Consider the following 114,491-nt stretch of genomic DNA (forward strand, 5'->3'; position numbering starts at 1 on the left):
CCGGCGATGAATTGCTGGTCTGGGCTGCGCGCAAACACGAAGGCAGTTCGGTGCCGAAGGTCAATGTGCTGTGGACCGATGGTCTCGGCGTGATGAGCAGCGGCGCGACTGATGCCGACGGTTTGCTGCGGCTGAAACACGTCAGCCCTGAACGTTCGTTTGTGATCGGCGAGGACGAAGAGGGCGGCGTGTTCGTCTCGGAAAATTTCTACTACGACAGCGAAATCTACGACACCAAACTGTATGCCTTCACCGACCGGCCGCTGTATCGCCCGGGTGATTGGGTGTCGCTGAAAATCGTTGGCCGCGAGTTCAAGAATGCGCGGGATTCAGTGTTGCCGGGGGCGGCGGACGTTAACGTCAGCGTGCTGGATGCGACGGGTACCGAGTTGCAACACCTTGATCTGAAACTGGATTCGAAGGCCGGCACTCAGGGCCGCTTCCAGTTGCCGGACAACGCGGTGGCGGGCGGTTACGAGATTCGTTTCAACTATAAGGATCAGGCCTACAGCAGCGCTTTCCGCGTGGCGGAATACATCAAGCCGCACTTCGAGATTTCGCTGAATCTGGCCAAACAGGATTACCGCACCGGCGAGCCGGTGAAGGGCAGTCTGCTGTTGCTCTACCCGGACGGCAAACCGGTGGCCAACGCCAAGCTGACCCTGAGTTTGCGCGCCCAGCAATTGTCGATGGTCGACAATGAACTGCAATACCTCGGGCAATTTCCGGTGGAGCTGACCAGCACCGAACTGACCACCGACAGCAAAGGCAACGCGACCCTCGATCTGCCGGCCGCCGACAAACCGAGCCGTTACATGCTCACCGTGTTTGCCAGCGATGGCGCGGCGTATCGGGTCAAGACCACCAAGGAAATCCTCATCGACCGTGGCGCCGCAAGCTTCCGCTTGAGCGCGCCGCAACGCTTCAGTGCGGTCGGCGACAAGGTTGCGTTCAGCTACGCCAACGAGGGCGGCACCGAGCAAAGCAAAGCGGTGACGCCGAGCACGTATGGCTGGGTGCGCCTGGAAGACCAGAGCACCGGCGAAGGCAAACTCGCAGCGACGGATAAGGGCTTCAGTCTCGCTTTCGAACGTCCGGGCACTTACAACCTGACCTTGAAAGACCAGCACGGTCGCGTCCTTGGCGCCACCGGGCACTCGGTCACTGGCGACGGTGTGAAAGCGGTGCCGGGCACCGTGGAAATCATCCTCGACAAGCCTGAGTACAAGGCCGGCGATGAAGCGCTGGCGCTGATCACTTTCCCGGAACCGGTCAGTGATGCTCTGCTGTCGCTGGAGCGCGACAAGGTCGAAGCCACCGCGCTGCTGGCCAAAGGCGGCGACTGGCTGAAACTGGAAAAACTCAGCGACACTCAATACCGCGTGCGCATCCCGGTGAAAGACAACTTCGCACCGAACCTGACCTTCTCGGTGCTGTACACCAAGGGCGGGCAGTACAGCTTCCAGAACGCCGGGATCAAGGTTGTCGCGCCGCAAATCGACGTAGCAATCAGCACTGACAAAGCGGTGTATCTGCCGGGCGACACGGTCACGGTTGACCTGACCACGCAGTTCGCCGGCAAAGCAGTCCCGGCGCACCTGACCGTCAGCGTCGTCGACGAAATGGTCTATGCGCTGCAACCGGAAGTGGCGCCGACCATCGACCAGTTCTTCTATCACCCGCGCCGTAACAACGTGCGCACCAGCGCCAGTCTGTCGTTCATCAGTTACGACGTCGCGTTGCCGGGCAGCCCCGGCGCACCGGGCAAAGCCAACCGCAGCGAACGTGGGGTAAAAGTGCTGGAGCGTCCGCGTCGTGAAGACGTCGACACCGCCGCGTGGCAGCCGGAGTTGTTGACCGGTGCCGACGGCAAAACCCGCTTCACCTTCAAGATGCCGGACTCGCTGACCCGCTGGCGCATCACCGCCCGCGCCATCGCCGATGACGGTCAGGTCGGGCAGAAGAAGCAGTTCGTGCGTTCGGAAAAACCGCTGTACCTGAAGTGGAGCGGCCCAAGCAAATTCCGCAAAGGCGATCAGCCGCAACTCGGTGTGTTCGCCTTCAGTCAGGCCGAGAAACCGGTGAAAGCTGAACTGGTCACCCACTACGCTGGCGCCGAGCAGCGACTGCCGGTGACCCTGAACAACGGCATCAATTACCTGCCGCTGCCGGCATTCGCCTTGGCTTCTGGCGAGTGGACGGCCGAACTGGTACAGGACGGTAAAACCGCCGACTCCCTCGCCGTGCGCCTGAGTGCGACCGGTGATGGTTGGCAAGTGACGCAGACGCAAAACCTCGATGTCGCCAGCGGCGATATCGCGCTGAGTCTGCCGGCAGATGCCACGGATATTCGCCTGCGCCTGGATGACAGTCCGCAAGCGTTGTTCCGTTCGGCCCTCGATGATCTGCTCAGTTATCCATTCGGCGGCGTCGAGCAGACGGCCAGCCGTCTGTTGCCGTTGAGCATTGCTTATCCATCGCTGGCGTCGAACCCGCAGATCCGCGATCGCTTGCGCCTGATCATGCAGAACAGCCGTTTGCGTCTGGTGCAAATGGCCGGGCCATCGGCGAGCTTCACCTGGTGGGGTTACGACGGTGAGCCGGATGCGTTCCTCACGGCTTACGCCTATTACGCCGACTTCAATGCCAGCCAGGTGCTGGAGCTGAGCTTGCCGCCGGAGCACTGGCAGCGCGTGCTGGAGGTTTACGCCAAGCAAGCGCCGAACACACCGTTGCTGCAACGGGCGTTGATTCTGTCGTTCGCCAAGCAGATGCATCTGCCGGTGAACACGCTGCTCAGTGGTTTGATGGACGATCTGGCCAAGGCTGGTGAAGGCAACGCCGAGACACTGATGGACGATGGTCAGGACAGTCTGGTAATGAGCGATCCGGATTCGGCGCTCGGTCTGGCAGCGGCGCGGGTGCTGACCGCTTCGTTGGCCACGCAGTCGAAAGTGGCCTTGCCGGAAGCGTTCAATCGTCAGGTGACTGCTGCGCAACAGCGTCTGTCGGTCAGTTCGCAGCCGTTTGCCGAAGCGCTGAACCTGTCGCTGCAACCGTTCGATCAGGCACGTGCGCAAGCATTGCTGCAACGCCTGCTGCCGCAACAATCGACCTTGGAACGTGCGCTGGCGCTGACCTGGCTGCAACGCAGCATCGCCCAGGCTTCGCCGACCATCGCCCTGACGCCGGGTGAAGGCTGGAAGAAAAACTACGGTGCCAGCGGCGAGATGTACTGGACCTGGCAAGGCGTCACGCCAGTGCCGAGTGTGCTGACCGTGTCGGGCACGCAAGAACGTCCGCTGCGTGCGGCGCTGAGCTTCCAGACTCAGCAACCACCGGTCGATCCGATGGCCGTGACCATCACCCGTCGCCTGTCGCGACTGGTGCCGGGCGATGAAGCATTCACGTTCAAACTGGAGCCGGTCGGGAGCAAACCGCTGTCCAGCGACAGCCTGTATCTGGACGAAGTGATCCTCACCAGCAAAGCGCCGAAACCGCTGCGCTACGGCATGCTTGAAGTGCCGCTGCCACCGGGCGCCGATGTCGAGCGCACAACGTGGGGCATCAAGTTGCAGGGCAAGGATGGCACCGAGCCGACCGCGCTGGAGAAGGCGCGTTTCGAACCGGGTCAACTGGCTTACGCGGTGCCGGTCGATGCGTTGAGCGGCGAGTTGCGCTTGCGCCATCTGGTGCGCTTCTCGCAGAAAGGCCAGTTCAACTTGCCGCCGGTGCGCTTCACCCAGGTGTACGCGCCGCAGCATCAGGCCCAGGAAGCGAAAGCCGCCCTTGGTCAGGTCACGGTCAACTGACATGAGCCGGCCGCTGCTGTGGCTGCTGATGTGTGTGATTCCTGCGCTGGCGACGGCGCAGGATGAGCCGTTGCGCGTGGCCTATAAGGGCGAGTTGTTGTCGCTGAATCAGACACAACTGATCGCCCGTGAACCGTTACCGTCTTCGCTGGATACGCCGCTGGGCAGCCTGTGGAAGTTGTTCGTTTACGCATGGCTGATGGATACCGGCGCGCGGGAACCGGCGTATGAATGTCGCGGGCAATCGAAGGAAGAGGTTTATTGCTGCGCGGCGGGCGGCAGGATCGAGCGTGATCAGGCGCTGGTGAAATCCTGCGGTTTGTATTTCGAACCCGCGCGGTTGGGCATTGCGGCGGCGGATTGGCGAACGTATTGGCAGGCGCGACAGGCGCCGTTGTGGCTGCTGGATTTGCCTTCGGTGCAACCGGCGCAACGCGTCTCCGTGGTCGAGTTGCTGAAAGTCTTGGCCACTTTGCCGGCGCAGGATCAGGCGCGTCGAGTGCTGCTCGATGTGGTGCTGAACGCGGCTGACGGCAATGTTGTCGGTGAACTGGGCGGGCGTCTGCGGGTGAAAACCTGGAGTTGGCTCGGCGATCAGGATGCGCAATCGCGGCAGGGTGGATTTGCCGGTTGGACGGCGGATGGCTCGCCGGTCTGGGCAGGCGGGCGTGGCACCAGTCAGATGGTTTTGCGCCATTACGGTCAGGCACTGGCGACTGTATTGCCAGCGGCATGGCCGGCGGAAGCGGGGCGTTGTGTTGAAGTCGGGTTGTTCTCGCGCTATCCGGTTACGCGGGTTTTGACTGGCGAGCGGGTGGCAACTTCCGGCCCGTTGCAGGGCGACTACCGCGTCGAATTCGCCAACGGTAATGCGCTGGATATCCACAGCGACGGCGAACTGTTTCTGCTCAACGACAAACTCGTCGCAAGGCTGGATCGCGAAGAGTACGTCGCCCGAGTGCTGGAGCGCGAAGCCAGACCTGAACCCGCCGAAGCGGCCAAAGCCCTCGCCGTAGCGATCCGCACGTATCTGCTGCAAAACGCCACGCGCAACGGCGATTGCCTGAGCATCGACGACAGCAGCACTCGGCAACGCGTCGCACCGCGCCCGGCCTCCGCCGCATCTCGCGACATCGCCGCATGGACGGCAGACCTGGTGTTGGCCGGCAGCACCGTCACCTATCACTCCGATCAACCCGGCCCGGACAAACTCGCCTGGCAACAAGCCGTCGAGCAAGCCAATGCCGGTCAGCGCTACGACGCGATTCTGCTGCACGCTTATCCGCGCGCCAGCCTCAGCCGTTGGGACAACCCGGTGGCTTCCTGCGAAGCGCTGCCCGCCGCGCAAGACTGGCTGCAAAAACAACGTCGCGGCTGGCGCCCGAAGCTGGAAAGCGAAACCGGCTACAACGAAGTCAGCACATTCGCCGTGTGCAAACTCGCCTTCGGCCGGCCCTTCGTCGACCGCGAACGCCAACGCATCTACGTGCGCGGCGTACTGAGCCAGCAGGATCGCCTCGACCTGACCCACGAATATCTGCACCTGGCCTTTGAAGCACACCCCAACGGCCAGGATGAAACCTACATCGAAGGGCTCGCCCGTCACCTTTTGCTGGAATAGACCATGACACTTCGTTATCCACAGGTCTTGCTGCTGCTCTGCACATTGACCGCGCTAGCGCCGGCGATGGCTGCCGACAGCGTCAAACTCGACACCCCGGTCGGCGGCTGGCGCAGTGGCGCACCGGAAGGCGAGGGCGAAAGCTTTCGCCAGACCGTCAACTACCCGGCCTCCTCGGTCAACACCCCGGTCGGCCAGGCCAACACCGCACGCATCAGCGGCCAGATCAAAGCCACACCGAAGAGCAATGAGCCCGGGCGATTGATCGTCAACGGCGTCAGCATGCCGCTGAAAATCGATGACAGCGGCCACTTCGATCGTCCGTTCTCCTTCCCCAACGGCAGCAACAGCGTCGAAGTGCGCAGCCCCGACGGCCAGCAACGCCATCGCACGCAATTCCTCAACACCAGCGGCGGCGCCACCCCGGCGAAACTGCGCGTGCTGCTGTCATGGGACAGCGACGGCACCGACCTCGATCTACACCTCGTCACCCCCGACGGCGCACACATCTGGTACGGCAACCGCGTCGCGCCTAACGGTGCCGCGCTCGACGTCGACGTCACCACCGGCTACGGCCCGGAAATCTTCGCCATGCCAGCGCCGATCAAGGGCCAGTATCTGGTGTACGTGAATTACTACGGCGGCGGCTATCGCGGCGACGAGGACGGCGTCGATGAAGCGGTGCAACCGCTGACCACCGCGCAGGTGACGGTGATTACCGAGGAAGGCACGCCGAGCGAGAAGATGGAGACTTTCCTCGTGCCGATGCGCGCGGTGGGGGAGCTGACGCTGGTGAAGTCGTTCAGTTATCCGTGAATCAACGGATCAGTCAGGAAAAACACCGCACAGCGCATTACCTTCGTAACCGTGAACGATCGGCCCCAGCACCATCAGTGGGCCACAGGCGTAGAGCGGGGATGGCACTGATTGTCGGGTGTTAAGCAAAACAGTCTCCTCCCCGAACTCGTCACTGCCGAAGGATTGCTCGGAGTACGAGTGGCAAACCGGTAGCTTCAACGGCACCGGAATCACCAGCGCCCAGACAGTGATTCCGCACCATTCGCGGGTGGGTGCCGATGTTGCTGTTCGGGTGATTTGTGGGGTGATTGAGCGGTAGCTTTGCGCTCTGTAAGCGTCGGTTTTCAGTGTGACTTTTTCTGGCAGGGAGATGCCTACCCCGACACATCCGGTCAAGCAAAGGTACAGGGTTGTTGCGGCAACGGATTTCAGTCGTGAACTCGGAGTGTGGGGGATCAATTGCTAACTTCCTTGTGGAGCGTTTCTCGGATTTAAAGCCCGGCCAGCTGCGTTGGACAGCTAGTTAAAAGGGTTTTTACGCCAGACCCAGATACAACGAGCGCAACGTCTGAACACGGTTGCGCCCCTGATGCTTGGCGCCGTACAGCGCCTGATCCGCCTCCGACAGCAGGCGCGACAGGTCGTAACCGGATTCGCGGGTGGTGACCACGCCGATACTGACGCTGAGCAGCCCCGGTTCCAGGATGGAGAGCCGGGCGAAGGAGAGACGGATTCGCTCGGCAATCTCCAGTGCAGTCGGCTCATCGCATGCGCAGAGCAGACAGGCAAACTCCTCGCCACCGATGCGGCCGAACACATCCTCTTTGCGCACGCTTTTCATCAGGACTTCGCTGAACGCGATCAACGCTTGATCGCCGACAGGATGGCCGTAGGTGTCGTTCAAACGCTTGAAGTGATCCAGATCGCAAAGGAGCAACGCCGCCGGTTCGGCCCGCTGCTGACAGCCGTCCAGCAAGTGACTGGCGTGCTGCATGAACGCGCGACGATTGCCTATGCCGGTCAACGGATCGCTGAACGCCGCGGCCTTGAGCTTGAGTTCGGCGCGTTCCTTGACCATCGCCAAGGTGATGTAAGCAATGCCGATGACATACAACATCGACTCGAACAGCATGAACGAGAAAAACGGCACGCCTTCGCCACTGCCCAGCAAGGCTTTGGTCACCGGCAGCCCGTCATCGGTCGCGCTGCGCACCGCATAAAAAATGGTGTGCAAAACAGTCAGCACCAACGCCGGCATGAACGCAATCTCTAGGCTGTGACGGTTGCGCCAGAGTTCCAATGTCGTCAGCACGCCATACCCGAATGCCAGCAGAGAGTAGATCAGCACTCGATTCGCCATCGAGTCGTAAAAGGCGGGCATCAGGCACAACAGCAGCCAGACCACAGAACCCGCCAAAATGCCCGGCAGGTAAGGTTTGCGACCCATCAGCGTGCGCATGGCCGTCCAGTTCATCGCGGCGCTGAGCAACAGAACAATGTTGCCGAAGATGATCGGAACGAAATCCACCCCGCGATCCCGCCAACTCACCAGCACCACGCCCAGCGCGCCCAACAGCATCATGCTGCCAAGGTAGGCCAGCGGCGGCTCGCGGGTTTCGCGATACCAGGCGTGCAGCGTCAACAGTCCCATCAAAAAGAAGACGAAGACGGAAACGACCAGCAGGGTCGGGATATGCAGGGCCATTCCATGGATTCCCGTGTGGCTCAATACCGGAATCCGGCCGGGGTCGGGGATGCGGGTAAAAACAGAGGGGTGGTTATGAGGCGGGATTTAGCACTGTGGGGGTTGGGTTTGGCAAGTGTTGGCGCGTGGACTTGAGGATTGTCTAAACCATGCAATGGGCAGCAGAGCAATTGTGAAACAGCAATTGCCCTGTTTCGCTCTAGCGTCAGGCCGCCATGTTTGGACTGAAGCTGCTGGAAGTCAGGCGTTCGATTGCAATCCCCAGAGCTTGATCGTCAAATAGTTTGTTTTTCCGCGCCGCAGCACTGGAGCCACCCTCCCAATTCATCAGCGCTTCGCGTAAAGCTGGAAGGGTTGGCGCAACACCATCATGAATCAGCAACCAGTCGACAGTCGCGAGCAGCTCCATGCCAAAAGGTGATTCAAAGCCATCAATCAATTCAGCCGTGCGCTCTAAAGCTTGGGAGTATTCCTTGGCTTCAGTCTTGAGGTAGGTCTGCAAGAAGGCTTTGCGATCTTGATCAAACCAAATTACATCGGTGATTCCGGCATCACTGATGCGCTTGTCGCAATGTAGATAGCTGCCGTCCAGGTTGTTGAGCAGATGTTCTAATCGATTGGCGTACGGGCCGAATTTACCAGCAACGAATTTGAGATCCAGCGGGTTCTCAGTATTAGGAAGTTTCACGATTGCGCGCTCAAGAAACCAGGCCAGTTTCTGAATCTCGAGCAGGCTGCATTCCATGCCCAGAACCCAATAGCGTCGAACCAGTTCTGCAATCAGCGCCCGTGCCGGAGTGAGTTGCTCAACTCCGTTGCGTTTAGCGACATTCAGGTACTGATTGGAGGGTTCGAACACCAATACATCCACATCCAGATCGTCCAGCACCTCAACGATTTGCTCACGCACTTCAGGCCACTTCAACCCACCATTACCTGCACCTAGCGGCGGGACGGCGACGGACTTCACATCGTTTTCTATCAAGAAGCGACGCAGATCATGCAGTCCCTCGATTATCCACGCCATTTGCGACGGAGAGCGCCAATGACGCTTGGTAGGGAAATTCACGATCCAGCGCGGGCCATCGAGTTCATCGGTGGCCGTCACATGCATCTTGCCGGTTTCCACTTCACCAGCCTTGCACGCGGCTGCATACAGTCGGTAATTCTGCGCAAAGCGTTCTTTGAACATCAAAGCGATGCCTTTTCCCATCACACCCACGGTGTTCACCGTGTTAACGAGGGCTTCGGTCTTGGCTTCCAGAAGGTTGCCTTGGGTAAATCTGATCATTGGAAATACCATTTGGGGCGCGCATGGACCGGCAACGTCAGGCCTCTAGCTTCAACGTCTGCTTCTATGCGTACTTTCATTGCATCGTTGTGGCACATGATGCCCAGTAGTCCCGTAATCGGTAAGTGATGGTGAATCAGCGCCTCAGCCTGATAACGCTCCATTTTGCGAGGATCATCAGGATCGCGCTTGAAGTCGCGTCGTTGAAGGATAGACCAGTCGATCTGGTTGAGATCCGCCAGATCGCTGTAATAGTCTGTCCAATTTGGGTAAGCATGTGCGTTTGTGAAGACAAACGGTAGGCCCAGCTCTACAACGCGATAAAGGCTGGAGACGAGAATGACGATCTCGTCGTTGGTGCGTTGCTGAACGCTCCAGCCTGAATGAATGTTCTGCATCATTACCGAGAAGGGCGTGAAGTAGAAGGGCACGTAGTCGGCCAGAACGCCTTCGGGTGCGATAGGCACCTGGCGTGAACGGCGTTTGTCGATCAAGTCGACGTTGCCGATGTTCACGTACTGAGGTGCCTGTACTTCCGAGTTCGCGCAATGCAGACCGTTATCCAGAATCCAGGGCAGGTTATCGCGATGGACGATACGCCAAATCAGAGCCTTCTCTGGATTCAGGTTGGTGTAGTTCATTGATAAAACATTCTCTGGTTCACGCCCGTGAGCACCTTAACACCGGCCGCCTGCATCTTTGCCACGCAAAGCGCATCGACTTCTTCGTTCGGCGTGAAGATTTTGAAAAACTCGGTGGGTTTAACAATTCCGGGCGCGAGACACTCCGCCATGCAGATGCTCTTGCAGTGTGGGTCTTGGTATTCGCGACTATTCATCACGTCCCACTCGATAGCTTCAAATCCCTGTTCGTAATCGAGTAACTGAATAGAGTCGCCAGCCAAAGGGTGGCGGGGGACGATTTTCCAACCGTTTTGCTTGGCCGTTGACCTGTACACCGAGATCAGTACGAACTGGGCTTTCGGCTCGCGGCGTTGGACGGCCCCTTCAAAAGGGTTTCCAGCAAACCAATGGAAAGGAACCGTTTCTTGGTAAGCCCGCCAGAAAAACGACAACTTCCCTTGCTGCTGGACGCAAATCTCTTCCCAGATGCTGCGCAGAGGTGAATCATCTCCCGACAACAGGCAGTCCTGTATGCGCTGGAGATCACGGATACAGCCCAGAACCAGGCGGTGAGTGAAAGCCTCCCCTCGGTCATGGGCGATACTGTGCTCCGAGAGTTTGCACTGCCTGTTCATCCATGACATTCCTGTCTGATGGTCATTGGTAGATGTGTTCGTCCGCCAAGGTTGATGAAGTCCTGCCGGCCACCCTTTGCATTCGACTTGACCAGTACACGCTGTAGTAACGGCCTGAAGAGAATGACCAATAGTTGACAGTGCTTTCAGCCGTTAACAGACGTTCTATCCAAGGTCGAAAGAGTAGACATAAAAGCCTGATTTTTCCGAATGCCGGGCAGCATAGAGCTAGTTCTCATGAAAGAAGTTTTTTAAGCCTGCAATTATATTGTCTACATCGCCTTTCTCTACAGATGGTAAGTTAATCGTTTGGCGAACCCTGGGGAGTCCCCGGTGGGCGATATTTCCTCTTGCCTCGCCAAAGGCATTGAGCATGATTATTAAGCCTTGGTCTAATTCATCCAGCTCATAACCCAATATGAACGCAGAGAGCTTAAAACTTTCACCTTTAATGCCATTATTTTTGCTTAAGGCCTCTTCCGCTCTGGTTATAGCCTCGTCAACTTTTCCAAAAAAGCTCGCTTCTTTAAATTGATACTCTTTGGGTAGGGTTATATCGAAAAAGGAGCATAGTCGATAAGCCCAAGGAACAGAGGAGATATTCGGTCGAGGGTTAATTTTTACTTGAGTCTTAAGAATGTCTAAATGATTCCTTGCTTTACGCTCTAAATAGTCCTCAATTTCTGCGTGGACCAGAAAGCGGAACGCAGCTAAATACTCTGTGTCGGCGGTAAAAGACGAAAAGTCCGTAATCTCATGCTGCAGTTGCTGAGTTATAAATTTTGCTTCAAGAGAAGCGCAGTTCTGCGCCAAGTCCTGAAAATAAACACTGACTGGCATTTAGCGAATCCTTGCGTTGCCTTCCTCGTATTTGCTTCCCATTGCCTCTGCTAAGCTTCTGCCCCATAGATTCATACGGGTAAAGGTGGCCTCGCGAGTCTTGGTTGTTTTCTCAACAGCCTCTCTAAATTCCGGCTTAAGGCAAACTTGCTCGAACAGACCTATAACATCTTCAGAGTGATCGACAGCCCATTGGGCTACGTGATCTTCAGCAAAGCTTCTAGCGATTGAGTCGAAAATGGCACGATTAATACGCCGTTCGTATCCTCTTTCGCTATATTTCTTGAATGCGTACTTTCCAAAAATTGTATGTGCGGTCCGCAACGCAAGATCGAGCCGAGAAAGCTTTTGCGCGAGCTCCTGGGACAACATGTCCCAGTTCGATTCGTAGTGGTTAGTAACATGGTCGAGAAAACGCTTCAGATTTCCATCGTAAGTTTCAAGAAATGAGTCAAAGGCGATGAATCGCAAGACCAGTTCTGAGTCGCGCATTCGCTTATCAAGCTTGTCGCCAAAAATCTTTTTGAAGGCATCACTGCCGAATATATATTCATCAATTGCGTCCAGCAGTTTTCCTCCTACGAGCGCTTTTCTTAATTCTTGAGGCGACAGCTGTAAACTTCCACTATTTAGTCGATAAAACATAGCATAAAGGAAGTTTTCGTCTTGCCAATTTCTAACAATTGTCGCTCGAATGGTACTGTTCTCAAAGTAGTCTCTATCTTGGAATGGTAGTGTTTCGAATTTTACCCCGTTAAGATCTTGCCGAAGATCGAGTCCGCGCAATGTCAGCTCTCCGGACATAAATTCCATAACGGCGACCAATCGTTGCTTTCCATCGATTACCAGGAAATGACCGCGGTTTTCCTTTGCTTCTGCGAGGACGATATTGGGGATGGGGACGCCGACAATGATAGATTCGATGAGCCGACTTTTACGTATGTCGTCCCATGCCTCGCGACGCTGGAAAGTTGGGTTGAGAATTATATTTTTTCGAGAGATTTGTTGATAAATAGTTCCTATTGTCCAATCGGCATTCATCACTACTGCGTTTCTATAATCAATATTCTGATCTAGGTCGTTTTCGTCTTCTTGCTGATCAACAGGTGCTATGTCTTCAAAAAAAGGGACGTCATCGTTCATTTTCATAATCTGATCCATCTGGCATTAACTCATAGGTTAGCATCACATCCCCATCAGCAAAGCGCCTTCGGTTAAGGTTTTTAACGTATGCCAAGCATTCGTTGATGCGATTTATATGGTCTCAGGCATCGCGCAAACCGGATTCATTAAAGTCGGTTGCCGATTTCAACATCTTTAGAATCACCAAGGCAAAGGCACGGCTCTTGGTCTCGTTATCCAGCACTTCCAGCGACAGTTTCTCGTGGTCGGTCATTGCATCCAGTACGGTGTCCAGCACGCGCTTGGGGAACAGTCCGTGCATCACTTGATCCTCTGAGTGGTTGTTCACTTGTGCCATCACATCTTCCTGGCGGCTGATGCGCTGGGCGATACCGGTGAGGAACTGCAACTGGTCGTCATCGCTCACCTCTGCACCGAAGATATCGTTCAGCGCCTCAATGATTTCCGACAAGCGCTTTTTCTCCGGGTCATGGGGCTTGCCGCTGCCCACATCACTGCCAGGTTTGAGGGTGTATTCGCCTTCTTCCTCGTTCAGCCGTAGTTGGTGTTCGGCGCGTTTGCTCAGGCGGTAATGGCTCAGTTGAAGCTCGCCCACATCCACGTCGTCTTGTTGCAGGCGATCCACGCCCAGCAGAGGATGCAGGTGCTTGGCGTACACGCAGAGTTGCTCAAGTTCGCGGTCCTCATATGGCACGATCTGCGAGAGGAACTCGTAAAGGCGCACGAAGCTCTGCAGATTCTTTCGGAAGAGGTCAAGTTCATCGATCTGCTCGCCGGCCTCTTTCAGTGCGTGCTCGGCTTTTTTCAGGCCTGTACTGTCGCCGTTAGCTTCGGCCGTGCGCTTGAAGTCCAGCGCCTGTTGGCGTGACTCCACCGAGAAGGCGTAGCGCTTGGCGAAGCGCTCCTTTGCCGGAGTGCAGTAGTAGCTGAGCTTGCTGGCCGCCGCCTTGGGGTCGAAGAAGGCCATGGCGAACGCCTCGACCTCCTGCCAGTGGTAGATCCCTTCGGCATCCAGCTTCTTCTGCAGGTCATAGATGATCTGCGGGTCGGTGACATCGGTCAGCTCGGCCTTGGTGTAGTACGGTAAGAAGGCGTCGAGGATATCCTGCGGCTCGTTGAAGAAATCGAGGATGAAGGTTTCCTTGCTGTCACCGAAAGTGCGGTTCAGCCGCGATAGGGTCTGCACGCAGTCCACGCCTTGCAACTTCTTGTCCACGTACATGGCACACAGCTTTGGCTGATCGAAGCCAGTCTGATACTTGTTGGCTGCGATCATTACGTTGAAGTCTTGGGTGTCGAACGCCACTGCCAGGTCGCGACCATTCAGGCCAGGGTTGAGCAGGCTGCTGCTTTCCGTCACCTCTTCGGGGATCACCTCATCCGGTAGCACGCTGCCGGAGAACGCCACCAGCGGGTGCACATCGTTGTAACCCATTTGCTGTACATAGGCTCTCACGGCCAACTGGTAACGCACCGCTTCCTGGCGGCTGCTGGTCACCACCATGGCCTTGGCCTGGCCATTGAGCAGATTGCGGATATTGGCGCGGAAGTGCTCGACGATCACTTCAACCTTTTGATTGATGTTGTATGGATGCAAGCGCACCCAGCGCGCTAGCTTGATGCGCGCCTTCTTACTGTCCACCTCGTCGTCTTTGCCATCCGGGTGGGCGATCTTCCAGGCAGTGCTGTAGGTGGTGTAATTACGCAGCACGTCGAGAATGAAACCCTCCTCGATAGCCTGGCGCATGGAATACAGATGAAAAGCCTCTGGCTTGTTGCTGGAACTGGCCGGCAGCGTGGGGTCGGCCGGGCGACCGAACAGCTCCAGGGTCTTGGCCTTGGGCGTGGCGGTGAAGGCGTAGTAACTGATGCGCTCATTCGGTTGGCGCGCCTGCACGGCGGCGTCCAACAACTCTTCGGCGCTGACTTCCTCGGCGTCCAGCGCATCGCTGCCTAGAATCTGTTTCAGCTTGCTGGCTGACGAGCCAGTTTGCGAGGAATGCGCCTCGTCAGCGATTACCGCATAACGCCCGCTAGCCAGCTTGGGGTACTTGTCTAGGGCATCGAACAACGCCGGAAAAGTCTGAATGGTGACGATGATGATGCGCGTCTGCTCAGCCAGCGCCTGAGCCAGTTGTTCCGACTTGCTCTGGCTGCCGACATCACGACTGATCGGTTTGACCACGCCCTGGGCGTGCTCGAACTGGTAGATGGTGTTCTGCAACTGGCTATCTAACACTGTGCGGTCGGTGACCACGACTACCGAGTTGAATAAGCGTTGGCCGGTACTGTCGTATAGTGACGCCAGTTGATGCGCAGTCCACGCAATGGAGTTGGACTTGCCAGAGCCGGCGCTGTGCTGGATTAAATAGCGCTTGCCAGGTCCTTCGGCGTGGGTGGTGTTGACCAGCTTGTTGACTACTTCCCATTGGTGGTAACGCGGGAAGATCATCGTTTCCTTGGTAACCAACTTGCCGTCGAAGCCTTCGCTGGTTTTTTTGTCCAAGTGCATAAAGCGTCCCAGCACCTTGAGCCAGGCATCTGGTTGCAATAGCCTTTGCCACAGGTAGCCGGTGGCGTACTGGCTGTCGTCGTCAGGCATTGGGTTGCCAGCACCGCCTTCCTCACTGCCGAGGTTAAAGGGCAGGAAGAAGGTGTCCTTGCCCGCCAGTTTAGTGGTCATCGCAACCTCATTCTGCCCTACGGCAAAATGCACCAACGCGCCACGCTTGAAGGTCAACAGTGGCTCAGGCTTGCGCGTCAGCGGGTCTTTAGCGGGGCGATCGTAGCGGTACTGGCGCTTGGCGTTTTCCACCGACTGCTTGAATTCGCTTTTTAACTCCATCGTGGCAGTGGGTATACCATTGACGAATAACACCAGATCCAGCCGTGGATTGTAACTCTGCCCGTTACTCCCAGACTCACGCGCATGCGGTGAGTAGGAAACCTCCGGCACCACGCGCAGGCGGTTGCACTGGTAGCGCTTCAAGGTATCCGGGTTCATACCATGGTCGGGCTGAAAGCTACACAGGTCCACCTTCACCGCAGGAAGCTTGAAGCCATGGCGTAACACATCCAGGGTGCCGCTCTGCTCCAACTCGCGCACCACTTTCTGCACCAGCACGTCTTCAGGTGCATTCGGGTTGGCCTTGGTGAACTTGTCCCAACGTTCTGGCCAAGCGTCCTTGAAGTAACCCAGCACATCTTCGGTATACAGTGCTGTGCGCCGGTCGTAGCCGCTGGTTGTGCCAACTAGCCAGCCCTGCGCAGCTAGGGCGTCAGTAATGTCCTTCTGGAATTGCGCTTCCTTGCTGTCCGCCATTACATGGCCTCTTGTACTAGTTCAGGGGTGGGCGTACTGGGTGGTGGCTGCCAGCCGCGTACGTCTATCTTGCCGGTAGCGGCGGCGGAGATAAGGGCGGAGCGGCGTTCTTGCATCAAGGCGATTGAGATCTGAGCATGATGCTCCAAAGTTTGGAAAGCAATCAGACTATGCTCAACGTGCCGAACGATCTGGCCCTGCTCCTCTAGACTAGGAAGCGGGATGCGCAACGAAGAAACGAGTTCGCAATTTAGCGCTGCCTGATTCGCTCCTCGACCAAAGTCTCTCAAAGGCTCATAGAGGCAGTGCAGATAAAGGTGTAAAAAGCTTGGAAGAACTTTTCTTTGATCAGGAATAACTGCGCAAACATTCTGATTTATTGTAGCTTCAATGTTTAGCAAGGCAGCCAACCCTCTGGTCTTTCCTTGCCCTACAAGACCAATTAGAACTGCGCCCTGAGGAATCATCTCAACCGAGCATTCGGCGAGTGCTTTCCTAGTAATAAACTCAGATGCTGAACTTATTTGGTAGTCATTCAATGCTCCTGATGCAACCCAAGGGATATCGCCTTCAGTCCAGTATTCAGTGTTATCTCGACTAGGTGTAGAACCGTTTATTACTCTTGCAATATGACCGAGCTTTGGCAAAACCCAGGAATCTGGAACCTCGCCCAACCACTCCACGCCGGAGTCTTTCATTTGTGCCTTAGGGTCGAGGCCTTTAATGACGGCGTGGGAAATCACGGCCTGGCGCTTTTCCTTGAGGAGTTCGATCAGGCGCAGTTGCTCTTCGATAAGCGCGTCGACGCGGACGGTTTCGTGGTCCAGGAAGCGTGCAATTTGGGCTTGTTCTCTCTCATTAGGAAGGAATATCGGCAGCCACTTCATATCGCTGTACTTCATGGACTGCCTTAGTCCACCGCCCATTGAGTAAAAAACCTTAATGTTGTCATAAGCCCTGAATAGGTGGTTCGCGAATTCAGGTAGAATTTTCCTGCATATTACTGCGAGATATGCAGAGGTTATAATTCCAGGCGTGCGGACAACAGCACTTCGCAGGCTTTTCTTGTCGTTCTGCAAGTCGGTCAGTCGAAATACGATGTCGCCGGGATATACAACTTGGTAAATTTCGAATGATGCAGGCAGTAAGCCTTCAAGCGAATTGATGTCTTTATTGATAATACGCCCGTAACTAAGAGACAAGAGATTGTTCTGTTTCATGCCAGCATTTGATTCATTTCTTTCGCTGAGCAGGCTGAAGAAAGGTTTCTCTACCCAATGCTCCGGAACCCCTCCGAGCCACTCTACTCCCGAATCCTTATAAACGGGGTACGCTGGAAACGTCATGCCGACAGCCCCTCGATCATTTGTTTGATGTGGTCGGTGCAGGCCTTGAGGTCGCGGTCAATTTCGTCTAGCGGGCGCGGCGGCTGGAACACGTAAAAGTGCCGGTTGAATGGTATCTCGAAGCCGACTATGCCGACTTCGCCATCCTGGGCATCGGTTTTGCCTTCGTCGATCCAGGCGTCCGGTACATGAGGGATGACTTCGCGCTGAAAATAGTCGTAGACAGACTCACCCAGGGGAACGTTCTCGTAGTCGCGCAGACCAGCGTCCGCTTCCATCTGGCCATTGGACTTGCAGATATCCGCCTCGGGGTCGCGTTCGCTCAGGGCGTTGAGTAGCGCCTTGAGCTCCGCCGTGGTGGGAAATACGTCGTGGTCACTCAGGACTTTTTTGAGCAGTTTGCTGAACTGTTCGCGGTTGCGGTGCAGCACACTCGCGTCCATGGCTTGCAGGGCGTTCATCAGCTGCTGCTGAGTGGCGCTGTTGAGCTTCTGCAGGGCTTTTGCTTCCAGCACTTTGCCGATGCGTTCGGCGGTGGTCTGAAAGTTCAGGCGCAGCGGGCGCTCGACGGTGATTCGTCGGTAACCGAAGGCGTCGATGGGAAAGATTTTGCTCTGCGCGGTTGTCTCGAAGCAGCCATATAAGCGCACCAAGTCACTGATTTGATCCTCGGTGATGTACTGGCGTTTGCTGCCCAACGATTTGCGCATTTTGGCAAAGTACTGACTGCCGTCGATCAATTGCACCTTACCCTGGCGCGCGACGGTTTTGTGGTTGCTGAGTATCCACACATAGGTGGCGATGCCAGTGTTGTAGAACATATCCATTGGCAGCGCGACGATAGCTTCGACCAGATCGTTTTGCAGCAAGTGGCGGCGAATCTCCGACTCACCTGAGCCGGCGGCGCCGTTAAACAACGGCGAACCGTTGAGGATGATGCCTATGCGCGAGCCACCTTCGCGCGGGTCGCGCATCTTGCTGACCAGATGCAGGAGGAACAGCAGCGAGCCGTCGGACACCCGTGGCAGACCGGGGCCGAAGCGGCCGTCGAAACCCTTGTGGCTGTGCTCGTCGGTGATCTGCTTTTGCACCTTCTTCCATTCCACGCCGAACGGCGGGTTGCTGAGCATGAAGTCGAAGTGCTTGTCGGCCAGTTGGTCGTTGGACAGCGTGTTGCCGAACTTGATGCTGGCCACGTCCTGGCCCTTTATCAGCATGTCCGCTTTACAGATGGCGTAGGACTCGGGATTCAGCTCTTGGCCGTGCAAAGATACGCTGACCTTTTTGCTGATGAGCTGGATGTATTCATCACCCTCGGACAGAAATCCGCCCGTGCCCGCCGTTGGGTCATAAATGGTGACGATGCTGTGGGGTGCGAGTTTGTGGTCTTGATCGGTGATTACCAGCGATGTAGTGAGGTGCACGATATCGCGTGGGGTGAAATGCTCACCAGCGGTTTCGTTGGAGCTTTCGGCAAACTTGCGGATCAGCTCTTCAAAGATGATGCCCATGCCGAAGTTACTGATGCGCTCGGGGCTCAGGTCGGTGGCAGCAAACCGTTGCACAACCTGATAGAGCAGGTTAGCGCTGGCCAGCTGCTGAACAAAATCTTCAAAGTGGAAGTGCTCGAATATCTCGCGGGCGTCCTTGCTGAAGGCCTGCACATAGCTCATCAGGTCGGCTGGAGTCTGGGTATCTGACAGAGTGCCGAGTGTCAGCGACGAGGCGTTGAAAAACTGCAGGCCACCGGCTGCACGCAGCATATACATTTCACGTACGGTGTCTGGGCGGCCTTCCTGGGCGTAGAACTCGCGAATCACGGCATCCTTGGTCGGCGCCAGCACACACTCCATGCGCCGCAGCAGGGTGAATGGCAAGATGATGCGACCGTACTGAGACTGCTTGAAGTCACCGCGTAACAGATCGGCAATCGACCAGAGAAAAGCGGCCGTCTGGGAATGATTTTCCGTATTCACGCAACAACTCCTTAGAGTAGGGGAAAAAGCGCGAGTCTAACACTCGAGGGCGCCCGTCAGGAGCGTCCGCTTTAGGTTGTGAACAGCCGCTGAGCGGGGGCCGCTTTTGGCCGTTTTGTGCCTATCGCCCTCGGGCGGCTACTGGTCGAGCTGAGCCGCTGGAGTCAAAGAAGTAAAGTCGAAGGAGCAGCGGCTAACCCAGCGTTTGGGTGTGGGTCAAAGTGTGGGTCAAAGATGGTGTTTTTGCTCGAGCCCTTGCCCTGCGCGGGTTTCAGGCATTAAAAAGCCGGCTTGTGGCCGGCTTCTCGGGGACTGGCTTGGCCTATTTTTGGTAAGCCTTGCCAGCCTTCAAAACGTACATCCGGATCTGCGTCCGGCTGTGGGACTTGGTCAGACGTTGGTCTGCCGCGTCGGACGCTCTCTGAGCCGCGGGGCGGGTCGATGCGCAAATGTGGGGCGCAGGATACTGAGTTTTGCTGTGAATTCCCAGTCTGAAGTGCGGTTTAGAGCGACTGCTGCAGTAGAAATTGGGGATTTGTACTGTATTTCAGGGCCTCATCGCGAGCAGGCTCACTCCTACAGGGGGAGGTGCTGGCCGTCAGATCAGAGAAACGGCACCACCGGCCGGCGTTTGCCCACGGTCGACCACCAGAACACCCAGCCCAATATGTGAATCCTTTGCTCTTCAATCTGCGCCGGGCGGAATACTTCGTCCGGGTATTCGGCGCTGTTGTGGCTGCGCAGTCGCAAGCCGTTGCCGGGCATGCGGTGCAGGTATTTGATGCGCAACATGCCGTCGTGTTCGATGGCGTAGATTTCGCCGTCGACGACTTGTGTCAGGCCTCGGTCGATGGCGACGACGGAGCCGTCTTCGATGCGTTCGGCCATGCTGTTGCCGATCATGTGGGCGCAGATGGCGTCGGCGTGTCTGACTTCGAGTTGATCCAGGTGGCTGCGCAGCAGGCGGATCGACTGCTCAGGGTCCTGGATGACGTGGGTTTTGCCCGAGCCGTTGCTGAGCGGGGTTTCCTTGAAGAACGTCAGATTGATGTCGTTGGGATCGATGACCGTGTAGACGCCGCGAATGGCCTGGGCGTCGAAGGTGTCGCCGTTGCTGGCGGGTGCGTTGAGGCTGGGCGATTCTTTGCTGCCTTCGCCGGTTTTCAGCCATTCGCTGTTGACGGACAGCAGGCGTGAGACTTCTTCCATGCGATACGCCGGGACGCCCCGGGTGTACCAGTTGTGGACATTTTGGGCTTCCGTGCCCCAGAACTTTGCGAAACCCGTGGTGGTGATGTTCGCTGCTTCCAGGAGTGCCTTGAATCTTGGACCGCTAGTGTTCGTTCTCATAAACACAGAGTCTACGGCCGTGCCAGAGCGGTTTGAATAAACCGGGCGTTCAAAAACGGGCTGAATTTTGCGACGGGATGTAAGACGTTCTTGTAGGAAATTAAACAGGTTAAAACTGCGTCGTGCAGAATTTAAACGATCCGTTTAATGCGCAGGTTCTCGCGCACAAAAAACCCCGTGTAACCGGGGTTTTCTTCAAGCATCACGCAGGTCGCAGGTTATCAGCCTTTGTAGGCAGCAACCGACTTGGTGATCGCGTCGCGGGCGGCGTCTGCACCGGCCCAGCCTTCGATCTTGACCCATTTGCCTTTTTCGAGATCTTTGTAGTTCGCGAAGAAGTGCTCGATCTGCTGGATCAGCAGTGGCGGCAGGTCGGTGTATTCCTTCACATCGACGTACAGCTGGGACAGCTTGTCGTGTGGGACTGCGATGACCTTGGCGTCGCCGCCGCCGTCGTCGGTCATGTTCAGGATGCCGACTGGACGCGCGCGGATCACCGAGCCTGGAGCAACCGGGTAAGGGGTCACAACCAGCACGTCGAGGGGATCACCGTCGTCAGCCAGGGTGTTCGGGATGTAACCGTAGTTGGCCGGGTAGAACATTGGGGTGGCCATGAAACGGTCAACGAACAGGCAATCGCTGTCTTTGTCGATTTCGTATTTGATCGGCGCGTGGTTGGCCGGGATCTCGATCGCGACGTAGATGTCGTTCGGCAGGTCTTTGCCAGCCGGAATCTTGCTGTAGCTCATTGGGCGTTGCCCCCGTAGTTGACCAAAAACACTTGGCCGGATTGACCAAAAAGTGGCGGCGATTATAGGCATATTCTGCCGTCGACGCCATGCAGCGAAAGTCGTGCAGCGCTCAGTCGTGAGCCTGATAGACCGGGTCTGTCGCCTGAAGTTGCCGCAATCTGCCCAACGGATCCTGACGGTAGAAAAGCCTGAGCTGCGCATAGACCTGTGGATAAGCCTCTTCGAGCAGATCCGGGGCGCTGAAGAAGTATTCGCTGGTGACAGCGAAGAACTCGGCGGGGTTTTCGGCGGCGTAGGGGTCGATGGCGGTTTCGGCGTCGGGATTGCGGTCGAGCTGGCGGTTGAGGTCGTCGTAGGCGTTTTGCATGACTTCGGCCCAGTCGCTGACGCGCATGTCAGTGTGCAGCGGCGGCAGGCCGTTGGCGTCACCGTTGAGCATGTCGAGTTTGTGCGCCAGTTCGTGGATCACCAGGTTGTAACCTTCCCAGCCACCACTGGCCATCACACCGGGCCACGCGAGAATGATCGGCCCCTGCTGCCAAGCCTCGCCGCTGTGCTCGCCGTCCCACTCGTGTTCGACGCCGCTGGCATCGCGATGGCGCTGCGGGCTGAGGAAGTCATCGGGATAGAGGACGATCTCGTGAAAGCCCTGATACCAGTTCAAATCGCCCAGATTGAGCAGCGGCAATTGTGCCTGGGCCGCGAGCAACAGGCGTTGTTCCTGGTGCAGTTCGACGCCGGGCAGGGCGGTCAGGTGTTTTTCTTCGAGAAATAATACGCAGGCCTCGCGCAGCCACTGGTCTTCAGCGCTGCTGATGCCGTCGAGAAAACTCAGGTGATGGCGCACCCGTTGCCACAGGTCGTCGGCAATCGGGTGCTTCGCGAGGATGCGCCGGCGACGCCAGGCGCTCAGCGACCACACGGGCTTAGTGCGATTGCGCTTTGGTGCCGCCGAAACGGCTGCGAACCACGCCGAGGATCATCGGCACCAGCGACAGCAGGATGATTGCCACGACCAGCAACGACAGGTTTTTCTTGATGAACGGTACGTTGCCGAAGAAGTAGCCCAGTGTCACCAGACCGCCGACCCAGAGGATCGTGCCAAGTACGCTGAAACCGAAGAAACGCGGGTACGGCATCTTCGCCACGCCGGCGACGAACGGGGCAAAGGTACGAATGATCGGCAGGAAACGCGCCAGGGTCACGGTCTTGCCACCGTGCTTGTCATAGAAGTCGTGGGTTTTCTGCAGATAGTCGCGGCGGAAGATTTTCGAGTTCGGGTTGCTGAACAAGCGTTCGCCCGCCGTTCGTCCGATCACGTAGTTGGTGCTGTCACCGAGTATCGCCGCGAGCATCAGCAAACCACCGAGCAATACCGGGTCCATTCCGCCGCCCGCTGCCACGGCACCGGCAATGAACAACAGCGAGTCACCCGGCAGGAACGGCATCACCACCAGACCGGTTTCGCAGAAAATCACCAGAAACAGGATGGCGTAGATCCATGGCCCGTAGTTGTTCACCAGCAGATCGAGGTAGACGTCGAGATGCAGGATAAGGTCGAGCGGGTTGAAATCCATGGGGGCACCTGTGGTGACGGCCCGACTCAGCGGGTCTGTGCGGGTGGATCGGGTGTAAGCCTACAGCCAGGTGTAGTTTTTCTTACAAGCCGGAAAGCTCGGGATTATACGGTTTGAGAGATGAAAAGCGTGTTGGTTTTGTAGCGGGGGATGTCGGGCGTGAAAATTTGTCAGGGACACAGCAGGGATGGGTGGGGCGAAGAGATCGCAGCCTTCGGCAGCTCTTACAGGCTGCGATCTTCTGATTTTCAGAGCTCGTCGCTGATCGGCAGCACGTAGTTCTTGAACTCGGTGTCTTCCTTGAATCCGATGGATTCATAGGTTTTCTGCGCGACTTCGTTATTGCTGCTGGTGGAGACGCGCATGCGCACGGCCTGGGTTTCCTTGGCCATTTTCTTCGCGGTGCGGATCAGGTTGTCGGCGACCAGTTGGCGGCGGGCATCTTCGGCGACATAGATGTCGTTGAGGATCCACACGCGCTTGAGCGACAACGAGGAAAAGCTTGGATACAACTGACAGAAGCCCATCAGCTTCTTGTCGTCATCATCGGCCAGGGCCAGATAAATCACCGATTCCTTGCGCCGCAGGCGTTTTTCGAGAAACGCGCGGGAGGAGTCCGGATAAGGCAGGGAACCGTAGAACTCGCGATATCTGACGAACAACGGGGTCAACAAATCCAGATGTTCGAGGGTCGCTTGAATAATCCGCATGATAGGTCTCGTCTTCAAGTGGCTGTCTTCAACTGCTCTGACGGCGATTGGGAAACCCTGGCGGCCGTGCATCGATCCTGCCTGAAACCAGCGCAGAAACGCAATGCGGAAACGGTTCAGGTTGCGGGCGGACCGAGTAGGAAGTTTCCTTTCATGTCGACACCGGTTTCCGACTCCAGTGTGTGAACCTGTGCTTCGTCCTTCAGATTGACCCCCGACAACTGGCGCCGACAGGCTTCCCGCATCAGGTACAGCAAGCGATGCGCCGCCATGCCGTAGCTCAAGCCTTCGAGCCGCACGTTGGAGATGCAATTGCGGTAGGCATCGGTCAGTCCGACCTTTGGATTGTAGGTGAAATATAAACCCAGGCTGTCTGGCGAGCTGAGGCCGGGGCGTTCGCCGATCAGCATCACCAGCATTTTCGCGCCGAGCAATTGGCCAATTTCGTCACCGACGGCGACGCGCCCCTGTTCCACCAGCACGACGGGCGCGATCGACCAGCCATCGCTGCTCATCTGTTCTTCCAGTCGGGTAAGAAACGGCAAGGTATGCCGATGCACCGCCAGCGCCGACAAACCGTCCGCGACGACAATGGCCAGATCTACGCCGCCGGGATGCGCCGCCGTGTAATCACGCAGGCTTTGCGCCGAGTCATCGCTCAGTTTGCGTCCCAGATCCGGGCGTTGCAGGTAGCTGTTGCGATCCAGCGCCGCACTGTGCAGCAGCAGGCTCTCGCGCCCGCGTTCAGTCAATTGCGTACTGAGTGCGGCATGGTCGAACGGCAGGTGCACCGCATCGCGTGCTTGCGCATGGGCAAACTGGAAATCCAGTTGCGCGCGGGTTGGCAGGCTGGTGCCGGTGCGGCCGAGGGCGATCCGCGCCGGGGTCAGGCGGCGCAGCTCCAGCCAAGGATTTTGCGGGTCGATGGGCGGTTTTTCCATGTCACTCATCCCAGTTGCGCCAGCGCCTGGCGGAAGGCCGGTGGCAGATTGTTGCCGAAACGAACCTTGCCGTCGGCCTGCGTGAAGATGCCCATGTTGGCCAGCCACTGTTCAAACTCCGGCGCTGGTTTCAGGCCGAGGGTCTGGCGCGCATAGAGCGCGTCATGAAACGAAGTGGTCTGGTAGTTGAGCATGATGTCGTCGGAGCCGGGGATGCCCATGATGAAGTTGATCCCGGCGACCCCGAGGAGTGTCAGCAGGGTGTCCATGTCGTCCTGATCGGCTTCGGCGTGGTTGGTGTAGCAGATGTCGCAGCCCATCGGCACGCCGAGCAACTTGCCGCAGAAATGGTCTTCGAGGCCGGCGCGGATGATTTGTTTGCCGTTGTAGAGGTACTCCGGGCCGATAAATCCTACGACGGTGTTCACCAGGAACGGCTTGAAATGTCGCGCCACCGCGTAGGCTCGCGTCTCGCAGGTCTGTTGATCGACGCCATGGTGGGCGTTGGCTGACAAGGCGCTGCCCTGACCGGTTTCGAAATACATCAGGTTCTGCCCGAGCGTGCCGCGATTCAGGCTCAGGCCGGCGTCATAGCCTTCCTGCAACACGTTGAGGTTGATGCCGAAACTGGCGTTGGCCGCCTCGGTGCCGGCGATGGACTGAAACACCAGATCCAGCGGCACGCCACGATTGATCGCCTCAATGGAGGTGGTGACGTGGGTCAGCACGCAGGCTTGGGTCGGGATGTCGTAGCGCTGGATGATCGCGTCGAGCATCTCCAGCATCGCGCAGATCGAAGCGATGCTGTCGGTGGCCGGGTTGATGCCGATCATCGCGTCGCCATTACCGTAGAGCAGGCCGTCGAGAATGCTCGCGGCGATGCCGGAAGGCTCGTCGGTCGGGTGGTTCGGTTGCAGGCGGGTCGACAGTCGCCCGCGCAGACCGAGGGTGCCGCGAAATTTCGTCACCACGCGAATCTTCTGCGCCACCAACACCAGATCCTGCACGCGCATGATCTTCGATACGGCGGCGACCATTTCCGGGGTCAGGCCGGGGGCGAGATTACGCAGGCTGGTTTCATCGGCGGCGTCGCTGAGCAGCCAGTCGCGAAAACCGCCGACGGTGAGGTGGCTGACCACGGCAAACGCCTGTTTGTCGTGAGTGTCGATGATCAGTCGGGTGACTTCATCGTACTCATAGGGAATCAGCGCTTCCTGCAGAAAATGCGTAAGCGGGATGTCGGCCAGCGCCATTTGCGCGGCGACGCGCTCGCCGTCGTTGAGCGCGGCGATGCCGGCAAGAAAATCCCCCGAACGCGCAGGGCTGGCCTTGGCCATGACCTCTTTGAGGCTGTCGAAGCGATAGGTCTGGGCGCCGACGGAATGGGCGAATGCGGCCACAATATCCTCCTCTAAACAATAACCCCCTGTAGGAGCTGCCGAAGGCTGCGATCTTTTGACGTTGATTTTCTAAAAACAAGATCAAAAGATCGCAGCCTGCGGCAGTTCCTACAGGGTTCCAGCACAGTGCCTGAAGGGGCGCTGTGCACTTTTATATGGCAGTTAGATACCTTCGAGCATAGCGTCTGCCGGTGCATCGGCGCGTTGCTTGGCGGTCAGCTGGAAATACAGGTAACCGGCGGCCATGAAACCGAGGAACACGCAGCCGATCAGCGTGTTGAACCACGCCATCGCGATCAGGCACACCACCGCCAGGAACAGCGCGATCGCCGGCACCACCGGATAGCCCGGCGCACGGAAGGTGCGCTCCAGGTTCGGCTCGGTTTTGCGCAGTTTGAACAGGCTGAGCATGCTGATGATGTACATCACGATCGCGCCGAACACTGACATGGTGATCATCGCTGCGGTCAGGGTCATGCCTTGCAGATTGACCAGACCGTCGCTGTAGATCGCCGCGATGCCGATCACGCCACCGGCCAGAATCGCCCGGTGCGGGGTCTGGAAGCGCGAGAGTTTGGCCAAACCTTTGGGCAGATAACCGGCGCGGGCGAGGGCGAAGAACTGCCGCGAATAACCGAGGATGATCCCGTGGAAACTCGCCACCAGCCCGAACAGGCCGATCCATACCAGCATGTGCATCCACGATGAATTGTTGCCGACCACGGCTTTCATCGCCTGCGGCAGCGGATCGTTGATGTTCGACAGTTGACGCCAGTCGCCGACGCCGCCGGCCATGACCATCACGCCGATCGCCAGAAATACCAAGGTCAGAATGCCGCTGACATAGGCTTTGGGAATCGTCCGTTTCGGGTCTTTCGCCTCTTCGGCCGCCATCGCCGCGCCCTCGATGGCGAGGAAGAACCAGATCGCGAATGGTATCGCCGCGAAGATCCCGGGGATCGAGGCCATGCTGAATTCATTCGAGCCCGACCAGCCGTTGAGCACGAAATTACTGAAGCTGAAACCCGGTGCGACCACGCCCATGAACACCAGCAACTCGGCGACGGCCAGCACGGTCACCACCAGTTCGAATGTCGCGGCGATGCTGACGCCAAGAATATTCAGGGTCATGAACACGAAGTACGCGCCGACGGCGGCGATCTTCGGATCAAGCTCCGGATATTGCACATTCAGGTAGGCGCCGATGGCCATGGCGATGGCCGGCGGCGCAAAGACGAACTCGATCAGCGTGGCGATGCCGGCGATCAATCCGCCTTTCTCGCCGAACGCCCGCCGGCTGTAGGCAAACGGCCCGCCGGCGTGTGGGATCGCGGTAGTCAATTCGGTGAAACTGAAGATAAAGCAGGTGTACATGGTCGCGACCATCAGCGCCGTGACCAGAAAACCCAGGGTGCCTGCGGTGCCCCAGCCGTAACTCCAGCCGAAGTATTCGCCGGAAATCACCAGGCCGACGGCTATGCCCCATAGATGCAGGGTGCCGAGTGTGGGTTTGAGCTGTGTGGTGGAAGTCATAAGTCCTCGCTGTCTTTTTTATTGTTTGATTTGTTGGACTTTCGGGTATGGCGGTTGGGTGGATGGGTGCTGTTCACGCAGCGGCAATTTCAGTGCAAAACCTGAATAACGGGTACGCAAGGGCCGTGCCAGAGCGGCCAGACCTTATTTGTAGTGTCATGGAGGATGCTGATCGCGAGCAGGCTCACTCCTACAGTAGGAATGCGGTGCAAATGTAGGAGTGAGCCTGCTCGCGATAGCAGTTGAGAGGGCGACACAGGAATATCCGTGTCGCCCTCAGGTTTTAGAAGAAGCCCAACGGATTGATGTCGTAGCTCACCAGCAGGTTTTTGGTCTGCTGATAATGATCGAGCATCATTTTATGGGTTTCACGGCCAACGCCAGACTTCTTGTACCCGCCAAACGCGGCATGCGCCGGGTACAGGTGGTAGCAGTTGGTCCACACGCGACCGGCCTTGATCGCGCGGCCCATGCGATAAGCGCGGTTGATGTCGCGGGTCCACAGACCGGCGCCGAGGCCGAACTCGGTGTCGTTGGCAATCGCTAGGGCTTCGGCTTCGTCCTTGAACGTGGTGATGCTCACCACCGGCCCGAAGATTTCTTCCTGGAACACGCGCATCTTGTTGGTGCCCTTGAGCAGGGTCGGCTGGATGTAATAGCCGGTCGACAGGTTGCCCTCGAGTTTTTCCACCTTGCCGCCAGTCAGCAGTTCGGCGCCTTCGCCCTTGGCAATTTCCAGGTAGGAAAGAATCTTGTCGAATTGCTGTTCGGATGCCTGCGCGCCGACCATGGTGTCGGTGTCCAGCGGATCGCCGCGTTTGATTTGCAGGACTTTCTTCATGACGACGGCCATGAACTCGTCGTAGATCGATTCCTGCACCAGTGCACGCGATGGGCAGGTGCAGACTTCGCCTTGGTTGAAGAAGGCCAGCACCAGACCCTCAGCAGCTTTCTCAATGAAAGTCGGTTCGGCCTGCATGATGTCTTCGAAGAAGATGTTCGGCGATTTGCCGCCCAGTTCCACGGTCGACGGAATGATGTTCTCGGCCGCGCATTTCATGATGTGCGAGCCGACCGGAGTCGAGCCGGTGAAGGCGATCTTGGCGATGCGTTTGCTGGTCGCCAGTGCTTCGCCGGCTTCTTTGCCATAGCCCTGAACAATGTTCAGCACGCCGGGTGGCAGCAGGTCGCCGATCAGTTCCAGCAACACGGTAATGCCCAGCGGGGTTTGCTCGGCAGGCTTGAGCACCACGCAGTTGCCAGCGGCCAGTGCTGGCGCGAGTTTCCACGCGGCCATCAGGATCGGGAAGTTCCACGGGATGATCTGACCGACCACGCCCAGCGGTTCATGAATGTGATAAGCCACGGTGTTGCCGTCGATTTCGGCAGCGCTGCCTTCCTGGGCGCGCAGGCAACCGGCGAAGTAACGGAAGTGGTCGGCCGCCAGCGGGATGTCGGCGTTGATGGTTTCGCGGATGGCTTTGCCGTTGTCCCAGGTTTCGGTGATCGCCAGCAGTTCGAGGTTCTGTTCGATGCGGTCGGCGATTTTCAGCAGGATCAGCGAGCGTGCCTGCACGGAGGTCGAACCCCATGAATCGGCTGCGGCGTGAGCGGCGTCCAGTGCCTTGTCGATGTCTTCGGCAGTGGAACGCGGGAATTCGGCAATCGGTTGGCCATTCACTGGCGAGGTGTTGGTGAAGTACTGACCTTTGACAGGCGCGACGAACTCGCCGCCGATGTAGTTACCGTACTTGCTCTTGAACGAGACTTTGGCGCCTTCAGTACCGGGGTGAGCGTAACGCATGATGTTGTTCTCCTTGGCTTTGTACTTATTAGAGAAACGCGCAAGTGCGCTTGCTATAAGCGTAGAGCAAAGGCCGGGCCACCGCCGTGCAGCTCAGGTAAATCAAGGGCTTGGCGGGTTTTTGTCGGACGAGCGGATTGTGCCTGTGATGGTTTCGGTACAGACGGGGTGACAGTCTGTACCGCTTCCGGCACAGCCAGTGACCGACCGGTCCCGCCAGCATTGCAATCCACATTTACCTGGAGGATCCTCAACCCACAGCAACCCCTGTAGGAGCTGCCGAAGGCTGCGATCTTTTGATTTTGCTTTTTTGCAGATCAAGATCAACAGATCGCAGCCTTCGGCAGCTCCTACACGGGGAATATGGAGAACAATAAGAAATGCACGACAACCATTTGAGTCGCCATGCCCAACAGGTTCTCACCGCGACCCAGGGCAAGCCGCACATGCACGGGCCGGGTGCCGATCCGTCGATTGCCCGCTCGTGGCTGCGCTGTCTTGAGGACTATCACCTCGACCCGGCGCTGACCATGGCGCCGACCGTGCTCGAACACGGTCGCGTACTGGAAAGTCGCGAACGTCTGCAACAAGTCCTGCAGATCGCCGGCAATGAAATGAGCAGCCTGCATCAACAACTCTCCGGCGCCGGCCATGCGGTGCTGCTGACCGACGCGCGCGGGGTGATCCTCAACTGCGTCACCGCGCCTGCCGAACGCAAGATATTCGAACGCGCCGGCCTCTGGCTCGGGGCGGACTGGAGCGAGGCCTGCGAAGGCACCAACGGCATCGGCACCTGCCTGGTCGAGCGCCAGGCGCTGACCATCCATCAGGACGAACACTTTCGTGGGCGCCACACCGGCCTGACCTGCTCGGCCAGCCCGGTATTCGATCCTCATGGCGAACTGCTGGCGGTACTCGACGTGTCCTCCGCGCGGCACGACGTTTCGCGGCAGAGCCAGTTCCACACCATGGCGCTGGTCAATCTGTCGGCGAAGATGATCGAGAGCTGTTATTTCCTGCGTTGTTTCGATAACCAATGGTTGCTGCGCTTTCATCTGCAGGCCGAGTCCGTCGGCCTGTTCAGCGAGGGGCTGCTGGCGTTTGACGGGGAAGGGCGGATCAGTGCGGTCAATCAGAGTGCGCTGAACCTGCTCGGGCATATTCGTGGAGGCCTATTGGGAAAACCGGTCGAGGCATTTTTCGATTGTTCGCTGGATGAGCTGCTTGGCCGCGCCAGCGCCAATGCCAGCGCCAGTTGGCCGTTGCGCACGCGCGACGGCCGGCATTTGTTTGCCGTGCTGAGAGGAGAGTCGCGTAAACCGTCGCCGAGCATGCCTGCGCCAGTTATGGTTGAGGCTCCGCGCCTGTCGGGCATTTGCCTTGGTGATGAGGCGTTGCAGGCCGACTTCCGCAAGTCGTTGCGTGTGTTCGAACGCGATGTGCCGCTGCTGATCAACGGCGAAACCGGCTCCGGCAAGGAGGCCTTCGCCAAGGCTGTGCATCAAGCCAGTCAGCGCTCAAGCAACGCCTTCGTCGCCCTCAACTGCGCGGCCATCCCGGAGAGCCTGATCGAGAGTGAACTGTTCGGCTATCGCGGCGGCAGTTTCACCGGCGCAAGAAAGGACGGCATGCGCGGCAAGTTGCAGCAGGCCGATGGCGGCACGTTGTTCCTCGATGAAATCGGCGATATGCCACTGGCCTTGCAGACCAGATTGTTGCGAGTGCTGGAGGATCGGCAAGTGGTACCGATCGGCGGCGAGCCGGAGTCGGTCAACGTGCGGATCATCAGTGCCACGCACCGCAATCTGCTGGAGCGGGTCGCCGACGGCAGCTTCCGTGAGGATTTGTATTACCGCTTGAATGGCCTGGAAGTGGCGCTGCCGGCATTGCGCGAGCGCAGTGATAAATCGCAGCTGCTGGATTTCCTGCTGGCTGAAGAGGCGGGCGGTGAGACGATCCTCATCGAAGAGCCGGCACGTCAGGCATTGCTGGCGTTCAACTGGCCGGGGAATGTGCGGCAGTTGCGCAATGTCCTGCGCACGCTGGCGGCGTTGTGTGATGAGGGGCGGATCGGGATTGAGGATTTGCCGGTGATGATTCGGCAGGGGAGTCCGGCAGTATTTGCGGTTAAGGAGTCCGATCATCCGCTGGAAGATGCCGAACGGTCGGCTTTGCTCAATGTGCTGGAGCAAACTCGCTGGCACATGACCCATACGGCGCAGCAACTGGGTGTCAGCCGCAATACTCTTTACAGGAAGCTGCGTAAGCATGGGATTGAGCGGCGAGCCAGTTAGAAGGCCCTCACCCTAGCCCTCTCCCAAAGGGAGAGGGGACTGACCGAGTCGGTCTACAGATCTACGTCGACCTGAAATATTGAGCCGAACTCAGGATTGAAAGCACCGAGACCGGCTCCCTCTCCCAGAGGGAGAGGGGACTGATCGAGTTGATGCGGCAATTTAAGTCGACCTGATTTATCGAGCCGAACTGCGGATTTGAAAGCAACGTAGATCGGCTCCCTCTCCCTCGGGAGAGGGCTGGGGTGAGGGGCCGCAATCTACAGCCGAGCCTTAACCCCAAGCCCAACCATCCCCGCTCAATCACCTAAAGAGTGCGATTTCCCCCTCCCTACGCTAACCTGCGGCCATGTTTTACGAGGTCGACTATGCACATTCATATTCTGGGTATCTGCGGGACTTTCATGGGTTCGATGGCGGTTCTGGCCAAAGAGCTGGGCCATCACGTGACCGGCTCCGACGCCAACGTCTATCCACCGATGAGCACGCAGCTTGAAGCCCAAGGCATTCAACTGACGCAGGGTTACGACCCGGCGCAGCTCGATCCGGCGCCGGATCTGGTCGTCATTGGCAACGCCATGTCGCGCGGCAATCCGGCGGTGGAATATGTGCTGAACAAAGGCCTGCCGTACGTCTCCGGCCCGCAGTGGCTGGCCGATCACGTGCTGCAAGGTCGCTGGGTGCTGGCGGTTGCCGGCACTCACGGCAAAACCACCACCAGCAGCATGCTCGCCTGGGTGCTGGAACACGCCGGCATGAGCCCGGGTTTCCTCATCGGCGGCGTGCCGCAAAACTTCTCCGTATCGGCACGATTGGGCGGCACGCCGTTCTTCGTCATCGAGGCCGACGAGTACGACAGCGCGTTCTTCGACAAGCGCTCGAAGTTCGTGCACTACCGTCCGCGCACCGCGATCCTCAATAATCTTGAGTTCGATCATGCCGACATCTTTCCGGATCTGCCGGCGATCGAGCGGCAATTCCATCACTTGGTGCGAACTATTCCGAGCGAAGGCCTGGTCATCCATCCGACCACCGAGCCGGCCTTGCAGCGTGTGATCGAAATGGGCTGCTGGACCCCGGTGCAAACCACCGGTGCCGGTGGGCAGTGGCAGGTCAAACTGCTCAGTGAAGACGGCTCGGCGTTCGAAGTGATGTTCGAAGGCGTGTCGCAAGGCACCGTCGAATGGGAACTGACCGGCCAGCACAACGTTGCCAACGCCTTGGCTGCCTTGGCGGCGGCGCGGCATGTTGGCGTAGTGCCATCGATGGGCATCGCCGGATTGAGCGCATTCAAGAACGTCAAACGCCGCATGGAGAAAGTCGCCGAAGTACGCGGCATCACCATCTACGACGACTTCGCGCATCACCCGACCGCCATCGCCACCACTCTCGACGGCTTGCGCAAGCGCATTGGTGACGCACCGCTGATTGCGATCATCGAGCCGCGCTCCAACTCGATGAAGCTAGGCGCGCACCGTGATGGTTTGCCGGCCAGCGTGGTCGATGCCGATCAAGTGATCTGGTACGCCCCTGCCAACCTCGGCTGGGACCTCGCCGCCACCGCCGCGCTGTGCACGGTGCCGTCGATTGTCAGCGATTCACTGGAAGGCATCATTGAGCGCGTGAAGAGTCAGGCTCAGCCCGGTACTCACGTGGTGATCATGAGCAACGGCGGCTTCGGCGGCCTGCACGGCAAACTCGCCGAGGCGCTGCAATGAACACTCGTTTTGACAGCAATGGTCCCGAACGCATCACGCTGGCGATGACCGGCGCCTCAGGTGCGCAATACGGTCTGCGCCTGCTTGATTGCCTGGTGCGCGAAGACCGCGAAGTGCACTTCCTGATTTCCAAGGCTGCGCAACTGGTGATGGCCACCGAGACCGACGTCACGCTGCCGCCCAAGCCGCAGATGATGCAGGCGTTCCTCACTGAATACACCGGGGCTGCCGCCGGGCAGATCCGCGTGTACGGCAAGGAAGACTGGATGTCGCCGGTGGCCTCGGGCAGCGGCGCGCCGGCAGCGATGGTGGTGGTGCCATGTTCGACGGGCACGTTGTCGGCCATTGCCACCGGCGCCTGCAACAACCTGATCGAGCGCGCCGCAGATGTCACTTTGAAGGAGCGTCGCCAGTTGATTCTGGTGCCGCGCGAGGCGCCGTATTCGAGCATTCATCTGGAGCACATGCTCAAACTGTCGAACATGGGCGTGACCATTCTGCCGGCCTCGCCGGGTTTCTATCACCAGCCGCAGACCATCGATGACCTGATCGATTTCGTCGTGGCGCGGATTCTCAATCTGCTGGGCATTCCCCAAGACATGCTGCCGCGTTGGGGTGAGCATCATCTGAGCAGTGATGAATAAGCTGCTGCTGATCGGGCTGGTGGTGTTGCTGACCGGGTGCGCCACGGCGCGCACCTTGGATGCGGCGAAACCGGGCGCGCCGGTGGTGTACTCCGGGACGCGGCTGGATTTGTACGCGATGAATGGCGGGTGCTGCGCGATGGATCGGTTTGGGGCTGAAGCGCCGAGCTATCCGGGTGTGGATCTGCCGGGGAGTGCGTTGCTCGATACGCTGTTGTTGCCGTTGTCATTGCTGACGGTGATCGGCGTGAGTTTTCAGGCAACAGGCGGATTGTAGTTAGACAGATCGTTCCCACGCTCCGCGTGGTAACGCCTCCGGTGACGCTCTGCGTCACGCTTTGGGACGCAGAGCGTCCGTGGCTGCATTCCCACGCAGAGCGTGGGAACGATCATGCGGCGGAAGATTATTTGCCGAGCTTGCGCAAATCATCCGACTCGATCACCCGCACCCCGTCCTGCTCTTCCAGTGCCAAACGCCACATCGCCCGTGCCAGTTGGCACGCTTCAATACCGCGATATTTACCCGGAATCAGCTTCGACAACGGCCCGGCTAACTGTTCGGCCAGACGCGGCTCCGTGCGTTCACCCAACAACAGCGAAGGTCGGCAAATGGTCAGTTGCGGCCAGTCCTGCGCACGTAAAGCCTGCTCCATTTCGCCTTTGACCCGATTGTAGAAAACCGACGACTTCGGATCGGCGCCAATCGCACTGATCACGATCAGGTGCCGCGCGCCCATCTCCCGCGCGCGTTTGGCAAACGCCACGACCATGTCCAGATCCACCGCACGAAACGCCGCTTCCGAGCCGGCCTGTTTGATCGTGGTGCCGAGGCAGCAGTAGGCGATATCGACGCGGCCGCTGAGCTGCGGCAGAAACGCCTGCGGATCACCGACCGGGTTTTCCAGGTGCGGATGCTCGGCCAATGGCCGGCGGGAAGGGGCGAGCACGCGAGAAATCGTTGGCTCGTTGAGCAAACGGTCGAGTAGATGTTCACCGGTCAAACCGGTAGCTCCGGCAAGCAATACGTGCTGAGGCGTCAAGTACATAGTGTCTCTCCCTTGATACTGTTCAGCTTAGTTGCTCTTTACCGCTCCGTCGTTCAACGCAGCACTTTGCAAAGCTTTTCTTGCTTGCTGTTTGCGCAGCAGTTGCCAGTGCGCGAGTACGGTTTTCGGCGCCCAGATCTGTGGCTCCGAGGCTTCGAAATTGTCCGCCAGTTCACGCTCGGCGACGGTGGCCTTGGCCAGTTTGAAGGCTTGCTCCAGGTCATCGGTCTGGTTCAGCGCCTGGGCGAACAGCGCGTCGCCGAAGTAGGTGAAGTTGGCTTCTTCCGAGCAACCGAAGGACACCCGATCGGCGCGCGAGGCGGTCATGATCAAGGTACGTTCGTCTTTCAGCGCCGGGATAAAACCACCGGAGTAACACGAAGAGATCACGACGATCTTGTCGCGGTTTTTCAGCGGCGCCAACACGACGGCGAGTTCATCGGCGGGCAGGTCGGCCAGCTCCATGCGCGGCTGGTCGAGCACCAGTTCATGTTCGGCGGTGCCATGGCTGGTCAGGTAGATGAACAGCAAATCTTCCGGGCCGCTGCGTTCAGCAAGGGTTTGCGCAGCGCGGCGCAGGTTCTCGCGGGTGGCCATCGGCCGGTCGGCCAGGTGATCGCGGTGGTTGACCAGACGGATCTGGCCATAGGCGCCGAAGCGCGTGTTGAGCATGTTGGCGACGTAATCGGATTCGCGCAGGAACACGCTCTGCTTGCCGTCGCCGCCGAGGGTCAGGGTGTACAGCTCAACTGCTGGCGTCGACGCGGGGATGGCGGCCAAGGCGTCATCGAGCAGGCGGCCCTGAGCAAGCAAGCCGAGTTCAAGGGTGTCGGGCAACAACTTGCCGTCGGCATCGCGCACGCGCTGGCCGTTGATCCAGGTGCCGCTCATGACGCTGCCATCGGTCAGCACCAAGGTGCCGCGTCCGGAGTAACTGTCGTTGTCGAAGCCACCGATGTAGAAGCTGCCATCGGACAGGTTCAAGCGCCCCTGGCCGCTGAAGCGCCAGTCGTTGAAGGCGCCGATGTAATGGCTGCCGTCGGCACCGATCAACTCACCCTTGCCAGTCAGTGCGCCTTCCTTGAACTGGCCGAGCCAGACATCGCCGTCAGCATTTTCGTAGCGGCCCTTGCCGTGCAATTGATTGTTCTTGAAACCGCCGACGTAGATGTCGCCGTCGGCGCTGTTGAACGTGCCGTTGCCTTCCAGCTGACCATTGACGAAATGCCCGCTGAACGTGTTGCCGCTGGCGTCGCCACGCTGGCCTTCGCCGTTGGGTTTGCCGTGGGCGAACTGGCCTTGATAGGAACTGCCGTCGTCCATCTCGAGACGGCCGAGGCCGGAATACTGGTCAGCCTTGAACTCGCCACGGTAGGTCATGGCGTTTTCTTTCAGGGTGCCTTCGCCTTCGCGCCGGCCTTGCTTGAAACCACCGGTGTAACTGCTGGCGTTGGTGGTCAGGCTACCTTGGCCATCGAACAAGCCTTGCTGAAATTGCCCGCGATAGACTTCGCCGTTGCTGCCATGCCATTCGCCCTGACCATGCCATTGACCCTTGTCGAACTGGCCGGCGTACCAGCTGCCGTTGGGGTAGTCGACGCGCCCCTGGCCTTGCAACAAGCCGTTGACCAGTTCACCGCGATAGCGACCGCCGTCCGGCAGGCGCGCATCTGGCGGCAACAGTGATTCGCCGTCGCCGCAAGCGGTGAGCATCAAGGTCAGGGCAATGGGTGCAAGAGAAGCGAGTGAGCGCATAGCGGGATCCGGGCAATTAGGCGACCGAGTATGCCGCAGCTATGCGTCGCATAAATAGAGAGGTGACGCGAAACAGCGTGCGCTGCTTCGCATCCGGAACGTTTAGACGAAGCAGAGCGACAATGGCTCGGCGATGTAGGCCGGTTTGTCCGAACCTTCTATCTCAAGCGTTGCGGTCGCTTTGAGCAGCCATTGGCCAGGCTTTTTCTCGGTCACTTCGCCCAGATCGACCTTCAGGCGAACTTTCGAATTGACCTTCACTGGCTGGATGAAACGCACGCTGTCCAGACCATAGTTGACCACCATCTTCACGCCTTGCGGCAGGATGAGGATGTCTTCCATCAATTTCGGGATCAGCGACAACGACAGGAAACCGTGGGCAATGGTGCTGCCAAATGGCGTTTGCGCGGCTTTGACCGGGTCGACGTGAATGAACTGATAATCACCGGTGGCTTCGGCGAACAGGTTGATGCGTTCCTGATCGATGGTGAGCCATTCGGAACGTCCGAGTTCCTTGCCGACATAATCTTTGAGCTCTGCAACTGGAACATAGGGCATTGAGACTCTCCTTGGGTTCATCGGTTTTATAGTTTTTTCGGTGGGGGATTTGACCGCCCTGCGAACCACTGTAGATCATCATGGCGATTTGCTCCGGTCAACCGACCATGCTTTTGGCGAATGCCGATCCATAGCGCAGGCGTGCTTATAATGCCCAGCCCCTGCTGGGTGAAAAGTAAGACGGAGATGTCGGATGTTGCTACGTGGCCTGACCCTGCTGGTGCTGTTTCAATTGCTCGGCACGGCGCTCAATCACTTGTTGTTGCCGGTGCTGCCGGGGCCGATCATCGGTCTGCTGTTGTTACTGATCTTCCTGATTGTTCGCGGTGAAGTCGGCGAGCCGCTGAATCTCGCGGCCGGCAGCCTGCTGCGTTATCTGCCGCTGTTGCTGGTGCCGCCAGCCGTCGGCGTGATGGTTTACGCAACGGCGATTGCTGCCGATTTCTGGGCGATTGTCGGCGCGCTGGTGGTGTCGCTGATTCTGTCGATGGCTTTTGCCGGCGTGCTGATGCAGCGCATGGTCAAGCGTCACGCGCACCGTTCGGAGGACTCCTGATGCTCTTCGACTGGCAAGGCGCCTGGGCGTCGGTCATCCATCATCCGCTGTTCGGTATCGGCATCACCCTCGGTGCCTATCAATTGGTCTTGGCGGCGTTCGAAAAAACCCGTTGGATCTTTCTGCAACCGGTGTTGGTCTCCATGTTGTTGGTGATCGGTGTGCTGGTCGGCTGTGGCCTGACCTACGCCGAGTACCGCAAGAGCACCGAGATCCTCAGCATTCTGCTCGGCCCGGCCACCGTGGCGCTCGCGGTGCCGCTGTACCTCAACCTGCGGCGTATTCGCCAATTGTTCTGGCCGATTTTTACTACGCTGGTGATAGGTGGAGTGGTGGCGACGGGCATGGGCGTGCTGTTGGGCTGGTGGTTCGGCGCCGAGCACATGATCCTGATGACCATGGCGCCGAAGTCGGTGACCTCACCGATTGCGATGCTGGTGGCTGAACAGATCGGTGGCGTCGCGGCGCTGGCAGCGGTGTTCGTGTTGATCACCGGGGTGATCGGCGCGATCTTCGGCCCGGCGCTGTTGACCCGTCTCGGCGTGCACAGCCCCGAGGCGCGCGGCATGGCGCTGGGCATGACCGCGCATGCGGTCGGCACCTCGGTGGCATTGCAGGAAAGTGATGAGTGCGGCGCCTTCGCGGCGCTGGCGATGAGTCTGATGGGCGTGGCCACGGCAGTGTTCCTGCCGCTGGCGGTGTCGATGGTGGTGTAAGGAAATGTCTATGAGTCTGCCGCTTTTCCCGCTGAACACAGTGCTGTTTCCCGGCTGCAACCTCGACTTGCAGATCTTCGAGGCGCGCTACCTCGACATGATCGGCCGCTGCATGAAGCAGGGCGGCGGTTTTGGCGTGGTGTGCATCCTGGAAGGCAGCGAAGTCGGCCTCGCGCCGGAAGGCTATGCGCTGGTCGGTTGCGAAGCACGCATCACCGACTTCCAGCAGCAGGACAACGGGTTGCTGGGGATTCGCGTGCAGGGCGGTCGCCGCTTCAGTGTGTTGCGCACTGAAGTGCAGCGCGATCAGCTGATCCTCGCCGAGGTCGAGTGGCTGGATGACGATCCCGAGCAACCGTTGCAGGATGAAGACGCCGATCTGGTGGCGCTGCTCAGGGCGCTGGCGGAACACCCGATGGTCGAAGCTTTGAACATGGGCACCGAAGCGCTCGGTCAGCAGTCGCTGGCCAATCAGCTGGCGTATCTGTTGCCGTTCGCCGAGGAAGACAAGATCGACCTGCTGCAACTCGACGATCCGCAGCAGCGACTGGATGCGATCCAGGCGTTGCTCGATGAGTTGCAGGGCGAACTGTTTGCCTGAAACATCGTAAAAGATCGCAGCCTGCGGCAGCTCCTACACGATTTGATTCCACATGCGCGCGATGTGTCGGGCGTGAAATGGAATCCCATGTAGGAGCTGCCGCAGGCTGCGATCTGTTGATCTTCAATAGGCGTAACGCAACATCGTCCCCGGCAAATGCCGAAACACAAACAAACTGAACAACACCACCAACGCCGGCAAAACCAGCCACCAGACCCTGACCGGCATCGCATTCAGCGGCGCCTTGCGCTGGCTCAGCCACAAGCCCGCCGCACACACGCACGCCGCCAGCATCGCCCCCGCCAGAACATCCGTAGGCCAGTGCGCCCCGAGATAAACCCGCGACAAGGCAATCGACAGCGCCGGAATGCAGCCGAGCAGCAGCCAGGTCAGGCGCATGCGCGGCGGTTGCCCACGGCCGGCGAGCACCGCGAGTACCAGAAACAGCGCAAACGAACCCGAAGCGTGACCACTCGGCATGCTGTAACTGGTCAGTGGGTCACTCAGCACTTCCGGGCGCACCCGGGCGAAAAACATCTTTGTACCGGTGTTCAGCAGCGCGGTGCAGAGCAACACGCTACCGACGAAAATTGCCTGGCGCCATTGCCGGCACAGCAACAACAGGCCGGTGAGCAGGGCGCTGAACATCAGCATGTTGCGGAATTCGCCGATCAGGGTGAACGTCACCGCGATCTCATCGAGCATCGGTTGGCGATGTTCCTGCACCAGCGTCATCACGCCTTGGTCGAGTGCTGTCAGGTATGGATAGCCGATGAACAGGCCGATCAGGATCAACAGGCTCATGCTGCTGATCCAGATTGTCGCGCGACGGTGGCGGCGCAGGCTGCTGTTGACGCTGAGTCCGACCATCACGGCAATACTGGCCGCGACAATCCCGGCTTGCAGCCAGAAACCTTCCGGCAATGGCAGGCGAATCGCCGCGCCAGTGGCCCAGCCCGGCAACAGGTACGCGACGCTCCAGCCAGCAGCGGCCAGCAGGCTGACGGCGGCGAAACGCGGGAAGGGCATGTCGCACATGCCGGCGACCATCGGCAGCATCGGCCGCAACGGGCCAATAAAACGCCCGACCAGCAGACTGGCGATGCCGTAACGCTGGAAGTAGCTCTCGGCACCGGCCATCCATTCCGGATGATGACGCAGCCCCGGCAGACGGCGGATGTTCTGGTGGAAGTGGCGGCCGAGGAAATACGAGATCAGATCGCCGAGAATCCCGCCAAGGAAACCCAGCAGCAAGGTTTCACTCAGCGACAGTGCGCCGCTGCCGGCGAGCACCGCGATGGCAAACAACAACACCGTGCCGGGCACGATCAAACCGGCAATCGCCAGGCATTCCACGCAGGCGACAATGAATACCGCTGCGGCAAGCCACTGCGGGTTGGCTGCCAGCCAGCCGGTCACGCTATCGAGCCATGGGCCCATACCAAAAAACTCCAAATCATTAATGGCCCCCGTGTAGGAGCTGCCGAAGGCTGCGATCTTTTGATCCTGATACTTAAAACAAGATCAAAAGATCGCAGCCTTCGGCAGCTCCTACATGGGTTTGTGTTTACAGCAGGAAATAGTCGCGGCCTTCGACCTGGCCGCGTCGCAGCGGGTTCCGTGTGCACCATTGCGCATAGGCTGCGTCGACGAAGCGGTACATCAAGTGTTCGTCACGGCCGTGGGGAATGCCCAAACGGGTGGTCTGGATAATGTGTGCAGGCGCAGGCCCGGTATCTTCTACCAGAAGCACTTCATGATCGAAACGCTTGGCATCCCACACCGGTACTTTCAACCCCAGCGCCTTGCACAACAAAGTCTGCCCACCGCAGAGCTTTTGCGACGGTCGCGCACGGCCCTGCGCATCGGGATTGTTCAGCAGCATCTGCGCCAGACTCGCCGGGCCACTGATTTCATCGACCCATGGATAGGCGGATTTGATCAATACCGCGTTGCCCGGGCCCTGCGCGCTGAAGTTCAGCGAATCGCCGCCACGGGCGTAATACATATAGATGTGGCCGCCATCAAGAAACAAAGCCTTACGCTTTTCTGTGTAGCCAAGAGACGCGTGGCTGCCTTTTTCCGCGCAGTAATACGCTTCGGTTTCGATGATCCGCGCGCTGAGCCAGAGGTCGCCGACGCGATGACGGATGACTTTGCCGAGCAATTCCTTGGCCAGCACTTGGGCGTCACGGTCAAAAAAAGCGTCCGGGAGCCCCAGCGGCAGGCGCTCGGCGTGGGAGCGAACGGTCAGGTTGGACATGGCAGGCAAGGTTTATCCAGGCTGAAGAGATCGTGATGATAACAATCCGCAGCTTAATTACGCCTGAACGTCGGCGATTCGCGGTTCATTTTGACCATCCGCCCGTCACCGCTGTTAGTCCCGGGACGCGACAGCTATAATCTGCCGCTTTCCTCTTTGCCAAGACCCCAGCAGACCATGACTGAGTCCGTTCTTGACTACATGACCCGATTGGGTCGCGCCGCCCGCGAAGCCTCCCGGGTCATCGGCCGTGCCAGCACCGCGCAGAAAAACCGCGCCTTGCAGGCTGCTGCCAATGCCCTGGACGCCGCGCGCGCCGAGCTTGCTGCAGCCAATGAACAGGATCTGGCCGCCGGCCGCGCCAATGGTCTCGAGCCCGCTTTGCTGGAACGTCTGGAACTGACCCCGGCGCGCATCGACGGCATGATCGTCGGTCTGCGTCAGGTGGCTGCGCTGCCGGACCCGGTCGGCGCGATCCGTGACATGAGTTTCCGTCCGTCGGGCATTCAGGTCGGCAAGATGCGGGTGCCGCTGGGCGTGATCGGGATCATCTACGAATCCCGTCCCAACGTGACCATCGATGCCGCCAGCCTGTGCCTGAAGTCCGGCAACGCGACCATCCTGCGCGGTGGCTCCGAGGCGATTCACTCCAACCGTGCCATTGCCACGTGCATTCAGCGCGGTCTGGCCGAGGCCGAATTGCCCGCCGCCGTGGTGCAAGTGGTCGAAACCACCGATCGTGCGGCTGTCGGCGCGATGATCACCATGCCCGAGTACGTCGACGTGATCGTGCCGCGCGGTGGCCGTGGCCTGATCGAACGTATCAGCCGTGATGCCCGCGTGCCGGTGATCAAGCATCTGGACGGCATCTGCCACGTTTACGTCAGTGCCCATGCCGATCTGCCGAAAGCCCAGCGCATCGCCTTCAATGCCAAGACCTATCGCTACGGTATCTGCGGTGCGATGGAAACGCTGCTGGTTGACCAGACTGTTGCCAAGGATTTCCTGCCGTCGATGGCGGCCCAGTTCCGCGAAAAAGGCGTCGAACTGCGTGGCTGCGAGCGCACCCGGGCGATCATCGACGCGGTTGCCGCCAGCGAAGACGACTGGAACACCGAGTATCTGGCGCCGGTCCTGTCGATCCGTGTGGTCGACGGTCTGGATCAGGCCATCGAACACATCAACCATTACGGCTCCCATCACACCGACTCGATCGTCAGCGAAAACCTCGCCGACACCCGTCGTTTTGTCGCGGAAGTCGACTCGGCGTCGGTGATGATCAACACCCCGACGTGCTTTGCCGATGGATTTGAATACGGATTGGGTGCCGAGATCGGCATTTCTACTGATAAGCTGCACGCCCGTGGCCCGGTGGGCCTCGAAGGACTGACCTGCGAGAAGTACATCGTGGTCGGTGATGGTCAGTTGCGCGGCCAGGCGACGGTCTGACTTGACCGACCTCGACCTGACAGCGCCGCAAGCCGGCAGCGAGTCCCGTCCACGCCGCATTGGCGTGCTGGGCGGCACGTTCGACCCTGTGCACATCGGCCATTTGCGCGGTGGCCTGGAAGTTGCCGAAGCGCTGGCGCTCGATGAGTTACGCCTGACGCCAAGCGCGCGGCCGCCGCATCGCAACACGCCGCAAGTGTCGGCGCAGGACCGCCTGGCGATGGTCGAGTGCGCGGTGGCCGGAGTGCCGCCGCTGGTGGTGGACGCCCGCGAATTGCAGCGGGACAAACCGTCCTACACCATTGATACCCTGGAGTTGATGCGTGCCGAAATGGCCGCCGAGACCCAGGTTTTTCTGCTTTTGGGCTGGGACGCATTTTGCGGCCTGCCCACTTGGCATCGCTGGGAAGAGTTGCTCCAGCATTGCCACATCCTGGTGCTACAGCGCCCGGACGCCGACAGCGAACCGCCGGATGCCTTGCGCAACCTGCTGGCAGCGCGTTCGGTGAGCGACCCGCTGGCCCTGAAAGGGCCGAGCGGACAGATTGCATTCGTCTGGCAGACACCGCTCGCGGTGTCGGCCACCCAGAGCGGTCCCGGGGTGGGCTGCGGTAGGTCGGTCCGTGTCCCGGTGCCCGACGCGGTCCTGGCCTACATCGATGCGCACGGTCTTTACCGTGCGTCGAACTGAACAAGGCGTGCTTCACTGATACGAATCCACGTGTCGCCAAGCCGCCGAATATATGAGCAAAACGAGTTTTATATGACTGACAAAGACCTACCGAAAGTAAAACGCAAAGGCACATTCAAGAGCGCTCCGCTGCCAGAGCCGGTCAACACCAATGAGCCGCTGAAGGGCGACGAACTGGTCAAGCTGGCCGTAGCTGCCCTGGAAGACGTCAAGGCACAAGACATCCAGATCATCGATGTTCGCGACAAGCAGAGCATCACGGACTACATGATCATCGCCACCGGTACTTCCAACCGCCAGATCAACGCGATGCTCGACAAGGTTCGCGAAGAAGTCAAAAAGCAGGGCGCCAAGCCGCTGGGCGAAGAAGGCAAGGGCGACAGCGACTGGGTGCTGTTGGACCTGGACCTGGTGATCGTGCACATGATGACTGCCTCGGCGCGTCAGTTCTATGACCTGGAACGCCTGTGGGCCGGTGCCGAGCAAAGCCGTGCGGCCGACGCCAAGCACCACAGCCCGGAAAACACCCACGAGCATTTCACCAAGCTCAACAAAGACCAGCTGTAAGGGATTGCTGTGCGACTGCGCCTGATCGCCGTCGGTTCACGCATGCCCAAGTGGGTGGAAGAAGGCTGGCATGAATATGCCAAGCGTCTTCCGTCCGAGCTGGCGCTGGAACTGGTGGAAATTCCGCTCAATACCCGTGGCAAGAATGCCGACGTGGCCCGTTTCATCCGCCAGGAAGGCGAAGCCATGCTGGCCAAGGTCGGGCCGAACGAGCGGATCGTCACGCTGGAAGTCCACGGCAAGCCCTGGAGCACCGAGCAACTGGCGGTCGAACTCGACCGTTGGCGGCTGGATTCGCGCACGGTCAATTTCATGGTCGGTGGCCCGGAAGGGCTGGCGCCGGAAGTCTGCGCCCGCGCCGATCAGCGCTGGTCGTTGTCGCCGCTGACGTTGCCGCACCCGTTGGTGCGGATCCTCATCGGCGAACAGTTGTATCGTGCCTGGACCGTGTTGTCCGGTCACCCTTACCACAAGTAATCCTGCCCTCATGTCTCAGCCGATCCGCATCAAGGACCACGAAAAGGACGCACGCCTGGTGCGTAGCCGCGTCGTGTTCGGGGCCATTGCGATCGTGATGCTGATCGGCGTGTTGATTGCGCGGCTGTATTACTTGCAGGTGATCCAGTACGAGTACCACTCGACGCTGTCGGAAAACAACCGCGTCCACGTGCAGCCGATTCCGCCGACGCGCGGGCTGATTTTCGACCGCAACGGCGTGGTGGTGGCGGACAACCGTCCAAGCTTCAGCCTGAGCATGACCCGCGAGCGCTCCGGCGACTGGCAGCAAGTGCTCGACGTCATCGTCGAAGTGCTGGAGCTGACGCCCGAGGACCGGGTGATTTTCGAGAAGCGCATGCGTCAGGGCCGCCGGCCGTTCGAGCCGGTGCCGATCCTGTTCGAGCTGACTGAAGAGCAGATCGCCCGCATCGCCGTGAACCAGTTCCGCCTGCCCGGCGTGGAAGTGGTCGCGCAGCTGGTCCGTCACTACCCGCAGGGCGCGCATTTTGCGCACTCGGTGGGTTACATGGGGCGGATCAACGAGAAAGAGCTGAAGAGCCTCGATCCGGTCAACTACAGCGGCACCCATCACATTGGCAAAACCGGTATCGAGCGTTTCTACGAGCCGGAATTGCACGGTCAGGTCGGTTACGAAGAAGTCGAGACCAACGCCCGTGGCCGCGTCTTGCGCGTGCTCAAGCGCACCGATCCGATTCCCGGCAAGGACATCGTCCTCAGCCTCGACATCAAGTTGCAGGAAGCCGCCGAGGCTGCACTGGGCGGGCGTCGTGGCGCCGTGGTTGCGCTCGATCCGAAGACCGGTGAAGTGCTGGCGATGGTCAGTCAGCCGAGCTTCGACCCGAACCTGTTCGTTACCGGCATCAGCTTCAAGGCGTACGCCGAGTTGCGCGACTCGATCGACCGACCGCTGTTCAACCGCGTATTGCGCGGTCTGTATCCGCCGGGTTCGACGATCAAACCGGCGGTGGCGATTGCCGGTCTTGATTCCGGCGTAGTCACGGCTTCGAGCCGGGTGTTCGACCCGGGCTACTACATGCTGCCCAACTACGATCACAAATACCGCAACTGGAACCGCACCGGTGACGGCTTTGTCGACCTCGACACGGCGATCATGCGTTCCAACGACACCTACTTCTATGACCTGGCGCACAAGCTCGGCATTGATCGGTTGTCGACGTACATGAACAAGTTCGGCATCGGCCAGAAGGTCTCGCTGGACATGTTCGAAGAATCTCCAGGCCTGATGCCGTCGCGCGAATGGAAGCGGGCGACGCGCAAACAGGCGTGGTTCCCCGGTGAAACGCTGATTCTCGGGATCGGCCAGGGCTACATGCAATCGACCCCGCTGCAACTGGCCCAGGCCACGGCACTGGTGGCCAACAAAGGCGTGTGGAACCGTCCGCACCTGGCGAAATCCCTCGAAGGGGTGAAGCCGGTTGACGAAAACCCGATGCCGGACATTGTCCTGCGCGATCCGTCGGACTGGAACAAGGTCAACCACGGCATGCAGCAGGTGATGCACGGTGCTCGCGGTACCGCGCGCAAAGCCGCCATCGGTGCGCAATACCGCATCGCCGGCAAGTCGGGTACCGCCCAGGTCGTCGCGATCAAGCAAGGTGAGAAGTACGACCGCTCCAAGGTTCAGGAACGCCACCGCGACCACGCCTTGTTCGTTGGATTTGCCCCGGCCGATGACCCGCGAATCGTGGTCTCGGTGATGGTCGAGAACGGTGAGTCCGGTTCCGGCGTCGCTGCGCCCGTCGTGCGTCAGGTCATGGACGCCTGGCTGCTCGATCAGGACGGACGTTTGAAGGCCGAATACGCCAGCCCAATCAGTGCGGAGGCTACGGCCCGTGATGAATAACTTTGATCGCATGCTCTCCAGTGAGGATGTGATGCGTCGCCGTGCGACGTTGCTGCAAAGACTGCATATCGATGGCCCGTTGCTGATCCTGCTGCTGATCCTCGCCGCCGGCAGCCTGTTCGTGCTGTATTCGGCGAGCGGCAAAAGCTGGGATCTGCTCGGCAAACAGGCCACATCGTTTGGTATCGGCCTGGTCTCGATGATCGTTATCGCCCAGCTCGAACCACGTTTCATGGCGCGCTGGGTGCCGCTCGGTTACGTGGTCGGCGTGGTGTTGCTGATGGTGGTGGACATCATGGGCCACAACGCCATGGGCGCCACACGCTGGATCAACATTCCCGGGGTGATTCGTTTCCAGCCTTCGGAGTTCATGAAGATCCTGATGCCGGCGACCATCGCCTGGTATCTGTCCAAACGCACCTTGCCGCCGCAGCTCAAGCACGTCGGCATCAGCCTGATGCTGATCGGCGTGCCGTTCGTGCTGATCGTGCGTCAGCCGGACCTCGGCACTTCGCTGCTGATCCTCGCGGGCGGTGCGTTCGTGCTGTTCATGGGCGGGCTGCGCTGGCGCTGGATTCTCAGCGTGCTGGCGGCGGCGATCCCGGTGTCGGTGGCGATGTGGTTTTTCATCATGCACGACTACCAGAAGCAGCGAATCCTCACATTCCTTGATCCTGAGAGCGATCCGCTGGGCACCGGCTGGAACATCATCCAGTCGAAAGCGGCGATCGGTTCCGGCGGTGTCTTCGGCAAGGGCTGGCTGCTCGGCACCCAGTCGCACCTGGACTTCCTGCCGGAAAGCCACACCGACTTCATCATTGCCGTACTTGGCGAAGAGTTCGGCCTGGTGGGCATCTGCGCGCTGCTATTGATCTATCTGTTGTTGATTGGCCGGGGGCTGGTGATTACCGCCCAGGCACAAACGCTGTTCGGCAAATTGCTCGCCGGTTCGTTGACCATGACGTTTTTTGTTTACGTTTTCGTCAACATCGGTATGGTCAGTGGCCTGTTGCCGGTCGTAGGGGTGCCGTTGCCGTTCATTAGCTACGGAGGAACTTCGCTGGTGACGCTGCTGTCAGCGTTTGGGGTTTTGATGTCGATCCATACCCATCGCAAGTGGATCGCACAGGTTTGAATAAGGTGAAGAGTTCAATGCAAGTAATGCGTGGCTGGGCGACTCGATGCGCGCCAGTGGTAGGCCTGATGGGCCTCCTGGGCAGCATGCAGGAGGCGCTGGCCGGCGAATACGAAGGCTCGCCTCAGGTGGCCGAGTTCGTCGGTGAAATGACCCGCGACTATGGTTTCGCCGGTGAGCAACTGATGGCGGTGTTCCGCGAGGCTCAGCGCAAGCAGGCGATTCTCGACGCCATTTCCAGGCCCGCCGAGCGCGTCAAGCAATGGAAAGAATACCGCCCGATGTTCATTACCGATGCGCGCATTGCCCGTGGTGTGGATTTCTGGCGTCAGCACGAGGCGACGCTGGCTCGCGCCGAACAGGAATACGGCGTACCGGCACAAGTCATCGTGTCGATCATTGGCGTTGAAACCTTTTTCGGACGTAATACCGGTAATTACCGGGTGATCGATGCGTTGTCCACGCTCGGTTTCGACTATCCTCCCCGTGCCGAATTTTTCCGCAAGGAACTGCGTGAGTTCCTGCTGCTGGCGCGTGAAGAGCAGGTCGATCCATTGACCCTAAAAGGCTCGTACGCCGGGGCCATGGGTTTGCCGCAGTTCATGCCGAGCAGCTTTCGCGCCTATGCGGTGGATTTCGACGGTGACGGCCACATCAATATCTGGAACAACCCGGACGATGCGATCGGCAGCGTCGCGAGCTACTTCAAGCGTCACGGCTGGGTCGCCGGTGAGCCAGTGGTCAGCCGCGCCGATGTGCGTGGCGAGCAGGTTGACGAAGGCCTGACCACCGGCATCGAGCCGACGAAGACGGTCGGAGAGTTGCGGGCGCTGGGCTGGTCAAGTCATGATGCGCTGCGCGATGATATGCCGGTGACTGCATTTCGCCTCGAAGGCGAGAACGGCCCTGAATACTGGATGGGCCTGAAGAATTTCTACGCGATCACGCGTTATAACCGCAGCGTGATGTACGCCATGGCCGTACATCAACTGTCTGAACAGCTGGTACAAGCACGGGGCGTCAAGTAATGCAGGCATTGCCTAACAATAAACCCCTGAAGCTGGTGGCATTCGCTGCGTTGGCAGTATTGGTCGCCAGTTGTTCGACCAGCCGTTCGCCAACGCCGAAAACCTCGAATACCGCTGTGCGTGCGCAGCCGGGTCTGGACATCAACCGTGCGCACAAAGACGGCGCACCGTGGTGGGACGTCGACGTATCGCGCATCCCCGATGCCACCCCGACCCTGCACACCGGCCCGTACAAGGCCAACCCGTACACCGTGCTGGGCAAAACCTACTTTCCGCTGCAGGAATCGAAGACCTACGTCGCTTCCGGCACAGCTTCCTGGTACGGCACCAAGTTTCATGGTCAGAACACCGCCAACGGCGAGGTCTACGACCTCTACGGCATGAGCGCCGCCCACAAGACTTTGCCATTGCCAAGTTACGTTCGGGTGACCAATCTGGACAACAACCGCACAGTGATCTTGCGGGTCAACGACCGTGGGCCGTTCTATTCCGATCGCATCATCGACTTGTCCTACGCCGCCGCGAAGAAACTCGGTTACGCCGAAACCGGCACCGCGCGGGTCAAGGTCGAAGGCATCGATCCGCAGCAATATTGGGCCGCCAAGGGCCGTCCGGCACCGTTGATGCTCAACGAGCCGCAGGTCGCGCAGAACAGCGCTCCGGTGATCACGGCGTCGGCCGGCACCGTCGAGCAATGGACGCCGCCACCGCAACAACATGCCTCTGACACCGTCCCCGTGCCGATGAGTGCAAAAAAAAACGCTTCTGCAACAGCAACTGGCCAGTATCTGCAGGTGGGCGCGTTCGCCAACCCGGACGCTGCAGAACTCCTGAGGTCGAAGCTCAGCGGGATGGTGAGCGCTCCGGTGTTCATCAGCTCGATCGTGCGCAATCAGCAGACTCTGCACCGGGTACGCCTGGGGCCGATCGGCTCGCCGGGTGAAATTGCCCAGGTGCAGAACAGCGTGCGCCTGGCCAACCTTGGTTCGCCAAGCGTGGTCACCGAGTAAGTAAAACGTAGAACTTGATTGACGATTCACCAGCGATTGGGGGGTGAATCAGGTTGTTGGCTCGTCGAAGAACAAAAGCCCGGCAAGGGTGACTGGAGTGAGCAACTGAACACGCGATGGCTCGTTAGAAAGTCATCTGATTAAATTTTGTCCGCAAGGACAGTTTCCATTAGCGATTTCGAGAGACGGATGAACATCACCACCTTTGCCAAACGCCTGTGTCTGCTAGTCCCGCTGCTCCTCTCGCCAGCCGCCTTCGCGGCCGAGATGATGCCGTCGCCACCACAACTGGCCGCCAAAGCCTACGTTCTGATGGACGCCAGCAGCGGCAACGTGCTGGTCGAGAACAATGGCGACCAGCGTCTGCCACCGGCCAGCCTGACCAAACTGATGACCGCGTACATTGCTACGCTGGAAATCCGTCGTGGCCAGATCGGTGAAAACGATCCAGTGACCGTCAGCGAAAACGCCTGGCGTACCGGCGGTTCGCGGATGTTCATCAAAGTCGGCTCGCAGGTCACTGTCAGCGACTTGCTGCACGGCATCATCATTCAGTCCGGCAACGACGCCAGCGTTGCGCTGTCCGAGCACATCGCCGGCAGCGAAGACGCGTTCGCCGACCTGATGAACAAGACTGTGGCTGATCTGGGCATGACCAATTCCCACTTCATGAACCCGACCGGTCTGCCAAACCCTGAGCACTACTCGTCGGCTCACGACATGGCGATCCTGGCGCGCGCGATCATCCACGAAGACCCGGCTCACTACGCGATCTACTCGCAGAAAGAGTTCTTCTGGAACGGCATCAAGCAGCCTAACCGCAACCTGCTGCTGTGGCGCGACAAGACCGTCGACGGCCTGAAAACCGGTCACACCGACGAAGCCGGCTACTGCATGGTGTCCTCGGCTGTACGTGACGGCCAGCGCCTGATCGCCGTGGTGTTCGGCACCAACAGCGAAGTGGCCCGCGCCGCTGAAACCCAGAAGCTGCTGACTTATGGCTTCCGCTTCTTCGAAACCCAGACCTTCTATCAGAAGGGCACCGAACTGGCTCAGGCCCCGGTGTGGAAAGGCACCACCAATCAAGTCAAGGCCGGCCTGGCTGAAGACCTGACCATGACCCTGCCAAAAGGCCAGCTGAAGAAGCTCGCTGCGAGCATGACCATGAACCCGCAACTGGTTGCGCCAATCGCCAAGGGCGACGTGATCGGTAAAGTCGAAGTCAAACTGGAAGACAAGGTCGTGCACAGCGCTGACCTGATCGCTCTGGATGGCGTCGAGGAGGGTGGTATCTTCCGCCGCATGTGGGATAGCATCCGTCTATTCTTCTACGGCTTGTTCAACTGATTTGTGTTGACCTGCATGGCCCCGCCCCGATCCGGAGCGGGGCCATGCGCGTTATCACGGCTTGCGCTCAAGAGGCCGTTACGCCATGACCGATACCGAAGTAAAGGCGCCAAAGATCGAATTCCCGCAGACTGATTATCCGATTAAGGTGATCAGCGATACGGGTGTTGGCAACAAGGACAAGATCATCGAGATCGTCCTGAAGCACGCCACCATCAATGATGAGCGCATCGACGAGCGTCAAAGCAGCAACGGCAAATACACCACCATCCAGTTGCACATCGTCGCGACCGATCAGGATCAGCTGTACAACATCAACAGCGATCTGCGGGCAACCGGTTTCGTGCACATGGTGTTGTGATGCCGGGCACGCTGGGCTTTCGTGAGCTCGGCCAGATGGCTTACGAGCCGGTCTGGCATGCCATGCAACGTTTTACCAACGAACGCGGCAGCGATGCCGCCGACGAAATCTGGCTCGTCGAACACCCACCGGTGTTCACTCAGGGCCAGGCCGGCAAGGCCGAACATTTGCTGCTGCCGGGAGATATCCCGGTGGTACAGGTCGATCGCGGCGGGCAGGTGACATATCATGGCCCCGGCCAATTGGTGGCTTACCTGTTGCTGGACGTGCGCAAGCTGGGTTTCGGCGTACGTGATCTGGTCAGTCGCATGGAACAGTGCCTGATCGAACTGCTGGCCAGCTACGGCGTGACCGCCGCAGCCAAGCCAGATGCTCCCGGCGTCTATGTCGATGGAGCGAAAATCGCTTCTCTGGGTTTGCGGATTCGCCACGGTTGCTCCTTTCATGGCCTGGCCTTGAACGTGGATATGAACCTGGAACCGTTTCGACGGATTAATCCCTGCGGCTATGCCGGGCTGGCGATGACCCAGCTGAGCGACCATGCAGGATCGATTGAATTTGCCGAGGTAAGTGCCCGGCTGCGCGCGCAGCTCGTCAAACACCTCGACTATGCTGATCAGACGACCCTGACGGGCGGAATCGACTGATATGACTACTGATGCAGTGCAAACCATGATCCCGACGCTCGACGTGACCGAGCGCCCGGCCCCGCGTCCCAAGGTAGAAGCCGGCGTCAAGCTGCGCGGCGCCGAGAAGGTTGCACGCATCCCGGTAAAGATCATTCCGACCACCGAACTGCCGAAGAAGCCTGACTGGATTCGTGTACGCATCCCGGTTTCGCCGGAAGTCGACCGGATCAAGAGCCTGCTGCGCAAACACAAGCTGCACAGCGTCTGCGAAGAAGCGTCCTGCCCGAACCTGGGTGAGTGCTTCTCCGGCGGCACCGCGACCTTCATGATCATGGGTGACATCTGCACCCGTCGCTGCCCGTTCTGCGACGTCGGCCACGGTCGTCCGAAGCCACTGGACGTCAACGAGCCGGAAAGCCTGGCCATCGCCATCGCCGACCTCAAGCTCAAGTACGTGGTGATCACCTCGGTTGACCGCGATGACCTGCGTGACGGCGGTGCCCAGCATTTTGCCGACTGCATCCGCGAAATCCGCAAGCTGTCGCCGAACGTGCAGCTCGAGACGCTGGTCCCGGATTACCGTGGCCGCATGGACGTTGCCCTGGAAATCACCGCCGCCGAGCCGCCGGATGTGTTCAACCACAACCTGGAAACCGTGCCGCGCCTGTACAAGGCTGCGCGTCCGGGTTCGGATTACCAGTGGTCGCTGACCTTGCTGCAACGCTTCAAGCAGATGATGCCGCACATTCCGACCAAGTCCGGCTTGATGCTGGGTCTGGGCGAGACCGACGAAGAAGTCATCGAAGTGATGAAGCGCATGCGCGAACACGACATCGACATGCTGACCCTCGGTCAGTACCTGCAACCGTCGCGCAGCCACTTGCCGGTACAGCGTTTCGTGCACCCGGACACCTTCGCCTGGTTCGCCGAGGAAGGTTACAAGATGGGCTTCAAGAACGTCGCTTCCGGCCCTCTGGTACGTTCTTCGTACCATGCCGACGAGCAGGCGAAGCTGGTCAAGGCTGAGTTGATGGGTTCCTGATTCAGCGCTGAATGAAAGATGCCCGCCGAGGCTTTGCAGCCCGGCGGGCATTTTTTTGCCTGTCCTACGCCAGACGCCGACTTTTCCTGCAACTTGCGGGGCGACGCAGCCTCTTCTGTTTGTCCCCGTTCCTGACTACTGTGTGTGCATGACTTCACACAGGGAGATCCATGGATGACCGTTCGACCGACCCATACCCTTTTTCCGCATAAGCCTGTGCCGGCGCTGCCGTCAGAAGGGCTGATCGGCGTGATCGCGCCGGCCGGTCCCGGTGCGCTGGATACCGACAAGGCAGTGCAATGGATGCGCGCCCGCGGTTATGGGCTGAAAGTATTTCCTGGCGTCTACGAGAAGGACGGCTATCTGGCTGGCAGCGATGACGTGCGCCTCAACGATCTGCACGCCGCGTTCGCCGACCCCGAAGTGGACGCGATCATCTGCCTGCGCGGTGGCTACGGTACGCCACGGCTGCTGGACCGCATCGACTACGATCTGCTGAGTCGCAACGCCAAGCCATTTGTCGGCTACAGCGACATCACCGCGCTGCACCTGGCCATCAGCCGCTACGCAGGGTTTGTGACCTTTCACGGGCCTTTGCTCAACGCCGATCTGCTCGGTGACAAGCAGCCGCCGACCGTCACTTCGTTCTTCGCCATGCTGCGCGGCCAGTTGAAGGCGGGGAGTGTGCTCAGCCATCCGGTGGCTTATCCGTTGACCACGGTGGAGTCCGGTATCGCCCATGGACGCTTGCTCGGCGGCAACCTGGCGATGATTGCCGCTACGTTAGGGACGCCTTACGAGATTGATGTCGAAGGGGTGATTCTGCTGATCGAAGATATCAACGAGCCGCTGTATCGCATCGACCGCTTGCTGACGCAGATGCGCCTGGCCGGCAAGCTGGCGAAGCTGCGCGGTGTGCTGGTCGGCGACGTGGCGGGAGTGGACGTCGCGGCACTGAATCGGTTGCTCAAGCAGACTTTTGCGCCGCTGCGGATTCCGGTGCTGTCGGGCTGGCGCAGCGGGCATTGCGATCCGAACCTGACGCTGCCGATGGGCGCGCTGGTGCGGCTGGACGCCGGCAAGAAGGAATTGATGCTCGAGCAGGATGTCGTGACCCGGTAAAGCAAAAGATCGCAGCCTGCGGCAGCTCCTACAAGTAACGCATTCCAATGTAGGAGCTGCCGCAGGCTGCGATCTTTTGATCTGGCTTTACTGCGTGCGCAGGCTTTCCAGCAACTTATGCGTCGGATAGCCGTCCGCCGGCCAGCCAAACGACTGCTGCGCACTGCGAATCGCCTTGCGCGTATTGGCGCCGATAATCCCGTCCGCCGTGCCCGCATCGTAATTGCGCGCGCTCAACAGCGACTGCAATTCGATGCGCTCGGTACGGCTCAACGGCAGATCATCTTTCGGCCAGTTGCCACTGATCAAGCCGCCGCCATTGAAGCGCTCGGACAACAAGCTTACTGCCAACGCGTACGACGACGAATTGTTGTACTTGAGGATCGCCCGGAAGTTGTCGAGGATCAGGAATGCCGGCCCACGATAACCCGCCGGCAGCAGCAGGGCGGCAGACAGTTGCTCAGAGCCTGCTGGCACCTGACCGCCATTGGGCAGAGTCACGCCGAGTTGACGCCATTCGGCAACGCTCTTGCGAATCGCACCGTCAGCCAGTGTGTAGTTGAAACTGCTCGGCAGTTGCACTTCGAAGCCCCAAGGCTGACCGCGTTGCCAGCCAGAGCTTTGCAAGTAATGCGCAGTGGACGCCAGCGCGTCGGCCGGGCTGCCCCAGATGTCGCGCCGACCGTCACCGTCGAAGTCCACGGCGTGGGTGTTGTAGGTGGTCGGAATGAACTGGGTCTGGCCCATCGCGCCGGCCCAGGAGCCGAGCATCTTCTCCGGTGTGATATCGCCCTGTTGCAGGATCTGCAGCGCAGCGATCAATTGCGCATGGGCAAAGCCCGGACGGCGACCTTCGTAGGCCAGGGTGGCCAGCGAGTTGATCACCGATTTGCTGCCCTGGAACTGGCCGAAATTGCTTTCCATGCCCCATACCGAAACGAGCGCCTGACGGTCGACGCCATAACGCTGTTCGATGCTTTGCAGAATATCGGCGTACTGGTCGATCAAGGCCTGGCCTTTACGCACGCGCAGTGGCGATAGCGCGCCGTCGAGGTATTCCCACACCGGGCGAGAAAATTCTGGCTGGCTGCGGTCGGCGCGAATCACGCTGGCGTCGAAACTGACATTGGCGAAGGCGCGATCAAACAGCTCAGGACGAATCCCGGCGGCCAGTGCGTCCTTGCGGAAACCTGCCTGCCACTCGGCAAAGGTCTGGGTCGGCTGAAGATCGAGAGGGTCGGCGGACGGCACTACCGGCGGAATGATCGCTGGGGCCGTGGCGACTGGAGCGGCTTGAAGAGGTTGCGCGTCGGCGGCGGTGGGTTTTTCCGCACAGGCGACAAGCAGAACGAAGCTTGCTGCAGCGATCGAATGGCGAACAGGCCAACGACGGGAAAGACTTAGGGGCATGCACAGTTCCAGGGGAAACGAATCAGATGCAGACCTTAACATGACCGGGGGGTACTGCGCTTCAGGCAGCCAGAAAGTAAGAAGCCTCCCAGCTTTTAGACTGGAAGGCTTCGCGGCGGTAGCTGCCTTTGCCCTTGTTCGGTTGTTCCTGGCGGCTGCGGAACAGCGGTTGGGCGATGATGGATTTGGCCTTGTTGGGGCCATGTTTCGATGGCTTTTTGCTCATGAGGGTTCTCTCGTGTGAGTGGGTTTTGCGCGGCAAATAATCTGCTCATGCTAAACAAAAGTCAAAAGATCGCAGCGTGCCGCAGTTCCTACACCAATCTATGTAGGGGCTGCGGCACGCTGCGATCTTTTGATCTTATTCGGCAGGCAGTGAAAGTCGCTGGCCAGCCATCAACAACGCCAAGCGACTCAGGCTCATCCACGGCGAGCCGGTAGCCTGGCCTTTGATCTGCGCATCGATGCGCTGCGCTTCGAGCAACAGCTGTGCCCAGCGTTGCGCCGTATAGCGTTGCAAGGCTTTGCTCATCAGCGGTTTGCGCTTGTCCCAGACCGGTGGTTTTGCCTGGCTAAAGCACTTGTCCAGCGGCGTGCCCTGGCTGTACTGCAACGAGATATTGGCCAGCAGGCGCAACTCCCGCGCCAGCGCCCAGAGAATCACCGGTGGCTCGACGCCTTCACCGCGTAGCCCTTCGAGCATGCGCAGTGCATGGGTCGGTTCGCCGTTGAGTACGGCATCGGTCAGTCCGAAGACGTCGAATCGGGCACTGTCGGCCACTGCGGCCTGCACGGTTTCGACGGTGATCTGGCCACCTTCGGCCATCAACTTGAGCTTTTCGATTTCCTGCGCGGCCGCGAGCAAATTGCCCTCGACGCGTGCAGCAATCAATTCGACCGCGTCCTGGCTGGCCGACAAACCGGCCTGCGACAGGCGCTGCCGAATCCAGCTCGGCAACTGATTGGCGTCCACCGGCCAGATCTGGATGAACTGGGTCTGCTGACCTTCAACCAGTGCCTTGCCCCACTTGGTTTTCTGCGCGCTGCCATCGAGCTTGGGCAGGCTGATCAGCAGCACCGTGTCTTCGGCAGGGCGTGAGCAATATTCGATGAAGGCCGCGGCGCCTTTGTCACCGGGTTTGCCCGAAGGCAGGCGCAGTTCCAGCAGGCGTTTTTCCGCGAACAACGACATGCTCGCGCCGGCCTGCAGCAACGTGCCCCAATCGAAATTGGCGTCGGCAGCAAAGACCTGGCGTTCGTCGAAACCTTGCTGGCGAGCAGCACTGCGGATGGCGTCGGCAGCCTCCTGGCACAACAGCGGGTCATCGCCGCTGATGATGTAGACCGGCGCGAGGGCGCCTTGCAGGTGTTTACCGAGTTGAGCGGGAGCGAGCTTCATAAGAAATACCGAACGGGGCGCCTGAGCGCCCCGAACGTCTTACTGCTTGGGTATTTCGAGCGGCGACTGGCGCGGGGTTTCCGCTTCAGCCTTCTGTGCCGCTTGCAGCGCGTCGGCTTCAGCCTTGGCGCGGTCGTTGGCCGCTTGCTGCAGTTGCTCCAGTTGCGCCGGAGTCAGCTGTTGCAGGCGCAGCATCATGCGTTGAACCAGTTCGCGACGGGTTTCACGACGGGCGTCGTTGGCTTCCTGATCGGAGCCGACCAGGTTGTTGCCGTCGTGGATGAACACCTTCTGCACTTCGAGCTTGCTGCTCAGCAGGTTCAGGTTGTGTTCGCCAATGATGTCGTAGTTCAGGACGGTATTGACCTGATATTCGCCAGTACGGCCGGCACCGGCGTAGCTGAGAATACGCTGGTTTTCCTGCTCGTCAGCCAGGTACAGCTTGTACGGTGCACCGCTGTATACCTTGACGCCGCTGGACTCGAGCACCTGACGCAGCTCGGTGACGGTCTCGCCGTAGGCGTTGCGTGCGCTCAGGTCGAGCTCCTTGATCGTCAGTTCGGTGGTGCCAGTGCCACGCAGCTGGAAACCGCAGGCGCTCAGCAGAACAGCGAGGCCCATCACCAGCAGATTGCGTTTGATCATTGTGTTGCTCCCCTTGAAACCATGTGGGCCGACCTTGCGGCCCGAAAGGTTTTACAGTGCGTCAGGCGGACCTGACGCCCAATCCAATTTAGCTGGCGACGATGTTGACCAGTTTGCCCGGAACCACGATCACCTTGCGAATGGTCAGTCCGTCGACGAAACGCAGCACGTTTTCGTTGGTGCGCGCGGCGGCTTCGACTTCTTCGCGGGTGGCGCTGGCCGGCATTTCGATCTGGCCACGCAACTTGCCGTTGACCTGGATAACCAGGGTCAGGCTGTCCTGTACCAGTGCACTTTCGTCCACCGCCGGCCAGCCTGCGTCGATCACCGGTTCAGCATGACCCAATTGATTCCACAGCTCATGGCTGATGTGCGGAGTGATCGGTGCCAGCAGCAGCGTTACCGCTTCCAGGCCTTCCTGCAGCAGTGCGCGATCCTGTTCGGTGCCTTGCGCGGCTTTTTCCAGCACGTTCATCAGCGTCATCACCTGGGCGATGGCGGTGTTGAATTTGTGGTTCTGGCCGACGTCGTGGCTAGCCTGCTTGATGGCCAGGTGGATCGAACGGCGTACGGCTTTCTGCTCGTCGTTCAGGCCGGCGACATCCAGTTTGCCTGGCAAGCCCAGGGTCACGTGGGCTTGCGCCAGACGCCAGACGCGCTTGAGGAAACGGTGCGAACCTTCGACGCCGGAGTCGGACCATTCCGCGCTCATGTCAGGCGGCGAAGCGAACATCATGAACAGGCGGCAAGTGTCGGCGCCGAACTGATCGATCATCGACTGTGGGTCGACGCCGTTGTTCTTCGACTTGGCCATCTTCTCGGTGCCGCCGATTTCCACCGGCAGACCGTCGGATTTCAGCTTGGCGCTGATGACCTTGGCTTTGCTGTCACGCTCGAGTTCCACGTCCGCCGGGTTGAACCAGGTGTAGGCACCGTTGGCTTCGCGACGATAGTAGGTTTCGGCGATCACCATGCCTTGGGTCAGCAGGTTCTTGAACGGTTCGTTGGAACTCACCAGACCTTCATCGCGCATCAGCTTGTGGAAGAAGCGCGCGTAGAGCAGGTGCAGAATCGCGTGTTCGATACCGCCGATGTACTGGTCGACCGGCAGCCAGTGATCGGCTGCGGATTTTTCCACCAGGCCACCTTCAAAGTGCGGCGAGGCGTAACGGGCGTAGTACCACGACGACTCGACGAAGGTGTCCATGGTGTCGGTTTCACGCTTGGCAGGCTGGCCGCATTTCGGGCAGGTGCACTCGTAAAACTCAGGCATGCGCGCCAGCGGCGAACCAGCGCCGTCCGGCACCACGTCTTCCGGCAGGACGACAGGCAGTTGATCTTCCGGCACCGGCACGTCACCGCAAGTGTCGCAGTGGATGATCGGGATCGGGCAGCCCCAGTAACGCTGGCGGCTGATACCCCAGTCGCGCAGGCGGAACTGGGTGCGCGAGGCGCCGAGTTCTTTCTTGATCAGCGCGACTTCCATGGCATCGAACGCGCCAGCGAAGTCCAGACCGTCGAATTCGCCGGAGTTGATCAGCGTGCCGTGCTCGCCGTAGGCATCTTGCCACGGGGCCGGGTTGGTCTCGCCAGAGCTGGTACGCACCACCGATTTCACCGGCAGGCTGTACTTGTGGGCGAATTCGAAATCGCGCTCGTCGTGCGCCGGTACCGCCATTACAGCGCCATCGCCGTAGTGCATCAGTACATAGTTGGCGACCCACACCGGCAGCTTTTCACCCGTCAGCGGATGCTCGACGAACAGGCCGGTCGGCAGGCCTTTTTTCTCTTGCGTGGCGACGTCGGCTTCGGCAACGCTGCCGCCCTTGCATTCAGCGATGAACGCTTGCAGTTCAGGGTTGTTTTTCGCGGCCAGGGTGGCCAGCGGGTGCTCGGCAGCGACGGCGACATAGGTCGCGCCCATCAGGGTGTCCGGACGGGTAGTGAAGACTTTGAGAGTGCCGGCTTCGCCGATCGAGTCGACGTTGTACGGGAACTGCACTTCCATGCCGCGGGATTTGCCGATCCAGTTGCGCTGCATGGTCTTGACCTGTTCCGGCCAGCCAGTCAGTTCGTCGAGGCTCTCCAGCAGTTCATCCGCATAGGCGGTGATCTTGAAGTAGTACATCGGGATTTCGCGCTTTTCGATCAGCGCGCTGGAACGCCAGCCGCGACCGTCGATGACCTGTTCGTTGGCCAGAACGGTCTGGTCGACCGGGTCCCAGTTCACGGTGCCGTTTTTACGGTAGATCACACCTTTTTCGAACAGGCGAGTGAACAGCCATTGTTCCCAGCGGTAGTAATCCGGCTTGCAGGTGGTCACTTCGCGCGACCAGTCGACCGCGAGGCCAAGGCTGCGCAGTTGCGACTTCATGTAAGCGATGTTTTCGTAGGTCCACTTGGCGGGCGCTACGTTGTTTTTCATCGCGGCGTTTTCTGCCGGCATGCCGAAGGCGTCCCAACCCATCGGTTGCAGAACGTTCTTGCCTTGCATGCGCTGATAGCGGGAGATCACGTCGCCGATGGTGTAGTTGCGCACGTGCCCCATGTGTAGCTTGCCGCTGGGGTAAGGGAACATCGACAGGCAGTAGAAAGTTTCCTTGCCTGGCTGTTCACTGACTTCAAAGGACTTTTGCTCGTCCCAGAACGACTGGGCGGCGGCTTCAATTTCACGGGGCTGATATTGTTCGTGCATGGCTACTTTTGTACTGGATAGGGGTGGCCTAATCCTCTTCAACGCAGGTTCCGGGGTTGGCCCGGACGAGCTGGAAGTGGAATTACAGGAAGCGCCGTAGCATACATGACCGCGCTTGGCCTAGGGAAACCCTGATTACAGCTACATACGCCGCAATACATGTACCGGGGGCCGTTGGTCGCGGCGTACCGCCGGTTTGTACAGCGAAGCTAAGCTCTAACTGGGGAGTGAGTCTTATCTTCAATGAGGTGAGGGATGGTGGAGCAACGGAAAAAAAACGTAACGAAACCCGAGCTGTACGAAAGATTGATCGATCGTCTGGGTATGGCCCTGGACGCCGTAAAAACCGCTGACCGGCTGCGCGATGAGCGCCCCCTGGAACTGGAATTGCGTGGCTTGAGCCCCGCCGAGTTCAAACTGGTCAAGGCCTATCTGGATCGCAGTGAACGTGAAACGCATGGATGCCTCTCGCAAGCAGTGAAGCAGCTCGATGCAGCACATTCGGCCAAGGTCATCTGGCTCAAGGACAAGGCGCCCGGCAGAGACACCATGAAGGTTCGCTCTCTGCAGGCCAAGTAAGCGCATGGCAGGTCAAAAAACGGATCTTTTTCAACAGGATCCCAACCTATCGGTTGTCGCGTTTTATTAACCCACTTAGGCTTCGGGCATCTCTGGAGATGCCCGATGACCTTTCGTTATTTCATCAAGCAACTTTTATTGCCTCCCGGCATTTTTTTATTGCTGCTGTTGGTCGCATGGTGGCTGCGTCGCTCACGCCCGCGCCTGGCCGGTGTGTGTTTTGCCATGGGTTTGGGCGGGTTCTGGCTGATGAGCCTGCCAGTCGTCGTGCAGTGGAGCGCCAAGGCGCTGGAGCGTGAACCGCCGTTGGCCCGCGCAGAGTGGGCGACGCTGGCACAACGCGCCGATGCGATTGTGGTGTTGGGTTCCGGGCGCGAACGGGGTGATCTCGCCTGGGGCGAGGATCAACCCACCGGTGTCGGGCTTGAGCGTCAGCGTTATGCGGCGCGGCTGGCCAAGGCGTCGGGCTTGCCGATCCTGACCAGCGGTGGTTTGCATTACGGCACGCCGCCGACCGAGGCGAAGTTGATGGCGGATTCGTTACTCGACGATTTCGGTGTAACGGTGCGCTGGCAGGAAGGTGAAAGCCGTACCACGTGGGAAAACGCCAAGTTCAGCGCCGATATTTTGTTGCCGCAGGGGATCAAGCGTGTGGTCGTGGTCACGCAGGCCTGGCACATGCCGCGTTCGGTGTGGAGTTTTCAGCAGGCAGGATTTGAAGTGGTGCCGGCGCCGGTGGGTTTTTTGGGCACTGATAACGCCCGACCGTTTGGTGGCTGGTTGCCGGAATTCAAATCGATCTGGCAGAGCGGGCAGTTGTTGAATGAAGCGGTGGGGCAGGTGGGGTATTCGCTGTTTTACCGCTGAAGAGCAAAAGATCGCAGCCTGCGGCAGCTCCTACATGGGATTTGTATTTTTCCCTGTAGGAGCTGCCGAAGGCTGCGATCTTTTGCTTTAAAGGGTTTTCGACATCCGGCTCGCCATCAGTGCCCAGCCAAACAGCAGCAGGCAGATGATCATCAGCGGCCACGAGCGATATTGCAGATACGGTGTCAGGTTGTGCATCGGCACCACTTCACCATACAAAATGCCCTGTTCGAACTGCGGAATCTGCTCGGTGATCTGCCCGAACGGGTTGATCAATCCGGTAACGCCGTTGTTGGTCGCACGGATCATCCAGCGACCGGCCTCAAGCGCACGCATCTGCGCCATCTGCAAATGTTGCAGGGGGCCAATCGAGGTGCCGAACCAGGTGTCGTTACTGATCGTCAGCAACAGATCGCTGCGTGCCGACAGACCGGCGGCGAAATCCGGGTACACCACTTCGTAACAGATGAACGGCGCAATCTGATAACCCTTGGCTTGCAGCAGCGCCTGATCGGCCGGGCCGCGAGCGAAGTCGGACATCGGCAAATCAAAGAACGCGATCAAGCCACGCAGGATGTCCTGCAACGGCACGTATTCACCGAACGGTACCAATTTCTGCTTCAGGTAAGTGCCATCGCCTTCGCCCACCACAGTGATGCCGTTGAAGAAGCGTCGTTCGTGACGAACCGTTTCGCGAATCGGCACGCCGGTGATCAGCGCCGATTTACGCTCGGCGGCAAAGTTACCCATCATGCTCAGGTAGCCCTCGGCGGACTCCTTGAGCACCGGCACGGCGGTTTCTGGCCAGATCAGCAAGTCGACCGGTTTTGAACGAAAGCTCAAATCGCGGTACAGCGCCAATTGCGCATTGAGCTCGGCCGGATCCCATTTCATGCTTTGTGCAACGTTGCCCTGAATCGCCGCAACGCTTAATGGTGCGCCGGACGGGCTGGTCCAGGCGTGGCCCTTGAGCGCAATACCGGCGATCCACGGCCCGATCAACAGCAGCAGGCCGGCAACGACGAACCCTTTACGACCGCTTTGCAGCAAGCGCGGCGCGTTGTAGATCAGCGCCGCCGTCAATGCCAGAACGAACCCAACCAGCCACATACCGCCGACTGGCGCGAGCCCCGACAGCGGGCCGTCGAGCTGACTGTAGCCCGAGTACAGCCACGGGAAACCGGTAAGAAACCAGCCACGAAACATTTCCTGAGCCACCCACAGCGCGGCAAATGCCAAGGCATCGGCCACCGGAGCCTCGTTACGGCGCAACCAGCGCGCCCAAATCCAGGCGGGCAGGGCGAAGAACCAGGCAATCGCGGCGGTAAACAGCAGCATCAGGAACCCGGCCAGCAGCACCGAAGCGCCGCCGAAATGGTGAATGCTGTAATAGATCCAGCTGGTGCCGGCGCCGAACAGGCCAAAACCGAAGCACCAGCCACGGCCCAGTGCCTGACGCGGACTCAGCTCGCGCAAACCGGCATAGAACAGACCGACCGCGAGCAAAGCCAGCGGCCAGATATTGAACGGTGCCAGAGCGAAGGTGGTGATTGCACCGGCCGCCACGGCCAGCAGATTACCGGGCCAGCCGGGGCGGGTTGTCCAGCGCATTTCAGTCCTTAGATTTTTTACCGGGCGATTGGGGTCAGTCGCAGCAAGTGAATCCGACGGCTGTCGGCGTTCAGGATGCGGAAACGATAGGCGCCGATTTCAGTGATTTCGTTGCGTTTTGGCAAGTGCCCGAACGCGCTCATCACCAGACCGCCGACGGTGTCGAACTCGTCGTCGGAGAACTCGCTGTCGAAGAACTCGTTGAAGTTCTCGATCGGCGTCAACGCCTTGATCAGGAAGTCGCCACTGGGCAGCGGTTTGATGTAGCTGTCCTCTTCGACGTCGTGCTCGTCTTCGATGTCGCCGACGATCTGTTCCAGCACGTCTTCGATGGTCACCAGACCTGCCACACCGCCGTATTCGTCGATGACGATGGCCATGTGGTTGTGGTTGGCGCGGAATTCACGCAGCAACACGTTCAAGCGCTTGGACTCCGGCACGAACGTGGCCGGGCGCAGCAGATCCTTGATGTTGAAGCTGTCGCCGTTTTCCTTGAGGATCAGCGGCAGCAGATCCTTGGCCAGCAGCACGCCCATCACATCGTCATGGCTTTCGCCGATGACCGGATAGCGCGAGTGGGCCGAGTCGACCACGGCCGGGAGGAATTCACGCGGTGTCTGGGTCGCCTTGATGCTGATCATCTGCGAGCGCGGCACCATGATGTCGCGTACTTGCAGGTCAGCTACCTGAATGGCGCCTTCGACGATGGCCAGCGCTTCGCTGTCCAGCAGTTTGTTCTGATGTGCATCACGCAGCAGCTCGAGGAGCTCCTGACGGTTCTTCGGCTCGTGGGCAAAAGCCTGGGTCAGTTTACCCAGCCATGACTTCTGCCCGTTGCTCGATCGATCTTCGCTCATAGCGATTACTCTGAATCCTTTGTTGTAACGATAGGGGATGTTTCGGTTTCGTCGTCCGCGTACGGATCGGGATAACCCAATTCGGCAAGCAACTCGCGTTCCAGTGCTTCCATTTCTTCGGCTTCCTCGTCATCTATATGGTCGTAACCGAGCAGATGCAAGCAACCGTGAATGACCAGATGTGCCCAATGGGCCTTTAGTTCCTTGCCTTGCTCGGCAGCTTCACGCTCGACCACGGCCACGCAGATCACCAGATCGCCGAGCAGCGGGATATCGAGAAACTCGTCGGGCACTTCGGCAGGGAACGACAGGACGTTGGTCGCGTAATCCTTATGGCGCCAGGTGTGATTGAGCTCGCGGCCTTCTTCCTCGTCGACCAGACGAATGGTCATTTCCGAGTCGGCGGTGCGCTGGCGCAGGGCCAGTTCGCACCACAGGCGAAAGTCGGCCTCACTCGGCGCGTGCGCTTCGGTCGCGATTTGCAGGTCTAGCTCAAGCATTTCGCGAGGTTTCCTTGGGTGCTTCGTCACGGTTTTCGAAGCGCTCATAGGCTTCGACGATCCGCTGGACCAAAGGATGGCGCACGACGTCTTTAGGCTGGAAGTGGGTGAAGCTGATGCCTGGCACGTCTTTCAGCACTTCGATCACATGGTGCAGGCCTGACTTGGTGCCTTTCGGCAAGTCGACCTGGGTAATGTCACCGGTGATGACGGCCGTAGAGCCAAAGCCGATACGGGTGAGGAACATCTTCATCTGTTCGACGGTGGTGTTCTGGCTCTCGTCGAGGATGATGAAGCTGTTGTTCAGCGTGCGACCGCGCATGTAGGCCAGCGGCGCGACTTCGATCACCTGGCGCTCGATCAGCTTGGCCACGTATTCAAAACCGAGCATCTCGTAGAGCGCGTCGTAGAGCGGGCGCAGGTACGGGTCGATCTTCTGCGACAGGTCGCCGGGCAGGAAGCCGAGTTTTTCACCGGCTTCAACCGCCGGGCGCACCAGCAGGATGCGGCGGATCTGCTCGCGTTCCAGTGCATCGACGGCGCACGCCACGGCCAGATAGGTCTTGCCGGTACCGGCCGGACCGATGCCGAAGTTGATGTCGTTGCCGAGGACTTCCTTCACATAGCGCAACTGATTCAAGCCGCGTGGGCGAATCATGCCTTTCTTGGTGCGCAGGGCGACGGAGGCTTCGGCGGGGGCGTGGTTGTCCAGCTCGACGACGGCTGATTCCTGCAGGAACAGGTGCACGAGGTCCGGCGACAGCTCGGTACCCTTGGTTTCCCGGTACAGGCGGCGCAGCAGGTTTTCCGCAGACGTGGTGTGCTTGGGGTCGCCGATCAGCTCGAACTGGTTTCCGCGGTTGCGGATCTCGATGGTCAGGCGCTGTTCGATCAAGCGCAAATGCTCGTCGAATTGCCCGCACAGATTGGCGAAGCGGCGTGCCTCAAAGGGCTCGAGAATAAAACGATGTGGTTCTATGGGTGCGTTCAAGGTCGTATTTAGCCGCCCTGGGGCAATTAAGATGAAATCAAGGATAACGCCAGAGGCCTGGGTGCGAAAGCTCTTAAATATTCTTGGCGTCGAGACCGTCAAGATCGCAGCCTTCGGCAGCTCCTACAGGAGAATGCGATCCATGTAGGAGCTGCCGAAGGCTGCGATCTTTTGCTGTTACTGAATCAGCGAGCCACGCAGCGAGTGCGGTTGTGCCGCGTCGATGTGCACGTCGGCGAACTGGCCAATCAGGGTTGGATTGTCGCAGCGGAAGTTGACGATACGATTATTCTCGGTACGCCCTTGCAGCTCGCCCGGGTCTTTCTTCGAATAATCGGTCACCAGAATGCGCTGAACGGAACCGACCATTTGTCGGCTGATCTCGAAGCCTTGCTGATTCAGGCGATGTTGCAGCGCGTTCAGGCGCTCCTTCTTCAACTCTTCCGGGGTCTCGTCGGCCAGATCGGCAGCCGGTGTGCCCGGACGCTGGCTATAAACGAAAGAGTAAGAGAAGTCGAAACCGACGTCGGCAATCAGCTTCATGGTCTGTTCGAAATCTTTCTCGGTCTCGCCGGGGAAACCGACGATGAAGTCCGAGCTGATGCAGATCCCCGGCACGGCGGCACGCAGTTTGCGCAGCTTGGATTTGTACTCCAGCGCGGTGTGGTTGCGTTTCATCGCCGCGAGAATCCGGTCGGAACCCGATTGCACCGGTAAATGCAGATGCTTGACCAGTTCCGGCACGTCGGCGTGGGCCTGGATCAGGCTGTCGGAGAACTCCAACGGGTGCGAAGTGGTGTAGCGAATGCGGTCGATGCCATCGATGGCGGCGACAACGCGAATCAGTTCGGCAAGATCAGCCAGGCGACCGTCATGGGTGGTACCGCGATAGCCGTTGACGTTCTGCCCGAGCAAGGTCACTTCACGCACGCCGTTTTCGGCAAGGTGGATGACTTCGGCGATCACGTCGTCGAACGGCCGGCTGACTTCTTCACCACGGGTGTAAGGCACCACGCAGAACGTGCAGTATTTGCTGCAACCTTCCATCACCGACACGTAAGCGCTCGGGCCATCAATGCGCGGCTCGGGCAGGTGGTCGAATTTTTCGATTTCCGGGAACGACACGTCGACTTGCGGCAGTTTGGTGATGCGCGCAGCGTCGATCATTTCCGGCAGGCGGTGCAGGGTCTGCGGGCCGAAGACTACGTCGACGTAAGGGGCGCGATCGCGGATTGCCGCGCCTTCCTGGCTGGCCACGCAACCGCCGACGGCGATCACCATGTCCGGGTTGGCCAGTTTCAGTTCGCGCCAGCGACCCAGCTGCGAATACACGCGATCTTGCGCGCGCTCGCGAATCGAGCAGGTGTTGAGCAGAATCACGTCGGCGTCTTCCGCGCGTGCGGTGACTTCCAGGGCCTGATGTTCACCCAGCAGATCGACCATGCGCGAGCTGTCGTACTCGTTCATCTGGCAACCGTGGGTTTCGATGTAAAGCTTCTTGGCCATGGATTAGTGTCGTCACGTGATTCAAAGAACCCGGCATTATAGGGAACAAGCCCTCAGGTTCCTACCGCTGTGCGTCCGGAGGCTATGCTATAGTTTGCGCCCTCATTTTTATCCCCGATGTTATCCCCCCGCCATGACCAAACGCGAAGCTCCAATCTATAAGGTGATTTTCCTCAACCAGGGCCAGGTGTTCGAAATGTACGCCAAGCAGATCTATCAAAGTGATCTGTGGGGCTTTCTGGAAGTGGAAGAGTTCGTCTTTGGCGAGCGCACGCAAGTGGTCGTCGACCCGAGCGAAGAAAAGCTCAAGGCGCAGTTCGAAGGCGTGGTACGCAGCTTTGTGCCGATGCATTCGATCGTGCGCATCGACGAAGTGGAACGTCTGGGCACCCCGAAAATCAGCGAAGCCCGTGGTGCGGTCGGCAATGTGATGCCGTTTCCGATGCCGATGCCTGAGAAGTAAGCCGTTCAGATGATCGTTCCCACGCTCTGCGTGGGAATGCCGCCTTCGACGCTCTGCGTCGGTGACGCGGAGCGTCACGGGATGAATTCCCACGCAGAGCGTGGGAACTATCGCTGATCAGGGAAGAGGCGAGAACGGTGTACGCCCATCGGCGCTCTGCAATTCCATCAGGTATTTACGGAAAATTTGCCCGAGCACCTGCGTGGCGGTCTCGAGGTCTTCGCGGGACATCTTTTCGGAAACTTCGTCGGCCGTGTCCAGCGCATCTTCAGCGCCGTTGACCGCAGCCATTTTCAAAACGATGTACGCCTGAATATTGTTGGCCTGCACGCCTTCACCGTGGAAGAACATGGTGCCCAGTTTGAATTGCGCCTGAGCGTGGCCTTGCAACGAGGCTTTTTCGAAATAGCTCAGGGCTTGATTGAGGTCGCGCGGCGCATTCTTGCCGTCGTAGTAGAACTCACCCAACTCGTATTGCGCTTGCGCATCCCCTTCGTCCGCCGCTTTCTGGCAGGCGGCCAGTGCCTGCGTGACGTCTTGCGGCTGAGTATTGAGGGTGCAACGACCCATCGCCGGGATCAACAACGAGTTGCCGCCTGCTTGTGCATGCGCGAGCAGGGGCTGAAGGAGCAACAGGCAGCCCAAGGCAAGGGTGCGGCCGGTGCGGTTCATGGGAATCGACTTACCTCTGAAGGGCACGCGGACCCATCGAGGGATCCAATAAGCGCGCATTATGAAATAAGCAGGGCCAACCTTACAAAGTCTTTACTCGTTTTTCTGCTGCGCGGGGAATATATCGCCCACTTTATGAGGGATTTTTGGCAGAGCGTCGGAAAAACCGTGCGGTTGTAGGTGAAAGCTGACGCTGGCAATAGCCAACGTCAGCGGTACGGCGATTACTTCAATGCAGCGAAAGCGCGCTCGGCGGCATCCAGCGTCAGTTGCAACTCGGCTTCGCCGTGAGCGATCGAGGTGAAACCGGCTTCGAACGCGCTCGGCGCCAGGTACACGCCACCTTCCAGCATCAAGTGGAAGAAACGACCGAACAGTGCCGCGTCGCTGGCCATCACGTCTTTAAAGGTGACGATGTCGTCAGCGCCGCTGAAGTACAGACCGAACATGCCGCCCGCCTGGGTGGTCACGAACGGAATACCCGCAGCATCGGCGCGTTGTTGCAGGCCATCGAGCAGACGCGTGGTGTAGTCGGTCAGCTCGGCGTGGAAACCCGGACGGCTGATCAAACGCAGCGTGGTCAAGCCGGCGGCCATGGCCAACGGATTGCCCGACAGCGTGCCGGCCTGATACACCGGGCCCAGCGGCGCGATGCGCTCCATGATTTCACGCTTGCCGCCGAAGCAGCCGACCGGCATGCCGCCGCCGATGATCTTACCGAAGGTGGTCAGGTCAGGATTGACCCCGTAGTACGCCTGAGCACCGCCGAGGGCGACGCGGAAACCGGTCATCACTTCGTCGAAAATCAGCACCACGCCATGTTTGTCGCACAGCGAGCGCAGGCCTTCGAGGAAACCTGGTGCTGGTGGTACGCAGTTCATGTTGCCGGCCACCGGCTCGACGATGATGCACGCCACTTCCTCGCCAACTTCGGCGAGCATCTGCTCAACCGCGTCGATGTCGTTGAACGGCAGGGTCAGGGTGTGTTTGGCGAACGCTGCCGGCACACCGGCCGAGCTCGGTACGCCTTGGGTCAGTGCGCCGGAACCGGCCTTGACCAGCAGGCTGTCGGAGTGACCGTGGTAGCAACCTTCGAACTTGATGATGCTGTCGCGACCGGTGTAGCCACGGGCCAGACGGATCGCGCTCATGGTCGCTTCGGTGCCTGAGCTGACCATGCGCACCATGTCCATCGACGGCACCAGCGAGCAAACCAGATCGGCCATCTCGGTTTCCATCGCGGTCGGCGCGCCGTACGACAAGCCGTGTTGCAGCTGATTGCGCACCGCGTCGAGCACGTCCGGATGGCTGTGGCCGAGGATCATCGGGCCCCACGAACCGACGTAATCGACATAACGCTTGTCGTCTTCGTCAGTAACGTAAGCGCCTTCAGCGTGTTTGAAGAACAGCGGCGTGCCGCCAACGCTCTTGAACGCGCGAACTGGCGAATTGACGCCACCGGGAATGTGTTTCTGGGCGTTGGCAAACAGGGTTTCGGAACGAGACATGATCGGGCTCTCAATCTTCAGGATTTGAACAATTCGTTGAATGCGCGGGCGCGGCGGGTCACTTCGGCGGTGCTCTCGGCACCGAACAAACCGTGAACCACGGCAAGCAGATCGACCCCGTGGGCCACCAGTGGCGCAGCGTTGTCGAGGCTGATGCCGCCAATCGCGCAGATCGGCAGGTGCAGCGTGCGCTTGGCGTCGTCGAGCAGATCGAGGCTGCAGGACGGCGCGCCGGGCTTGGTATTGGAATTGAAGAAGCGACCGAAGGCGACGTAGCTCGCGCCTTCTTTGGCGGCTTGTTCGGCCAGCGCGATTTGCGCGTGGCAGGTCGAACCGATGATCGCTTTCGAACCGAGCAGGGCGCGGGTCGGCGACAACGGGCCGTCGGTCTGACCGAGGTGCACACCGACGTTGAGGCGCGCCGCCAGTTCAGCGTCATCGTTGATGATCAGTTGCGTTTTGTAGCGCTCGCACAGATCGCGCAACGCTTCGGCCTCGCGCAGACGGCGGGCCTCGTCGTTGCTCTTGTCGCGGTATTGCAGCAGGGTGACGCCGCCTTCCAGCGCCGCCTCCACATAGGACAGAAACTTGCCGGCCAGCAATTCGCTGTCGGTAATGGCATACAGGCCACGTAGTTTCATCGGGCAGACCTCACGACGTTACGAGCAGAAATCCAGCGGCAAGCGACGCGGGACGAACTGGCCTTTGCCCAGTTGTTCGGCATCGCGAAGGGTGCGCCAGGTGTAATCCAGTGCGCTGCGTACGGCGCTGGCCAGGTGTTCGCCTTGGGCCAGCCGGCCGGCGAGGGCGCTGGCCAAGGTGCAGCCGGAACCGTGATAGCTGCCCGGCAGACGCTGGCAGACAAAGGTTTCACGCAGGCCATCGCGGCTGTACACGCGATTATGGATTTCAGTTTCGTCGCCGTGGCCGCCGGTGATCAGCAGGTTTTTGACGAACGGCAGGAGTTTTTCAGCGCACTCATCCGCCGTGCCTTCGGGCAGTTCGGCGAGGATGCGGGCTTCAGGAAGGTTAGGCGTAGCAATGATCGACAGCGGCAGCAGACGCTCACGCATCGCATAGCCGACCTCGTCCTTGCCCAGGCGTCCGCCGCCACCGGCGCGCAGCACCGGGTCGCAGACCACTGGCAAATGCGGGTGCGCCGAGAGCAGTTCGACAACGGTGTCGACCATTTCCAGCGAACCGAGCATGCCCAGTTTGACCGCTGCGACTTCGGAGTCGTTGAGCACGGCATTGGCTTGAGCCAATACCCACTCACGGTCGAGGACGCGGAAGTCAGTGACGTTGACGGTGTCTTGCACGGTCAGGGCGGTGACGGCCGGAGCCGCATGGCAACCCTGCGCGAGCAGGGCTTCGATATCTGCCTGCAAGCCGGCGCCACCACTTGGGTCGTGGCCGGAGAGACAGAGGACAACGGGGCGGGAGCTGTAGATATTCATGGTGCGCGAGCTTACCACCAAAGCTGATTTTCGGGTGTGGCTGGCGGAGCAAGATCAAAAGATCGCAGCCTGCGGCAGCTCCTGCATGGATCTGGGTTTTCCCAGTAGGAGCTGCCGCAGGCTGCGATCTTTTGATCTACCTGACCAACCCAACAGCTCTAGCCCGCTACTTTGCTCTGGAACGCCCGTTCTAGAGCCTTTGTAGGAAAAATTTCAATGGTGCTCAATGGCCATCAACGGCTATGCTAGTCTGGATCCAAACCAATAACAGGTAATACCGGTTTTACGTCTACTCAAAAGGAATGGGGGGCTTCCTGACACAACCGGACGAGCCACGCTGGGGCTTCAATGCGCTATTTGCTGATGTTGCTGTTCTGCTTGCCCCTCATGGCGAGCGCCGTCGAATTCGACGAATTTACCCAGAGCCTCCCTCTGGGCCGGTCGCTGCAAGTGTTCGAAGACCCGAGCGGTCAGGCGAACATTGCCGATGTTCGCGCGCAAGCTGCCGCGGGCAATTTCAAACCTCACGATAAAGCCACGCTCAACGCCGGTTACTCGCGCTCGGCATTCTGGCTGAAAATCGACCTGCACTATCGCCCGAGCAATCCTGCCGCCCAACGCACCTGGTTGCTGGAACTGGCGTATCCACCGCTCGATCATCTTGACCTGTACCTCGCCGATGCCGCTGGCAACTATCGCCTCGTCCGCCAGACCGGTGACGCCTGGCCGTTCGCCAGCCGCGAAATCCGCCAGAACAATTACCTGTTCGACCTGGCTTTCGAACCGGATCAACAGCAAACCGTGTACTTGCGACTGGCCAGCGAAGGTTCGATCCAGGCGCCGGTGACGTTGTGGTCGAGCACTGCCTACCTCGAAGACCAGCCGGTGCGCCTGTACGTGCTGGGCATTATTTATGGCGTACTGCTCGGGATGGTGGTCTACAACCTGTTCATCTATCTGAGCGTGCGCGACACCAGTTACCTCTATTACATCTTCTACATTGCCTCGTTCGGCCTCTATCAACTGTCGGTGAATGGCGCGGCGGTCGAGTATTTCTGGCCAGACAATCCGTGGTGGGCCAACGCCGCCACACCGTTTTTCATTGGTTGCGCCGGCCTGTTCGGCAGCCAGTTCGCCCGCAGCTTCCTGCAGACCAAAACCCACAGCCGCTGGCTCGACCGTTTGCTGATCGGCCTGATTGCATTCGGTGCGCTGGTCATCGGCCTGTCGCTGATGACCAGTTACGCGCTGGCCCTGCGCCTGGCGACGACGCTGGCCCTGACCTTCACCGTGGTGATTTTTGCCGCAGGGATTCTGGCCTGGTGGCGCGGTTTGCGCGTGGCGCGGTACTTCATCATTGCCTGGTCGGCGTTTCTGCTCGGCGGCATCGTCAACACGCTGATGGTGCTCGGCCTGCTGCCGAACGTGTTCCTGACCATGTACGCCAGCCAGATCGGTTCGGCCATCGAAGTGGCGTTGCTGTCGCTGGCGCTGGCCGACCGCATCAACGCGATGCGCGAACAGCAAGCGCAGACGCTATACGACGCCGGGCAGAAACTCGAAGTGCTCAACCAGCAACTGGCCCACAGCAACAAGCTCAAGGACGAGTTTCTGGCGACCCTGACCCACGAACTGCGCACGCCGATGAACGGTGTGATCGGTTCGCTGGAGCTGATGCAGACCGTCGAGATGGATCCGGAGCTTGAGCAATACCAACAGACCGCCGCCGGTTCCGCCCGCGACATGATGCGCATGGTCAACGGCATCCTCACCCTCACCGAATTGCAGGCCGGCAAGCTCAAGGCCGCGCCGGGCAGCTTCAGCCTGCGCGCCGTTGTCGAGGCGCTGCGCGTGCAGTTCGATGGCAATGCCTCGAGCAAGTCGCTGGACTTCAAGGTCGATGTGCTGCCGACCCTGCCGGATCGCCTGCACGGCGACAGCGCCAAACTCGCACAATGCCTGGAATGCCTGCTGGATAACGCGATCAAGTTCACCCGCGTCGGTGGTCTGGCATTGCGCGTCACCGGCAAACCATCGATGGACAATCGTCTGGCGCTGTCCTTTGCGGTGATCGACACCGGCATCGGTTTCACCGATCTGGGCGAGGCGACGATGTACCAGCGCTTCTTTCAGCTCGACGGTTCGATGACTCGCGAGTACGGCGGGTTGGGCGTCGGTCTGGCGATCTGTCGGCAGTTGGTGGAGTTACTCGGCGGCAAGCTAACCCATCGCTCGGAACCCGGGCGCGGTAGTCGTTTCCAGCTTGATGTCGAGTTCGCCTTGCCGGTGGTCGAGGCTGTGCAAATTGCCCAGACTTCCCGCGATTGCGTGCGCGCGCCGCAGGATTGCACGGTGCTGCTGGTGGACGACAGCAGCGTCAACCAACTGGTGATGCGCGGCATGTTGCTCAAGCTTGGCTTTCGCGTGCGCACGGCCGACAACGGTGCGGCGGCGCTCGAATGCCTGCAGCGTGAAACGGTGGATGCGGTGCTGATCGATTGTCAGTTGCCAAGCCACGAAGGCGCGTCCTTGTGCTGCCAGATTCATGCGTTGCCGGGATGCGCCCACTTGCCGGTGTTCATGCTGGCGTTGAACGCTGATCGCGAGCTTTGCACAACCGGTGCGGCGATCGACTACCTGAACAAACCGGTGAAATTCGAAGACTTGCAGTCCGCGCTGGAGCGCCGTGTGCTGTGTTGTTGATAGGGTAAAAGCGCCGCAAATTCGGCGGGTATGACACTTTGTCAGGTCTCGGCGCGGTGCTTAACTGAGTTCCTTGGTTGAGCAAAGGAGCCCGTCATGAACCTGCATCAGTTTGCCGAAACCCACGAAGTCACCAACCAGCCACCGTCGCTGGACGGCACCAACCTGTACCGCATCGACTTACCGTTGCAGGAATGGTCGCGGCGCTTTGGTGCCGGTTGGGCCGAGTCACGGATCGATGCCTACGGCGCGCTCGCGGGCGGGCCGCTGATGGAGGCCGGGTTCCTCGCCAATCAGAACAAACCAACGTTTGCCAGCCATGACCGTTACGGTCATCGCATCGATCTGGTGGAATTTCATCCGGCCTATCACGAGCTGATGCGCACGGCGATCGAGCATGGCCTGACCTCGCTGCCATGGACCCATCCGCAGGACGGCGCTCACGTCGCCCGCGCCTCGATGAGTTATCTGCACAGCCAGGCCGAGGCCGGTAGCGGCTGCCCATTGACCATGACCTTTGCCAGCGTGCCGGCCTTGCGCTTGCAGCCGAACCTCGCTGAGCAATGGCTACCGAAAGTCCTCGCCACCCAATACGACCCGCGCAACGTCGGCATGGCCCACAAGGCCGGTGTGACCATCGGCATGGCCATGACCGAAAAACAGGGCGGCACCGACGTGCGCGCCAACACCACCAAGGCGTATCCGGTCGGTGCCAGCGGTCCGGGCCAGGCCTATGAACTGGTCGGCCACAAGTGGTTTTGCTCGGCACCAATGTGCGATGCCTTCCTGACGCTGGCGCAGACCGACAAGGGTTTGAGTTGTTTCCTGCTGCCGCGCCATCGCCCGGACGACACGCGCAATCAGTTCTACATCCAGCGTCTGAAAAACAAACTCGGCAACCAGTCCAACGCCTCCAGCGAAGTGGAATTCCGTGGCGCGCTGGCGTGGATGGTCGGCGAAGAAGGGCGCGGCGTGCCGACCATTATCGAAATGGTCGCGATGACCCGTTTCGATTGCATGGTCGGCTCCAGCGCGCTGATGCGTCAGGCGTTGACCCAGGCCAGTCACCACTGCGCGCACCGCAAGGTCGGCGGCAAGCTGCTCAGTGAACAGCCGTTGATGCAGAACGTCCTCGCCGATCTGGCGCTGGAAAGCGAAGCCGCGCTGGCCCTCAGTTTGCGCATGGGCAAAGCGCTGGATCATCTGGATGATCGTCACGAAGCGCAATTCGCCCGGTTGGTAACAGCGGTGGGCAAGTACTGGATCTGCAAGCGTGCGCCGGCGATGATCAACGAAGCGGCGGAATGCATGGGCGGCGCCGGGTATGTCGAGGAGAGCATCCTGCCGCGCCTGTATCGCGAGGCGCCGGTGAACTCGACGTGGGAAGGCTCGGGGAATGTGCAATGCCTGGATGTGCTGAGGGCGCTGTCGAAAGAACCGGGTGTGCTCGATGTGTTGTTCAGCGAACTCGGCGACGGCCATGGCGACAAACGCCTGGCCGCGCATATTCAGCAGTTGCAGGCGCAGTTCAAGGACACCAGCGACATTCAATACCGGGCGCGGCAACTGACCGAAGACATCGCGCTCGGTTTGCAGGCCAAGCTCCTGTTGGAGGCCGGAAATTCAACGGTCAGCGACGCCTTCATTGCCAGCCGCCTGAGCGCTGGCGGCCGGGTCTACGGCGCCTTGCCACGCGGTGTGGACGTCGAAGCCCTCGTCACCCGCGCAACCCCCCAAGGTGAGTAATCACACACTTCTCCTGTAGGAGCTGCCGCAGGCTGCGATCTTTTGATCTGATCTTTTAAAAACAAGATCAAAAGATCGCAGCCTGCGGCAGCTCCTACAGGGATCGTGGTGGCGCTTATATTGTGCGGTTGCCAACATGCCACTGTTCCCGTGACGCCACGATGCAGGCAAGATGAAGCTCTGCAAGTCAGAACACAGGAAGCTGATCGTGACCGAAGCGTTTATTGTTGTTCAAACCGCCGAACAAGCCGTGGATCGTCTGGCCGAGCTGCATGAGCGGGCCACCAGTGCGCTGAACTCGGCGCTCAAGCGTTACCTCAAGGATCGCGTCGAACCCGACGCGGCGCAGCGTGCCCTGTTTCGTTATCCCGAACTGCGTCTGACCTATCATTGCCAGGGCGAAGTGCCGCAGACCACCCGCGCTTACGCCAAAGTGCAATTGCCGGGCACCTACAGCGTCACCGTCACCCACCCGGCGGCGTTCCGCAAATACCTGCTCGAACAACTTGTGCCGCTGATGCACGACTTCACCGTGACCGTCGAAGTCGGCGTCAGTCAGCAAAACATTCCGTATCCGTATGTGGTCGAGCAGGGCGATGAACTGGCCGGTTCCGGTGTCACCGCTGCGGTGCTGGCGCGGGTGTTCCCGAGTACCGACCTGTCCGCCGCCACCGATGGCATCGCCGACGGCCTCTACGATTGGGAAAACACCGATCCGCTGCCGCTGGCGCTGTTCGACGCCGCGCGCGTGGATTTCTCGCTGCGCCGCCTGGTGCATTACACCGGCAGCGACTGGCGCCATGTGCAGCCGTGGATTCTGCTGACCAACTATCACCGCTACGTCGACCAGTTCATCGTTCATGGTCTGGAGCAACTGCGCAGCGACCCGCGTTTCGTGCGCATGGTCTTGCCGGGCAACGTGATCATCGAGAAGGGCATGGATCACGGCGAAGCGTCGGCGATTGCTGCCGGTGTGGTCTGGCACCGTTACCAGATGCCGGCGTATCACCTGATGGCCAGCGATGGCCACGGCGTGACATTGGTGAACATTGGTGTCGGCCCGTCCAACGCCAAGAACATCACCGACCACTTGGCCGTACTGCGTCCGCATTGCTGGCTGATGATCGGCCACTGCGGCGGTCTGCGTCAGTCGCAAACCATCGGCGACTACGTGCTGGCCCACGCCTACATGCGTCGAGACGGCATTCTTGACCGCGTGGTGCCGCCGAATATTCCGATCCCGGCACTGGCCGAAGTGCAAATGGCGCTGCAACAAGCAGCGGCGAATGTCACCGGCGAAAAGGGCGACGACCTGAAAAAACGCCTGCGCACCGGTACCGTGTTGACTTACGACGACCGGAACTGGGAATTGCGTTGGGCGCAGGAGCGGCCGCTGATCAACCTGTCCCGCGCGGTCGCGGTGGACATGGAAAGCGGCACGATTGCCGCGCAGGGTTATCGCCTGCGGGTGCCGTACGGCACGTTGCTGTGCGTTTCGGACAAACCGCTGCACAGTGAAATCAAGCTGCCCGGCTCGGCCAACGCTTTCTATGAACGCGCGGTCAGCCAGCACTTGAAGATCGGCATCGAAGCGGTGGACCTGCTGCGCACCGAACTCAACTCGCTGCACTCGCGCAAACTGCGCAGCTTCGACGAACCGCCGTTCCGTTAACGGTTAGTCGTGGTCATTTGACGGTCGGGGCACTAGCATTGTCAGTCCCGACCGTTAGATGTTCTTTTTCGCCATGTCCAGTCCGCAGCGTCCACCTTCCCGCCGCCCCGGCGCGAAGCCTCAGTCTTCTTCACCGCGCCGTGTTGCCAAGGCACCACCGGCCGAGCCGAAACTGATCCTGTTCAACAAACCGTTCGATGTGCTGACACAATTCAGCGACGGTGAGGGGCGGGCGACGCTCAAGGATTTCATCGATGTGCCCGGCATCTATCCGGCCGGGCGACTTGATCGTGACAGCGAAGGTTTGCTGCTATTGACCAACGACGGCCAGTTGCAGGCGCGGATTGCCGATCCGAAACACAAGCTGGCCAAGACTTATTGGGTGCAGGTCGAAGGCGTGCCGACAGCCGAGCAGTTGCAGCGTTTGCGTGACGGCGTCGAACTGAACGACGGTATGACGTTACCCGCCGAAGCACGGCAGCTGGAAGAACCGCAGTTGTGGCCGCGCAACCCTCCGGTGCGCTTTCGCATGACCGTACCGACCTCATGGCTGGAATTGGTGATTCGCGAAGGGCGCAACCGTCAGGTGCGACGCATGACGGCGGCGGTCGGCCTGCCGACGTTGCGCCTGGTGCGGGTGAAGATTGGTGGCTGGTCGATCGAAGGGCTTGATCAGGGCCAGTGGAAAGAAGTGCCGGCGCGCCTATAGAGCGCCGGATTCGATCAGGCCGATCACCACACTCTTGATGATGAATGCGGCCACGCCCAGGCCCAGCACGAAGAACAGAATGAACGAGCCAAAGCGCCCGGCCTTGGACTTCTTCGCCAGATCCCAGACGATGAAACCCATGAAAATGATCAGGATGCTGACCAGGCCGGTCATCATCCACTCTTCCAATACTGCAGGATCCATTGGCTATCTCCGGCACTCACGCGGCTAAAAGGGCGCGGCGAGTATACGCCAAGGTATGCGGGGAGGCATTGATCTGGGGCTGATCCGGAACTGTGGCCCTCACCCTAGCCCTCTCCCGGGGGAGAGGGGACTAACCGAGGTGTCTGGCGTGATACATCGACCTGAAAGATCGAGTCGATTATGGATTCACAGCAGAACGCTCAGGTCGGCGTACTTCTTCAGCATCTCTCGGTCGGCCCCTCTCCCCCTGAGAGAGGGCTGGGGTGAGGGGCTTTTGATCAGTTGCGCAGGTGGGTCAAGGGTAGTTCCGTGCTGTTCAACACCTGATTCAGCACAAAACTCGAGCGCACGCTGGTCACGCCCTCAATCCGGGTGAGATGCCCCAGCAACAGTTTCTGATAGTGATCCATGTCCGGCACCACTACTTTCAACTGGTAATCGGCATCCACGCCCGTCACCAGGCTGCACTCCAACACCTGCGGCAACGTGCGAATCGCCGCCTCAAAATTCTCGAAACGCTCAGGGGTATGGCGGTCCATGCCGATCAGCACGTACGCGGTCAGGCTCAGCCCGAGCATTTTGCGATCAAGCAACGCCACCTGGCGTGAGATGTAGCCGTCGTCTTCCAACTGCTTGACCCGTCGCGAGCATGGCGAAGGCGACAGACCGATGCGCTCGGCCAATTCCTGGTTGGAGATGCGGGCATCGCGCTGCAATTCCGCCAAAATGCTCAGGTCGTAACGGTCGAGTTTGCTCATCAATCTGTCCTTGGTTGTAACTATTGCGGCGGATTATCTATCCAGGGTTAAAAATTGCGCAAGTGGTGTTTATTTCAGCAATCTTCGCAATCATCTGTCGCCGCCTCGGGCCTATTCTTATCACCAGAATCACTGCTCGGTAACACAGTCCACGCGGCCCGCCCTATCAGGCCCGCCGCGGCCGCCACCCCCACCGGGGTTGTGCCGGCCCCCGAGCTGCACACTGTCCAGAAGACGGCGTGAGGTGAGCCGACGTCAAAAGCGTCGAGCCAGGACGAAGTTCTCTAGAAGGGAGGCCGACGGGTCTCCCTTTTTTCTTGCCTGCGATTTCATGCGGTCGCGCTCAATAAATAAGTTGCGCGACTGATAACCTGTTGCAGAACCCGCCGTGGGTATTCCCGGTCTTAGCTACAAGCCCTCTTACCTTTGCAGGTCCCGCAGTGAGGAAAAGCATGAATTCGCGCATCTGGCGTCTGGCCGGTGTTGGTTTGCTGTGTGTGAGTGTCAGTGTGCAAACGCTTGCCGATGAACCGCAGAATCGTGGACCGGATGGCGGTGGCCATGGCCAGGATCATCAGGGCAACAATCAGGGCCATGGCGGCAACAACCAGCCGCGCCCGCAGAACAATCCATCTCAAAATCAGCCGCCGCAGAATCAACCGCGGCCACAGAACAACGAGATCATTCGTGGCGACAACAGCCGCCAGTTCGAGCACAACGGCCAGCAGCACAACAATAATGGCCAGTGGCAGAACCACGATCAGAACCGTCCCGCGTACAACCCCAATCCGGTACGCCAGCCGCCACCGCCGCCACAACTGCCGGCCAACAGCCTGCCGATCCAGCCGCGCCCCGACGCCGTGCGCCAGACGCAGGAGCCACGCCAGGGTTACTACCGCGACGAGCGTCCGCAGAACGGTTACAACAATCAGCATTGGCAGACCAATAACCGGCCGCCCGATGACAATCGCTGGCCGGGGCGTCCGGACGGGCATGGCAATGGGTGGGGGCCAGGCCCGCAATATCGGCCGGGGCATGTGATCGACCGCTTCCCGGACCGCGATTACCGCGTGCCGTATCGTGGTCAGGATTACTTCTATTCCGGCGGTTACTGGTATCGCCCGCAAGGCCCACGCTACATCGTCGTGCAGCCGCCGCGCGGGATCCGCACGCAGTATCTGCCGGATTATGCCCGCGAAGTGTGGATCGGTGGATCGCTGCTGTTCCTCGCCGCCGGTTCCTATTACGCCTATCAGGAAGCGACGCAGGATTACGTGGTCGTCGAGCCGCCTGTGCAGCAACAGCCGCAACCGCAGCCGCAATCCCAGGGTTATGACGTCGAAGCCTATCCGGCCAACGGCCAGTCGCCGGAGCAAGTGCAGCAGGACGGTTACCAGTGTTATCAGTACGCCGTGCAGCAAAGCGGCTTCGACCCGCGCACCGCGACGTATCAACCGGCGCCCGAAGTGGTTCAGGCGTACCGTCAGGCGCAGGGCAATTGCCTGAGCAGTCGCGGTTATCAGGTCAGCTACTGAGCCCGGGCGGCCAGCACCACTTCTTGCGGGTCGGCGTGCACCAGCACTTCGGCTCGCGGGTAGGCTTTGTGGATGGCATCGGCGGCTTGATCGCTGATGCCGTGCGCCACTGACAGGGTCAATTCTCCCGGCAATTCCAGGTGCAACTGCACGAACCAGTGGTTGCCGGAGATCCGCGTGCGCAAGTCATGCGCGCCCAACACCCCCGGCACACTGCAGGCCAGTTCGAGCATGTGCTGACTGACGTCCGCCGGCAGCTCCTCATCCATCAGCACCGAAAAACTTTCCCGGGCGATCTGGATCGCGCTCCACAGAATGTACGCAGCAATGCCCAGACCGAACCACGCATCCAGTTGATCAAAGCCGAACCCGGCGAGGATCAGCGCGATCAGAATGCTGCCGTTGAGCAACATGTCCGAACGATAGTGCAGCGAATCGGCGCGTACGGCGTTGGAACCGGTCTGCTTGATCACCCGATGCTGCAACACCAGCAGCGCCGCCGTCAGCAGCAGCGAAAACACGATCACACCGATGCTCAGCCATGGCGCGCCAAGCGGTTGCGGATAATGCAATCGTTCGTACGCCTGGAACGCGATCAGCACCGCACTGCCGCCAATGAACAATGCCTGCGCCATGCCCGCCAGCGATTCCGCCTTGCCGTGGCCATAACGGTGATCGTCATCGGCCGGACGCAACGCGTAATGCACCGCCAGCAGATTGAGCATCGAGGTGATGCCATCCAGCGCCGAGTCGGTGAGGCCGGCGAGCATGCTGACTGAACCGCTCAGCCACCAGGCGATGGCTTTGGCGACGATCAGCGTGCAGGCGACCGCCACCGAGGCGCGGGTCGCCAGCCGCAGGAGGCGGGCGTGTTCGGGGCTGGTGGTCATTGAACGTCCTTTTAAGCGGCGGGTTGCAGGCCGAACATGGCCAGTTGTTGAGTACTGCCCTTGTGCTGAATCAGGCGCGGGTCGTCCAGAGGAAAGTCCCGTCCAAGTTCGCTTTCGAGAATAGCCTGTAGCTTGTGATTATCGACCTGACCGTCCGGGCCGATGGCTTGTTTGAGCTTGGCCGGATCGATCTGCGCGGTGTGGCCCGGTTCGAAGTAGATCGCGCCAGTGGCGAAATCGACGGCAAACGCGATCAGGCCGGGAATGATATAGAACAGCAGGCCCACGGCATCCAGCACGGCAATCGCCGGGTCGACTTTGCCGTCGATCTGACCGCGACGGTCCGGGTAGAAAATCGAACCGCACGCGGTGATTTGCGTGAGCAGGGTGGCGACCAGTACACCGCCGATCAGGCGAAAAGGTAAGCGCATGGGGAAATCTCCTGATTGATCTAAGAACGAAGCGTTGTCGAGTGAAGTTAAGACCCTGACGAACGCCTTGCAGTTCGCCGTTATACTCGGCCCTCTGTTTGGGAGCCAGCATGAATTCTTTGCCGATCGACGATGTTTTACCCGCCCTGCGTGAAGCCCTCGCGACACGCCACGAAGCCGTGCTCGAAGCTCCGCCCGGCGCCGGTAAAACCACCCGTGTGCCCTTGGCCCTGCTCAATGAAGCGTGGCTGGCCGGGCAGACCATTCTGATGCTTGAACCGCGCCGTCTCGCCGCGCGTGCAGCTGCAGAGCGTCTGGCCAGTGAGCTGGGCGAGAAGGTCGGTGAAACCGTCGGTTATCGCATTCGCCTCGACAGCAAGGTCGGCCCCAACACACGTATCGAAGTGGTCACCGAAGGCATTCTCACCCGGCGCTTGCAGGACGACCCGGCGCTGGAAGGCGTGGGCCTGCTGATCTTCGACGAATTTCACGAACGCAGCCTCGACGCCGATCTGGCGCTGGCCTTAAGTCTGAACGGTCGCGAGTTGTTTCGAGCTGAACAGCCGCTGAAGATTCTGCTGATGTCGGCCACGCTGGAAGGTGAACGTCTGGCCGGATTGCTCGACGACGCGCCGATCCTGCGCAGCGAAGGCCGCATGTATCCGGTGACGATGCGTTGGGGGCGGCCGTTTCAGCCCGGCGAATACATCGATCAGCGTGTTACGCAAACCGTGCTTGAAGCGCTGCACGATGAAACCGGCAGCGTGTTGGTGTTTCTGCCGGGGCAGGCGGAAATTCGTCGTGTGCATCAACAATTGGCCGACGCGATCGGTGAGCGCAGTGACGTTTTGCTCTGCCCGTTGCACGGTGAACTCGACCTCAATGCGCAGCGCGCGGCGATCGATCCGGCCCCGGTCGGCCAGCGCAAAGTGGTGCTGGCGACCAACATCGCCGAGACCAGCCTGACCATCAACGGCGTGCGCGTGGTGATCGACGCCGGGCTGGCGCGGGTGCCGCGTTTCGATCCCGGCAGCGGCATGACGCGCCTCGATACCCAACGGATTTCCAAGGCCAGCGCCACTCAGCGTGCCGGTCGGGCAGGGCGACTGGAACCGGGTGTTTGTTATCGCTTGTGGTCGCAGGATCAACACGAACAACTCGCTGCTTATGGCAGTGCGGAAATTCTTTCGGCGGATCTCGCCAGCCTCGCGCTGCAACTCGGACGTTGGGGGGTGACGCCGGGCGAACTGGTCTGGCTCGATGTTCCGCCAGCCGCCGCTTATGCACAGGCGCAGGATTTGCTGCAACGACTCGGTGCGCTGGAAGGCGAAGCGCTGACCACTCACGGTCAGGCCATGGCTGAGTTGCCGGCGCATCCGCGCATCGGTCATTTGCTCCTTCGCGGTCAGGCGTTGGGTCTGGCCAACATGGCGTGCGACGTCGCCGCGTTGCTCGGCGAGCGCGATATCTTGCGCGGTGCCGGGGCGGATCTGCACAGTCGGCTGGTCCTGCTTTCCGGCGAAGAACGCGCCGCCCGTGGTGCGCAGGGCGGCGTGCAACGTGCCCGGCAATTGGCGCGGCAATATCGCGGTTACCTGCGCGGCAAGGCCAGCGAGCCGGTCAGCGATCCCAATCATCCGCGCTGGCTCGGTGCCTTGCTGGCGCTGGCGTATCCGGATCGCGTCGCGCAACAGCGGCGTGCCGGTGGCGCGGAATATCGTCTGGCCAACGGTCGCGCGGCGCTGTTCGCCGAAGCCGACAGCCTGATGAAAGAGCCGTGGATCGTCATCGCCGACCTCGGCAGCCGTCAGGGCCAGCGCGAAGAACGGATTTATCTGGCGGCGGATTTCGATCCGGCGCTGTTCGATTCCGTGCTCGCCGAACAGGTACGCAATGTCGATCAACTCGACTGGGACGAGCGCGAAGGCGTGTTGCGCGCCGAGCGTCAGCGCAAGGTCGGCGAGCTGATTCTCAGCCGTGAGCCGCTGACCGGTCTCGACGAAAATGCGCGCAGTCAGGCGCTGGTCAATCTGGTGCGGCGCAAAGGTCTGGAGTTGCTGCCGTGGACGCCCGAACTGCGTCAGTGGCAGGCGCGGGTGGCGTTGTTGCGGCAGCTTGAATTGGGTTCGCAAGCTGAAAGCCAATGGCCGGATGTCAGTGATGCGACGCTGCTGGACACCCTCGAAGATTGGCTGATGCCGTATCTGGGCAAGGTCTCGCGGCTCAGTCATTTTGCCAATCTCGATCTGTCGAGCATCGTTCGCAACCTGCTGCCGTGGCCGTTGCCGCAAAAGCTCGATGAGCTGGCGCCGCATCATTTGAGCGTACCGTCGGGGTCGTCGATTCGTCTGGACTACAGCGAGTTTCCACCGATTCTTGCGGTGCGTTTGCAGGAGTTGTTCGGGCTGGCGGATACGCCACGGATTGCCGGCGGGCGGCAGGTGGTCAAGTTGCATCTGCTGTCGCCGGCGCGGCGACCGGTGCAGGTGACGCAGGATCTGGCGAACTTCTGGCGCAGTACCTATGCCGAGGTGAAGAAGGATTTGAAGGGACGCTATCCGAAGCATTACTGGCCGGATGATCCGTTGGTGGCCGAGGCGACTGCGCGGGCCAAGCCGCGCGGTACGTGAAGGTCAAAAGATCGCAGCCTTCGGCAGCTCCTACAGGATTGAATCGGCCACAGAATTACGGTCCGACACCGATCTACTGTGGGAGCGAGCCTGCTCGCGAAGGCGTCGTTTCAGTCGACGCATCTGTTGCCTGATACTACGCCTTCGCGAGCAGGCTCGCTCCCACAGGTTTTTGCGGCATGATCCGATTTTTAGTGGTGGGTCTTGGCCGTCAGTTGTTCGCGGCAATAATCGGCGAACAACTGCGCCGGTTTGGTCAGTTGCCCACGCTTGAGCCACGCGGCGACCAAGCCTGAACCGGTGACGTCTTCGACGATGTCCACGCACACGACTTTCTTGCCGTCGTAGGTGCATTCCGAATGCGGGCGGGTGACCAGAATCGAGAAGCCGAAACCCTGGCCAACCATCCCGCGCACCATCTCGATCGAGGGTGAACTGAACTCGATACGCGGTGTTAAGCCCAGCTCTTCGAAGAGGCTGACGAAATAAGTCCGGCTCGGCTGCACGTCGAGCAGGATCATCGGTTCCAGGCACAAGTCGCGCAGTGAAACCTGCTTGTACTCGGCAAAACGATGGTCGGCGGGTAGCAGCGCATACGGCCGTTGCGCGGGCATCAGCGGCTCGGTCTGGATCGTCGCGTCGAGCTCATGTTCATACAGGATGACCAGATCAAACGTGCCCGACGTCAGGCCTTGCACCAACTCCTGTTGCTCGCCGTCACGGATACGAATTTTCACCCCCGGATACAGCGCCGAGAACCCGGCGATCAATTGCGGCAAGTACAACGGCGCTACCGTTTCGAAGCAACCGATATCGATCTGCCCGGCGACGATGTCGTTGTCGGCCAACGCGTTCTGCTCGAACTCCTTGGCCATGCGCAACAATTCTTGAGCCTTGCGAAAAAACCGCGCACCGCTTGGGGTCAGCGACACACCTTGGGCGTGATGACGGATCAGCAGTTGCACGCCGAAACTGTCTTCCAGGCCTTTGATCGCGGTGGAGATCGCCGGCTGCGCGATATACAGCTTGCGTGACGCCTCGGCAACGCTGCCGCATTCGACGGTGGTGATGAAGTATTTCAGCTGACGCAAATTGTAGGCGGCCACGGCAAACCTCAGGACGAGCGGACTCGACTTCCAAGCAATTTGTGCGCCGCCAGGTCCGTTGCACGACGATGTTCTTATCCCTCAACCATAGCCACCTGCGCAGCATTTGGGGGAAGTCATTGCCCAGTGTTTTTATTGCCTGCGAAGACATTTTTACTATTTTTAGCCCGCGCGAGGCTGAGCGACCATCGAGGCACAATAAAGCCCAAGGAGCATCCGTCGTGTTCGAGCTTGCAGAGTGGCAGCGCCGTGCCGTTGCGTTGAAGTTTCCCGATCAGGCCGTGATTGACGGCATACATTGCGCGGCGCGTTCGGGGCAGACGTTTGCTGCGATCAACCCCGCGACTGGCGAGTGTCTGGCCAATGTTGCGGCGTGTGGCGAGGAGGATGTCGACCTCGCCGTACGCAATGCGCGGCAAGTATTCGAGGCCGGTATCTGGTCGCAACGCTCCCCGGCTGAGCGCAAGCAAGTGCTGTTGCGTCTGGCTGATTTGCTGATGACGCATCGTGAAGAACTGGCGCTGCTCGATTCGCTGAACATGGGCAAACCGGTGATGGACGCCTACAACATCGATGTGCCGGGCGCTGCGGGCGTGTTCCGCTGGTACGCCGAAGCGATCGACAAACTCTACGATCAGGTCGCGCCCAGTGCGCCGAATGTGTTGGCGACAATTACCCGTGAAGCGCTGGGTGTGGTGGCGGCGGTGGTGCCGTGGAATTTCCCCTTGGACATGGCTGCATGGAAGCTCGCGCCGGCGCTGGCGGCAGGCAATTCGGTGATCCTCAAACCGGCCGAGCAGTCACCGTTTTCAGCGTTGCGTCTGGCTGAGTTGGCGCTGGAAGCGGGGCTGCCGCCGGGTGTGCTCAACGTGTTGCCGGGGCTTGGCGAGCAGACTGGCAGGGCGCTGGGTTTGCACGCGGACGTCGATTGTCTGGTGTTCACCGGCTCGACCCAGGTCGGCAAATATTTCATGCAGTACTCCGCGCAATCGAACCTCAAGCAGGTTTGGCTGGAGTGCGGCGGCAAGAGTGCCAATCTGGTGTTCGCCGACTGTCAGGATCTCGATCTGGCGGCGGAAAAAGCCGCGTTCGGGATCTTCTTCAATCAGGGTGAAGTCTGCTCGGCCAATTCGCGTTTGTTGGTGCAGCGTTCGATTCATGATGAGTTCGTCGAGCGTCTGAAAGCGCAGGCCGAGCGTTGGTTGCCAGGCGATCCGCTGGATCCGCAGAGCAGTGCTGGGGCCATCGTCGATCACAAACAGACGGCGAGCATCATGGGTTTTATTCGCAATGCCGAGCAGTCGGGGGCGACGCGGGTTTGTGGTGGGCAGCAGCGGCGTTTTAACGGCTCGGATAATTTTATTGAACCGACGATTTTTACCGGTGTGACTGCGGATATGCAGTTGTTTCGTGAAGAGGTGTTTGGGCCAGTGCTGGCGGTCGTGCCATTCGACAGTGAAGAGGAAGCGGTGCGGTTGGCAAACGACAGTGTCTACGGGCTGGCGGCGTCGCTGTGGACCGATGACCTTAACCGCGCCCATCGAGTGGCGCGGCAGTTGCGCGCTGGTACGGTGTCGGTCAATACGGTGGATGCACTGGATGTCAGCGTGCCTTTCGGCGGCGGCAAACAATCGGGTTTTGGCCGGGATCTATCGCTGCATTCGTTCGATAAATACACCCAACTGAAAACCACCTGGTTCCAGTTGCGCTAACACCGAGTCACCCCTTCGCGAGCAGGCTCGCTCCCACACTGGATCTATGTCACACCCAAGATCCCCTGTAGGAGTGAGCCTGCTCGCGAATGCGGTGGGTCAGGCAACAAAGGTTTCGGCTGACCTGACGCCATCGCTGGCAAGCCAGCTCCCACAGGTTTTTATTGGTGTTCACAAAAACCGGGATACAACTGAAATCACTGTGGGAGCTGGCTTGCCAGCGATGACATTCTCCAATTCACCATTAATCCCCGATCTGCACCCTAGTCGAGCATCCCCGCCAACCCCGCTCTTCAGCGGTGCGCACTACCCAGTTTTTTCATCATTTGCAGCCAACAATTTCCTGATTTTCCTCACCGCGCACATGGGCCACCATCGATCTTGCCCGCCAGCCGAATGTTGTCTGCCCAAGCGTCCGCGAGAGACCAACGGCAGCAACTGCACAACGGCCGGCGACCGTACTGCCCATGACAAAACTAAATCAACAGCGTCGGGAGTGCTCCATGATCAAGTCCTTGTGTATTCGTCTCACTCATCCTCTGGCAATCACCGCTCTGGCCGCCACGGTCGCGACCAGCGCCCAGGCCGGCACCTTGTCCATCGGCCACACCACCTGGGTCGGCTACGGCACGCTCTATCTGGCGCAAGACCTTGGCTACTTCAAGGAAAACGGCCTGACCGTCGAATTGCCAGTGGTCGAAGAGGCGTCGATGTACATGGCCGCGCAGGCGTCCGGGCAATTGTCCGGCTCGGCGTCGACCATCGATGAGGTGCTCAAGTATCGCCCGCAGTTCTGCTTCAAAGCGGTCGCGGCGCTGGATGACAGCCATGGCGGCGACGGTGTGCTGGTCGGTAAAGATGTGAAGAGCCTGCAAGAACTCAAGGGCAAATCCGTCGCGGTCAACGAGGGTTCAACCTCGCAGTTCTGGCTCTCCTACCTGCTGAAAAAGAACGGCATGAAGATGAGCGACATCACCGTGCAGAACATGACCGCTGACGATGCCGCCACCGCATTCATCGCCGGTCGCGTGCCCGCTGCTGTCACTTGGGAACCGCACCTGTCGATGGTCCGCGACAAGCAGCAAGGCAAAGTGCTGATCGACAGCAGCAGCACCCCCGGTGTGATCGTCGATGTGGTCGCACTCAATTGCAGCGTCATCGACAAGCAGCCGGAAGACGTCAAGGCGCTGGTCAGCGGTTTGTACAAAGCCGTGCAATACACCAAGGATCATCCGGAAGACGCTTACAAGATCATGGCGAAAGGCGTCGGCGGTTACCTGTCCGATCCGAAGGAACTGGCCGCCGCCGCACAAGGCGTGCGTTTCTACGATCAAGCCATGAGCGAGAAACTCCTTGGCGCACCGGGCAAGCCGGGCGACAGCGCACCGCTGATTAAACTGGCCAATGAAACCGCCAGCGAATTGCAGGGCAAACCGTACAACGTCAGCAACGACGACCTGGTCGACAACCGTTTCGTCAGCCCGCTCTAGGAGGTCTGCAATGTTCAAGCGCAATTCGTGGCTGAGCCGCAGCCTCACACCGAAAACCGCGTTGCCGGTGCAAGTGGTGTGGAGCGCCAGCGCTCTGGCCTGGGTGTTATTGGTCGGTCTCTGGGCCGGGCTTTCTTACGGTGGCATCGTCCCGGGGATGTTTTTGCCGACGCCGGGTGCGGTGGTCGAAGCTGCCGTGCGCCTGGGTCGCGACGGCACGCTCGGCACGCATGTCTGGGCCAGTGTCGAAGTAGTGATGGTCGGCTTCATTGTGTCATCGCTGGTGGCGGTGCCGTTGGGATTGCTGATGGGCAGCTTCCGCATCGTCCAGGCCTTCCTTGAGCCGCTGGTGAACTTCATCCGTTACCTGCCGGTGACCTCGTTCGTGCCGCTGTTCATCCTGTGGATTGGCATCGGTCTCGAGCAGCGGGTTTCGGTGATTATCTTCGGCGTGTTCTTCCAGCAACTGGTGATGATTGCTGACGTCTCGAAAGGCATTTCCAAAGATCTGATCAACGCCTCTTACACCTTGGGTTCCAGTCGCCGCGACGCCGTGTTGCATGTGATCGCACCGGCCTCGGTGCCGGGCGTGCTCGACACCTTGCGGGTGACCATGGGCTGGGCCTGGACGTATCTGGTGGTGGCGGAACTGGTCGCCGCTTCCAGCGGTTTGGGTTACCTCAGCCTGAAGGCCATGCGCGGGTTTCAGGTCGACGTGATTTTCCTCGCCATCGCGATCATCGGCCTGTTGGGTCTGGTCACCGATCAATTGTTCCGTTTTCTCCGCCTGAGGGTTGCCGCATGGGCTCAGTGACTGCTGCCAATCATCGTTTTATCGAACCGGTCGCGACTCCCGCACAAGCGGCGGCGCGCTTGCAGGTAGACAAGGTCAGCCTGCGTTACAAGAAGCCTGACGGCGGCACGTTTACCGCGCTGGAAGAGGTGTCGTTCGAGGTGCCGGATCAGCAGTTTGCGGTGCTGGTCGGGCCGTCGGGTTGCGGTAAGTCGAGCCTGTTGTACCTGACCGCTGGCCTGGCCGAGCCGACCTCCGGCGAGATCTATGTCGGCGGCCAGCAAGTGCAAGGGCCGGGCGCGGATCGCGGCATGGTCTTTCAGAGTTACACGCTGTTCCCGTGGCTGACGGTGCGCCAGAACGTTGAGTTCGGCCTCAAACGCCGGGGCATGCCGGCGGCGCGGCGCAAGGAGATTGTTGATTACTACGTCAACGAAGTCGGCCTCGCCGGTTTCGCCGATAACTACGCCAAACAGCTGTCAGGCGGGATGATGCAGCGCGTGGCGATTGCTCGCGCGTTGGCCAATGATCCGCAGATTCTGTTGATGGACGAACCGTTCGGTGCGCTGGACAGCCAGACGCGATTGCAGATGCAGCAACTGTTGCTGCGGGTGTGGGGCAACAGCAAGAAAACCGTATTGTTCGTGACCCACGACATCGACGAAGCCATTCTGCTCGGCGACCGGGTCTATGTGATGGGCGCGAAACCTGGGCGGATCAAACAGATTCTCGACGTGCCGATCGAACGCCCGCGCTCGCTGGACATGGTCATGGAGCGCTCGTTCATCGACATGAAACGGCAGATCTTCGGCCTGCTGCACGACGACCTCGAAGAAGTCCACTGATCCCGATATCCCCCTGTAGGAGCTGCCGCAGGCTGCGATCTTTTGATGTTGTTTTGAAGATCAAGAGATCGCAGCCTGCGGCAGCTCCTACAGGAGGTGTGTGGATTAGGGAGTGGCGGGGAGAAGGAAGCGGGCGATTACTGGCAAGTGATCGGAGATGCGCAGGGTATCGTCCTGGCGAACCATCGCTTCCACGCGTTTGATTTTCGGGCTGTAGAACAGGTAATCCACCGTGCGATCCGGGCCATTCAGACCGGGGTCGTTGGGGTAGTGGGTCAGCCATTGTGCGCGGTCGATGCCGCTGGCTTCGTTGTTGGTCGGGATCATCGGGTACTTGTCCCACAGCAGATGCAATTCACTGTCGGCGGAGTAGGGCGTGCGCTGCTCGGCCGGCAAGCGGCGGTACTGGCCCAGCGGCAACAGATTGAAGTCGCCGCCGATCAACCACGGCAGGCCCTGGCTTTCATACTTGTCGAGGACCTTGGCCACCGCCGCCACTTGAGCTTGCGGCGTGTCATTCGGCTGACTGGCGCGTTCGAGGTGCGTGTTGAACACGGTCAATTGCCCGCCATCGCTGAGCGGCAGCTTGGTCGCGAGCAAGGCATCTTTGGGCTGGAACTGACGGCTGATGACATTCGCCGAGGCCACCGGCAATTGCAGGCGTTCGGCGTGTTCGATGCGATAGCGGCTGAGGGTTGCCAATTGCCGACCGACGCTGCCGAAGATATGCCGGTCGGGGACGAAGTCAGCTTTCCAGTCAAAGGCGCTGGCGCTGCACGGATACAGATCGGCAACGCGTTCCTGCAACAGCTTCAGTTGATCCTGATAATCGCTGGCCTTGGCGCCGTCATCCAGTTCCTGCAACAGCAGCACATCAGGCTGCTCATCGCGGATCACCCGCGCCACTTCGTCGAGGCTGAAGGCCATGTCTTCTTGTGTCGGCGATTCATCATCGCCCTGGGCCAGGTCATTCCAGAACACGTAGCGCTTGCCGGCGAGAAACTGCACGTTCCAGGTCATGACTTTCAGCGCCTGCCCCGGCACCAGCGTCGGTGGCGTCACGGTGCAGCTGACCGGCAGGGTCTCGCGGGCATCGGGGCGCCAGGTCAGGCTGAAGATCAGCCCGCCGATCAGTACGATGGCGAGCACGACAAGCAACAGGGTGTAGCGCAGTAGACGGGTCATGGCTCGGCTTATAGCGTTACAGAAAGTGGCCCCGAGCATACCTGAGCGCGGTCGCCAAGCCCAAGTGCAGCGCTGTCAGACCGCTCCGTCACGTTTGTCAGGCGATTCGCTGATCAGCATGAACAAACGAAACAACACCACGCTGGTGAACAGTTGCAGGAAGCTGTGGGCGCTGTCGATCAGTACGGCGAGCACCGGGTTTTGCGGCTCCGGATACACCGCCAGCGTTGCGCCCTTGAGCAGCCACAACGGCGTCATCACGCACAGAATGCACAGCAGGATCCGCCAGAAGTGGCCACGGGTCAGGCGCAGGCTTTCCTTCATTGCCTGCAACGGGCCGAGGCCGCGCAGCACCAACAGGTATTCGCCGAACGCGAGCATCACCATCAGCATCAGGCCCGGGAGGAAATACAGCGACAGACCGAGCAGGATCAGCAAGGTGTTGAGCGCCGTGAGCAGGGCGAAACGCGGCCACAGGCGTGCAGACATTGCCAGCAGGTCAAGGGTGCGCGGGGATTCGCCACGGGTACGCGCGTCGAGAAAGAGGATCAGTGCCGCGGTGTACAACGGATAAACCAGCAGGCCGACGACCACGCTGACGGAGGAAAAGCTGTCCGGGTCGCTGTTCTGATCGACCAGTTGCAGCAAAACCGCTTCGAAGATCACCAGCGGCAGGCACAACTGCACGATGCTGACCAAATGGCGTTTGAAAAAATACAAGGAGTCGCGCAGTACTTCGAAGGCATTCATCAGTCGGTATCGCAGGTCGAAAACAGTGGCTCACTTTAACCGATGACGCCGACGCCGGCACAAACGTAAACATTCGGTAAAGGTCGTTGAAACATCCTGTCACCGTCTCCATTACAGGAGAGCACCTTGTCCACCGTGGACGAGGGCAACGTTATCCCCGGCAATCTACGAGGTCGCCATGAACAGCGAAGAGCAAACCCTGATCGATGGACTGTTTTCCCGGCTGCAACAGGCCGAAACGGAGGCAGCCCCGCGCGACGCCCAGGCCGAGACGCGGATCAAGGAACACCTGACACGCCAGCCAGCGGCAGGTTATTTCATGACCCAGGCGATTCTGGTGCAAGAGGCTGCGCTGAAAAGTCTCGATGAACAGAACAAGCAATTGACCCGGCAGGTTCAGCAGTTGCAGGCTGAGTTGCAGTCGGCCAAGTCCCAGGCTGCCGCGCCAGCGCCGAGCGGCGGTGGTGGTTTCCTGTCGAGCATCTTCGGCGGCAGCCCACGTCCGGCGCCGACCCCGAGCGCGGCCCCGGCCTCCACTGGCGGCTGGCGTGAACCGGCGCCGCAGCAGAACTACGCGGCGCCCGCGCCGCAACAGAATTTCGCAGCAGCACCGCCTGGCTATGCACAACAGGCGGCGCCTGCAGCGGGCAGCAGCTTCCTCGGCGGCGCCTTGAAAACCGCAGCGGGTGTGGCCGGTGGCGTGATGCTGGCGCAGGGCATCAGCAGCCTGTTCCATCACAACCAGCAGCCGGAAGAAATCGTTGAGGTAATCAAGGAAGAACCGGCCCAGGTCGCCGACCAGAGCAACAACGGCTGGAACGATGATCAGCGGGTGGCGGACAACGGTTTCGCTGGCAATGACCAGGGCGGATTCACCGACACCGATTACAGCGACGACAACTCATCGTTCTTCGATGACGGCGATTCCTTCGTCTGACCAACGGTCAATCACCAAGCAACACAATCTCTGTGGCGAGGGGGCTTGCCCCCGTTGGACTGCGCAGCAGGCCTTTCTTGGAAAAGATGGGGTCGCTACGCAACCCAACGGGGGCAAGCCCCCTCGCCACAATGGTTTTTACTGGCATACTGAGCGCCTTTTTCGGGCCACGCGCCTGATCCCGCTTCGTGCGCTTGCGCGCCCACAGGAACTCCGGTGAAAAAAATCGCAGTGTTCGCCGACGTGCAGAACCTCTACTACACCGTGCGTCAGGCCTATGGTTGCCACTTCAACTATGCCGCGCTGTGGGCGGACATCAGCAAGGACGGGCAGATCGTCGAGGCCTACGCCTACGCGATCGACCGTGGCGACAGCAAGCAGCAGCAGTTCCAGCAGATCCTGCGCAACCTCGGTTTCACCGTGAAGCTCAAGCCGTACATCCAGCGCAGCGACGGCTCGGCCAAGGGTGATTGGGACGTCGGCATCACCCTCGACATCATGGACGCTGCCGACCACGTCGACGAAATCGTCCTGGCTTCCGGTGACGGTGATTTCGACATGCTGCTCGAACGCATCATCAGCAAGCACGGCGTGCAAGCGGTCGCCTATGGCGTGCCCGGCCTGACCGCCAATTCGCTGATCCGCGCTGCCAGTCGTTACGTGCCGATCGAAGGCGCACTGTTGCTCAAGAATTGATTTGTACGGAGTTGAACCCGGTTTGGAACGCATTGCAGTCATCGACTTTGAAACCACCGGCCTCTCGCCGAACAGCAGCTGTCGCGCCACGGAAATCGCCGTGGTCATGCTGGAAAACGGCCGCATCGTCGAGCGTTACCAGAGCCTGATGAACGCCGGCGTGCGCGTCCCCGCGTTCATCGAACAACTGACCGGCATCAGCAACGCCATGCTGCGCACCGCACCGCCAGCCGAGCAGGTGATGAACGAGGTCAACGAGTTTGTCGGCTGCACGCCGCTGGTGGCGCACAACGCCTCGTTCGACCAGAAGTTCTGGGACTTTGAGCTGGGCCGCATCAAACGCACGCGTCTACAGAACTTTGCCTGTTCGTTGCTGCTGGCCCGACGCTTGATGCCGGCGGCGCCGAATCACAAGCTCGGCACCCTCACCACGTTCGCGCGCCTGCCGCATACCGGCCAGGCTCACCGGGCCATGGCCGATGCCGAGATGGCCGCCAACCTGATGGCGCATCTGGCAGAGGAGTTGCGCGGCAAGCACGGCGTGCGCGAGCTGTCGCACGACCTGCTGTGCAAATTACAGAAAGTCCCCGCCGCGAAAGTCAGCGAACACCTGCAACGCTACCGCTGATCCCCACCACTTGATCGTTCCCACGCTCTGCGTGGGAATGCCTCAGCGGACGCTCCGCGTTCGGCTTGGGATGGCACGCGGAGCGTCCCGGGCTGCGTTACCACGCGGAGCGTGGGAACGATCAACTGACTCACCGCCATCACCAGCAGGGCTGGCTCCCACATTGGTTCTGTGTTGATTGCTCAAAAGTGTACCGGCGCGATTAACAGGTTTTGTAACTTATTTTTAGCCATTAGCCTTTCTAGAATATCCAATCCCAAGACTCTGACTGTCGAGCTGCTCATGTCCGCCCTGCGCCGTTTTTCCTTACCGCTGATCGCCGCGTTTTTTGCGCTGTATGTGATTTGGGGATCGACTTATCTGGTGATCCGTATCGGCGTCGAGTACTGGCCACCGCTGATGCTCGGTGGTGTACGCTTCGTGATCGCGGGCACGTTGATGTATGCGTTTTTGCGCTGGCGCGGGGCACCGGCGCCGACCTGGGCGCAGTGGAAGGCGGCGGGGATCATCGGGATTTTGCTGCTCAGTTTCGGTAACGGCGCGGTGAGTGTGGCCGAGCACACGGGCGTGGCTTCCGGCGTGGCGGCATTGGCGGTGGCGACGGTGCCGCTGTTTACTTTGCTGTTTGGTTATTTCTGGGGCGCGCGCAATACCCGTCTGGAGTGGGCCGGCGTGGCGTTGGGGATTATCGGCATCGCCATGCTCAACATGGGCTCCAACCTGCAATCGAGTCCGATGGGCGCGGCGTTGCTGATTTTCGCAGCGGCGACCTGGGCGTTCGGTTCGGTATGGAGCAAGCATCTGCCATTGCCACAGGGCGCGATGGCCAGTGCGGTGGAAATGCTAATTGGCGGTGTGGTGCTGCTGATTGGCAGCGCCGCAAGCGGTGAGCACCTGCAAGCGCTGCCGCCGATTGAAGGCTGGCTGGCGTTGGCGTACCTGATCTTCTTCGGCTCGATCATCGCGTTCAACTCTTATATGTACCTGCTCAAGCACGTGCGTCCGGCGGCGGCGACCAGTTATGCCTACGTCAACCCAGCGGTGGCGGTGTTGCTCGGGATTGTGTTCGTTGGCGAGACCATCGGCATCGAAGAAGCGCTGGCGATGCTGGTGATCATCAGCGCCGTGGTGTTGATCGGCCTGCCGCAGTGGCGCCGGCCCGCACAGCCGCCAGTCGTAGCGCCAACAGCCGTTCCCACAGAAACGCGTACGAATTAGGGTAAACTGCGCGGCATTGCATGCCTGCGTTATTTTTTCCTACGGTACTCCCATGACTTTCGCCTCTCTTGGCCTGATCGAACCCTTGCTGCGCTCCCTCGAGAAGCTCGGCTACCAGACCCCGACGCCGGTTCAGGCGCAAGCCATTCCGGCCGTTCTGGCCGGTCGCGACCTGATGGCAGCGGCCCAGACCGGCACCGGCAAAACCGCCGGTTTCGCCCTGCCGCTGCTGCAGTTGCTGGCCATGGAAGGGCCGAAAGTCGCCGCCAACTCGGTGCGCGCACTGATTCTGGTGCCGACCCGCGAACTGGCCGAGCAGGTTCACGAGGCCGTGCGCCAGTACGCTGAAAACCTGCCGCTGCGCACCTACGCGGTGTACGGCGGCGTCAGCATCAACCCGCAAATGATGAAGCTGCGCGGTGGCGTTGATCTGCTGGTGGCGACCCCGGGCCGTCTGCTTGACCTGTTTCGCCAGAAGGCGCTGAAATTCAATCAGCTGCAAACCCTGGTGCTCGACGAAGCTGATCGCATGCTCGACCTCGGTTTCTCCGAGGAGCTGTCGAACATCTACCGCGCGCTGCCGAAGAAACGTCAGACGCTGCTGTTTTCCGCGACCTTCTCCGACGACATCCGCCTGCTCGCCGGGCAGATGCTCGACGATCCGCTGACCGTCGAAGTCAGCCCGCGCAACGTCGCGGCCAACACCGTCAAGCAGTGGATCGTGACGGTGGACAAGAAGCGCAAGGCCGAACTGTTCGTGCACCTGATGCGCAAGAACAAGTGGAAGCAAGTGCTGGTGTTCGCCAAGACCCGCAACGGCGTCGATGCACTGGTGGAAAAACTCCAGGGTCTGGGCGTGAACGCCGACGGTATCCATGGCGACAAACCACAGGCCACCCGTCAGCGTGCGCTGGATCGTTTCAAGCTCAGTGAAGTGCAGATTCTGGTCGCGACTGACGTGGCTGCCCGTGGTCTGGACATCGAAGATTTGCCGCTGGTGATCAACTTCGATCTGCCGATCGTGGCCGAAGACTACATCCACCGCATCGGCCGTACGGGTCGTGCGGGCGCGACCGGTGAGGCGATCTCGCTGGTGTGCGCGGATGAAGTGAACATGTTGTCGGCGATCGAGATGCTCACGCGTCAGACCTTGACGCGGCAGAACGAGCCGGACTTCGAGCCTGAGCACCGCGTGCCGGACACCGATGCCAGCGGTCAGGTGATCAAGAAGCCGAAGAAACCGAAGAAGCCGAAAGCTTCCGGTGGTGGCGGCAAGCGCAATCTGGGCAAGTGGGTCGACAGCGGCGAGACTCAGGCGCCGGAGCCATCGGTCAAGCCTGTGCGCAAAGTGCCGGTGTTTAATACCGGGCCACGCAAGCGTAAGCCTTAAGGTCGAAAGCCCCTCACCCTAACCCTCTCCCGGAGGGAGAGGGGACTGATTGGAGGATGCTCGCGAAGTACGCCGACCTGATCCTATGGCTGTGAATCCATAATCGACAAAGCTTTCGCCTGACACCTAGGCTGGCTGACCAAGTCCATAATCGACTCGGTCATTCAGGTCGAGGTATAGCGTCAGACACCTCGGTCGGCCCCCTCTCCCTCTGGGAGAGGGCTGGGGTGAGGGTTTAGCTTTCGAGCCACTGCACAATACCCAACCCTGCCGCGCGGCCACTGGCAAAACACCCCGTCAGCAAATAGCCGCCCGTCGGCGCTTCCCAATCGAGCATTTCGCCTGCGCAAAACACCCCCGGCAACGCCTTGAGCATCAAGCGCTCATCCATCGCTTCGAACGTCACGCCACCGGCACTGCTGATCGCTTCGTCCAGCGGACGGGTTTTGATCAGTGTCAGCGGCAACGTCTTGATCGCCCGGGCCAACAGCGCTGGGTCGGCGAAAGTTGCAGCATCGGTCAGCTCACGCAACAACGCCGCTTTCACCCCATCAATGCCGACCTGACTGTGCAGATGCTTGGCCATCGAACGTGAACCGCGTGGCTTGCTCAACGCCGCCTGCAATTTATCGACAGGTCGGCCGGGCAGCAGATCGATGTGGACAACTGCCGCGCCATATTGATTGATCGCCTCCCGAATCGGCGCCGACAGCGCGTAAATCAAACTGCCTTCAATCCCGGTCGCGGTGATCACGCATTCACCCAAGCGCGGAATGTCATCGTTCAAACCAATGGCGATATTTTTCAGCGGCGCGCCGGCGAATTTGCTGACCATCAATTCGCTCCAGGCCTGCACCTCAAAACCACAATTACTCGGCTGCAACGGCGCCAGTCCTACACCGCGTTGCTCCAGCGGCAGCATCCAGGCACCGTCGGAACCGAGGCGCGACCAACTGCCGCCGCCGAGGGCGAGCAGCGTTGCGTCGGGTTTGACGGTAATTTCGCCTTCGGGGCTGTCGATGCGCAGTGCGCCGTGTTCATCCCAACCGAGCCAGCGATGGCGCGTGTGGATAACCACGCCGCTGTCGCGCAGGCGTTTCAGCCAGGCGCGCAGCAGGGGGGCGGCTTTCATATCAGTAGGAAAAACCCTGCCGGAGCTGCCGATGAAGGTTTCGATACCCAGGTCGTGAATCCATTTACACAGCGCATCGGCATCGAAACCGCGCAGCAGCGGGGCAATCTGCGGTGCGCGTTCGGCATATCGCGAAAGGAATGCCGGATAGGCTTCGGAGTGGGTGATGTTCATTCCACCGACACCGGCGAGGAGGAATTTACGTCCCACCGAAGGCATGCCGTCGTACAGATCGACACGGATTCCAGCCTGGCTCAGCACTTCGGCGGCCATCAGGCCGGCTGGGCCACCGCCGATGAGGGCGACGTGAGCGGGGGAGCGGGCGGAATTCTGGGTCATGGGCATGCGCTGCGGTATGGCGGGATAAGCCGCGCATTCTAACAGCGCAGATCTTTTGTAGGAGTGAGCCTGCTCGCGATAGCGGTGTGTCAGCCAAGTTAATGTTGAAGGTGCTGACGCTATCGCGAGCAGGCTCACTCCTACAGAATCTGTGTTGGCTCAGAATGTTGGTTGAAAAATGATCAGTGCGCTGCAGGCCATAAGCGGTGTGCGCTGTAGGCCCTTTCACGCAGGTTATCCACAGGCAGTTCCACAGCGATTGTGGGTAACGCAGCACTGCTCAATGACAACCGTGTGACTGCCAGACCCGCTGCGCACTGTGATGCAGGATGCCGTGGCGGCGGGCGAGGGCGTGGCGGTCCTTGCTGTAACCACCGCCGATCACGCCCATCACCGGAATGTCGCGGCCCAGGCAATGGCGCATGACGCTTTCATCACGGGCGGCGACGCCTTCGTCGGTCAGTTGCAGATAACCGAGGGCATCGTCCTTGTGCACGTCGACGCCGGCGTCGTACAGCACCAGATCCGGTTGATACAGCGGCAACAGGTAGTTGAGTGTGTCATCGACGACGTTCAAATAATCGGCATCGCCCATGCCTTTGGGCAGCGGGATGTCCCAGTCACTTTCGGCTTTGCGTGCAGGAAAATTCTTCTCGCAGTGCAGGGAAACGGTAATCGCCTCCGGCGTGTCATGAAGAATCCGCGCCGTACCGTCGCCCTGATGCACATCGCAATCGAAGATCAGCACGCGATTGACCCGACCGCTTTGCAGCAGGTAATGGCTGATGATCGCCAGGTCATTGAAGATGCAGAAACCCGCCGGGTAATCGTAATGCGCGTGATGGGTACCGCCAGCCAAGTGACAGGCCAAACCATGCTCCAGGGCTTTTTCCGCCGCCAGAATTGACCCGCCGACTGCGCGCACCGTACGCCGCGCCAAGGCTTCATTCCATGGCAGGCCGAGGCGCCGTTGGTCTTCGCGGGACAACTCGCCGCTCATGTAGCGTTCGATATACGCACGGTCATGGGCGAGCGCGAGGATGTCATTCGGGCAGATTTCCGGACGCAGCAGGTCAGCGTCGCGGGTCAGACCGCTGTCGACCAAGTGATCGCGCAACAAACGGAACTTGTCCATCGGGAAGCGGTGATCCGCCGGAAACTCGGGGCTGTAGTCTTCGTGGTAGATCAGCGGCAGTGGCATGGCGATTTCATGTAGGAACGTAGGAAAGAGTGAAGGATCCTACCAGCGATGTAGACTTGCGGCATGGAAACGGAGGGGCACGATGGAGCCGATACTGGAACTGCAAAGCGCGCGGCTGTTGATGCGTCAGTGGCAGGACGAGGATTTGCCGGCATTTGCGGCGATGTGTGCCGATCCACAGGTGATGCGTTACTTTCCGTCACCCTTGAGCCGATTGGAGAGTGCGTCGATGATCGGGCGGGTGCGCGGGCATTTTGCCGAGCACGGCTTCGGTTTGTGGGCGCTGGAGCGCAAGGACAGCGGCGAATTTATCGGTTTTACCGGCCTCGGTGTGGTGGGCTTCGATGCGCCGTTCACCCCGGCGGTGGAAATCGGCTGGCGTCTGGCCAAGGAACATTGGGGGTTGGGCTATGCCAGTGAAGCGGCGTGGACCGCTCTGCGTTGCGGCTTTGATCGCTTGGCCTTGAAGGAAATCGTCTCCTTCACCGCGCAGACCAATCTGCCTTCAGAGAAAGTCATGCAGGCGATCGGCATGCATCACGCGCCGGAGGATGATTTCGATCATCCGAAGCTCGCCGTCGATCACCCCTTGCGCAGGCATGTGCTGTACCGCATCAGCCGCGAACAATGGCTGCAAACCTTGCATGGATAAGCCGACACGGACGTTTACAATGGCCGCCATATCATTGGCCCGCGCCAGAATCTGAATCGGCCGCCGCAGCCAAGACTGCGCGGCATTGCTTTGTGTGAGGAGAGTCTGAATGAGCCAAGTGTTGGAAGATCTGGTCGACTTGCTGACCCTGGAACCGATCGAAGAAAACCTGTTCCGTGGCCGCAGCCAGGACTTGGGTTTCCGTCAGTTGTTCGGTGGTCAGGTGCTCGGCCAGTCGCTGTCGGCGGCCAGTCAGACGGTTGAAGAGGCGCGCCATGTGCATTCGATGCACGGCTATTTCCTGCGTCCGGGCGACGCCAAGTTGCCGGTGGTCTATTCGGTTGATCGCGTGCGCGATGGCGGCAGCTTCAGCACTCGCCGCGTCACGGCGATCCAGAAGGGCCACCCGATCTTCACGTGCAGCGCTTCGTTCCAGTACGACGAAGCCGGCTTCGAGCACCAAAGCCAGATGCCTGTGGTGGTTGGCCCGGAAAACCTGCCGTCGGAGCTGGAGTTGACCCAGCAACGCGCGCACCTGATCCCCGAGCACATGCGTGAAAAGCTGCTGTGCCCGAAGCCGATCGAAGTGCGCCCGGTCACTGAGAAAGACCCGTACAACCCGCAACCGGCCGATCCGGTGAAGTACGTGTGGTTCCGTGCCGACGGGGCCTTGGCCGACATCCCGGCGCTGCACAAATACCTGCTGGCCTACGCTTCGGACTTTGGTCTGTTGACCACGTCGATGCTGCCCCACGGCAAATCGGTCTGGCAGAAAGACATGCAGGTCGCCAGCCTCGATCACGCGCTGTGGTTCCACAACGATCTGCGCGCCGATGACTGGTTGCTCTACGCGATGGACAGCCCGTGGGCCGGCAACTCCCGTGGTTTCTCCCGGGGCAGTGTGTACAACCGCGCCGGGCAACTGGTGGCGTCGGTCACGCAGGAAGGCTTGATTCGTCATCGCAAGGATTGGGCATGAGCCTGAGCGACGTTCGCCATTGGGTGTTCGACATGGACGGTACGCTGACCGTCGCCGTGCACGATTTTGCGGCGATTCGCGTGGCGCTGGCGATCCCGCCTGAGGACGACATCCTTACGCATCTCGCTGCGTTGCCGCCCGCTGAAGCAGCGGCCAAGCATGCGTGGCTGCTGGAACATGAGCGCGATCTGGCGCTGGGTTCGACCCCGGCGATCGGTGCCGTGGAATTGGTGCGTGACCTGCATGCGCGCGGTTATCGCCTCGGCATCCTCACCCGCAATGCACGGGAATTGGCGCATGTGACGCTGCAAGCGATTGGCCTGGCCGACTGCTTTGCGGTGGACGATGTGTTGGGCCGAGATGAAGCACCGCCGAAACCCCATCCGGGTGGTTTGCTGAAGTTGGCAGATGCGTGGGATGTGCCGACCAGCGAGATGGTGATGGTCGGTGATTACCGCTTTGATCTGGATTGCGGGCGAGCGGCGGGGGCGCGGACGGTGTTGGTGAATCTGCCGGATAACCCGTGGCCTGAGTTGACCGATTGGCATGCGAAGGATTGTGTCGAGTTGCGGCGGCTGTTGCTGGATTAAGATCAAAAGATCGCAGCCTGCGGCAGCTCCTACACGGGACAAATGTAGGAGCTGCCGCAGGCTGCGATCTTTTGCTTCTAACTATTCAAACAACGCCTTCTGCCCCTCCGGCGAGGTCAACATCCCATCGCCGTTATGCCCAACCCCGGGCACTTCCACCAGGCGCTGATTGACCCCCTCCGGATGTCGGCGCAGCAAATAGCCGAAGTAAAATTTCCCACGCTCCAGGCGATACGCGCCCTGCGTTTCGGCTTCACAACGCTTGTCCAGCGCCGGATGATTGGGGTCAATATCCTGCTGCCCAAGCAGATAAATCACCTCGCGTTTGACGTAGCTGCTCTCAAGCTGCAACGGCGTTTGCCCGCCGGCATACACCGGCATGTCTGACAGACCGTACTTCCAGCGATTGAAACCCGCACATTTGGCGTGATCGAATGCCACCGGTCGCTGTTCATTGAAGTACGCATAGGAGGACGGATTGGCCACCACGTAGCGCAAACGAATGCCGTTGGCCTTCAGCGCCGGCTGGTCCTTGGCGAGCAGGGCGTAGCGCTGGACCACTTGGCCGCCACCGGAATGCCCGAAAATCACGATCTGCTTCACGTCCGGAAACTGTTTGCGATCGCTGATCCGCGCAACGATTTCGTCCAGTGCCGCATAGGAACTCAACGGATTCGGCCCTGTGGATAATCCACCGCCCATCCATGCGTTGCCTTGCCAGCGCAGCAATGTCGCCGGTAGCGAGTACAGGGCGACATCGCTTTCATTGAGAAATTGCGGCGCGATCACCAGCGTGTGCGCACTTTGCCCGGCCAGTTCAGCCGCGCTCTCGGCGCTTTTGCGATAGGTTTCCGAGTTGCGCAAACGGCCATGAATGACGATCAGCACCCGCTCGATTTTCTCCGGCGCAGGACCAATGCCCACCGCCATCTCCCCGGCCTTGAATTGCAAACGCCCGGGGCTGATTGCGTCGACACCGGCAGCCTGTGCGGTGCTGCCAACGATCAGTAAAGCCAGAAGCCATTTATGCATTTACAGGTTTTTCGCCGCAAAGGTGTCGCACTGGCCGACCTGGCCCTGCGCGAATCCGGTTTTGAACCAGCGCACCCTTTGCGCCGACGTACCGTGGGTAAACGAGTCCGGCACCACACGCCCCTGACCCTGTTGTTGCAGGCGATCATCACCGATGGCGTTGGCCGCGTTCAAGGCTTCTTCGATGTCGCCTGGTTCCAGCCAGTTCAAACGCTTCTGCGCGTTATACGCCCAGACACCGGCGAGGCAATCGGCTTGCAGTTCCTGACGCACGAGCAAACCGCCGGCGCCTTCCATCTGCCGGCCTTGCTGGCGAGCTGTCTGAATTTTCGCCGAAACGCCGAGCAGCGTCTGCACATGGTGTCCGACTTCGTGAGCGATCACGTAGGCCTGGGCGAAATCACCGGCGGCCTTGAAGCGTTGCGACATTTCCTGGAAGAACGCCATGTCCAGATAGACCTTCTGGTCGGCCGGGCAGTAGAACGGGCCGGTGGCAGACGTCGCCAGGCCGCAGGCGGAATTGACCCGGTTGCTGAACAGCACGAGGGTCGGATCCTTATATTGGCGACCGGCCTGCTGGAAAATCGCGCCCCAGGTGTCTTCGGTATCGCCGAGGATCGAACGGACGAATTCTGCCTGTTCATCGTTGGCCGGTGGCGCCTGACGGGTTTGCGAAGTCGGTGCCGCTTGTTGAGACGTTTGCCCGGTGAGCTGGCCGAGGATCTGCAACGGGTCCTGCCCGGTGATCCAGCCGATACCAACGATCAGCAGGATGGCCCCCAGGCTCAGGCCTTTGCCACCACCGAAGCGCATGCCGCCGCCACCGCCGGCATCATCACCACGGGCATCGACGACGTTGTCACTGCGTCGGCCTTTTTTCCATAGCATGTGGGAATCCTCTGAATGAATCTGGTGATGAGTGTTGCTGGTGCGTGGGAGTGGCGCCAGTCCGGTCGTCAGACCATCGTTATTGACGACGGTTCTGAGCAACATTGCCTGTTCGACAGCTTACAGCGGCGCAGCGTTGAAGGTATCGCACGCATCAATCCGGCCGCTATCGAATCCGGCTGTGAACCATTGGGTGCGTTGCTGTGAGGTGCCGTGGCTGAAGGTCTCCGGCCGAACCGCGCGGTTTTGTGCACGCTGCAGATGGTCGTCACCGAACACGGTGGCGGCATTCAAGGCTTCTTCGATGTCGCCCGGTTCCAGCCAGGCCAGGCGCTGTTGCGCATGGTACGCCCAGACCCCGGCGAGGCAATCGGCCTGCAATTCGCTGCGCACTCCGAGGCCCGAATCGCCAATCACCGGTTGTCGGGCCGAGAGGGCGGTTTCAAACGGCGCGGACATGCCCAGTTCAACCTGCACATGATGGCCGACTTCGTGCGCGATGATATAAGCCTGGGCGAAGTCGCCGACTGCGGAAAAGCGCTCGGCCATCAGCTCGAAGAACTGCGGGTCGAGATAGATTTGTTGGTTGGCCGGGCAATAGAAAGGGCCGATCGAACTGTCGGCGGCACCGCAAGCGGAGACCACGCTATCACTGAACAGCGTCAGTGTCGGGGAGGGGTAATGGCGTGCGGTTTGGGCAAACAGCAGCGTCCAGGTGTCTTCGGTGTCACCGAGTATCGACTCGATAAAGCCGAGTTGCGCAGCGTCGGCGGACGAAGCGTATTGGCTCGCGTCATCCATCAGGATCGGTTTTGGCCCGGTGTCGTATGACGCGTAGAGTGCCGCGCCCGTGAGGGTGACAGCTGCCAGGCCGGCAGCGATCGTTTTTCCTGTTTGTTTACGGGCATCCTTGCCCTCTCGCGTGTCATTGACGTTGTCGCTGCGTCTCGCTCTGTTCCATAGCATGTTGGCGTTCCTTCATAGGTTGGGGGTGTAAGTCACCTCGCCTATGAATAACCGCGCGCGTCAGAATCTGCTGGGCATAAATGTAAGGGCGCGTAAGACCCTTCTCGAATCTGCCGTTTCGATGTGAGTCATCAGCCTTTTCCCACTCACTGGTCGAATGCATCCCACACTGGCGCGAAGTCCGGGCTGACCTGTCGCTCACGCTTGGACAGACTGGCAATCAGCGCGCGGTCCTGATCATCCAGATTGACCTCAAGTGCCGCCAGATTGGCGCTTTGGTTGCTGGCGCTGCTCGCCTTGGGGATCGCAGCAACATTGCTTTGATCAAGCAGCCATTTCAGTGCGACCTGGGTCGGCAGTACGCCATGCTTGGCGGCAATCTGCTGGATTTCGGCGATGTGTGAAACCTTGTTGCGCGCCAGCGGTGTATAGGCCGTCAGCGCCATATTGTGTTGCCGGGCGTAATCGAGCAGGGCGTTTTGTCCGAGCAGAACGTGGTACTCGACCTGAATGGCCGACAGACCGATGCCGTATGCCTCGACAACTTTGCGCAATAACGGCAGAGGAAAATTCGCCACGCCGATGTTGCGCGTCAGACCTTGTTCCTTGAACCAGGCCAAGGTGTCGAGTGTGCGCGGCAGGTCCCAATCGGTGGTTGGCCAGTGAATCATGAACAGATCGACGTAGTCGCTGCGCAAGGCCTTGAGGCTGCGTTCCATGGAGTGGCGCATCGCGTCGGGTTGCAACTGATCCCACCAGACTTTGGTAGTCAGGTGAATCTGCTCGCGCGGTGTCGGCGTATTCGCCAGTGCTTGTCCGACCGCGTCTTCATTGTTGTAGGCCGCTGCCGTATCGATGTGTCGGTAACCCAGTTCCAGCGCCTGCTCCACGGCACGGGTGCATTCGTCGCCGAGCATCGGCCAGGTGCCGAGACCGAGTTTCGGCATGTTCAAACCCTGGGCGTTAACGATGTGCTGCATGGTCGATCTCCTGTTCGAAAGCAGTAATGCCGGCGATATGCCGGGCGGCGATGTAACCGAATGTCAGTGCCGGGCCGAGGTTGATGCCGCCCGCCGGGTAATGGCCACCCATGATGCTGGCCATGTCGCCACCCGCTGCGTAGAGGCCGGCGATGGCTTGCTCGTTGGCGTCGAGCACTTGCGCGTGCGGGGTGACCTTGAAGTTCGGCAGACATCTACAACGCTTTAGCGATGGGGTGTTTTCGGAATTTGATTCCAGAAAATACCCAGCGTCGGCACTGCTCGACAAGCCTTGTTCCAACAAAGCGGGCGGTTATCGCACAGGCGGTTCCAGATTTCGCTTTGCCGCCGATGTCTTCTAGAATCGCTGAAATTTCATTCGGATCTCCCCATGGCCGGTAGTCAAATCGAACGGGTTTTCAGTGTGCTGGAAAGCCTCACCAGTGATCCGCGCGGGCTGCCGATGCAGACCCTGGCCGAGCGACTGGATATCCCCAAAAGTGCCACGCACCGCTTGCTCGCCGAACTGATGCGCCTGGGTTATGTCCGGCAGAATCCGGAAACCCTGCGCTATCACCTGTCGACAAAACTGGTCGCGATGGGCTTTCAATATCTGTCGAGCAGCGGCGCCGACATCGTCCAGCCAGTGCTTGATCGACTGGCGCAGGAAACCGGCGAACTGGTGCGCCTGGGCGTAATCGACGGCGAGCGCCAGACCTGGATTGCCAAGGCGCAGGGCGCGCGCACCGGTCTGCGTTATGACCCGGACATGGGCCGCGACGCGCCGCTGTTCTACACCGCATCCGGACATGCTTGGCTGGCGTGCATGAGCGACGCCGAGGCGCTGTCGATGGTTGAGCGTCAGGCGGCTGAAGTCCCGGTAGGCGTCGGGCCGAATGCGCCGCGCTCCAATATCGAATTGCTCGAACGTCTGCGTCTCGCCCGCGAACAGGGTTACGCCTGTGTCGAGGAGAGCTCGGCGGTCGGCACTTCGGCGATTGCGGCGGTGGTCAGGCATCCCGGGAATGGCCGAGTGATTGGCGTGCTCAGTATCGCCGGCCCCAGTGCGCGCATGCCTGGCGCACGTCTGCATGAGCTGGCGCCGTTGTTGCTGACATTCAGCGAAGAATTATCCGCAGCCAGCCTGGCCTCCGAACTGTTCATCTAATCCGCCGGATGAAGTTGTGCGGTGTTCGCACGGTTTTGCGATTGTTGGGTTTTAGATTCTGGAACTCGGTTCTAAATTGTTGATGAAGTGATATTCCAACAACAATCACCAGAGGATCGCGCCTTGAATTCGCCCCTTCGAATCGCCCTGATCGGTGCCGGCAATATGGGCCAGCAACATTATCGGCATCTGCAAACCCTCACTGAAGCGAAGTTGTGCTTCATGCCGTGGACCGATGCCCGCAACCTCGCGTTATGCGCAGTTATGTGATGTGGCGGGGCCGAGACCGTCAGACATGGCCGAGATCTTGCGTCAGGCGCGCAACGAGCGGCGGTTTCCCGGCGAGGGAGCTTGCTCCCGCTGGGACTGCACAGCGCTTCCAAAATCGGCGACCGCTACGCGGCCTCAGCGGGAGCAAGCTCCCTCGCCACAGTATTGTTTTTCAATTTGAGATAACCCATGACCGTCAGCACCCCGCTCTCCGGTGTCAACCAGCCCTTCAAAGGGATCTTGCTGATTGTCGTGGCAACTTTCCTGTTCTCCAGTCACGACGCACTGTCGAAATACCTCTCCGGTTTCTACCCGATCGTAATGGTCGTCTGGGCGCGTTATCTGGTGCATACGTTATTGATGGCGGGAATTTTTCTGCCGCAGTCTGGGTTGCGCGTCCTACGTACCAAGAAGCCTTTATGGCAGTTGACCCGAGCACTGTGCCTGCTTGGCACCAGCCTGTTTTTCACCACGGCGTTGTTGTACATCCCGCTGGCAGAAGCCACGGCGGTCAACTTTCTTGCGCCGGTATTGGTCACCGCATTGTCGGTGCCGTTGCTGAAGGAAAGAGTCACCCGAGGTCAATGGATCGCGGTGATCTGCGGCTTCATCGGTGTGTTGATCATCGTTCATCCGGGTGGTGATTTGTTCACCCCGGCGGTGTTGTTGCCATTCTGCTCGGCGCTGTTTTTCTGCTTCTATCAGTTGCTCACGCGCAAGCTTGCCGAGATCGACAGCCCGACCACCAGTAACTTTTTCGCCGGGCTTTGCAACACGTTGGTGATGAGTGCGCTGGTGCCGTTCTTCTGGCAGGTGCCGACGTTGACCCATGCCGGGTTGATGCTGGCGCTGGGCAGTTGCGGGATGACCGCGCATTTGTTTCTGACCCAGGCGTTCCGCCATGCCGCGCCGGCGCTGCTGGCGCCGTTCGGTTATTGCCAGATCGTGTTTGCGGGGTTGTTGGGCTGGCTGCTGTTCAATCACACGCCGAGTCTGTTGACGATCATCGGTATCGCAGTGATCTGTTGCAGCGGATTGGCAGCAGCGTGGCAGCAAAGCCGCCGCTGAGAGGGCACACAAACCCCTGTGTAGGAGCTGACGAGTGAAACGAGGCTGCGATCTTTTGATCTTCAACATCAAGATCAAAAGATCGCAGCGTGCCGCAGCTCCTACAAGGGAGTTGGGTGTAGGCAGGTTATTCGGTGATGGTCGGGATCTTGCGCGGGGCCATGAAGTACATCCACGTCAGCGCAATGAAGTACATCGCCGGGATCAGGGTGAACAACACGGTGTAGTTGTTATTGGTAACGGTAAGGATATGGCCGACGATCTGGGTCATGAACATCCCGCCGATCGCTGCACACATGCCGCCGAAACCGAACACCGTGCTCATCATGTGCTTGGGCGTGTAGTCCATCACCAGGCTCCAGATGTTCGCCGTCCAGGCCTGATGCGCACCAATGGCCAGGGAAATCGCCGCCACTGCGACCCACAGATTGGCCGAGCCAGCCGCCATGATCACGCCGATGATGCAGCAGGCAAACAGGAACATCGACAGCAGCCGCGCCTTGATCGAGTTCATCCCGCGACCGATCAGGAACGAAGACAGAATCCCGCCACCGACGCTACCGAAGTCAGCCGTCACGTAGATGATGATCAGCGGAATACCCATCTGGGTGACGTTGATGCCCAGGTTGTATTGCTGATTGAGGAACGGTGGCAGCCAGTACAGGTAGAACCAGAATACCGGCGCGGTCAGCGCGTAGGCGATGGCGAACGCCCAGGTGCCACGCATGCGCAGGATCCTCGTGAACGGCACGCGGGCCTGTTCCGGTTCGACTTCTTTCTGGATGTAGTCCAGTTCGGACTGTTTAACGCTCGGATGATCTTCCGGGTTGAAATACTTCAAGCCCCAGAACAGCAACCAGATGCCGCCCAGTGCCGACATGCACAGGAACGCCGCCTGCCAGCCCCAGACGTGGAGGATCAGCGGCAACAGCATCGGCGTGAACATTGCGCCAACGTTGGTGCCGGCGTTGAAGATGCCGGTGGCGACCGCACGTTCGCCGGCGGGGAACCACAGGCGCGTGGTTTTCACGCAGGCCGGGTAGTTCGCCGCTTCCGTCAGACCGAGGATGAACCGGCAGACCATGAAGCCAACGGCTGACGTTGCCAGGCCGTGAGCACCGGTGGCCAGGCTCCAGAGCAGCACGGCGCAGAAGAACACGCGTTTGACGCCGACCCGGTCGATCAAGCGGCCTTGAAGGACGAAACCGATCGCGTAGCCGACCTGAAACCAGAAATTGATGTTGGCGTAATCCATCGCCGTCCAGCTCATTTCCTTGGCGAGGATCGGCTGCATGACGCCGAGGGCGGCGCGGTCGATGTAGTTCAGAGTAGTGGCGAAAAACACCAGCGCCAGCATGCCCCAACGGGTTTTGCCGACCGCCATGGCGCCGCGGATCTTGTCGCCGATGCCACCCGTGGCAGTGCTCATGGCCGGGGCCATGCGGGAAGTCTGTGAAGGAATCATGTGTTCCACCCGTTTTTGGATTTGTTATTTGGTGTGCTTTTTTCTGTGCACGCTGCGACCGGTGGTTCAGATCCGGACTCAATGTGCAGCCGATGTTGGGCAGTGGACGAAAAATCGTCAATTCGCCAAACGGCCATTGTGTTCGATAATCGCACGCAAAACTAACCGGGTAGTACACTTTAAATTGCTGCCACGCTCGATGCAGCCAATAATTTCCCCACTATAAAAACCATCCCATGCAGGAGCTGCCGAAGGCTGCGATCTTTGCTTTTTCAAGATCAAAAGATCGCAGCCTGCGGCAGCTCCTACATTAAAGCGGCGCAGTCCGGGAGTTGAAGCATGCAGCGTTCCATTGCCACCGTTTCCTTGAGCGGCACCCTGCCGGAAAAACTCGAAGCCATCGCCGCCGCCGGGTTCGACGGGGTGGAGATTTTCGAAAACGACCTCCTGTACTACGACGGCAGTCCACGGGAAATTAAACAGATGTGCGCCGATCTCGGCATCGCCATCACGCTGTTCCAGCCGTTCCGCGACTTCGAAGGCTGCCGCCGCGATCGGCTGGCGCGCAATCTGGAGCGCGCCGAACGCAAATTCGACCTGATGCAGGAGTTGGGCACCGACCTGGTGCTGGTCTGCAGCAACGCTTCGGCCGACAGCGTCGGCGATCAACAAATTCTAGTCGATGACCTGCGCCTGCTGGCTGAGCATGCCGGCGCACGCGGCTTGCGCATTGGTTATGAAGCGCTGGCGTGGGGCCGTCACGTGAATACTTATCAACAGGTCTGGGACATCGTGCGTCAAGCCGATCACCCGAGCCTCGGCGTGTTGCTCGACAGCTTTCATACCTTGTCGTTGAAGGGCGATCCCCGCGCCATCGCCGACATTCCTGGCGAGAAGATTTTCTTCGTGCAAATGGCCGACGCGCCGATTCTGCAGATGGATGTGCTGGAGTGGAGCCGGCATTTCCGCTGCTTCCCGGGGCAGGGTGAATTCGATCTGCCAGGCTTCCTTGCGCCGATCATCCAGAGCGGCTACACCGGGCCACTGTCGCTGGAAATCTTCAATGACGGCTTCCGCGCCGCGCCGCCACGGGCGAATGCTGCCGACGGTTTGCGTTCGTTGCTGTATCTGGAAGAGAAGACTCGCCAGCGTCTGGAGCAGGAAGCGCCGCCTGTGGTCAATCGCGAAATCCTTTTCGAAACGCCGAAGGCCAGCGAGTACAACGGCATCGAGTTTCTCGAATTCGCCGTCGACGAAGCGCTCGGTGCCAAACTCAGTCATTGGCTGGAGCGCCTCGGTTTCGTCAAGGCCGGGCAGCATCGTTCCAAGAGCGTGAGCCTGCTGCGTCAGGGCGATATCAACCTGATCCTCAACTCCGAACCGTATTCTTTCGCGCACAGCTTTTTCGAAGCGCACGGCCCGTCGCTCTGCGCCACCGCTGTGCGGGTCAACGACAGCGCCAGTGCCTTGGCCCGCGCCGTGGCTTACAAAGGTCAGCCCTATCGCGGACTGGTCGGCCCTAACGAGCTGGAACTGGCGGCGGTGCGCGCACCCGACGGTAGCCTGATTTATCTGGTCGATGAACAGGCCGACGTCTATGGCACCGATTTCAATCTGCTGACGGATGCGCCGGCCCGCGGCGGCCTCAAACGCATCGACCACATGGCCATGGCGCTGCCCGCCGACAGCCTCGACAGTTGGGTGCTGTTCTACAAGAGCCTGCTGGATTTCGAAGCCGACGATGAAGTGGTACTGCCGGATCCATACGGGCTGGTGAAGAGTCGTGCGCTGCGCAGCCGAGACAGCTCGATCCGTTTGCCGCTGAACATTTCCGAGAACCGCAACACCGCGATTTCTCACGCGCTGTCGAGTTATCGCGGTTCCGGTGTCCATCACATCGCCTTCGATTGTGATGACATCTTCGCCGAAGTCAGTCGTGCCAAAGAAGCCGGCGTGCCGCTGCTGGATATCCCGCTGAACTATTACGACGACCTCGCAGCGCGCTTCGATTTCGATGATGAATTCCTCAGCGAACTGGCGTATTACAACGTCTTGTACGACCGTGACGCGCAGGGCGGCGAGCTGTTCCACGTCTACACCGAGCCGTTCGAAGGGCGTTTTTTCTTCGAGATCATCCAGCGCAAGAATGGCTATGCCGGTTACGGTGCGGCGAATGTGGCGGTGCGTCTGGCGGCGATGGCCAAATCACGCAGTGGCGCCGTTCGCCAGGCGAAGTTGTAGGAAATTCGTAAACGCGGGATTAAACACGGGCCGTGCGGCTTCCTTCACTGTGCTGCGCGGCCCATAATCGCCGCCTGTGCAGTGATGGCCGTGAGCCCGCAATGACGATGAATACAGAACTTACCGCAGCTACTGAAGTGTCCGCCGTAGAGCCGCGCAAGAGTCGCAAGAACAATCCGGAGAAGACCCGCGAGAACATCCTGCAGGAGGCGATCGTCGAGTTCGTTCAGCAGGGTTTGTCCGGTGCCCGCGTCGACGCGATCGCCGAGCGTATCCACACCTCCAAGCGCATGATCTATTACTACTTCGGCAGTAAGGAGCAGTTGTACGTCGAGGTGCTGGAAAAGCTCTACGGGGAAATCCGCAGCACCGAAAACCGTCTGCACCTGGCCGAGTTGGCACCAGTGGACGCGATTCGCCGATTGGTCGAATTCACCTTCGATCACCACGATCGCAACGTCGATTTCGTGCGCATCGTCAGCATCGAAAATATCCACAACGCCGAATTCGTGAAGCGTTCCGATGCGATCAAGGCGATGAACAACACCATCCTTGATTCGCTGAGCGAAATTCTGCGGCGTGGCGCTGAAGAAGGTGTATTCCGCGCCGGGCTGGATGCGCTGGATGTGCATCTGCTGATCAGCTCGTTCTGCTTCTATCGCGTGTCGAACCGGCACACATTTGGCGAGATCTTCCAGATTGATCTGCCGGATGAAGGCATCAAACAGCGGCATCGCGAGATGATTTGCGAATCGGTTCTGCGCTACCTGCAAGCCTGACAATCAAAAGATCGCAGCCTTCGGCAACGCCTACACCAATAACTGTAGGAGCTGCCGAAGGCTGCGATCTTTTGATCTTCAACCCTTCATGCTTTGAAAATGCGCGAGCATCCGCTGCGCATCCGGCACCACGCCGCTGAACAACTCAAACGCCTTCACCGCCTGAAACACCGCCATGTTGCCGCCATCCAGCGTCCGGCAACCCAGCGCGCGGGCGTTGCGCAGCAGTTCGGTCTCCAGCGGGAAATACACAATCTCCGCTACCCACAACTCCTTGCGTAACAGCTCGACCGGCACCGGCATGCCCGGCAGTTTGGCCATGCCCATTGGCGTGGTGTTGACCAGACCATCCGCTAGATTCAGCGTGCTCGGCAGATCCCGACCGGCCACCGCACGACCAAAACCGAAATGCTGATTCAGGTTGTTCGCCAGACTTTCAGCGCGCTCACTGTCGACGTCGAAAATGCTCAGTTGCTGTACGCCTTCGCTCAACAGCGCGTGGGCCACTGCCGCGCCAGCACCACCGGCCCCCATCTGGACCACGCGATCACGGGCAGCGTCCTTCAGGCCACGGCGAAAACCCTCGGCGAATCCCAGGCAATCGGTGTTATGGCCGATACGTTTACCGTCCTTGAGCACCACCGTGTTGACCGCACCGATACCTCGCGCTTCCGGTGACAATTCATCGAGCAAAGGAATGATCGCCTGCTTGCACGGGAACGTGATGTTCAACCCGGTGTAATTCATCCGCTCGGCCGCCAGCAGCAGGTCGGGCAGGGCAGTGCTGTCCATGTGCAACTGATCCAGATCGATCAATCGATACAGGTAACGCATGCCCTGCGCATCACCTTCGTGTTCATGCAGCGCCGGCGTGCGCGAGGCCTGAATGCCGGCGCCGATCAGCCCGGCAAGTATCACGTTATAGCGAGGCATGTGATTCACCCTTTTAGCCGCTGACTGAAATGTTCCAGTGCCAGGCGATAACCATGGCTGCCGAACCCGGCCATCACCGCTGTGGCAATCGCCGAGACAAACGAGTGATGACGAAACGGTTCGCGCGCATGCACGTTGGAAAGGTGCACTTCAATCACCGGCAATTCACTGGCCACCAGCGCGTCGCGAATGGCGACGGAAGTGTGCGTCCACGCGGCCGGATTGATCACGATCCCGGCGCAACGGCCACGGGCAGCGTGAATCCAGTCGAGCAGTTCGCCTTCGTGATTGGTCTGGCGAAACTCCACGGCCAGGCCGAATTCTTCCGCGGCGCGACCACACAGGGCGGAAATGTCGGCCAGGGTTTCGTGACCGTAAGTCGCCGGTTCACGGGTGCCGAGCAGGTTCAGGTTCGGGCCGTTGAGCACCAGAACGATAGGGGGCATGAGGGGTAACTCCACTTATTGTTTTTGGCTTTGGCCAGAGGTTTCGGCCTGTGGAGATAAAATGTACTAGATGGTTACCA

102 protein-coding genes and 3 pseudogenes (1 of these 105 running past the window's edge) are annotated in these 114,491 nt (G+C 59.7%); 50 read left to right on the plus strand and 55 right to left on the minus strand.

Annotated elements, in window-relative coordinates:
- The 3 genes in view from ACIPZE_RS11090 to ACIPZE_RS11100 are tightly spaced (at most 3 nt apart) and all read left to right on the plus strand, a layout consistent with a single transcriptional unit that may run on beyond the window.
- A protein-coding gene (locus ACIPZE_RS11090) for an alpha-2-macroglobulin family protein (RefSeq protein ID WP_400772840.1) crosses the window boundary here: on the plus strand, nt 1–3,812 show its 3' portion. The gene continues 763 nt to the left of window position 1, outside the view; the window shows 3,812 of its 4,575 coding nt (coding positions 764–4,575); its start codon lies beyond the left edge, outside the window; its stop codon occupies nt 3,810–3,812.
- A gap of 1 nt (nt 3,813) precedes the next feature.
- Nucleotides 3,814–5,433 carry a DUF2300 domain-containing protein gene (locus tag ACIPZE_RS11095; protein ID WP_400772842.1) on the plus strand — a complete coding sequence of 540 codons (1,620 nt, stop codon included), beginning with the start codon at nt 3,814–3,816 and terminating at the stop codon, nt 5,431–5,433.
- Nucleotides 5,434–5,436: 3 nt separating this feature from the next.
- Nucleotides 5,437–6,249, plus strand: a complete 813-nt coding sequence (locus ACIPZE_RS11100) for a YfaP family protein (protein WP_400772844.1) — start codon at nt 5,437–5,439, stop codon at nt 6,247–6,249.
- Between the two features lie 9 nt (nt 6,250–6,258).
- On the opposite strand, the gene ACIPZE_RS11105 is transcribed toward ACIPZE_RS11100, so the two are convergent.
- The 19 genes from ACIPZE_RS11105 to ACIPZE_RS11195 all read right to left on the minus strand — a co-directional run bounded on the left by ACIPZE_RS11105 (nt 6,259) and on the right by ACIPZE_RS11195 (nt 29,179).
- Nucleotides 6,259–6,690 (minus strand): hypothetical protein, encoded by a 432-nt coding sequence (locus ACIPZE_RS11105; protein ID WP_400772845.1) that lies wholly within the window; start codon nt 6,688–6,690, stop codon nt 6,259–6,261.
- A gap of 76 nt (nt 6,691–6,766) precedes the next feature.
- On the minus strand, nt 6,767–7,936 hold the full coding sequence (locus ACIPZE_RS11110; protein WP_400772847.1) for a GGDEF domain-containing protein: 1,170 nt from the start codon (nt 7,934–7,936) through the stop codon (nt 6,767–6,769).
- Nucleotides 7,937–8,141: 205 nt separating this feature from the next.
- Nucleotides 8,142–9,227 carry a macro domain-containing protein gene (locus ACIPZE_RS11115; RefSeq protein WP_400772849.1) on the minus strand — a complete coding sequence of 362 codons (1,086 nt, stop codon included), beginning with the start codon at nt 9,225–9,227 and terminating at the stop codon, nt 8,142–8,144.
- A complete protein-coding gene (locus ACIPZE_RS11120) occupies nt 9,224–9,868 on the minus strand; it encodes a DUF4433 domain-containing protein (protein WP_400772851.1) in 645 nt (214 codons plus the stop codon). Before ACIPZE_RS11120 ends, ACIPZE_RS11115 begins: the two co-directional genes overlap by 4 nt.
- Nucleotides 9,865–10,485 (minus strand): DarT ssDNA thymidine ADP-ribosyltransferase family protein, encoded by a 621-nt coding sequence (locus ACIPZE_RS11125; protein WP_400772853.1) that lies wholly within the window; start codon nt 10,483–10,485, stop codon nt 9,865–9,867. The genes ACIPZE_RS11120 and ACIPZE_RS11125 overlap by 4 nt, the downstream gene beginning before the upstream one ends.
- 228 nt (nt 10,486–10,713) lie before the next feature.
- Nucleotides 10,714–11,325 carry a hypothetical protein gene (locus ACIPZE_RS11130; protein WP_400772855.1) on the minus strand — a complete coding sequence of 204 codons (612 nt, stop codon included), beginning with the start codon at nt 11,323–11,325 and terminating at the stop codon, nt 10,714–10,716.
- The gene (locus ACIPZE_RS11135) at nt 11,326–12,474 is read right to left on the minus strand and encodes a DUF262 domain-containing protein (RefSeq protein WP_400772857.1); all 1,149 of its coding nucleotides are present in this window, start codon (nt 12,472–12,474) and stop codon (nt 11,326–11,328) included.
- Between the two features lie 115 nt (nt 12,475–12,589).
- On the minus strand, nt 12,590–15,790 hold the full coding sequence (locus tag ACIPZE_RS11140; protein WP_400772858.1) for a type I restriction endonuclease subunit R: 3,201 nt from the start codon (nt 15,788–15,790) through the stop codon (nt 12,590–12,592).
- Complete coding sequence (locus ACIPZE_RS11145; RefSeq protein ID WP_400772860.1) at nt 15,790–17,136, minus strand: restriction endonuclease subunit S; 1,347 nt, start codon at nt 17,134–17,136, stop codon at nt 15,790–15,792. Before ACIPZE_RS11145 ends, ACIPZE_RS11140 begins: the two co-directional genes overlap by 1 nt.
- On the minus strand, nt 17,133–19,112 hold the full coding sequence (locus ACIPZE_RS11150; protein WP_400772862.1) for an N-6 DNA methylase: 1,980 nt from the start codon (nt 19,110–19,112) through the stop codon (nt 17,133–17,135). The genes ACIPZE_RS11145 and ACIPZE_RS11150 overlap by 4 nt, the downstream gene beginning before the upstream one ends.
- Nucleotides 19,113–19,715: 603 nt before the next feature.
- Nucleotides 19,716–20,462 (minus strand): helix-turn-helix transcriptional regulator, encoded by a 747-nt coding sequence (locus ACIPZE_RS11155; protein WP_400772864.1) that lies wholly within the window; start codon nt 20,460–20,462, stop codon nt 19,716–19,718.
- Between the two features lie 221 nt (nt 20,463–20,683).
- Nucleotides 20,684–21,211, minus strand: coding sequence for an inorganic diphosphatase (gene ppa / locus ACIPZE_RS11160; protein ID WP_008052339.1), 528 nt, complete (start codon nt 21,209–21,211; stop codon nt 20,684–20,686).
- 112 nt (nt 21,212–21,323) lie between these two features.
- Entirely contained in the window at nt 21,324–22,136 is an 813-nt protein-coding gene (locus ACIPZE_RS11165) for a zinc-dependent peptidase (protein WP_283438797.1), read from the minus strand.
- A gap of 4 nt (nt 22,137–22,140) precedes the next feature.
- Nucleotides 22,141–22,791: a DedA family protein gene (locus tag ACIPZE_RS11170; RefSeq protein ID WP_127929924.1), complete on the minus strand. Its 651-nt coding sequence runs from the start codon at nt 22,789–22,791 to the stop codon at nt 22,141–22,143.
- 248 nt (nt 22,792–23,039) lie between these two features.
- A complete protein-coding gene (locus ACIPZE_RS11175) occupies nt 23,040–23,501 on the minus strand; it encodes an N-acetyltransferase (protein WP_129395684.1) in 462 nt (153 codons plus the stop codon).
- Nucleotides 23,502–23,617: 116 nt separating this feature from the next.
- The gene (gene eutC / locus ACIPZE_RS11180) at nt 23,618–24,451 is read right to left on the minus strand and encodes an ethanolamine ammonia-lyase subunit EutC (protein ID WP_400772867.1); all 834 of its coding nucleotides are present in this window, start codon (nt 24,449–24,451) and stop codon (nt 23,618–23,620) included.
- Nucleotides 24,448–25,842, minus strand: coding sequence for an ethanolamine ammonia-lyase subunit EutB (locus tag ACIPZE_RS11185; RefSeq protein ID WP_400772869.1), 1,395 nt, complete (start codon nt 25,840–25,842; stop codon nt 24,448–24,450). Before ACIPZE_RS11185 ends, eutC begins: the two co-directional genes overlap by 4 nt.
- Before the next feature lie 162 nt (nt 25,843–26,004).
- Nucleotides 26,005–27,375: an ethanolamine permease gene (gene eat, locus ACIPZE_RS11190; protein ID WP_129395681.1), complete on the minus strand. Its 1,371-nt coding sequence runs from the start codon at nt 27,373–27,375 to the stop codon at nt 26,005–26,007.
- A 283-nt stretch (nt 27,376–27,658) separates the two neighbouring features.
- On the minus strand, nt 27,659–29,179 hold the full coding sequence (locus ACIPZE_RS11195) for an aldehyde dehydrogenase family protein (protein WP_400772871.1): 1,521 nt from the start codon (nt 29,177–29,179) through the stop codon (nt 27,659–27,661).
- 380 nt (nt 29,180–29,559) lie between these two features.
- Between ACIPZE_RS11195 and ACIPZE_RS11200 the strand changes: the two genes are divergently transcribed.
- The 4 genes from ACIPZE_RS11200 (at nt 29,560) to ACIPZE_RS11215 (ending at nt 34,112) form a co-directional block, all read left to right on the plus strand.
- The gene (locus tag ACIPZE_RS11200; RefSeq protein WP_400772873.1) at nt 29,560–31,473 is read left to right on the plus strand and encodes a sigma-54-dependent Fis family transcriptional regulator; all 1,914 of its coding nucleotides are present in this window, start codon (nt 29,560–29,562) and stop codon (nt 31,471–31,473) included.
- 368 nt (nt 31,474–31,841) lie between these two features.
- Nucleotides 31,842–33,191: a UDP-N-acetylmuramate:L-alanyl-gamma-D-glutamyl-meso-diaminopimelate ligase gene (mpl, locus tag ACIPZE_RS11205; protein ID WP_129395679.1), complete on the plus strand. Its 1,350-nt coding sequence runs from the start codon at nt 31,842–31,844 to the stop codon at nt 33,189–33,191.
- Complete coding sequence (gene ubiX, locus ACIPZE_RS11210) at nt 33,188–33,835, plus strand: flavin prenyltransferase UbiX (RefSeq protein WP_400772875.1); 648 nt, start codon at nt 33,188–33,190, stop codon at nt 33,833–33,835. The genes mpl and ubiX overlap by 4 nt, the downstream gene beginning before the upstream one ends.
- On the plus strand, nt 33,828–34,112 hold the full coding sequence (locus ACIPZE_RS11215; RefSeq protein ID WP_053124200.1) for a YceK/YidQ family lipoprotein: 285 nt from the start codon (nt 33,828–33,830) through the stop codon (nt 34,110–34,112). The genes ubiX and ACIPZE_RS11215 overlap by 8 nt, the downstream gene beginning before the upstream one ends.
- Before the next feature lie 127 nt (nt 34,113–34,239).
- Here ACIPZE_RS11215 and ACIPZE_RS11220 read toward each other — a convergent pair whose 3' ends face one another.
- From ACIPZE_RS11220 to ACIPZE_RS11230, 3 genes are all read right to left on the minus strand, one after another.
- A complete protein-coding gene (locus ACIPZE_RS11220; RefSeq protein ID WP_053124198.1) occupies nt 34,240–34,881 on the minus strand; it encodes an oxidoreductase in 642 nt (213 codons plus the stop codon).
- 27 nt (nt 34,882–34,908) lie between these two features.
- Nucleotides 34,909–36,636 (minus strand): C13 family peptidase, encoded by a 1,728-nt coding sequence (locus ACIPZE_RS11225; protein ID WP_400772877.1) that lies wholly within the window; start codon nt 36,634–36,636, stop codon nt 34,909–34,911.
- A 102-nt stretch (nt 36,637–36,738) separates the two neighbouring features.
- Nucleotides 36,739–37,194, minus strand: a complete 456-nt coding sequence (locus tag ACIPZE_RS11230) for a MaoC family dehydratase (protein WP_007909575.1) — start codon at nt 37,192–37,194, stop codon at nt 36,739–36,741.
- 193 nt (nt 37,195–37,387) lie between these two features.
- On the opposite strand from ACIPZE_RS11230, the gene ACIPZE_RS11235 reads away from it, so the two are divergent.
- The 3 genes from ACIPZE_RS11235 to ACIPZE_RS11245 are packed head-to-tail and all read left to right on the plus strand — an operon-like array spanning nt 37,388 to nt 39,067.
- Nucleotides 37,388–37,750 carry a CidA/LrgA family protein gene (locus ACIPZE_RS11235; RefSeq protein ID WP_283438793.1) on the plus strand — a complete coding sequence of 121 codons (363 nt, stop codon included), beginning with the start codon at nt 37,388–37,390 and terminating at the stop codon, nt 37,748–37,750.
- Nucleotides 37,750–38,466, plus strand: coding sequence for an LrgB family protein (locus ACIPZE_RS11240; protein ID WP_053124192.1), 717 nt, complete (start codon nt 37,750–37,752; stop codon nt 38,464–38,466). The genes ACIPZE_RS11235 and ACIPZE_RS11240 overlap by 1 nt, the downstream gene beginning before the upstream one ends.
- A 10-nt stretch (nt 38,467–38,476) precedes the next feature.
- On the plus strand, nt 38,477–39,067 hold the full coding sequence (locus ACIPZE_RS11245; RefSeq protein ID WP_283438792.1) for an LON peptidase substrate-binding domain-containing protein: 591 nt from the start codon (nt 38,477–38,479) through the stop codon (nt 39,065–39,067).
- 123 nt (nt 39,068–39,190) lie between these two features.
- Here ACIPZE_RS11245 and ACIPZE_RS11250 read toward each other — a convergent pair whose 3' ends face one another.
- Nucleotides 39,191–40,507 carry a bifunctional DedA family/phosphatase PAP2 family protein gene (locus tag ACIPZE_RS11250; protein WP_400772880.1) on the minus strand — a complete coding sequence of 439 codons (1,317 nt, stop codon included), beginning with the start codon at nt 40,505–40,507 and terminating at the stop codon, nt 39,191–39,193.
- Between the two features lie 127 nt (nt 40,508–40,634).
- The gene (locus tag ACIPZE_RS11255) at nt 40,635–41,330 is read right to left on the minus strand and encodes a DNA-3-methyladenine glycosylase (RefSeq protein WP_283439472.1); all 696 of its coding nucleotides are present in this window, start codon (nt 41,328–41,330) and stop codon (nt 40,635–40,637) included.
- Between the two features lie 177 nt (nt 41,331–41,507).
- Here ACIPZE_RS11255 and ACIPZE_RS11260 point away from each other — a divergent pair, with 177 nt between their 5' ends.
- The 13 genes from ACIPZE_RS11260 to ACIPZE_RS11320 all read left to right on the plus strand — a co-directional run bounded on the left by ACIPZE_RS11260 (nt 41,508) and on the right by ACIPZE_RS11320 (nt 54,094).
- Nucleotides 41,508–42,779 carry a glutamate-5-semialdehyde dehydrogenase gene (locus ACIPZE_RS11260; RefSeq protein WP_283438790.1) on the plus strand — a complete coding sequence of 424 codons (1,272 nt, stop codon included), beginning with the start codon at nt 41,508–41,510 and terminating at the stop codon, nt 42,777–42,779.
- Entirely contained in the window at nt 42,748–43,470 is a 723-nt protein-coding gene (gene nadD / locus ACIPZE_RS11265) for a nicotinate-nucleotide adenylyltransferase (protein WP_400772882.1), read from the plus strand. The genes ACIPZE_RS11260 and nadD overlap by 32 nt, the downstream gene beginning before the upstream one ends.
- 72 nt (nt 43,471–43,542) lie before the next feature.
- A complete protein-coding gene (gene rsfS / locus ACIPZE_RS11270) occupies nt 43,543–44,037 on the plus strand; it encodes a ribosome silencing factor (RefSeq protein ID WP_129395670.1) in 495 nt (164 codons plus the stop codon).
- A gap of 9 nt (nt 44,038–44,046) precedes the next feature.
- Nucleotides 44,047–44,514 (plus strand): 23S rRNA (pseudouridine(1915)-N(3))-methyltransferase RlmH, encoded by a 468-nt coding sequence (gene rlmH, locus ACIPZE_RS11275; protein WP_003185785.1) that lies wholly within the window; start codon nt 44,047–44,049, stop codon nt 44,512–44,514.
- Nucleotides 44,515–44,524: 10 nt separating this feature from the next.
- On the plus strand, nt 44,525–46,420 hold the full coding sequence (mrdA, locus tag ACIPZE_RS11280; protein WP_283438788.1) for a penicillin-binding protein 2: 1,896 nt from the start codon (nt 44,525–44,527) through the stop codon (nt 46,418–46,420).
- Nucleotides 46,421–46,451: 31 nt separating this feature from the next.
- On the plus strand, nt 46,452–47,555 hold the full coding sequence (gene rodA / locus ACIPZE_RS11285) for a rod shape-determining protein RodA (protein ID WP_164979482.1): 1,104 nt from the start codon (nt 46,452–46,454) through the stop codon (nt 47,553–47,555).
- Nucleotides 47,556–47,572: 17 nt separating this feature from the next.
- The gene (mltB, locus tag ACIPZE_RS11290; RefSeq protein WP_400772885.1) at nt 47,573–48,583 is read left to right on the plus strand and encodes a lytic murein transglycosylase B; all 1,011 of its coding nucleotides are present in this window, start codon (nt 47,573–47,575) and stop codon (nt 48,581–48,583) included.
- A complete protein-coding gene (locus ACIPZE_RS11295; RefSeq protein WP_129395666.1) occupies nt 48,583–49,593 on the plus strand; it encodes a septal ring lytic transglycosylase RlpA family protein in 1,011 nt (336 codons plus the stop codon). Before mltB ends, ACIPZE_RS11295 begins: the two co-directional genes overlap by 1 nt.
- A 189-nt stretch (nt 49,594–49,782) precedes the next feature.
- A complete protein-coding gene (locus ACIPZE_RS11300; protein ID WP_129395665.1) occupies nt 49,783–50,940 on the plus strand; it encodes a D-alanyl-D-alanine carboxypeptidase family protein in 1,158 nt (385 codons plus the stop codon).
- An 85-nt stretch (nt 50,941–51,025) separates the two neighbouring features.
- Nucleotides 51,026–51,301: a DUF493 domain-containing protein gene (locus tag ACIPZE_RS11305; protein WP_242206935.1), complete on the plus strand. Its 276-nt coding sequence runs from the start codon at nt 51,026–51,028 to the stop codon at nt 51,299–51,301.
- The gene (gene lipB / locus ACIPZE_RS11310; RefSeq protein WP_400772888.1) at nt 51,301–51,948 is read left to right on the plus strand and encodes a lipoyl(octanoyl) transferase LipB; all 648 of its coding nucleotides are present in this window, start codon (nt 51,301–51,303) and stop codon (nt 51,946–51,948) included. Before ACIPZE_RS11305 ends, lipB begins: the two co-directional genes overlap by 1 nt.
- Nucleotides 51,949–51,973: 25 nt before the next feature.
- Complete coding sequence (lipA, locus tag ACIPZE_RS11315) at nt 51,974–52,972, plus strand: lipoyl synthase (protein WP_161806657.1); 999 nt, start codon at nt 51,974–51,976, stop codon at nt 52,970–52,972.
- A gap of 174 nt (nt 52,973–53,146) precedes the next feature.
- Nucleotides 53,147–54,094 carry an LD-carboxypeptidase gene (locus tag ACIPZE_RS11320; protein ID WP_283438786.1) on the plus strand — a complete coding sequence of 316 codons (948 nt, stop codon included), beginning with the start codon at nt 53,147–53,149 and terminating at the stop codon, nt 54,092–54,094.
- Between the two features lie 87 nt (nt 54,095–54,181).
- Here ACIPZE_RS11320 and ACIPZE_RS11325 read toward each other — a convergent pair whose 3' ends face one another.
- From ACIPZE_RS11325 to leuS, 5 genes are all read right to left on the minus strand, one after another.
- On the minus strand, nt 54,182–55,504 hold the full coding sequence (locus ACIPZE_RS11325) for a lytic murein transglycosylase (protein ID WP_400772890.1): 1,323 nt from the start codon (nt 55,502–55,504) through the stop codon (nt 54,182–54,184).
- A gap of 61 nt (nt 55,505–55,565) precedes the next feature.
- Nucleotides 55,566–55,730 carry an alternative ribosome rescue factor ArfA gene (arfA, locus tag ACIPZE_RS11330; RefSeq protein ID WP_283438784.1) on the minus strand — a complete coding sequence of 55 codons (165 nt, stop codon included), beginning with the start codon at nt 55,728–55,730 and terminating at the stop codon, nt 55,566–55,568.
- 135 nt (nt 55,731–55,865) lie between these two features.
- Nucleotides 55,866–56,903, minus strand: a complete 1,038-nt coding sequence (gene holA, locus ACIPZE_RS11335) for a DNA polymerase III subunit delta (protein WP_283438783.1) — start codon at nt 56,901–56,903, stop codon at nt 55,866–55,868.
- Between the two features lie 39 nt (nt 56,904–56,942).
- Nucleotides 56,943–57,548: an LPS assembly lipoprotein LptE gene (gene lptE, locus ACIPZE_RS11340; protein WP_283438782.1), complete on the minus strand. Its 606-nt coding sequence runs from the start codon at nt 57,546–57,548 to the stop codon at nt 56,943–56,945.
- Nucleotides 57,549–57,636: 88 nt separating this feature from the next.
- The gene (gene leuS / locus ACIPZE_RS11345; RefSeq protein ID WP_400772893.1) at nt 57,637–60,243 is read right to left on the minus strand and encodes a leucine--tRNA ligase; all 2,607 of its coding nucleotides are present in this window, start codon (nt 60,241–60,243) and stop codon (nt 57,637–57,639) included.
- A gap of 255 nt (nt 60,244–60,498) precedes the next feature.
- Here leuS and ACIPZE_RS11350 point away from each other — a divergent pair, with 255 nt between their 5' ends.
- Both ACIPZE_RS11350 and ACIPZE_RS11355 read left to right on the plus strand, forming a co-directional pair.
- Complete coding sequence (locus ACIPZE_RS11350) at nt 60,499–60,822, plus strand: hypothetical protein (protein ID WP_283438780.1); 324 nt, start codon at nt 60,499–60,501, stop codon at nt 60,820–60,822.
- 105 nt (nt 60,823–60,927) lie between these two features.
- On the plus strand, nt 60,928–61,689 hold the full coding sequence (locus tag ACIPZE_RS11355) for a YdcF family protein (protein WP_283438779.1): 762 nt from the start codon (nt 60,928–60,930) through the stop codon (nt 61,687–61,689).
- A gap of 87 nt (nt 61,690–61,776) precedes the next feature.
- Here the strand turns inward: ACIPZE_RS11355 and lnt are convergent, their stop codons facing one another.
- From lnt to miaB, 5 genes are all read right to left on the minus strand, one after another.
- The gene (gene lnt, locus ACIPZE_RS11360; RefSeq protein ID WP_400772895.1) at nt 61,777–63,300 is read right to left on the minus strand and encodes an apolipoprotein N-acyltransferase; all 1,524 of its coding nucleotides are present in this window, start codon (nt 63,298–63,300) and stop codon (nt 61,777–61,779) included.
- Nucleotides 63,301–63,317: 17 nt separating this feature from the next.
- Entirely contained in the window at nt 63,318–64,157 is an 840-nt protein-coding gene (locus ACIPZE_RS11365) for an HlyC/CorC family transporter (RefSeq protein WP_007909641.1), read from the minus strand.
- A gap of 5 nt (nt 64,158–64,162) precedes the next feature.
- Entirely contained in the window at nt 64,163–64,657 is a 495-nt protein-coding gene (ybeY, locus tag ACIPZE_RS11370; protein WP_283438777.1) for an rRNA maturation RNase YbeY, read from the minus strand.
- The gene (locus ACIPZE_RS11375; RefSeq protein ID WP_129395653.1) at nt 64,650–65,648 is read right to left on the minus strand and encodes a PhoH family protein; all 999 of its coding nucleotides are present in this window, start codon (nt 65,646–65,648) and stop codon (nt 64,650–64,652) included. Before ACIPZE_RS11375 ends, ybeY begins: the two co-directional genes overlap by 8 nt.
- A gap of 177 nt (nt 65,649–65,825) precedes the next feature.
- Nucleotides 65,826–67,154 (minus strand): tRNA (N6-isopentenyl adenosine(37)-C2)-methylthiotransferase MiaB, encoded by a 1,329-nt coding sequence (gene miaB, locus ACIPZE_RS11380; protein ID WP_122592708.1) that lies wholly within the window; start codon nt 67,152–67,154, stop codon nt 65,826–65,828.
- Nucleotides 67,155–67,287: 133 nt separating this feature from the next.
- On the opposite strand from miaB, the gene ACIPZE_RS11385 reads away from it, so the two are divergent.
- Nucleotides 67,288–67,617, plus strand: coding sequence for a DUF1820 family protein (locus ACIPZE_RS11385; RefSeq protein ID WP_003185742.1), 330 nt, complete (start codon nt 67,288–67,290; stop codon nt 67,615–67,617).
- Between the two features lie 117 nt (nt 67,618–67,734).
- On the opposite strand, the gene ACIPZE_RS11390 is transcribed toward ACIPZE_RS11385, so the two are convergent.
- The 4 genes from ACIPZE_RS11390 to ACIPZE_RS11405 all read right to left on the minus strand — a co-directional run bounded on the left by ACIPZE_RS11390 (nt 67,735) and on the right by ACIPZE_RS11405 (nt 71,254).
- Nucleotides 67,735–68,289 carry a tetratricopeptide repeat protein gene (locus ACIPZE_RS11390; RefSeq protein ID WP_003228518.1) on the minus strand — a complete coding sequence of 185 codons (555 nt, stop codon included), beginning with the start codon at nt 68,287–68,289 and terminating at the stop codon, nt 67,735–67,737.
- Nucleotides 68,290–68,513: 224 nt separating this feature from the next.
- Nucleotides 68,514–69,797 carry a glutamate-1-semialdehyde 2,1-aminomutase gene (gene hemL / locus ACIPZE_RS11395; protein ID WP_400772898.1) on the minus strand — a complete coding sequence of 428 codons (1,284 nt, stop codon included), beginning with the start codon at nt 69,795–69,797 and terminating at the stop codon, nt 68,514–68,516.
- 17 nt (nt 69,798–69,814) lie between these two features.
- A complete protein-coding gene (gene thiE, locus ACIPZE_RS11400; RefSeq protein WP_283438775.1) occupies nt 69,815–70,438 on the minus strand; it encodes a thiamine phosphate synthase in 624 nt (207 codons plus the stop codon).
- 18 nt (nt 70,439–70,456) lie between these two features.
- Nucleotides 70,457–71,254, minus strand: a complete 798-nt coding sequence (locus tag ACIPZE_RS11405; protein WP_016986138.1) for a hydroxymethylpyrimidine/phosphomethylpyrimidine kinase — start codon at nt 71,252–71,254, stop codon at nt 70,457–70,459.
- A 348-nt stretch (nt 71,255–71,602) separates the two neighbouring features.
- Between ACIPZE_RS11405 and ACIPZE_RS11410 the strand changes: the two genes are divergently transcribed.
- The 4 genes from ACIPZE_RS11410 (at nt 71,603) to ACIPZE_RS11425 (ending at nt 78,084) form a co-directional block, all read left to right on the plus strand.
- A complete protein-coding gene (locus ACIPZE_RS11410) occupies nt 71,603–73,957 on the plus strand; it encodes a 7TM diverse intracellular signaling domain-containing protein (protein ID WP_400772900.1) in 2,355 nt (784 codons plus the stop codon).
- A gap of 96 nt (nt 73,958–74,053) precedes the next feature.
- The gene (locus ACIPZE_RS11415) at nt 74,054–75,703 is read left to right on the plus strand and encodes an acyl-CoA dehydrogenase family protein (RefSeq protein WP_400772902.1); all 1,650 of its coding nucleotides are present in this window, start codon (nt 74,054–74,056) and stop codon (nt 75,701–75,703) included.
- A gap of 172 nt (nt 75,704–75,875) precedes the next feature.
- Nucleotides 75,876–77,375, plus strand: coding sequence for an AMP nucleosidase (gene amn, locus ACIPZE_RS11420; protein WP_283438772.1), 1,500 nt, complete (start codon nt 75,876–75,878; stop codon nt 77,373–77,375).
- Nucleotides 77,376–77,448: 73 nt separating this feature from the next.
- Nucleotides 77,449–78,084, plus strand: coding sequence for a pseudouridine synthase (locus ACIPZE_RS11425; RefSeq protein WP_400772970.1), 636 nt, complete (start codon nt 77,449–77,451; stop codon nt 78,082–78,084).
- Here the strand turns inward: ACIPZE_RS11425 and ACIPZE_RS11430 are convergent.
- Together ACIPZE_RS11430 and ACIPZE_RS11435 are read right to left on the minus strand one after the other, a co-directional pair.
- The gene (locus ACIPZE_RS11430; protein WP_129395647.1) at nt 78,079–78,288 is read right to left on the minus strand and encodes a DUF2788 domain-containing protein; all 210 of its coding nucleotides are present in this window, start codon (nt 78,286–78,288) and stop codon (nt 78,079–78,081) included. The genes ACIPZE_RS11425 and ACIPZE_RS11430 overlap by 6 nt on opposite strands.
- 278 nt (nt 78,289–78,566) lie before the next feature.
- Nucleotides 78,567–79,046, minus strand: coding sequence for an Lrp/AsnC family transcriptional regulator (locus ACIPZE_RS11435; RefSeq protein ID WP_008081091.1), 480 nt, complete (start codon nt 79,044–79,046; stop codon nt 78,567–78,569).
- Between the two features lie 452 nt (nt 79,047–79,498).
- On the opposite strand from ACIPZE_RS11435, the gene ACIPZE_RS11440 reads away from it, so the two are divergent.
- Nucleotides 79,499–80,581, plus strand: a complete 1,083-nt coding sequence (locus tag ACIPZE_RS11440; RefSeq protein ID WP_400772905.1) for a DUF6515 family protein — start codon at nt 79,499–79,501, stop codon at nt 80,579–80,581.
- Here the strand turns inward: ACIPZE_RS11440 and ACIPZE_RS11445 are convergent.
- Both ACIPZE_RS11445 and ACIPZE_RS11450 read right to left on the minus strand, forming a co-directional pair.
- Nucleotides 80,575–81,471 carry a cation diffusion facilitator family transporter gene (locus tag ACIPZE_RS11445; protein WP_400772906.1) on the minus strand — a complete coding sequence of 299 codons (897 nt, stop codon included), beginning with the start codon at nt 81,469–81,471 and terminating at the stop codon, nt 80,575–80,577. The genes ACIPZE_RS11440 and ACIPZE_RS11445 overlap by 7 nt on opposite strands.
- 11 nt (nt 81,472–81,482) lie before the next feature.
- Nucleotides 81,483–81,902, minus strand: coding sequence for a hypothetical protein (locus ACIPZE_RS11450; protein WP_034153788.1), 420 nt, complete (start codon nt 81,900–81,902; stop codon nt 81,483–81,485).
- Nucleotides 81,903–82,012: 110 nt separating this feature from the next.
- Here ACIPZE_RS11450 and hrpB point away from each other — a divergent pair, with 110 nt between their 5' ends.
- Nucleotides 82,013–84,532, plus strand: a complete 2,520-nt coding sequence (gene hrpB / locus ACIPZE_RS11455) for an ATP-dependent helicase HrpB (RefSeq protein WP_400772908.1) — start codon at nt 82,013–82,015, stop codon at nt 84,530–84,532.
- Between the two features lie 191 nt (nt 84,533–84,723).
- Here hrpB and ACIPZE_RS11460 read toward each other — a convergent pair whose 3' ends face one another.
- Nucleotides 84,724–85,638 (minus strand): LysR family transcriptional regulator, encoded by a 915-nt coding sequence (locus tag ACIPZE_RS11460; RefSeq protein ID WP_129395642.1) that lies wholly within the window; start codon nt 85,636–85,638, stop codon nt 84,724–84,726.
- Between the two features lie 221 nt (nt 85,639–85,859).
- On the opposite strand from ACIPZE_RS11460, the gene ACIPZE_RS11465 reads away from it, so the two are divergent.
- From ACIPZE_RS11465 to ACIPZE_RS11480, 4 genes are all read left to right on the plus strand, one after another.
- Nucleotides 85,860–87,350, plus strand: coding sequence for an aldehyde dehydrogenase (locus ACIPZE_RS11465; RefSeq protein WP_400772910.1), 1,491 nt, complete (start codon nt 85,860–85,862; stop codon nt 87,348–87,350).
- Between the two features lie 503 nt (nt 87,351–87,853).
- Complete coding sequence (locus ACIPZE_RS11470; protein ID WP_283438767.1) at nt 87,854–88,840, plus strand: ABC transporter substrate-binding protein; 987 nt, start codon at nt 87,854–87,856, stop codon at nt 88,838–88,840.
- Nucleotides 88,841–88,850: 10 nt separating this feature from the next.
- Nucleotides 88,851–89,654, plus strand: a complete 804-nt coding sequence (locus tag ACIPZE_RS11475; protein WP_123375883.1) for an ABC transporter permease — start codon at nt 88,851–88,853, stop codon at nt 89,652–89,654.
- On the plus strand, nt 89,642–90,478 hold the full coding sequence (locus ACIPZE_RS11480; protein WP_283438766.1) for an ABC transporter ATP-binding protein: 837 nt from the start codon (nt 89,642–89,644) through the stop codon (nt 90,476–90,478). Before ACIPZE_RS11475 ends, ACIPZE_RS11480 begins: the two co-directional genes overlap by 13 nt.
- Nucleotides 90,479–90,583: 105 nt before the next feature.
- Here ACIPZE_RS11480 and ACIPZE_RS11485 read toward each other — a convergent pair whose 3' ends face one another.
- Both ACIPZE_RS11485 and ACIPZE_RS11490 read right to left on the minus strand, forming a co-directional pair.
- Complete coding sequence (locus ACIPZE_RS11485; RefSeq protein WP_400772913.1) at nt 90,584–91,663, minus strand: endonuclease/exonuclease/phosphatase family protein; 1,080 nt, start codon at nt 91,661–91,663, stop codon at nt 90,584–90,586.
- A 75-nt stretch (nt 91,664–91,738) separates the two neighbouring features.
- Nucleotides 91,739–92,413 carry a YciC family protein gene (locus ACIPZE_RS11490; RefSeq protein ID WP_283438764.1) on the minus strand — a complete coding sequence of 225 codons (675 nt, stop codon included), beginning with the start codon at nt 92,411–92,413 and terminating at the stop codon, nt 91,739–91,741.
- 178 nt (nt 92,414–92,591) lie between these two features.
- Here ACIPZE_RS11490 and ACIPZE_RS11495 point away from each other — a divergent pair, with 178 nt between their 5' ends.
- The 5 genes from ACIPZE_RS11495 to ACIPZE_RS11515 all read left to right on the plus strand — a co-directional run bounded on the left by ACIPZE_RS11495 (nt 92,592) and on the right by ACIPZE_RS11515 (nt 97,282).
- Nucleotides 92,592–93,350 (plus strand): DUF2076 domain-containing protein, encoded by a 759-nt coding sequence (locus ACIPZE_RS11495; RefSeq protein WP_400772915.1) that lies wholly within the window; start codon nt 92,592–92,594, stop codon nt 93,348–93,350.
- Nucleotides 93,351–93,566: 216 nt separating this feature from the next.
- Nucleotides 93,567–94,046, plus strand: a complete 480-nt coding sequence (locus tag ACIPZE_RS11500) for an NYN domain-containing protein (RefSeq protein WP_007949802.1) — start codon at nt 93,567–93,569, stop codon at nt 94,044–94,046.
- A gap of 22 nt (nt 94,047–94,068) precedes the next feature.
- The gene (locus ACIPZE_RS11505; protein WP_053124223.1) at nt 94,069–94,674 is read left to right on the plus strand and encodes a PolC-type DNA polymerase III; all 606 of its coding nucleotides are present in this window, start codon (nt 94,069–94,071) and stop codon (nt 94,672–94,674) included.
- A gap of 282 nt (nt 94,675–94,956) precedes the next feature.
- A complete protein-coding gene (gene yedA, locus ACIPZE_RS11510) occupies nt 94,957–95,892 on the plus strand; it encodes a drug/metabolite exporter YedA (RefSeq protein WP_283438762.1) in 936 nt (311 codons plus the stop codon).
- 52 nt (nt 95,893–95,944) lie between these two features.
- A complete protein-coding gene (locus ACIPZE_RS11515; RefSeq protein WP_400772918.1) occupies nt 95,945–97,282 on the plus strand; it encodes a DEAD/DEAH box helicase in 1,338 nt (445 codons plus the stop codon).
- 235 nt (nt 97,283–97,517) lie between these two features.
- Here the strand turns inward: ACIPZE_RS11515 and ACIPZE_RS11520 are convergent, their stop codons facing one another.
- Nucleotides 97,518–98,753: a TIGR03862 family flavoprotein gene (locus tag ACIPZE_RS11520; protein ID WP_400772920.1), complete on the minus strand. Its 1,236-nt coding sequence runs from the start codon at nt 98,751–98,753 to the stop codon at nt 97,518–97,520.
- Between the two features lie 280 nt (nt 98,754–99,033).
- Nucleotides 99,034–99,954 (minus strand): histone deacetylase, encoded by a 921-nt coding sequence (locus ACIPZE_RS11525; protein WP_283438759.1) that lies wholly within the window; start codon nt 99,952–99,954, stop codon nt 99,034–99,036.
- An 82-nt stretch (nt 99,955–100,036) separates the two neighbouring features.
- Here ACIPZE_RS11525 and ACIPZE_RS11530 point away from each other — a divergent pair, with 82 nt between their 5' ends.
- From ACIPZE_RS11530 to ACIPZE_RS11540, 3 genes are all read left to right on the plus strand, one after another.
- On the plus strand, nt 100,037–100,606 hold the full coding sequence (locus ACIPZE_RS11530) for a GNAT family N-acetyltransferase (protein WP_283438758.1): 570 nt from the start codon (nt 100,037–100,039) through the stop codon (nt 100,604–100,606).
- 109 nt (nt 100,607–100,715) lie between these two features.
- Entirely contained in the window at nt 100,716–101,585 is an 870-nt protein-coding gene (tesB, locus tag ACIPZE_RS11535; protein WP_003228466.1) for an acyl-CoA thioesterase II, read from the plus strand.
- On the plus strand, nt 101,582–102,175 hold the full coding sequence (locus ACIPZE_RS11540) for an HAD family hydrolase (RefSeq protein ID WP_400772923.1): 594 nt from the start codon (nt 101,582–101,584) through the stop codon (nt 102,173–102,175). The genes tesB and ACIPZE_RS11540 overlap by 4 nt, the downstream gene beginning before the upstream one ends.
- A gap of 81 nt (nt 102,176–102,256) precedes the next feature.
- On the opposite strand, the gene ACIPZE_RS11545 is transcribed toward ACIPZE_RS11540, so the two are convergent.
- The 5 genes and pseudogenes from ACIPZE_RS11545 to ACIPZE_RS11565 all read right to left on the minus strand — a co-directional run.
- Complete coding sequence (locus ACIPZE_RS11545) at nt 102,257–103,207, minus strand: alpha/beta fold hydrolase (RefSeq protein ID WP_283438756.1); 951 nt, start codon at nt 103,205–103,207, stop codon at nt 102,257–102,259.
- Nucleotides 103,208–104,095 carry a neutral zinc metallopeptidase gene (locus ACIPZE_RS11550; RefSeq protein WP_129395626.1) on the minus strand — a complete coding sequence of 296 codons (888 nt, stop codon included), beginning with the start codon at nt 104,093–104,095 and terminating at the stop codon, nt 103,208–103,210.
- Nucleotides 104,096–104,215: 120 nt separating this feature from the next.
- The gene (locus tag ACIPZE_RS11555) at nt 104,216–105,061 is read right to left on the minus strand and encodes a neutral zinc metallopeptidase (RefSeq protein WP_283438755.1); all 846 of its coding nucleotides are present in this window, start codon (nt 105,059–105,061) and stop codon (nt 104,216–104,218) included.
- A 146-nt stretch (nt 105,062–105,207) separates the two neighbouring features.
- Nucleotides 105,208–106,041 carry an aldo/keto reductase gene (locus tag ACIPZE_RS11560; protein ID WP_400772925.1) on the minus strand — a complete coding sequence of 278 codons (834 nt, stop codon included), beginning with the start codon at nt 106,039–106,041 and terminating at the stop codon, nt 105,208–105,210.
- Nucleotides 106,025–106,240: pseudogene (locus tag ACIPZE_RS11565) on the minus strand (FAD-binding protein); the annotation flags it as partial. The gene ACIPZE_RS11560 and the pseudogene ACIPZE_RS11565, both read right to left, overlap by 17 nt.
- Before the next feature lie 192 nt (nt 106,241–106,432).
- Between ACIPZE_RS11565 and ACIPZE_RS11570 the strand changes: the two are divergent.
- The 4 genes and pseudogenes from ACIPZE_RS11570 (at nt 106,433) to ACIPZE_RS11585 (ending at nt 108,547) form a co-directional block, all read left to right on the plus strand.
- Complete coding sequence (locus tag ACIPZE_RS11570; protein ID WP_400772927.1) at nt 106,433–107,209, plus strand: IclR family transcriptional regulator; 777 nt, start codon at nt 106,433–106,435, stop codon at nt 107,207–107,209.
- A 123-nt stretch (nt 107,210–107,332) separates the two neighbouring features.
- A pseudogene (locus ACIPZE_RS11575) lies at nt 107,333–107,428 on the plus strand (hypothetical protein); the annotation flags it as partial.
- A 19-nt stretch (nt 107,429–107,447) separates the two neighbouring features.
- Nucleotides 107,448–107,559, plus strand: a pseudogene (locus ACIPZE_RS11580) (sugar phosphate isomerase/epimerase); the annotation flags it as partial.
- 109 nt (nt 107,560–107,668) lie between these two features.
- The gene (locus tag ACIPZE_RS11585; RefSeq protein ID WP_400772929.1) at nt 107,669–108,547 is read left to right on the plus strand and encodes a DMT family transporter; all 879 of its coding nucleotides are present in this window, start codon (nt 107,669–107,671) and stop codon (nt 108,545–108,547) included.
- A 127-nt stretch (nt 108,548–108,674) separates the two neighbouring features.
- Here the strand turns inward: ACIPZE_RS11585 and ACIPZE_RS11590 are convergent, their stop codons facing one another.
- Nucleotides 108,675–110,012, minus strand: a complete 1,338-nt coding sequence (locus tag ACIPZE_RS11590) for an MFS transporter (RefSeq protein WP_400772931.1) — start codon at nt 110,010–110,012, stop codon at nt 108,675–108,677.
- Nucleotides 110,013–110,351: 339 nt separating this feature from the next.
- On the opposite strand from ACIPZE_RS11590, the gene quiC reads away from it, so the two are divergent.
- Together quiC and ACIPZE_RS11600 are read left to right on the plus strand one after the other, a co-directional pair.
- Nucleotides 110,352–112,253 carry a 3-dehydroshikimate dehydratase QuiC gene (quiC, locus tag ACIPZE_RS11595; protein WP_283438750.1) on the plus strand — a complete coding sequence of 634 codons (1,902 nt, stop codon included), beginning with the start codon at nt 110,352–110,354 and terminating at the stop codon, nt 112,251–112,253.
- Between the two features lie 101 nt (nt 112,254–112,354).
- The gene (locus tag ACIPZE_RS11600) at nt 112,355–113,032 is read left to right on the plus strand and encodes a TetR/AcrR family transcriptional regulator (protein ID WP_283438749.1); all 678 of its coding nucleotides are present in this window, start codon (nt 112,355–112,357) and stop codon (nt 113,030–113,032) included.
- A 78-nt stretch (nt 113,033–113,110) separates the two neighbouring features.
- Here the strand turns inward: ACIPZE_RS11600 and ACIPZE_RS11605 are convergent, their stop codons facing one another.
- Nucleotides 113,111–113,965 (minus strand): shikimate dehydrogenase, encoded by an 855-nt coding sequence (locus ACIPZE_RS11605; RefSeq protein WP_400772934.1) that lies wholly within the window; start codon nt 113,963–113,965, stop codon nt 113,111–113,113.
- 5 nt (nt 113,966–113,970) lie between these two features.
- Nucleotides 113,971–114,411: a type II 3-dehydroquinate dehydratase gene (aroQ, locus tag ACIPZE_RS11610; protein WP_008084592.1), complete on the minus strand. Its 441-nt coding sequence runs from the start codon at nt 114,409–114,411 to the stop codon at nt 113,971–113,973.
- Nucleotides 114,412–114,491: the final 80 nt, after the last annotated feature.

The sequence above is a fragment of the Pseudomonas sp. NPDC089741 genome, assembly GCF_044748825.1.
GTDB classification, from domain to species: domain Bacteria; phylum Pseudomonadota; class Gammaproteobacteria; order Pseudomonadales; family Pseudomonadaceae; genus Aquipseudomonas; species Aquipseudomonas helmanticensis.

Coding starts and splice junctions, on each gene's coding strand:
- ACIPZE_RS11095 (WP_400772842.1), top strand. CDS start 3,814: ATGAGCCGGCCGCTGCTGTGGCTGCTGATGTGTGTGATTCCTGCGCTG.
- ACIPZE_RS11100 (WP_400772844.1), top strand. CDS start 5,437: ATGACACTTCGTTATCCACAGGTCTTGCTGCTGCTCTGCACATTGACC.
- ACIPZE_RS11110 (WP_400772847.1), bottom strand. CDS start 7,936: ATGGCCCTGCATATCCCGACCCTGCTGGTCGTTTCCGTCTTCGTCTTC.
- ACIPZE_RS11115 (WP_400772849.1), bottom strand. CDS start 9,227: ATGATCAGATTTACCCAAGGCAACCTTCTGGAAGCCAAGACCGAAGCC.
- ACIPZE_RS11120 (WP_400772851.1), bottom strand. CDS start 9,868: ATGAACTACACCAACCTGAATCCAGAGAAGGCTCTGATTTGGCGTATC.
- ACIPZE_RS11125 (WP_400772853.1), bottom strand. CDS start 10,485: ATGAACAGGCAGTGCAAACTCTCGGAGCACAGTATCGCCCATGACCGA.
- ACIPZE_RS11130 (WP_400772855.1), bottom strand. CDS start 11,325: ATGCCAGTCAGTGTTTATTTTCAGGACTTGGCGCAGAACTGCGCTTCT.
- ACIPZE_RS11135 (WP_400772857.1), bottom strand. CDS start 12,474: ATGAAAATGAACGATGACGTCCCTTTTTTTGAAGACATAGCACCTGTT.
- ACIPZE_RS11140 (WP_400772858.1), bottom strand. CDS start 15,790: ATGGCGGACAGCAAGGAAGCGCAATTCCAGAAGGACATTACTGACGCC.
- ACIPZE_RS11145 (WP_400772860.1), bottom strand. CDS start 17,136: ATGACGTTTCCAGCGTACCCCGTTTATAAGGATTCGGGAGTAGAGTGG.
- ACIPZE_RS11155 (WP_400772864.1), bottom strand. CDS start 20,462: ATGAGAACGAACACTAGCGGTCCAAGATTCAAGGCACTCCTGGAAGCA.
- ppa (WP_008052339.1), bottom strand. CDS start 21,211: ATGAGCTACAGCAAGATTCCGGCTGGCAAAGACCTGCCGAACGACATC.
- ACIPZE_RS11170 (WP_127929924.1), bottom strand. CDS start 22,791: ATGGATTTCAACCCGCTCGACCTTATCCTGCATCTCGACGTCTACCTC.
- ACIPZE_RS11175 (WP_129395684.1), bottom strand. CDS start 23,501: ATGCGGATTATTCAAGCGACCCTCGAACATCTGGATTTGTTGACCCCG.
- eutC (WP_400772867.1), bottom strand. CDS start 24,451: ATGAGTGACATGGAAAAACCGCCCATCGACCCGCAAAATCCTTGGCTG.
- eat (WP_129395681.1), bottom strand. CDS start 27,375: ATGACTTCCACCACACAGCTCAAACCCACACTCGGCACCCTGCATCTA.
- ACIPZE_RS11195 (WP_400772871.1), bottom strand. CDS start 29,179: ATGCGTTACGCTCACCCCGGTACTGAAGGCGCCAAAGTCTCGTTCAAG.
- ACIPZE_RS11200 (WP_400772873.1), top strand. CDS start 29,560: ATGCACGACAACCATTTGAGTCGCCATGCCCAACAGGTTCTCACCGCG.
- mpl (WP_129395679.1), top strand. CDS start 31,842: ATGCACATTCATATTCTGGGTATCTGCGGGACTTTCATGGGTTCGATG.
- ubiX (WP_400772875.1), top strand. CDS start 33,188: ATGAACACTCGTTTTGACAGCAATGGTCCCGAACGCATCACGCTGGCG.
- ACIPZE_RS11215 (WP_053124200.1), top strand. CDS start 33,828: ATGAATAAGCTGCTGCTGATCGGGCTGGTGGTGTTGCTGACCGGGTGC.
- ACIPZE_RS11220 (WP_053124198.1), bottom strand. CDS start 34,881: ATGTACTTGACGCCTCAGCACGTATTGCTTGCCGGAGCTACCGGTTTG.
- ACIPZE_RS11225 (WP_400772877.1), bottom strand. CDS start 36,636: ATGCGCTCACTCGCTTCTCTTGCACCCATTGCCCTGACCTTGATGCTC.
- ACIPZE_RS11230 (WP_007909575.1), bottom strand. CDS start 37,194: ATGCCCTATGTTCCAGTTGCAGAGCTCAAAGATTATGTCGGCAAGGAA.
- ACIPZE_RS11235 (WP_283438793.1), top strand. CDS start 37,388: ATGTTGCTACGTGGCCTGACCCTGCTGGTGCTGTTTCAATTGCTCGGC.
- ACIPZE_RS11240 (WP_053124192.1), top strand. CDS start 37,750: ATGCTCTTCGACTGGCAAGGCGCCTGGGCGTCGGTCATCCATCATCCG.
- ACIPZE_RS11245 (WP_283438792.1), top strand. CDS start 38,477: ATGAGTCTGCCGCTTTTCCCGCTGAACACAGTGCTGTTTCCCGGCTGC.
- ACIPZE_RS11250 (WP_400772880.1), bottom strand. CDS start 40,507: ATGGGCCCATGGCTCGATAGCGTGACCGGCTGGCTGGCAGCCAACCCG.
- ACIPZE_RS11255 (WP_283439472.1), bottom strand. CDS start 41,330: ATGTCCAACCTGACCGTTCGCTCCCACGCCGAGCGCCTGCCGCTGGGG.
- ACIPZE_RS11260 (WP_283438790.1), top strand. CDS start 41,508: ATGACTGAGTCCGTTCTTGACTACATGACCCGATTGGGTCGCGCCGCC.
- nadD (WP_400772882.1), top strand. CDS start 42,748: ATGGTCAGTTGCGCGGCCAGGCGACGGTCTGACTTGACCGACCTCGAC.
- rsfS (WP_129395670.1), top strand. CDS start 43,543: ATGACTGACAAAGACCTACCGAAAGTAAAACGCAAAGGCACATTCAAG.
- mrdA (WP_283438788.1), top strand. CDS start 44,525: ATGTCTCAGCCGATCCGCATCAAGGACCACGAAAAGGACGCACGCCTG.
- rodA (WP_164979482.1), top strand. CDS start 46,452: ATGCGTCGCCGTGCGACGTTGCTGCAAAGACTGCATATCGATGGCCCG.
- mltB (WP_400772885.1), top strand. CDS start 47,573: ATGCAAGTAATGCGTGGCTGGGCGACTCGATGCGCGCCAGTGGTAGGC.
- ACIPZE_RS11295 (WP_129395666.1), top strand. CDS start 48,583: ATGCAGGCATTGCCTAACAATAAACCCCTGAAGCTGGTGGCATTCGCT.
- ACIPZE_RS11300 (WP_129395665.1), top strand. CDS start 49,783: ATGAACATCACCACCTTTGCCAAACGCCTGTGTCTGCTAGTCCCGCTG.
- ACIPZE_RS11305 (WP_242206935.1), top strand. CDS start 51,026: ATGACCGATACCGAAGTAAAGGCGCCAAAGATCGAATTCCCGCAGACT.
- lipB (WP_400772888.1), top strand. CDS start 51,301: ATGCCGGGCACGCTGGGCTTTCGTGAGCTCGGCCAGATGGCTTACGAG.
- lipA (WP_161806657.1), top strand. CDS start 51,974: ATGATCCCGACGCTCGACGTGACCGAGCGCCCGGCCCCGCGTCCCAAG.
- ACIPZE_RS11320 (WP_283438786.1), top strand. CDS start 53,147: ATGACCGTTCGACCGACCCATACCCTTTTTCCGCATAAGCCTGTGCCG.
- ACIPZE_RS11325 (WP_400772890.1), bottom strand. CDS start 55,504: ATGCCCCTAAGTCTTTCCCGTCGTTGGCCTGTTCGCCATTCGATCGCT.
- arfA (WP_283438784.1), bottom strand. CDS start 55,730: ATGAGCAAAAAGCCATCGAAACATGGCCCCAACAAGGCCAAATCCATC.
- holA (WP_283438783.1), bottom strand. CDS start 56,903: ATGAAGCTCGCTCCCGCTCAACTCGGTAAACACCTGCAAGGCGCCCTC.
- lptE (WP_283438782.1), bottom strand. CDS start 57,548: ATGATCAAACGCAATCTGCTGGTGATGGGCCTCGCTGTTCTGCTGAGC.
- leuS (WP_400772893.1), bottom strand. CDS start 60,243: ATGCACGAACAATATCAGCCCCGTGAAATTGAAGCCGCCGCCCAGTCG.
- ACIPZE_RS11350 (WP_283438780.1), top strand. CDS start 60,499: ATGGTGGAGCAACGGAAAAAAAACGTAACGAAACCCGAGCTGTACGAA.
- ACIPZE_RS11355 (WP_283438779.1), top strand. CDS start 60,928: ATGACCTTTCGTTATTTCATCAAGCAACTTTTATTGCCTCCCGGCATT.
- lnt (WP_400772895.1), bottom strand. CDS start 63,300: ATGCGCTGGACAACCCGCCCCGGCTGGCCCGGTAATCTGCTGGCCGTG.
- ACIPZE_RS11365 (WP_007909641.1), bottom strand. CDS start 64,157: ATGAGCGAAGATCGATCGAGCAACGGGCAGAAGTCATGGCTGGGTAAA.
- ybeY (WP_283438777.1), bottom strand. CDS start 64,657: ATGCTTGAGCTAGACCTGCAAATCGCGACCGAAGCGCACGCGCCGAGT.
- miaB (WP_122592708.1), bottom strand. CDS start 67,154: ATGGCCAAGAAGCTTTACATCGAAACCCACGGTTGCCAGATGAACGAG.
- ACIPZE_RS11385 (WP_003185742.1), top strand. CDS start 67,288: ATGACCAAACGCGAAGCTCCAATCTATAAGGTGATTTTCCTCAACCAG.
- ACIPZE_RS11390 (WP_003228518.1), bottom strand. CDS start 68,289: ATGAACCGCACCGGCCGCACCCTTGCCTTGGGCTGCCTGTTGCTCCTT.
- hemL (WP_400772898.1), bottom strand. CDS start 69,797: ATGTCTCGTTCCGAAACCCTGTTTGCCAACGCCCAGAAACACATTCCC.
- thiE (WP_283438775.1), bottom strand. CDS start 70,438: ATGAAACTACGTGGCCTGTATGCCATTACCGACAGCGAATTGCTGGCC.
- ACIPZE_RS11405 (WP_016986138.1), bottom strand. CDS start 71,254: ATGAATATCTACAGCTCCCGCCCCGTTGTCCTCTGTCTCTCCGGCCAC.
- ACIPZE_RS11410 (WP_400772900.1), top strand. CDS start 71,603: ATGCGCTATTTGCTGATGTTGCTGTTCTGCTTGCCCCTCATGGCGAGC.
- ACIPZE_RS11415 (WP_400772902.1), top strand. CDS start 74,054: ATGAACCTGCATCAGTTTGCCGAAACCCACGAAGTCACCAACCAGCCA.
- amn (WP_283438772.1), top strand. CDS start 75,876: ATGAAGCTCTGCAAGTCAGAACACAGGAAGCTGATCGTGACCGAAGCG.
- ACIPZE_RS11425 (WP_400772970.1), top strand. CDS start 77,449: ATGTCCAGTCCGCAGCGTCCACCTTCCCGCCGCCCCGGCGCGAAGCCT.
- ACIPZE_RS11430 (WP_129395647.1), bottom strand. CDS start 78,288: ATGGATCCTGCAGTATTGGAAGAGTGGATGATGACCGGCCTGGTCAGC.
- ACIPZE_RS11435 (WP_008081091.1), bottom strand. CDS start 79,046: ATGAGCAAACTCGACCGTTACGACCTGAGCATTTTGGCGGAATTGCAG.
- ACIPZE_RS11440 (WP_400772905.1), top strand. CDS start 79,499: ATGAATTCGCGCATCTGGCGTCTGGCCGGTGTTGGTTTGCTGTGTGTG.
- ACIPZE_RS11445 (WP_400772906.1), bottom strand. CDS start 81,471: ATGACCACCAGCCCCGAACACGCCCGCCTCCTGCGGCTGGCGACCCGC.
- ACIPZE_RS11450 (WP_034153788.1), bottom strand. CDS start 81,902: ATGCGCTTACCTTTTCGCCTGATCGGCGGTGTACTGGTCGCCACCCTG.
- hrpB (WP_400772908.1), top strand. CDS start 82,013: ATGAATTCTTTGCCGATCGACGATGTTTTACCCGCCCTGCGTGAAGCC.
- ACIPZE_RS11470 (WP_283438767.1), top strand. CDS start 87,854: ATGATCAAGTCCTTGTGTATTCGTCTCACTCATCCTCTGGCAATCACC.
- ACIPZE_RS11475 (WP_123375883.1), top strand. CDS start 88,851: ATGTTCAAGCGCAATTCGTGGCTGAGCCGCAGCCTCACACCGAAAACC.
- ACIPZE_RS11480 (WP_283438766.1), top strand. CDS start 89,642: ATGGGCTCAGTGACTGCTGCCAATCATCGTTTTATCGAACCGGTCGCG.
- ACIPZE_RS11485 (WP_400772913.1), bottom strand. CDS start 91,663: ATGACCCGTCTACTGCGCTACACCCTGTTGCTTGTCGTGCTCGCCATC.
- ACIPZE_RS11490 (WP_283438764.1), bottom strand. CDS start 92,413: ATGAATGCCTTCGAAGTACTGCGCGACTCCTTGTATTTTTTCAAACGC.
- ACIPZE_RS11495 (WP_400772915.1), top strand. CDS start 92,592: ATGAACAGCGAAGAGCAAACCCTGATCGATGGACTGTTTTCCCGGCTG.
- yedA (WP_283438762.1), top strand. CDS start 94,957: ATGTCCGCCCTGCGCCGTTTTTCCTTACCGCTGATCGCCGCGTTTTTT.
- ACIPZE_RS11515 (WP_400772918.1), top strand. CDS start 95,945: ATGACTTTCGCCTCTCTTGGCCTGATCGAACCCTTGCTGCGCTCCCTC.
- ACIPZE_RS11520 (WP_400772920.1), bottom strand. CDS start 98,753: ATGACCCAGAATTCCGCCCGCTCCCCCGCTCACGTCGCCCTCATCGGC.
- ACIPZE_RS11525 (WP_283438759.1), bottom strand. CDS start 99,954: ATGCCACTGCCGCTGATCTACCACGAAGACTACAGCCCCGAGTTTCCG.
- ACIPZE_RS11530 (WP_283438758.1), top strand. CDS start 100,037: ATGGAGCCGATACTGGAACTGCAAAGCGCGCGGCTGTTGATGCGTCAG.
- tesB (WP_003228466.1), top strand. CDS start 100,716: ATGAGCCAAGTGTTGGAAGATCTGGTCGACTTGCTGACCCTGGAACCG.
- ACIPZE_RS11540 (WP_400772923.1), top strand. CDS start 101,582: ATGAGCCTGAGCGACGTTCGCCATTGGGTGTTCGACATGGACGGTACG.
- ACIPZE_RS11545 (WP_283438756.1), bottom strand. CDS start 103,207: ATGCATAAATGGCTTCTGGCTTTACTGATCGTTGGCAGCACCGCACAG.
- ACIPZE_RS11550 (WP_129395626.1), bottom strand. CDS start 104,095: ATGCTATGGAAAAAAGGCCGACGCAGTGACAACGTCGTCGATGCCCGT.
- ACIPZE_RS11555 (WP_283438755.1), bottom strand. CDS start 105,061: ATGCTATGGAACAGAGCGAGACGCAGCGACAACGTCAATGACACGCGA.
- ACIPZE_RS11560 (WP_400772925.1), bottom strand. CDS start 106,041: ATGCAGCACATCGTTAACGCCCAGGGTTTGAACATGCCGAAACTCGGT.
- ACIPZE_RS11570 (WP_400772927.1), top strand. CDS start 106,433: ATGGCCGGTAGTCAAATCGAACGGGTTTTCAGTGTGCTGGAAAGCCTC.
- ACIPZE_RS11585 (WP_400772929.1), top strand. CDS start 107,669: ATGACCGTCAGCACCCCGCTCTCCGGTGTCAACCAGCCCTTCAAAGGG.
- ACIPZE_RS11590 (WP_400772931.1), bottom strand. CDS start 110,012: ATGATTCCTTCACAGACTTCCCGCATGGCCCCGGCCATGAGCACTGCC.
- quiC (WP_283438750.1), top strand. CDS start 110,352: ATGCAGCGTTCCATTGCCACCGTTTCCTTGAGCGGCACCCTGCCGGAA.
- ACIPZE_RS11600 (WP_283438749.1), top strand. CDS start 112,355: ATGACGATGAATACAGAACTTACCGCAGCTACTGAAGTGTCCGCCGTA.
- ACIPZE_RS11605 (WP_400772934.1), bottom strand. CDS start 113,965: ATGCCTCGCTATAACGTGATACTTGCCGGGCTGATCGGCGCCGGCATT.
- aroQ (WP_008084592.1), bottom strand. CDS start 114,411: ATGCCCCCTATCGTTCTGGTGCTCAACGGCCCGAACCTGAACCTGCTC.